Raw genomic sequence first — 99,470 nt, 5'->3', positions numbered from 1 at the left:
CAACGAGGCGGCGAAGGCGGCGGTGGACGTCGCCCTGCACGATCTGGCCGCCCGGCGGCTGGGCGTACGGTTCGACACCCAGCCTGGTGAGCAGCTGGTGCACGGTGGCGGTGGCCGCGGTGAGCACCGGACGGCCGAGTCGGGCCTCCACCCGCGGCACCGCCGCCAACGACGGCAGCTGCACGCAGGCGGACAGGACCACCGCGTCCACGTCGGTCACGTCCAGCCGCTGCGCCAGCTCGACCAGGTGAGCGGTGGGGACGCGCCCCACCGCGACGTTGTCCGGCTCGCTCAGGCTCACCGCCTCGGTCACCTGCACGCCGTGCGAGGCCAAATAGGCGACGACGGTCGCGGTCAACGGCGGCAGGTACGGCGCGATCAGGGCCACCCGACGGGCACCCAACGCGTGCAGCCCGGCGACCAGCGCCCCCGCGCTGCTCACCACCGGCATGTCGTGCCCGGCGCGACCGGCCGCCCGGCCCAGCCGCCGCTCGGCCCGTTCGTGCGCGCCGGGCCCCTCGCACATCACCGCCACCAGGCAGGCGTACGCGAGGACGTCGCAGCGGGCGTCGGCCAGCTCGGCGGCGCAGCGGAGAGCGGAGCGGTTCATCCGGGCCAACTCGTCGGGGGTCACCTGACGCAGGCGTACCCGGCTGGCGTGCGTGGTGAATCGGACCGTCGGGTCGACGGTCTCGCGGCGGCGCAGCATGGCCGGGATCTCGGTCTCCATGGTGGTGTTCGAACTGGGCACCACCAGGCCGACGCGGTAACCGCTCACACCAGCGCCCCGGCGTACGCGCGGACCTGCAGTCGCCGCGCGGCGGTGCCACCCAGGCGCACCTGCAACCCGAGCGGCGCGGCGGCGCGGCGGACGTCATCCAGGTGCAGCGATCCGTGCCGGTCCACGGTGAGCACCGGCGGCTCCTCGAGTTCGCCGTCCGACGCGTGGAAGGAGAGCAGGGTGACGGAGGTGGTGAGGTAGCCCGGGTACGCGGCGCGGGCCGCCGACTCGTCCCGGTGGGCGAGCACCACCAGGTCGTCGAGGTGGGCGAAGTCGGCGGCGAGAGCCACGGCCTTCCAGTGCGCCGGTTCCTCGGCCGCGCCGGTGAGATGCCGGGAGCGGTTCGCCGAGGTGATGTAGAGGTGGTCCGATCCGGTCTCGGCGAGCGCCCGCTCGAAGAAGACGTTGGACGGGCAGGTCAGGCCCGGCGCGATCACCTGGGTGGTGCGCAGCCCCTGGTCGACCTGGGTGAGGTGCTCGGGCAGCCGCTCCGCCGCCGGCCCCCGGAAGCCGAACGGCCCGGCGCCGTACAGGCTGTCCATCAGTGCCCGCACCCGGCCGACCGGCAGCCGCGGCGAGATCCGCGTCCAGTCGAACATCCCGGGGATCCGGCCAATCGCGGTGGTGATGCTGCCGACCTGCTCGGCGGGTCGGCCCTTGGCCAGGTTGACCCGGCGGACGGTGGCCGCGTCGGGACGCGTGACGATGACGTAGAAGTTGGCGAACGCCGCCGCGACGACCGCGCCGCGAGCCAGCGCGCGGGCCGCGACCGCGACGTCCTCGGGACGGTCGATGTACAGGGGTGGTGTCGGGGCGTCCATGAGTCCTCCTCGGCGGGGCCGTGAGGCAGTTCTACGTCCGCCGAGCGGCACGGGTGCCGGATCGGTCGTCGATCCGATAGCCGACTCGCGTTACCCCGTGCGAGCGGCCGATCCCGGGCGGTACGCAACGGCGATCGGCCTCGGCCGGATGGGGGATCCGGCGCGGCCTCGTCCCGGTCTCCGTTAGCGGCACGACCCGATTGGGTACAACGACTGCACCTCAGATCCACCACATTTCCTTCAGGAGGCAGCGATGCGCGGCACCTCGATACTCGGAGTCATCGTCGTGATCTGGCTGGTGATCGGCGCGGTCGCCGCCGGCCAGCGTGGCTACTACAGCGGCGACGACACCAACTGCGCCGAAGCCGGCACCATCCTGGTCACCATCGTGGCCGGGCCGTTGAACTACATCGGCGCCAACCCCAAGGTCGACTGCAAGCTGCCCGAGCCCTCCAAGTAGGACAGATCTGCACCGGCCCCGCGCCCCCCGACCCCCGGGGCGCGGGGCCGGTGTCCGCGCGGGGGCAGCTCAGCCGTCGGAGACGGTGCTCGCTGACGCGCCGACGCGCCTCTCGCTCCCCCAGGCGGCCAGCGGCTCGAGCGCCTCGTTGAGTCGCGTGCCGTCCACGGTCAGCGAGTACTCGACGCGGGGCGGCACCTCGTCGTAGGAGACGCGGTGCACGACACCGTCCCCTTCCATCTCCCGTAGGTGCGAGGCCAGCACCTTCTCGGAGATCCCCGGGAGCAGTCGGCGCAGTTCGCCGAAGCGGCGGTACGGGTGTTCGTGCAGCGCCCAGAGGATCAGCACCTTCCACCTGCCGCCGATCACCTCCATCGCGGCGTCGATCCCGCAGACGTGTCCGTCTGGTGCGCCCGGCCGGTTCAGCGTCGTCATGACCACCCCTTCCGACGTCCTCGCTCACTTGGGGGTAAGCGCCCACTCCGAAGTGCGTACTTGAGCACCGGAGGACTTCTGGCCAGCCTAATCGGCATGACACCGAACGCTGTTGAGCAGACCTCCGTCACGATGCTGGGGCTCGGCGCGATGGGCTCCGCGCTGGCCCGCGCCTGGCTCGTCGCCGGTCACCCGGTCACCGTCTGGAACCGCACCCCGACCCGCGCCACCGTCCTCGCCGGCGAGGGCGCTCGGGTCGCGGCCAGCGCCGCCGAGGCGGTCGCGGCGAACACCCTCGTCGTCGTCTGCCTGTTGCACGACACCTCGGTCGACGAGGCGATGGCCGGCGTGGATCTGACCGGCCGGGACCTGGTCAACCTGACCACCGGCACCCCCGCCCAGGCCCGCGCCCGCGCCGCGTGGGCACACGAGCGGGGTGCCCGCTACCTCGACGGCGGTATCATGGCTGTCCCGCCGATGATCGGCGTACCGGATGCGGGCGGCTTTGTCTTCTACAGCGGCTCGCGGGAACTGTTCGACCGGCACCGGGAGACGCTCGGCGTCCCGGCCGGCACCACCTTCGTGGGCGAGGACCCGGGTTTCGCCGCCCTGTACGACGTGGCCCTGCTCAGCGCCATGTACGGCATGTTCGCCGGGATCACCCACGCCTTCGCCCTGATCCGCGAGGAGGACATCGATCCCGCGGCGTTCGCCGCACTGCTCGCGGACTGGCTCGTCGCCATGGCCCCGACCGCGCACCAGACCGCCGACCGCCTGCGCAGCGGCGACTACACCACGGATGTCGTCTCCACTCTCGGCATGCAGGTGGCCGGCACGCCGACCTTCCTGCGCACCGCCGAGCAGCAGGGTGTCAGCGCGGAACTGCTCAGCCCCTACTTCGCGCTGATGCGCCGTTGCCTGGCCGAGGGCGCCGGGGAGGAGGATCTGGCCGGCCTGGTCGATCTGCTGACGCGCCGCACACCCTCTAGGGCGTCCTAGGAGGCTGGCCTGTGGGTGTCGTCGGTGTTTGCCGACCCGGAGGTCGGGAACCGACCCGCGTCAGTCGGCGGACGAGACCGGGAGCGTGGCATGCAGATCGGCTACAAGCTGGCCGCGGAGGGCTACGGCCCCCAGGAGATCATCCGGCAGGCCGTCCTGGCCGAACAGGCTGGATTCGACTTCGTCGAGATGAGCGACCACTTCCACCCCTGGCTGGACGCGCAGGGCCACTCGTCGTTCACCTGGAGCGTGCTCGGCGCCATCGCCGCCAAGACCAGCACCCTGCGTCTGGCCACCGGCGTCACCTGCCCGACCGTCCGCTACCACCCGGCGATCATCGCGCAGGCCGCAGCGACCATGGCGCTGGTCTCCGACGGACGGTTCGCCCTCGGAGTGGGGGCCGGCGAACGACTCAACGAGCACGTGGTCGGGCAGGGCTTCCCCAGCGTCCGGGGCCGGCACGAGCGGCTCCGCGAGGCGCTGGAGATCATCCGGCTGCTCTGGCAGGGCGGCTACCAGTCCTACGAGGGCCGGCACCTGCACCTGGAGGACGCCCGGATCTTCGACCTGCCGGACACCCCGCCGGTGATCGCGGTGGCGGCCAGCGGCGAGGCGTCGGCCCGGCTCGCCGCCGAGTTGGGCGACGGGTTGTTCGCCACCGAGCCGGACGCCTCGATCGTCGATCACTACCGTCGGGCCCGCGGCTCCGGCCCGCGCTACGCCGAGGTTCCGCTGGCCTGGGCCAGTGATGAGGACCAGGCGGTGCAGGCGGTGTTGCAGACCAGCAGATGGATGGTCACCGGCTGGAAGGTGATGAGCGAACTGCCGAACCCGGTCAACTTCGACGCGGCCAGCGCGCACGTGGAGGAGAAACACATCCGCCAGCTCTTCGCCATCGGCCCCGACCCGGAACCACACGTGGCGAAGGTCCGGTCGTACGTTCAGGCCGGCTTCGACCACGTCGTCCTGCAGAACGCCGGCCCCGACCCGGACGGTTTCCTCGACTTCTTCGCCGGCACCCTCTCCGACCGGCTGCGTGCCATGTCCTGACGCCGCCGGCACGGCCACCGCCCGAACGATCGCAGCGGTACGGCGAAACAGCGGACGGCCGCCCGGACGATCACCACGATCGTCCGGGCGGCCGGCTGTGCGCTCCGGATGGGTGCGCGGTTCGGCTCAGCGGAAGCAGCGCGCGACAGGTACCGCGCTGCCCTCGCAGTTGGTCGGCTCGTTCTCGATGACCACGCTCTCGTCGTCGATCTTGACCTGGGCGTGGGCGGCGAAGATGCCACCGGGCTTCACCGTCGACGCGTTGTGGGTGATCTTGCTGGTGTAGATCGCCACCGAACCCGCGGACGCGTAGATGCCACCGCCGCTGGACGCCGCGCCGACCGCCTCGTTGCGGGTCACGTCGCTGCCGCGGACCAGCAGGTTCGCCTTCTCGGCGTAGATGCCGGCGCCGACGCCGTGGGTGGTGTTGCCGTCGACCACGCTGTCGTCGAGCGGCGTCAGGCCCTTCACGGTGGAGATACCGCCGCCGTTGACGGTGGACGTGTTGCCACGGATGGTCATCGTGCGCATCACCAGCACCGCGTCGGAGTTGGCGGCACCGCCGCCGACCTGCGCGGTGTTGTTCAGCAGCTCGGTGTCGGAGACCTTCGTCCGGGCCGAGAAGCTGGCCAGCCCGCCACCCTGGCCGGCGCTGTTCTGGGTGAAGGAGACGCTCTCCACGTCGGCGGCACCGCGGTAGTTGCCGAGCCCGCCGCCGTAGGCGTTGGCGCTGTTGCGGTGGAACTCCGAGCGCTTCAGCGTCAGCACGCCACCGTTGAGCAGGCCCCCGCCCTTGCCCGCGGCGCCGGAGGCGCTGTTGCCGACGAACGTGGAGTCGGTGACCACCATGTTGCCGTCGTTGAAGATCCCACCGCCGCCGCCCTCGGGGGACAGCGAGGTGCTCTGCGTGACGGTGACCCGCTCCACCACGGCGGTCGCCCCGTGCACCACGTGCACGCTGCCGCCCTCGATGTTCGAGCGGCCGTTGTGCAGTTCCACGTCGCGCAGGGTCAACTCGCCGCCGTCGCGGACGGTGAAGAAGCGGAACGGCGCGGCCTGGGCGTCGCGCGCGATGGTGGCGCCGGCGCCGTCGATCGTGATGGCCTGGTAGATCACCGGCAGGCCAGCGGTGTCGTCGGCCGGGTTGTGCGGCGGCGCATCGGCGTCACCGGGGGTTTCCGCCGCGTCGGCCGCCTCCCGTGCGTCGCGGATCCCGCCGTCGTACTGGTCGGTCTCGTGGAACGCCTCGGTGAGCAGGTAGCGGCACCTGGGCGCGAGCCGCAGGTCCGCGCCGCCCTCGGCGTTGGCCGTCACGAGCGCCGCCACCAGCTTCGCGGCGTCGCAGGGCACCGACACCACGCCCCGCTTGCCGGTGCCCGGGCTGGGGGCAGTGCCCCGTTCGGCGTCGTCCGGGTCGCGCTGCGCCCCGCCCTGGTCGCCGGCACGGCGGTCGTCGTCGCTGCCGGCCGCCGCGCTCAGCCGGCCCAGACCGGGAAGGGAGAGGTCACGGTCGGCCGCGACGGCCACGCCGGTCACGCCGGCCGCTCCCACGACCAGGCTTCCGGCCAGCAACCCGCTGGCCAAGAACCATCGGGACCGGCGTCTGGGTCGGATCTCGCGGTCTCCTCCGTGGTACGTGGACATCAAAGGTGCCTGCCTTCCTGCCTGCAAGACGTGACCGCGCGCCGATCCGGGCGCGGGGGGCTCGACGTAGCGTCGACCGCCAAACGTCACGATAGGTCCGCAATACGGACAGGAAGGTGTGAACGTGAATAGTGCCCCTATTCATCTTTCCACCCCGTCAAACGGGCAGCCGGTCACCCGCCGACGTGGATACCGGGACGACGCAGCGGGTCCCGCTCGGTCCGCCGGATGATCTCCCGCACCACCGGCGGGGTGTCCCCGCGACCGAGGATGAGATAGCGCGCCAGGTGCGCGATCGGGCTCCCCTCCGACCACTCGAAGTGCGCGTGCGGCCGCACCCCGGTGGCGTCGCGAAGGGCCAACAGGATCGCGGCGATCGCGTTGGGCACGGCGGGGCTGCTGGCCCGCAACACCCGGAAGCCACCCACCTCGATCCCGTGCACCCGCAGCACCTGGCTGAATTCCGACGGGTCGACCACGTCGATCTCCAGGAACAGCACGTCCGCCGCACCGGGCACCGGATTCATCCCCCGCTGCGCCCGTTCCTTGATCGTGTACTCCTTCACCGATCCACTCTGCCGCTTGTTCGCGATCAGGTGCAGCTGCCCGTCGTGGGCCAGCGACTCGGTGATGAACCGCCGGGCCGGCTCGTCGAACTCGATCCGCTCGGCGCGCAGTTCGGTGGTCCGGGTGACCCGGGAGACCAACGAGACCACGATGATGCCGAGGATGAACAACGCGGAGATGGTGATCCCGTCCGGCTGCTCGATGACGTTCTCCAGCAACGCGTACAGCAGCACCAGGGTCAGCAGTGTGAACCCGACGGCTCCGGCGCGCTGGCGGTGGCGGACCGCGGAGATCGTCACCGCCACCGCGCCGGAGACCATCATCGCCAGGATGCCCGTCGCGTACGCCCCGGCCTGAGCGTTGACGTCGGCGCGGAAGGCGATCGTGATGGCGACGCTGACCACCGTGTAGACGATCACCACCGGGCGCACCGCCCGCGCCCACTCCGGTGCCATGCCGTACGAGGGCAGGTAGCGCGGCACGATGTTGATCAGCCCGGCCATCGCCGAGGCGCCGGCGAACCAGAGGATGAGCACGCTGCTGACGTCGTAGACGGTGCCGAAGGCCTCGCCCAGCTGGGCGTGCGCCAGGAACGCCAGGGCCCGGCCGTTGGCCGCCCCTCCGGGCCGGAACTCCTCCTGCGGGATGAGCGCCGTGGTCACGAATGTCGTCGAGACGAGGTAGACCGACATGATCAGCGCGGCGGTGGTGAGCAGCCGGCGTGTGTTGCGGATCCGGGCGGCGAGCCGGGCCTGCTTGTCCGCCCCGTCGGCCCGGACCAGCGGCATCATGCTCACCCCGGTCTCGAAACCGGACAGGCCCAGCACCAGCAGCGGGAACGCCAGCACGGCCGTGAGCAGCACGTGACCCGGCCCGCCGCCGCCCGTGGTCAGCGCGGCGGTCCAGTCCGAAACGATGCCCGGGTCGTCGACGATCCGGGCCAGGGCCACCACGACGATCACCGCGTTGAGCACGAGGAAGACGGCGACCAGCGGGATGGCCACCACCACCGCCTCGCGGAAGCCGAGCAGGAACACCCCACCGAGGATGAGCAGCAGCACCACGGTGACCACGACCGGGACGGCGGGGCCGTGCAGCGCGTCGGGCAGGTACGGGTTCTCCAGCAGGTGCACGGTGGCGTCCGCCGAGGAGAGGGTGATCGTGATGATCCAGGAGGTGGCCACGAAGCCGAGCAGCACGAGTACGAAGATCTTGCCCCGCCAGAACGGCAGCAGGCGCTCCAGCATCGCCACCGACCCCTGCCCGTGCGGGCTCTCCTGGGCCACCCGCCGGTACATCGGCAGCATCCCGAACAGGGTGAGCGCGACGATCAGCAGGGTCGCCAGCGGCGACAGCGCACCGGCCGCCACCGCCGCGATGCCCGGCAGGTACGACAGCGTGGAGAAGTAGTCGACGCCGGTCAGGCACATCACCTGCCACCAGGCGTGCCGGCGGTTCTGTCCCTCGCCCGCCTCCGGGCCCGGCGGCTGCACCTGGTGCTGGAAGAGCCACCGGCGCAGTGGACTGGCCGGTGGCGCCGACCGCGCCGCCGTCGCCACGCGTTCGGGCACCACGACACCCGGCCGGCCGCCCCGGTGCGGGCGGGCCGGATCGCGGGCCGCCCGCAGCGCCGGGTCCGGCCCCGTCGGCGCGTGGCGGCGTCCGCCCCAACGTCGTGGTTTCGCCCGGTGCTCGTCACCCATCGCCAGTCCCACCCTCACAGGTCCTGATCCGACGGTAGGCGGTGGCGCGGGACCCGACCGGCGGAACCGGGCAGGTGGATGGCCAGCTCAGGACAGGTCCGGTACGGCGAGCAGGCGGGCCAGTGCGGGCGGGTCGGCCACGGTCACCGTGGCCGCCGGATGTCGTGGCCGCCCGCCCGGGACCACTGCCGGCACCGGGGCGCCGAAGCGCAGGCAGATCCCGCCGGCCGTGCTGCTGCCGAAGCTCGCGCCCCCGTCGGCCAGCGACACGTGTGGCCCGATCACCCGCCACCAGCGGTACGGGCCGCTCAGCTCGACGGCTGTCACGTTCTCCCGGTCGGTCCGCAGCTGCCAGGGCCCGTACCGGATCACCAGATCCCGGTCGGTGACGGCGACCCAGGCCGTCGCCGGGCGAACCCCCAGCAGCGCCAACACCGGGCGGAACAGCGGATCGAAGCGGAACGCGAACCGCGTCGCGGCAGCGGTCATCGCGCACCGGGTCGGACGGTGGGTCGCGGCACCGGGCCACCTGGCCGCAGCGGGCCGGGCCGCGCGGGCCGGGGTCGGGCGGCGGGCCGGCGCCGGGCCAGGACGGTCATGGCGCGGGCGTACCCGTTAAGCGCCCGCCGACACCCCCGAGATCCGCCACCGGCGGGACGAGCGCGACGCCCTCCCCCACCGCCGGCCGGCACCCCCCGGGCCGGCCGACGGTGGCAGACGGTCGGCACCCCCCGGAGCCGGCCGGCTGCACCCCTGGGTCGACCGGCCGCGGCCGGCCACCCGAGGGTGGGCGAATCTGATGGGACGCGCCCCCGCGCTCCGCCACCCCCCACGGGGCGGAACGCGGGGACCCCCCGTCCCGGCTACTGCAGAAACGCCCCCAGGGGCGACAGCAGTAGCCGGCCGAGCGCCGCGGCGTTGTCGTCCAACCGCGTGCGCTCACATTCGCGGGCGTCCGGATCGTGCCGGCACCGCCAGATCTTCTGCGCGTTACGCCAGGCGACATTGCGGGTGTACTCCACCAGCTCCCCCTGGTACCAGTCGTCGATGTCGCCGTTGAGCATGTCGATGAGCAGCTGCCACTGCTCCAGATAGCCTCGGCGCAGACCGGGGATCTTGTCCGCGAAGATCTTGTTGATCTCCAGGTAGTCGTGGTGCTGGTCGCTGCCGTCGACCGGCTCCGACTCCAGGTGGTCGAACGTGGTCACCAGCGCGAAGGGCAGGTCGAAGTTGATGTGCGCGTTGACCCCGGCCGCCGCCGACGGCAGCGGACGGGCGTCCGGTCCACGCATCCGCTCGAAGAGGCACGACCACGCCTTCGGGGTGCCCGGGCTGGAGTCGGTCCAGAGCCGCATCGCGTCGAAATACCGCGCGGCGAACTCCACGTCCAGCCGGGACAGGAAGGCCGGGTCGATGAAACGATCCTCGTACAGCCCGTCCAACACGCTGCTGGTGATGGTCAGGTAGAGCCTGTTGAAGTCGGCCAACGGGCAACTGGCCTCCAACGGAGGAAGCCGCACCAGCATGTCCTGAAGTTTGGTGAGGTGGTCGACCACGGCCGGCACGTCCGCCGGATGGTCGGCGAGCAGGTCGACGATGTCCCGGTGCACGGGCCCCCAGACCGGAGCGGTCATCTCTCCTCCATAGTGGTCGGCGGCATCCCCCGCGCCGTCGTCGACGCGGCCCAGCCTTTCAGCCGACACCCACTCACCGAATCAGTAGAACGACGTATCCCGGTACGCACACGCGCCAGTGGACGGTGCGGAACGTCAGCTTCGGACGTTGCGCAACTGGATCGCGCTGGCCTGGACCCGGGTACGGACCTGGAGCTTGTCGAAGATGTGCGACACGTGCACGCCGATGGTCCGCTCGCTGATGAACAGCCGCTGCCCGATCTCCTTGTTGGTCAGGCCCTCCGCGACAAGCGCGAGCACCTCCCGCTCCCGTGCGGTGAGCGGCGCCAACTCGTCGTCGGACGCCTCGGCCGGCGCGCTCCTCGTGCCGCTGAGTACCTCGTGCTCCTCCAGCGACACCCGGGCCCGCCCGGCCAGCTCGCGGATCTCCGAGGTCAGCGGCACCGCGCCCAGCCCCTGCGCCACCCGGTACGCCTCCCGCAGCAGCTTGCCGGCGGTGGCCAGCCGGCTGCGGCGGGCCAGCAACGCCTCGGCCTGCCGCAGCCGCGAGTACGCCGCCGGGTAGGGGTGGTGGCGTCGGTCCCACTCGGCGACGGACGCGGCCCACAGGTCCGGGTCGCTGCTGTCGAGGCGGCTCACCTCGGCGGCGCAGAGCGCCAGGAACCCCTCCACCACCGAGCGCACCGGACCGGCCGCGCCGACGCTCTTGCGGGCCACCCGGTCCGCCACGTCACGCAGCCGGCGCACCACCGTCGGGTCCACCGCCACGGCACGACTGGCGTGCGCCTCGGCCTCGGCTCGCAGGCCGTGCCAGACCAGCGCCGACAGGATCGTCACGTCGTCGGACCGGCTCTCGGTGAGGCCCCGTTGCACCGCCAACCGCGCCACATCGTGGCGGCCTTCCCACATGGCCAGCCCGGCGCGCAGGGTGAGCAGCGGAATGACGTGCCGCGCCCCACCACCGGCGAGCAGGGTCGCCACCGCGTCGAGGTCACGGCTGGCAGCGTCGATGTCGCCGTAGCCCACCGACAGCCGGCACCGGGCCAGCAGCAGCTCGACGGCGTCCGCACCGGACGGTCGGTGCCGCAGGGCGGCGGCGACCACCTTCTCCGCCTCGGCCCACTGGCCCACCCGGAACAGGCCGTTGATGGCGACGGCCAGCAGCCGGGTCTCCCAGGTGCGACCCAACCCCAGTTCGGCGACCCGCTCGGCGCCACGACGGGCGACCACCACGCCCTCTTCGAGGATGTTCAGTGGCCCGGTCAACAGCTCCGCCAGGTGCAGGTACGCGCAGGCCACATCCTCGGGCTGGCCGGCGCGCTCGGCGGTGTCGAGGGCGTCGCGCATCACCGCGAGCCCCGCGTCCGGGTCCTCCAGGTAGGCGTCGCTGAAGCCCAGCGCCGAGCTGGCCAGCACCACCTCGGTGGCGGAGCCCTCCACGTCGGCGGCCAACGCCAGCGCCTCCCGGGCCCACCTGCCGGCGTCGGCGTAGCGGCCCAGGTGCAGGAGCAGCTCGGCGAGGCGGGCGGCGGCGGTGGCCCGGTCGCGCGGGGAACAGTCGGCGGCGGTCAGCGCCCGCTGGTATTCCTCCTCGGCCAGCGCCGAGCGGCCGGCCGCGGCCAGGTAGCGGGCCCGGCGGATGTGCAGCGCGCTGGGCTCGCCACCCGGCAGCGCGGCCACCTCTTCCAGGAGGACCAGCGCGCGGGCGTGCTCCCCGCAGTGGTGGGCCGCCTCGGCGGCGTTCTTGAGCAGCTCGACCCGGTCCACCGCCAGCGGACCCGGCTCGGCAGCCAGTTGCAACGCCGCCGACCAGTGCCGGTGCGCCTCGGCGTAACCGTGCAGCCGCTCGGCCTCCTGCGCCGCCGCCACCGCGGCCGGCAACGCGCGCGCCGGCTCACCGGCCAACCGCCAGTGGTGCGCCAGCCGGGCCTGGTGCAGCTCACCCGGCGCGGCGGTCAGCGCCTCGGCGTAGCGGCGGTGCAGCCCGGAACGCTCGGCCGGCAGCAGTTCGTGCGCGAGCACCTCGGCAACCAGGCGGTGCCGCAGCCGGTAACCGTCGTCGGCGCCGACCAGCAGCCGGTGGGCCACCGCCGCGCGGGCCGCGTCGATCAGCTCGTCCTCGGGCAACCGCAGCACCTGCGCCAGCAGCCAGTGCTGGACCGGCTCGACACCGGCGGCGACCGCGTGCACCACCGCGTGGGCGTGCTGGGGTAGCGCGTCGACCCGGTCGAGGAAGATCTCCCGCAACGTCTCGGACAGGCCGTCGCGGCCGTCGCGGAGATCGCGGGCCAGCTCCTCGATGACGAACGGGTTGCCGCCGCTGCGCTGCCAGATCTGCTCGGCCGCCTCGGCGGGCAGCGTCTTGCCGACCACCGCGGCAGCGAGCTTCTCGGTGTCGGCCCGGCCCAGCGGAGCCAGGTCGAGCACCCGCACCGTACGCAGCCGACGCAGCTCGGTGAGCACCCGGCGCAGTGGGTGCGCGCCCTGCAGCGACTCGGCGCGCACCGCCGCCAGCACGGAGAGCTGGAGGTCGCCGAGCCCGGCCAACAGGTAGAGCAGCAACTGTCGGGTGCTCCGGTCGACCCACTGCAGGTCGTCGAGGATGAGCACCAGTGGTCTGCCCTCGGCGATCAGGTGCAACCCGCGGCTGGCCCGCTCCAGCAACGCGCCCGCGCCGTCCGGGCTGGCGGTCTCGTCGGCGAACATCTGCAGCAGCCCTCGCACCGCGGAGGAGGTGCGGGCGTGCGAGGTGGACAGATCGGCGTCGAAGCGGCGCAGCGCCTGCAACAGCGGGTGCAGCGGGGAGGCGTCGCCGATGTCCAGGCAGCTGCCGGTGAGCACCACGGCACCCTGGGCACGTAGTTGGTCGGCGACCTCACCCAACAGCCGGGTCTTGCCCACACCGCTCTCACCGGTCAGGAAGACGGCGGCGGTCTGCCCGTGCGCGGCGTCACCGTGCAGCGCGGCCCGAACCGTCTGCACCAGCTCGGCCCGGCCCACGAGCGGTGCGGTGTCCCCATCGCTGGCCATGGCACGCAGCCTAATCACAGGTCCCCGAACCGTTCTACGGCCAACTGCCGCTTCTGGTACTCCTCGCGTCGACTTTGCGACAAAAGGTTGCGGGTGGCCGACATACGTCGTTCGGCAGATCCCCGGTCAGCTCAGGGATGTCAATCTCCGGAGGTCACCTGGCATCAGCGGGGGGAAGGGTTGGTGCGAAGCCATGACCACCATCGCTACTACCAGCAGCATCATCGCCGGCGACGCACGGCGGCCCGTGCCCCCGCACTGGCCCGTGCCGGAGGAGAGACGTACCGTCACGGTGCTCTTCGCCGACATCGTCGGCTCCACGGCGTTGGTGAGCCGACTCGACCCGGAGGACGTCCGCGCGATGCAGCGGGTCTACTTCGACACCGTCACCGGCGTGCTGCACCGCTGGCAGGGAGTGGTGGAGAAGTACGTCGGCGACGCCGTGATGGCGCTGTTCGGCGCTCGGCGCTCCGACGGCTTCGACGCGTACCGCGCGGTGCGGGCCGGACTCGAGATCCAGGCCGCGCTGGACCGCCGGCCGATGGTCGGGGACATCCGACTGCGGGTGCGCGTCGGTGTCGCCACCGGCGAGGTCGTGGTCGACCTGGGCGACGCGGTCAGCGGCGGGCACGGCGTGGCCAGCGGCGCGGTGATCACCACCGCGGCCCGCCTCCAGGAGTACGCGCCACCGGGTGCCGTCGCGCTCTGCGCGGCCACCGCACGGGCCACCGCCGGCCTGATCACCCAGCGTCAGCTGCCACCGGTGCCGGTCGCCGGCCGGATGTCGCCGGGACCGCTCTGGCACGCCATCGGCCCCGTCCGACCCGGCCCGGACCGGCACGACGGTCCGCTGATCGGTCGCCGCCGCGAGCTGGCCACGATCCGCGACCAGCTGACCCTGGCCATCCGGGAGCGGAACCCGTGCTGGGTCTCGCTGGTCGGGCCCACCGGCAGTGGCCGCAGCCGGCTGCTGCACGAGTTGACCCGTGGGCTGACCACGGTGGACGGCGCTTCGGTGCGCTGGTCCGTGGAGGCCTGCCAGCCGTACCCCGATCAGGTCCTGGAACCGGTCGCCGAGCTGCTGCGGGGTGTCGCCGGGGTCCGCCGCGGTGACGGCCCGGCGGCGGTCCACGAACGGCTCGTCGCCGCCCTGACCGCCCTGTTCCCACCGGCGCGGGTCGCCGCCGCGGTCCCGACGCTGCAGCGGATGCTGACCAACCCGGACGACTCCGCCGCGGCGATGGCCGGCGCGGCGATCTGCCGCGACGTCCTGCTGCGGCTGGCCACCCAGGCGCCGCTCGTCGTCGCGGTGGACGACGTGGACCGGGCGGCGCCCGCGGTGAGCGGATTCCTCCGGGCGCTGTTCGACGCGGCGACGGCACGGCGGCTACCACTGGCCGTGGTCACCCTGCACCAACCGCAGTGGGCCGACACCCGGCCCGGCCCAGCCCGCCGGATGGCGATCCGACCGCTGACCACTGTGCCGTCCGGGCGACTGCTGCGCCATCTCCTGACCCGGTCCGGTCAGCCGGTGACCCTGGTGGACCGGCTGCTGCCGCTGGTGGGCGGCCGGCCCGGGCACGCGACGGCGTACGTCGCGTCGATCGCGGCCGGGGCCGACCCGGCGGTGCTCCCGCTGCCCGAGGCGGTCCGCCGGACCGTCGGCGCCGAGGTGGACCACCTCGATGGTGAGCGGCGAGCGGTCCTGATGGCCGCCGGTGTCCTCGGCGGCGTGGTCTCCGGCGCGACGGTCGACCGCGCGCTCGGCTGGACGCCCGGCCGGTCCGTGTCGGCACTACGCCGGCTGGTCGCCGCCGGACTGCTCATCCCCCAGCGCACCGGGGGGTACGCGTTCGCCTCGCCCGCGCTGCGCCAGGTCGCCGCCGAGCGGTTGCCCCGCGCGCTGCGGGCCGTCTTCACCCGCCGGGCCGCCGACGCCCCACGCCGCGACACCGCCCTCGTGGCGTTGGCCCCCGCGCCAGGATCCGGCCCGCCGCGCCTCCCCGCCCCGACGATGGCGACTCCGCCGGCCGCGCCGCCCCGCGGAACCAACCGTGCGCCGGGCGTCAACCGGCTCCGAACCGTCGCGCCGGCCGGTGGCGTGCCGCCGACCTCGGCGGTGCCGGCCGCGGTGGCGCAGGCCAATACGGGCGGTCACTGGCCCTCGGCCATCGACCGCATCCCGGTGGCGATCCGCGCGGTGCCCGCCGTGGCGGAGTCGACGAGACCCGGCACCGGCGTCGGCGGGCTGCCCGATCGGGTACGCGCCTTACCCGTCCCACCGTTGATCCGCCAGCCGGACAGCCTGGGCTACGGGCAGCCCGCCTCAGGCGGGTACGTCACGACGAACGACTGACCCCGGGCGGCCGCCCGCCGAACTGCCAGTTGTGCACCTCGACGTCGGCGTACCGGTCCACGGTCAGGATGGCGCGCGCCGCGTCCGGGGTCGGCGCCCGGACCAGCGCGGCGGTGCCGAGCCACGTGTCGCCGTCGTCGGACAGCAGCGGCCCGTACGCGATCAGCTCGTCCGGGTCGGGTGGCACGGGCAGGTCGACGGCCTGCCCCGCGCCGAGGCCGAGCACCAGGTAGCGGTTGCCGCCGTCCCGACCACCGGGGAAGTCCCACATGGTGCGGCCCAGCGTGTTGCGCCATCGGCGCAGCAGCACATCCCGGTACACGCCGGCCTGGTAGTTGGGCTCGTCGAAGGCGAACGTCCGCGCGGCGGCCGGATCGGGCAGGTCGACGATGTGCACGCTGCCGGTGGCGGTGTCACCGGACAGGGTGGGGCCGCGGGCGATCAACTCCTCCGCGTACCGGTCCATGTAGGACCAGTGTTCGGCCAACAACTCGTCGCGCAACGTCCCCGAGTCGGGCCGGTCGCGGTGGTAGCACAGGAATTCCATGCCACGCATTCTCGCCGTGGGGCGGACCGCCGGGTGGCCGGGTGTCGCCCGTGGCCTACGGCACGGACGCCGAGGCCAGCAGCGCCGCGGTCGGCAGGACGAGCAGACCGTCCGCGTCGCGGTAGGCGGCGGTCAGCTCGTCGTACGCGGCACGGATGCGGGTGATCACCTCCGGCGGCTGGGCCGCCAGCACCAGACCCGCCTTGCTGATGCCGTTGGCCGGGCCGCTCCACCAGGCATCGGGGTGGGTGCGGTGCGCCCAGGTGATCGGGTCGCAGCGCGCGTCGGCGAGACCGGCGGCGTCGAGCAGACCCGCGAACCCGTCCGGGGTACGCGGGAAGTCCCGCTCCGCGTCCACCGTCGGCACCGAGGTCGGGCGCTGGACCCCGGCGGCGTCGAACACCGCTCCCCAGAGCCGCTGCGCCTCGGGTGGCGGGTCGGGCCAGATCGTCACCGCGATCCGACCGGCCGGCCGGACGACCCGTCGCAGTTCGCTGATCGCGGCCACCGGATCGCCGACGTGATTGATCACGAAGTTCGCCACGGCCGCGTCGAAGTGCCCGGTGGGAAACGGCAGATAGGGCAGGGCCGCGAGGCGAACCTCGGCGGACGGGACCCGGCCGCGCACCAGCTCGACCATGCTGGGCTCGGCATCGACGGCCACGACGGTGGCGCCCCGAGCGCTCGCCAGCGCGGCCACGGTGCCGGAGCCGGTGCCCGCGTCCAGCACCCGCATGCCCACGGCGACGCCCGCGGCGTCCAGCAACGCCGGGGCGGGATGGGCGCAGAGGGCGGCGAAACTGCCGTCGTACGCCGCCGCGCGCCCGGCCCAGCGCGACCGCTCGTGTTCGTCGAAAGCTGTCGTCGGCACCGCGTCACCCCCGCTCAGGATCTTGCTGGTGGCGACGATATCCAACGGGATCTGCCGGGGTTGCCCCGCGCCCTCGACGCCGCCCGTACCCCCGGTGAGCTGGGTGTCCGATGTCCACCGGCAGCGGTGACTAGGATTGGTCGGTCATGCTGCTACGGGTGCTCGGGCCGCTTGAGGTCGAGGTCGACACAGGCGGACCGGTCGACCTCGGCGGCCCCCGCCAACGCGCCGTGCTCGCGCGGCTGCTGGCGGCCCGAGGCGAGGTCGTCTCCGTCGGTCAGATGATCGAGGACCTGTGGCGGGGTGACGCGCCGCCACGGGCGATCGCCTCCGTCCAGGCGTACGTCTCGCACCTGCGCCGCCTGTTGGAGCCGTCCCGCGAGCGCCGCACGCCGGCGCGGGTCCTGGTCACCGCGCCGCCCGGCTATGCGATCCGGGTGCCCACCGAGGCCGTCGACGCCGGCCGGTTCGAGACGCTGCTCGTCGAGGCGCGCACAGCCAGTGCCACCGATCCGGGTCGGGCGCGGCTGCTGCTGAGCGGCGCGCTCGACCTGTGGCGCGGTCGGGCGTACGCCGAGTTCGCCGGGGAGCCGTGGGCGCAGGCCGAGGTGCTGCGGCTGGAGGAGCTGCGGCTCGGCGCCCGGGAGTCGCTGCTCGACGTGGTCGTGCGGTGCGGCGACGCGGCCGAGGCGGTGGCGGAGGCGGAGGTGCTGACCCGGCAGGCGCCGCTGCGGGAGGAGAGCTGGCGGCTGCTGGCATTGGCGTTGTGGCGGGCCGGCCGGCAGGGCGACGCGCTCGCCGCGCTGCGCCGGGCGCGGGCGACCCTCGTGGACGAACTCGGCCTGGATCCGGGCCCGGCGTTGGTCGAGCTGGAGTCCGCCATCCTGGGCCAACGACTCGACCTGCTCCCACGGGTGGCCGCGGCACGCGTCGACACCGGGCGACCGGCGACCGCTGAGGTGTTCGTCGGGCGGGAGACCGAGCTGGCCGCTCTGGGACGGGCCGCCGCCGAGGCGGTGGCGGGCGGGCCGCGGGTGGCGCTGCTCAGCGGGGAGGCCGGCGCGGGCAAGACGAGTCTGCTCGCCCGCTTCCGGGAGGCGCTCACCGCCCGCGACTGGCTGGTCGCCGTCGGCCGCTGCCCCGAGGTCGAGGGCGCCCCGCCCGCCTGGGCCTGGGTCGAGGCGCTGCGGCAACTCGCCGAGCAGGTGCCGCCGGGTGATCTCGCACCGGCGCTCGTCCCGCTGCTCGGCGGAAGCGCCGGCGAGTCCGGGGGCGACGTCACCGCCGGCCGGTTCCGGCTGCACCACGCCGTTGGCGCCTGGTTGGACGCGGCGGCGATCCGCCGACCGGTCGCCGTCATCCTCGACGACCTGCACGCCGCCGACGCCGAGACGCTGCTCCTGCTGAACAGCGTCATCGAGGTGACCACCGGGGCCGTGCTGGTCGTCGCGGCGCTACGCCCCGCCGACAACCGCGAGCGGCTCGCCGACACGATGGCCGTCCTGGCCCGTCGGTCTCCCCACCGGATCCGGCTGGGTGGCCTGACGACGGCCGAGATCGAGACACTGCTCGGGGCGCTCGCCCGGCGACCCGTCGACGCGGAGACGGTCGCCGCGCTGACCGAGCGGACCGGCGGCAACCCCTTCTACGTACGCGAGTCGGCGCGGCTCCTCGCCGCCGAGGGCACGCTCGTCGCCACCAGCGACGTGCCGGACGGGGTACGTGACGTGCTGCGCCGACGACTGTCGCGCCTGCCGTCGCCGGCGGTCGCGGTGCTGCGCCTCGCCGCCACGCTCGGCCGGGAGGCGGACGTGCCGACACTCCTCGACGCCGCCGACACCGACGAGACCGCCACCCTCGAAGCGCTGGAGATCGGGCTGGCCGCCGGGCTGCTCACCGAACCGGCGCCGGGGCGGGTTCGCTTCGTGCACGGGCTGGTCCGCGACACCATCTACACCGACCTGCCCCACCTGCGCCGCACCCGACTGCACGCCCGGATCGCCGCCGCCACCCGGCGGTTGGCACCCGACGACTATCCGGCCCTGGCGCACCACTACGCCCGTGCGGCGTCGGCCGACACCGCTCCGCTCGCCGTCGACTACGCCATCCGCGCCGCCGAGCTGGCGGAGCGGCGGTACGCGTACGACGCGGCGGTCGAGGTGCTCGGCAACGCCGTCGACGCCGCCGGGTCGGTCACCGGGGATCGCGACGCGCTGCGGGTCGACCTGCTCGGCCGGCTGTTACGCGCCCAGGCTCGGGCCGGTGCGGTGGCCGCCGCCCGGCAGACCCGCGCCCGAGCCGTGGACGTGGCCGTCGCGTCCGGCCGGGACGAGCTGCTGATCGCGGCGTTCACCGCGTGGACCGTCCCCACGCCGTGGCTGACACACGCGTACGGCGTCGTGGACCATCGGGTCGTCGAGCTGCTCAGCCGGCTGTTGCGGTCCGACGACCTGGACCCAGTGGCCCGCTGCCGTGTGCTCGACGCCCTGGCCACCGAGTTGGACGGCGAGTCGGACCCCCGGGGTGTGTCGGCCGGGCGGGAGGCGCTGACGATCGCCCGGCGGCTGGGCGACCCGGAGCTGCGCGCCCTGGGGCTGGCCGCCCGGGTCCGGACCATGAGCTACGAGCGGGAGGCGCCGCACCGTCGGGAGTTGGCCCTGGAGTTGCGCGACCTCGCCGACGAGCACGGGCTGGTGATCTACCGCTGGGTCGCCGAGCAGGTGCTCGCCCACTGCGCCGCCGCGCTCACCGAACCGGCCGAGGTTCGCGCCGCGATCGTCCGACAGGGGTGGCTGGCCGAGACGTACCAGCTCAACGAGGGGCAGGTGATCTACCTGTGCGGGCGGGGTGCCCTCGCGCACATCGCCGGCGACTTCGTCGCCGCTCGCCGACACTACGACGAGGTGGCCGTGCAGATGCGGCGCCAGGGTTCGCTGCACGCCGAGGCCTTCCACTATTTTTCGGTCGGGACCCTGCTGATCAGCCAGGGACGTTTCGGCGAGCATCTGGAGGCGACCCGCCGCATCCGTCGGTCGCTGGGGCCGATCGTGGACGACCTGCTGGCGCTGGCGCTGATCGAGAGCGGACGGGTGGACGAGGCGCGGGCCATGCCGATCGGTCGGCACACCTACCGCCCGGACTACTTCGAGTCGGCGCTGCTCAGCGTACGCGGCATGGTCATCGTGGCCCTGGGTCGGCGAGACCTGGCCCAGCCCGTGATCGACGCCCTGCTCCCGGTCCGCGACCAACTGGCTGGTTTCTCCACCACCGCGGCCGTGGTGCGACCGGTCGCGCTGACGCTCGGGGAGCTGTTCCGGCTGGTGGGACGCACCGAGGAGGCGGCCCGGCACTTCACCCTGGCGGCCGGGGTGGCCCGCCGGTGGGAGTCGCCGCACTGGCTGGCCGAGTCGACGGCCGCGTTGGCCGACTGAACCGGTTACTGGGTTCCAAGCCGATTCCAAGTGCCACCGAGCATGATCAACAGATCTGTGTCAGTTGATTTCCTCGGAAAGGTCACCGTGAACCAGAACCACCGCGAAGCCATGGCCGACGTCCGCGACATGTACATGGCGCACACCGTCTTCCGTCGCGAGTTCGGCCTGCTGCCGCAGCTCGTCCGCGACGTCAGGCCGGGCGACGTCGGCCGCGCGGAGGTCGTCGGCGCCCACGCCGAGATGCTCTGTCACACCCTGCACCTGCACCACGAGGGCGAGGACCTGCTGCTGTGGCCCCGACTACTGGCGCGCGGCGGCGCGGAGGCCGCCGCCATCGTCCCCACCATGGAGGCGCAGCACCACGCCATCGAGGAGGCCCACGCGGCGGTGGTGGCCCTGCTGCCGGGGTGGCGGCGTACCGGGCACGGTGGTGACCACCTCGCCGACGCCTTCGAGCACCTCCGCACCGCGCTGACCGAACACATGGCCATGGAGGAGAGCGAGATCCTGCCGCTGGCCGAACGGCACGTCACCGCCGCGGAGTGGATGGAACTCGGCGAGCACGGGATGGGTAAGACCCCGAAGAAGCGGCTGCCGCTGGCCTTCGGCCTGGCCATGTACGAGGGCGACCCCGAGGTGATCAAGGCGGTGCTGGCGCACGCCCCGCTGCCGGCCCGGCTGCTCATGCCGATCATCGCCCCCCGGCTCTTCGCCGCCCACGCCAAGCGGGTGCACGGCACCGCGACTCCCCCGCGCATCGGCGCCGCCGCACGCTGAGCGAGGCCGGCCACCGACCCAGGCCCCGGGGTCGACGGCTCGTCAGCCGGCAGCGAGGAAGGCCAGCACCCGCGGCCAGGTCTCCGCGTCGGCGCTCGGGGCGTACTCGCTCAGGTCCGGGTCGGTGAACAGGTGCCCCGCGCCGGGATAGCGGAAGACCGTCAACTCGGCACCGGCGTCGGTCATCGCCTGCTGCCACTCGTCGACCTCGTCCGGCGCGTCGTACGGGTCGGGGTCGGCGAGGTGCAGCTGCACCGGTATCCCGGGCCGGACCGCGTCCGGTGCGCCACCGGTGCCGTGCAGCAGAAGTAGACCGGCGGCGGCGGGGCGCTCGGCCAGCAGCGCCCCGGCCACGCCGGCGCCCATCGAGAGGCCGGCGAGCACCGTCTCCGGTGGCAGGTCGCGCAGCGCGGCTCGGGCCCGGTCCAGCACCACGTCGTGGCCGATCTTGTCGAGCAGCGCGAAGCCCTCCTCGACGGTGTCCGTGGCCGGCACGCCGTACAGGTCGGGGGTGCTGACCTGGTGCCCGGCGGCGCGTAACCGGTCGGCGGTCGCGCGCACGGCGGGCCGCAGCCCGTACACGGAGTGGAACAGCAGGACGTGTGACATCACGTCATCCTGCCGCAGTCACGGGTCCGTCCGGTGTGGGCACGCGGGGCGGACGTCAGACCAACGCGGTCAGCCGCGCGACCAGGTCGCTCGGCGGTGGCATCGCGGCGATCTCGCGACTGACCTGGCCCGCGGCGGTACGCAGGCGCTCGTCGGTGAGCAACCGGGTCAGGGCCTGCGCGGTGATGTCCCGGGGGCGCAGCGCCAGGCCGACGCCCCGGCGAGCCAGCAGCTCGGCGTTGTGCCGCCGGTCCCCCGGACCCACGGTGGCGAGTTGGGGCAGGCCGGCGGCGAGGGCGCCGAAGGCACTGCCCGCACCGCCGTGGTGCACCAGCGCCGCGCTCGCCGGTAACGCCTCGTCGAGCGGAATCCAGTCGACCACCCGCACGTTCGGGGGCAGCGAACGCGCCGACCGCTCGTCCGGGCGGACCAGCACGATCTCGGCGTCCACGTCGGCGGCGGCGGTGACCACGGCGGGCATCGGACCTCGGTCGCCGGGGCCGGTCAGGGTGCTGCGGGTGACCAGGATCCGGGGCCGGTCGCCCGGCTCGCGCAGCCAGGCCGGCAGCTCGCCGCCGCCGACGTAGGACGTGTAGCGCATCGGCCAACCGCCCTGCGCGGCCACGCTGGGCGGGGCCACGGCGAGGGCTGCGGCGGGTGGCGGCAGCTCGCTCAGGCCGTGCCGGCGTAGTGCGCCACCGAGTCGGACGACGGTGGCGCGGACCAGGTCCCGGCCGTCGAACAGGGCGTTCTCCTGGCGTACGGCCGGCACATCGAGCCGCGCGGCGGCCACCGCGCCGGCGACCGCGAACGGCTCGTGCAGCACCAGATCCGGTCGCCACCGGGTGGCCAGCGCGACCACCGGGTCGGTGAGCTGGTCGTTGAGCGCGCCGAACAGCAGGCCGGCGCCCCGGGTGCCGGCGGTGCCGGCCATTTCGGCGCGCGCGATCAGCGGATGGCGGGGAAAGACCCGCAGCGCGATTCGGCCGAAGTCGAAGCCCGGTGCGATGTCGTGCACCGGCAGACCCGCGTCGGCGGCGGCCAGGCCACCACCTCCGGTGGCCAGCAGCACGTCGTGGCCGGCGTCGCGCAGCGCGACGGCGAGCGGCACCAGCGGGAAGACGTGCCCGACCAGGGGCGCGGAGACCACCAGCACACGCATGGGCAGGATCCTATGTCCAGGACGCGACCGGGCGGGGTGGGTCAGCCGGCCGCTCGCTGGTCGACGATGCGGCGCATCTTGCCCATCGACCGCTCCACCCCGTCCGGGGCGAGGACGTCGACCGCCACGCTCACGCCGATGGTGTTCTTCACCAGCTCCACAAGCGTCGCGCCGGCCCGCTCGGCGGCGTCCACGGCGACGCCGGCCCGCCGCTCCACCCGCACGGTCAGGGTGTCCAGCCGGCCCTGCCGATCGAGGACGCACTGGAAGTGCGGCGACAGCTGCGGGGTCCGCAGGATCAGCTCCTCGATCTGGGTGGGGAAGATGTTCACCCCGCGCACGATCATCATGTCGTCCGTGCGGCCGGTGATCTTCTCGATCCGGCGCATCGGGCGGGCGGTGCCGGGCAGCAGTCGGGTCAGGTCGCGGGTGCGGTAGCGCACGACCGGCATCGCCTCCTTGGTCAGGGAGGTCAACACCAGCTCACCGCGCTCACCGTCGGGCAGCACCGCCCCGGTCACCGGGTCGATGATCTCCGGGTAGAAGTGGTCCTCCCAGAGGTGCAGCCCGTCCTTGGTCTCGACGCACTCGGTGGCCACGCCGGGGCCCATCACCTCGGAGAGCCCGTAGATGTCGACGGCGTGGATGTCCAGCCGCTGCTCGATCTCGCGGCGCATGTCCTCGGTCCACGGCTCGGCGCCGAAGATGCCCACCCGCAGGGAGGTGGCCCGCGGGTCGATGCCCTGGCGCTGCATCTCGTCGACGATGGCGAGCAGGTAGCTGGGCGTGACCATGATGACCTCGGGTTCGAAGTCGCGGATCAGCATCACCTGACGCTCGGTCATGCCCCCGGAGACCGGGATGACCGTGCAGCCCAGCTCCTCGGCCCCGTAGTGCGCGCCCAGGCCGCCGGTGAAGAGCCCGTAGCCGTACGCGATGTGCACCCGGTCGCCGGGACGGCCGCCGGAGGCGCGGATCGACCGGGCCATCAGTCGCGCCCAGGTGCGCAGGTCGTCGCGGGTGTAGCCGACCACCGTCGGCCGGCCGGTGGTGCCGGAGGACGCGTGCAGCCGGGCCACCCGCTCCCGGGGTACGGCGAACATCCCGAACGGGTAGTTCTCCCGCAGCTCCGCCTTGCCGGTGAACGGGAAGCGGGCCAGGTCGTCGAGGTCCCGGCAGTCGTCGGGGTGCACCCCGGCCGCGTCGAACGCCCGACGGTAGTGCGGCACGTTGTCGTACGCGTGCCGCAACGACCAGCGCAGTCGGTCGCGTTGCAGGGCGCGCAGCTCGTCGATGCCGGCGCGCTCGATCGGCTCCAGCTCCTCCGGACGAGGGGTGCGGTCCTGCATCGGCTGCCTCCTTGGCGCGGCGGTCCCGGTGGGGCTGCGGGTACCGTACGCCCGCCGTCGCCGGGTCCGGCGGGGCGGTCAGCGGGTGGCCGGCAGCCGGTGCAGGGCGTCGACCAGCGGGGCCAGCTCGGGGGTGGCCTCCGCCTGGGCGAGCGCGTCGCTGAGCACCCGGTCGTGGGTGGGGCGGGTCTGGGCGAGCAGCTCGGAGCCGGCCGGCGTCAGCTCGGTGTAGATCCCGCGCCGGTCGTCGGCGCAGAGGATGCGGGTGAGCAGCCCCCGCTGTTCGAGGCGGGTGACCAGCCGGGTGGTGGCGCTGCCGGAGAGCGCGGCGGCGCGGGCGAGCTGGCTCATCCGCATGTGCCAGCCGTCCTGGCGGGAGAGCGCGTCGAGCACCGTGTACTCGACGACGGACAGGTCGTGGCCGGCCTGCAACTCCCGTTCCAGGGATGTCTCGATCAACCCGTGCAGGGCGGCGAGGGTGCGCCAGCCCTGCGCGCGGATCTCGACCGCGTCGTCGGCGATGCCCATGCCGGCCCTCCTCGGGTGTGCTCTCGACGGCCCAGGCTACCACGCTTGCGCTGATATCCAGCGCGTGCAAGTATTTCGTTGTCGACGCGTGTAGTTGCACGCGCCGAATATCCGCCCCCTCCCGATGGGAAGACCATGTCCGTACGCCACAAGTCCCTGCCACCCGGCCTGATCGCGCTGGCCATCGGCGCCTTCGGCATCGGGCTCACCGAATTCGTGATCATGGGGCTGCTGCCCGAGGTGGCCGCCGACTTCGCCGTCACCGAACCGGTCGCCGGCTGGCTGATCTCCGGCTACGCGCTCAGCGTGGCCGTCGGCGGGGTGGCCCTCACCGCGGCGGTCACCCGACTGCCGCGCAAGCCGGTGCTGCTCGGCCTGATGGTGCTGTTCATCATCGGCAACCTGCTCTCCGCCGTCGCCGGCGACTACGCCGTGATGATGGCCGGCCGGATCGTCGCCGCGCTCTGCCACGGCGCGTTCTTCGGCATCGGCGCCGTGGTGGCCGCCGGCCTGGTCGCGCCGGCCCGCCGGGCGGGTGCCATCGCCATGATGTTCGCCGGTCTGACCATCGCGAACGTGCTCGGCGTGCCCTTCGGCACCTTCCTCGGGCAGCACTTCGGCTGGCGGTCGACGTTCTGGGCGATCACCGCGATCGGCGTGGTGGCACTGATCGGGCTGGCCCTGCTCATCCCGGCCGGCGACACCGCGAACGCCGACCGTCCGGCCGGTGGGCTGCGCGGCGAGTTGCGGGCCTTCACCCACTCGCAGGTCTGGTTGTCGCTGGTGATCACGGTCCTGGGCTTTGGCGGCATGTTCGGCGCGTTCACCTACATCGCCTACACCCTCACCGAGGTCAGCGGCTTCGCCAGCAGCACCGTGCCGTGGCTGCTCGTCCTCTTCGGCGTGGGGCTCTTCGTCGGCAACCTGCTCGGCGGCCGGGCCGCGGACAGGTCACTGTCGCGCACCCTGGTCACCGTCCTGGCGGTGCTCACCGTGGTGCTCGTCGGCTTCGCGCTGACCGCCACGAACCCGGTGCTGACAATCGTCGCGTTGGTGCTGATGGGTGGGTTCGGCTTCGCCACCGTGCCGCCGTTGCAGATGCGGATCATGCACTACGCCCACCAGGCGCCGACCCTCGCGTCCGGGGCGAACATCGCGGCGTTCAACCTCGGCAACGCGCTGGGCGCGTGGATCGGCGGGGTGACGATCGCCGCCGGGCTCGGCTACACCTCGCCGATCTGGGCCGGCGCGGCGCTCACCCTGGTCGGCCTGGGTGTCCTGCTGGCAGCGCTGCGGCTGGCCCGCCGCCAGGAGCCGGCGAACGCCGACGCGGCCCTGGTGGACACGGCGGCCTGACCGGGTAGACGAGCGGACGCGGGGCCGGGCATCCGCCCGGCCCCGCGTCACTCTGATCATCGCCCTGCCATCTTCTCGCAATTGCAAGTTATGTGCAACAAGGTCTGGACACCGCGATCGGTACGTAACTAGCCTGCTTGCCATGAGTCCTTACATCTTGGAGCCCTGGTCCTGGCAGGAGAGCTGGGATCGCCAGCAGGAGGCGTTCATGCCGGACCGGGAACACCGGTTCGCCACCATGCTGGACACCGTCGACGCGGTGCTCGACGGGCGGCCGCCGCGCGTGCTCGACCTGGCCGGCGGCACCGGCACGATCTCGCTGCGGACACTGGCGCGCTTCCCCGACGCCGAGGTGACCCTGCTGGACCTCGACCCGGCACTGCTGGCCATCGCCGGGGCCACACTTGCCGACCGGGCCACCATCGTCCCGGCCGACCTCGGCACCCCCGAGTGGCGCGCCGCGCTCCCCCACCGCGACTACGACGCCGTTCTCACCGCCACCGCCCTGCACTGGCTGCCGGCCGACCGGCTCGGGCAGCTCTACGCCGAACTGCGCGACGTGCTGCGGCCGGGCGGAGTCTTCGTCAACGCCGACCACATGCCCGACGACACCCTGCCGGAGCTGACCAAGCGGCTGATGGACCGGGCCCGGGACCGGCGCAACGCCCGGTACGCCGCCGGCGCGGTGCTGTCCTGGTCGGACTGGTGGGAGCGGGCCGGGGCCGACCCGGCGCTGGCCCCGCTGGTCACCCAACGGCAGGACATCTACCCGACCGGGCACAGCCCGGAGTGGAACCCGCCGGCCTCCTGGCACCTGGCCGCACTCACCACCGCCGGGTTCAGCGAGGTCGGCACGGTGTGGCGCGGCGGTCCGGACGCCGCCGTAGCAGCGGTGCGCTGAACCGGCCATCGCCGGCAGCACGCTCGATGCCGCCGTCGCTGGCACTACGCTGAGGACTCGTGCCAGAGCCATTCGAGCCGCGTACCGACCCCGACGTCGACCTGCGCCTCCCCGCCGACCGCCGCGAGCTGACCGCGCGCCCCGCGACGGTTCTCGCCACCATCGCGGCCGGCGGGGTGCTCGGTGCGCTGGCCCGGGCCGGCCTGCAACACGCCGCCCCGCACCCGCCGACCGGTTTCCCCTGGGCGACGTTCGGCATCAACCTGTCCGGTTGCCTGCTGATCGGGGTGCTGATGGCGACGCTCGGGCACCTCGGCGGTGGGCACCCCCTGGCCCGCCCGTTCCTCGGGGTGGGGGTGCTCGGCGGGTTCACCACGTTCTCCGCCTACGCGGTCGACATCCAGCAGGCGCTGGTCGCGGGCGCGCCGGGCACCGCGCTGGCGTACCTGGCGGCGACGCTGCTCGGGGCGCTCGTCGCGGTCGGGCTGGGCGACGCCGCCACCACCGCCCTCCTGGGCCGGAGGGCAACCCGGTGACCGTGCTGCTCATCGCCCTGGGGGCGGCCGTCGGAGCGCCGTTGCGCTACCTCACCGACCGGGCCGTGCAGTCCCGGCACGACTCGGCGTTTCCCTGGGGCACGCTCACCGTCAACGTGGTCGGCTCGCTGCTACTCGGCGTGCTCGTCGGGTGGCCGAGCGGCCCGGCGGTCACCGCGCTGCTCGGCACCGGATTCTGCGGGGCGCTGACCACCTACTCCACCTTCAGCTACGAGACGCTGCGGCTGACCCGGGGCGGTCACCGTCTCCTCGCGCTTGCCAATGTCGTGGGCAGCGTCGTCGCCGGGCTCGTCGCGGCCACCGCCGGCTACGCCCTGGCCCGCGCCCTGACCGGCTGACCTGCGCGAATCGCGCCCTGAGCGGGGAACACACCGGAGGTATATACGCGAGGTATACCCCCGGTGTAGTCTCCTCCCATGAGCGTGCCACTGACCCTTCTCGGCCTCCTCGAACGGGAGCCCAGCCACGGCTACGACCTGAAGCGCGACTACGACGCCTTCTTCGGCCGGGGCAAGCCACTGCCGTTCGGCCAGGTCTACTCCACCCTCAGCCGACTGGCCCGCGACGGCAAGGTGGTGATCAGCGACGTCGCGCCCGGCTCCGGCCCCGACCGCAAGCGATACGTCATCACCGACCTGGGCGCGACCGAGGTCCAGCAGTGGCTGACCCAGCCGGTCGACCCGGAGCCGCACCTGCAGACGGTGCTCTTCGCCAAGGTCGTGCTCGCGCTGATGCTCGAACGTCCCGCCGACGAATACCTCGACACCCAGCGCAGCGCGCACCTGCACCGGATGCGCGAGCTCACCGAGATCAAGCGCGCCGGCAGCCTGGTCGACGCGCTGCTGGCCGACCACGGCCTCTACCACCTGGAGGCGGACCTCCGATGGATCGAGATGACAAGCGCCCGGCTGGACGCCCTGCGCAAGGAGGTGCGGCCGTGAGCGTCGTGATCGAAGCACGGGACGTGCAGTTCTCGTTCGGCCAGACGCCCGCCCTGCGGGGCGCAGGCGTGGCCGTCGGCGCGGGCGAGATCCTCGCCATCATGGGTCCCAGCGGCTCGGGCAAGTCCACCCTGTTGCACTGCCTGGCCGGCATCCTCGTGCCCGACTCCGGCGAGATCCTCTTCGACGGGACCCGGATCGACACCATGACCGAGACCCAGCGCAGCAGCCTGCGCCGGGACCGCTTCGGTTTCGTGTTCCAGTTCGGTCAGCTCGTCCCCGAGCTGACCGCCCTGGAGAACGTCGCCCTGCCGCTCCTGCTCAGCGGCGTACACCGCAAGCAGGCGCTGCCGAAGGCGAGTGCCTGGTTCGCGCGCCTGGGCCTGGACGGCCTGGAGCAGCGGCGCTCGGGTGAGCTGTCCGGCGGGCAGGCGCAACGGGTCGCCCTGGCCCGCGGCCTGGTCGCCGAGCCGCAGGTGCTCTTCGCCGACGAGCCGACCGGCGCGCTCGACTCGCTGACCGGCGAGCAGGTGATGGACCTGCTGGTCAGCGCTGCCCGCGAGCAGGGCACGACTGTCATCCTGGTGACCCACGAGGCCCGGATCGCCGCGTACGCCGACCGTGAGGTCATGGTCCGCGACGGGCGCGTGAACGCGCCGGACCGGATCGCCTCATGATCGGCTTCGGGCTCCGCCTCGTCGTGGCCGGCGGCCGGGAGGCGCTGACCCGCCTGCTCGTCATCGCCGCCGCCGTCGCGATCGGCAGTGGGCTGCTGCTGACCACCCTGGCCGGAGTCAACGCCGTCAACGCCCAGCTCACCCGGTACGCCTCGATGTATCCCCAGGCCTCGGCCGGCGACGCCGACCCGCTGTGGTGGTCGACCCGGTTCGACTACTTCCACGGCAAGCAGATCATCCGGATCGACGTCGCCGCTACCGGCGCGACCGCGCCCACCCCGGTCGGTGTCCCGACCACCCCTGGTCCCGGCGAGTACTACGCCTCGCCCGCGTTGCGCGACCTGCTGGCCGCCCACCCGGCCGACCAACTGGGCGACCGCTACCCCGGGCGGGACCTGGGCACCGTCGGACCCGCCGCGCTGACCTCGCCGGACACCCTGCTCGTCATCGCCGGCGGCACGCCCGACCAGGTCGCCAAGCTGCCCGCCGCGAAGCAGGTCACCAGCGTTGGCGACACCCCCGCCCTCCCCGAGACCACGGTGAACCTCATCCTGGGCGTGATCGCCGGCGGGCTGCTGTTCCCGGTGCTGATCTTCATCGGCACCGCCACCCGGCTCAGCGCCGCCCGCCGGGAGCAGCGCTTCGCCGCGATGCGGCTGGTCGGCGCGACACCCCGGCAGATCGCGATCGTCGCCGCGGTGGAGGCGACCGCCGCGGCCGTCGCCGGAACCGCCGTCGGCTTCGGCCTGTTCTACGCGTTCCGCGGTCCGCTCGCGGGCATCCCGTTCACCGGCATGCCGTTCTTCCCCAGCGACCTGTCGCTGGGGATGCTGGACGCCCTACTGGTGGCGCTCGGCGTCCCGGCCGGCGCGGCGGTGGCGGCCCAGGTCTCGCTGCGCCGCGTACGGATCTCGCCGCTGGGCGTCACCCGGCGGGTCACCCCCCGCGCGCCGCGCGCGTACCGGCTGATCCCGGCCCTGCTCGGTGTCGCCGTGCTGTTCTTCGCCATCGGCTTCAAACCGGAAACGTCCGACGGCCAAACCGCGGTGTTCCTGCCGGGCCTGCTGCTCATCATGGCCGGCCTGGTCTTCGCCGGCCCCTGGCTGACGATGGTCGGCGCCCAGGTCATGGCTCGGTACGCCAACCGTCCGGCCACCCTCATCGCCGCGCGACGCCTCGCCGACAACCCGAAGGCCGGCTTCCGGGCGATCAGCGGCATCATGCTCGCGCTCTTCGTGACGAGCGTGGCCGTCGGCGTGATCACCACGATCATCGCCAACCGCGGCCCGGCACCGGTCGGCTCGACCGAGGCGGGACAGGTGTCGCTCTACCTTCCTGAGGATGCACCGGCGACGCCTGACTCGCTCTTCACCGACCTGCGCTCGATCACCGACGTGCGGTCCGCGTTCGCGGTACGCGAGAACCCGGACTGGATGAGCGCGAGCGAGCCCGGCCTGATCGCGTGCGCCGAGATCCCGAGCGCGTACGGCCGGTGCGCCGAGGGCGCCACCGTCGCCGAGGTGGCGACGGGTCTCATCCCCTTCCGGCAGTCGGCGTCGTCCAGCCGGGTCTGGCCCGCCGCATCGGTCCCGCTCGGCGATCTCCAACGACTGCCGGTGATGTCGATCCTCGTCGACACGGACGGATCGGCAGCCGCCGTCGAACGTTCACGCACCGTCCTCGAGGCCGCCTTCCCGGCCTTCCGGGTGGCGCCGAACGTGCCCGGCGACTTCGAGTCGGACTTCGCCAACACGCTGCGTGGCTGGGAACAGTTGGCAAACGTCGTCATCGTCGCCAGCCTCGCGCTCGGCGGGTGCAGCCTCGCGGTCAGCGTCATCGGCGGTCTCACCGAACGCCGACGCCCGTTCAGCCTGCTGCGCCTCAGCGGCGCTCCGGTGCGCGTCCTGCGCCGGGTGGTGGCGCTGGAGAGCGCCGTACCGATGCTCGCCGTCGCCGCCGTCGCCATCGGGATGGGCCTGCTCGCCGCGCACCTGTTCCTGCGGGCACAGATGCACTACACGCTCGTCGCGCCGGAGCCACGCTTCTACGTGATCGTGGTGATCGGGTTGGCCACCTGCCTCGGTGTCATCGCCTCCACCCTGCCGCTGCTGGAACGCATCACCGGCCCGGAGACCGCCCGCAGCGAGTAGCCGTCAGTCCGTCGGCCCGGTGGTCGTGAGCGCGACCACCGGGCCGAGGACGAAGACGGCCGGCGGACCGATGTCCTCCCGGGCGGCGAGCGCGCCGATCTCGTCCAGCCGGGCCGGCACGGACCGCTGGCCGGGATGCCCGGCGTCCTGCACGGCGAGCACCGGAGCCTCCGGGGCGCGGCCGTGCTCGATCAGCACTGCGGCGATCTTGGCGATGGTGTCGACGGCCATCAACAGCACGACGGTCCCCCGGGCCCGGGCCAGCGCCGCCCAGTCGACGAGCGAGTCGGGGTGCCCGGGGGGCAGGTGCCCGGAGACCACCGTGACGTCATGCGCGACTCCCCGGTGGGTGACCGGCACGCCGGCGAGGGCCGGGGCGGCGAGGGCGCTGCTCACCCCGGGGACCACTGTCACCGGCACGCCGGCCGCCGTGCAGGCCTGCACCTCCTCGTGGCCGCGTCCGAAGACGTACGGGTCGCCGCCCTTGAGCCGGACCACCCGGCGGCCGGCGCGCGCGTGCGTCACCAGGGCCTCGTTGATCGCCTCCTGGGCCATCGACGGGCCACGGGGCACCTTCGCGGCGTCGACCACCACCACGTCCGGGCGCAGTCCGGCGAGCAGCCCCTGCGGGGCGAGCCGGTCGACCACCACCACGTCGGCGGCGTCGAGCAGGGCCTTTCCGCGTACCGTGATCAGGTCGTCGGGTCCCGGCCCTCCGCCGACCACCGCGACCGACCCGGGACCGTGACCGTGGTCGTGGCCCTGATCGTGGTCGTGGTCGTGGTGCTGGCCGTGGTCGTGCCCGTGGTGATGGTGGTGACCGACCGGGTCGTCGGGGTGGTCGTGCGGGCGTTGCGGGCGGCCCACCTTGTCGGCGAAGCCGGGCATCAGCACCCGGTACGCGCAGGTGTCGCAGTTCATCCGGATGTCGCCGCCCAGCGCCTCGGCGTAGCGCTCCCGCACCAGGTCGGCGAGGGCGTCGCAGTCGCCGATCACCTCGGCGACCCGCACGTCCAGGTCGGGGTGGGCGGCGGCGAACTCCGCCGACTGGGCGACGATCCGGTCGGGCAGCACCCCGGCGAACAGGAAGTACGGCGCCACGACGATCCGCCGCGCGCCGAGGCGGCGCAGCCGCTCCAGCACCGCCGGCACCGATGGTTGCGCCAGGGAGACGAACCCCGGCTCGACACCGGCGTAGCCGCGCCCCTCCCAGAGCAGCCGGGCCACCTTGGCCACCTCGGCGTTGGCGTCCGGGTCGGTGGAGCCCCGCCCGATCAACGCCACCCACGTGCCGGCCCGGTCGGCCGTGTCCGGCGGAACCGCACCGGCCAGCGCCGCGTCGGCCCGGTCGGTGCCTGCCAGCGCCGCGTCGATGCGTTCTTCGAGGGCTTCGTGCAGCAGCGGGTGCGGGCCGAGCGGGCGCCCGTAGCGGTAGGTCAGCCCCGGGTGCCGTTCCTGTTCCCGCGCCATCGCGGCGGGGATGTCGCCCTTGCCGTGCCCGGCGGCGGTGAGCACCAGGGGCAGCGCCACAAGCGCCCGGTGCCCGCGCGCGACGAGCGCACCGACCGCGTCGGTCAGCGGCGGGCGGGACAGCTCGATGAAACCGCCCTCGACGTCGCCGACGTCACCGCGCCGGCGGACCCGCTCGACGAGAGCGGCGAACTGGTCGACCCCGGCCGCGCTGCGCGTGCCGTGCCCGACGATGACCAACCCGGTCATGACTTCTCCTCGACGTAGAGCAGGGCGTTGAGGGCGGCGGCGGCGACCGCCGAGCCACCCTTCTCCCCCACGTTGGACACGGCGGGCAGGCCGCTGGCCCGCAGCGCCGCCTTTGACTCGGCGGCACCGACGAAGCCGACCGGCAGGCCGACGACGAGCGCCGGAGCGGCGTCCAGGGTGAGCAGTTCGACGAGCGCGGTGGGCGCGCAGCCGACCACCCACACCGCGCCCGGACCGACCCGGTCGAGGGCGATCCGCACGGCCGCCGCCGAACGGGTGATGCCGGCCGCGCGGCCCAGCTCGGCGGCGGCCGGCTCGGCGACCGGGCAGACCAACTCCTGGCCGGCACGGGTGATGCCGGCGGCGACCATCGCCACGTCGGTGACGACGGGCGCCCCGGCGCGCAACGCGGCCAGCCCCGACTCCAGCGCGGCCTCGTCGCAGACCAGCTCGTCGACGTACGCGAGGTCGGCGCTGGCGTGCACCACCCGCTCGGTCACCGCGCGGCTCAGCGGCGGCAGGTGCGACAGGTCGACGCGTTCGCGCAGGATGCGGTACGACTCGACCTCGATCGGATGCACCACTCGGTTCATCGGGCTCCTCCAGCAGGGTCGGGCTCGACGACGCGGGTCGCGTCAGGGTCAGCGACGACGCGGGTCGCGTCAGGGTCAGCGACGACGCGGGTCGCGTCAGGGTCAGCGACGACGCGGATCGCGTCGACGGGGCAGATCTCCAGGCACTCCAGGCAACCCGTACACCGGTCGGCGCGGACCGTCAGGCCGCCGGCGACCGGCCGGATCGCGTGCGTGGGGCAGGTGAGCAGGCACGCGCCGCAGCCCTGGCAGGCGTCGATCGTCACGAGCGCCACCGGTACCCCCGAGGCGTCACCATCCGGCCGGCGACCAGCCTCGTGTCGCTGTTGCCGACCACCACCACGCTGTACATGTCGACGACGGCCGGGTCGAGGGTGGCCAGGGTCGCGAGGTGGACCCGTTCGCCGGGGCGGCTGGCGTTGCGGACCACCCCGACCGGGGTGTCCGGTGGCCGGTGGCCGGCGAGGATGCCGAGCGCCTTGCCGAGCTGCCAGTCCCGGGCGCGGCTGCGCGGGTTGTAGAACAGCGTGACGAAGTCACCCTCGGCCGCCGCGGCCACCCGCCGCTCGATGACCTCCCACGGGGTGTGCAGGTCGGACAGGCTCACGTAGGCGTGGTCGTGGCCGAGGGGCGCGCCGAGCAGCGCGCCGGCGGCCAGCGCCGCGGTCACCCCGGGCACGCCCACCACGTCGATGCGCTCGTCGGCGTACTCCAGGGCGGGGCTGGCCATCGCGTACACCCCGGCGTCGCCGGAGCCGATCAGCGCGACCGCCCGACCGGCGACGGCCTCGGCGACGGCGGCGCGGGCGCGCGCCTCCTCCGCGCCCAGCCCGCTGGACAGCACCCGGGTGCCCGGGCGGAGCACGTCGCGGACCTGGTCGAGGTACTGGTCCAGGCCGACCACCACGGCCGCGCGACGCAGCTCGGCCACCGCGCGAGGGGTGCGCAGGTCGGCGGCGCCGGGTCCGAGCCCGACGACGGCGAGCCGGCCGCGTGGCGCGTGCCGGGCCACCGCCACGGTGGCCATCGCCGTCGCGGTCTTGCCCACCAGCAGCGTGGCGTCGTCCGGCCGGCCGTCCGCGCCGAGCAGGGCCGCGGCCTCCGCCACGCTCGGCGTGCCGACCGCGGCGCGGACCACCTCGCTGGGATGCGGTACGTCGACGGTGGCCAGCCGCGTCGCCGGCCAGGTCACCAGGGGTACGCCGAGCGCGTCGACGGTGCTGCGGATGCCCGCCTCGTCGGCCTTGATGTCGGCGGTGGCCAGGCAGCGCAGGCTCGCCGGGTCGAGGCCGGCCTCGGCCAGCACCCGGTGCAGCAACTCCGCCACCTCGGCGGCCGGTACGCCCCGACTCGCCCCGACGCCGGCGACAAGCGACGGTGGTCGCAGCACGGCGGTCCGCCCGTCCAGCGGCACCACCCGGTCGGTGACCAGCAGCCGGTAACCGGCCCCCGCCGCGCCGCCAGCCTCGTTGTCGGCGGCGGCTTGGGCCTGGACGTTCGGCGGCAGGGCGGGCAGCGGCCAGTGGGCGTCGGCGAACAGGTGGACCGGCTCGCCGTCCAGGATGGCCCGGGACACCGCGGCGACCGCGCCCTGCACGGGCCAGCCCAGGGTGTCCAGCCCCGGCAGACCGACCGTGTCGGTGGCGGTGGTGATCACCGGGCGGGCGTCCAGCAGGGCGCCGACCTGCTCGGCGAGGTCGTTGCCGCCGCCGGCGTGCCCGCCCAGCAGTGCCACGGCGTGCCGAGCCGCCTCGTCGACGACCACCACGGCCGGGTCGCTGCGCTTGTCGGTGAGCAGCGGCGCGAGGATCCGCACCACCGCGCCGGTCGCCAGGAACGCGACCACCGCGTCGCACTCCACCCAGGCGGTCCGCAGCGCGTCGGTGACGCTCTCCCCCTCCACCAGCCGCGCGTGTGGCCAGGCGGCGGCGACGGTGTGCGCGTGTCGGCGGCCGGCGGCGGTGGCCGCCACCAGCCCGATGTGCGCGGGCGGGTTCTGGTGGTTCACGGGCGCTCCCCGGTGAGGACGACCACCGGGTTGGTGGCCGCGAGGCGGATCGACCCACCGGGCAGGTCGGCGAGGCGGGCGGCGGAGAGCTGAGCGCCCTCGACCGTGTAACCGGCGGCGCGCAGCAGACCCACGGCCGGCGCGACCCGGTCCAGGGCGGCCAGGGTGAGCACCACCCGCTCGGGTCGGCGCGCCACCACGGCGGCGAGGACGTCGACCCCGCCGCCGCCGACGAAGACCGCGTCCGGCTCGGGCAGGCCGACCAGCGCCTGCGGGGCTCGACCGGTGACGATCCGCACGTCCACGGCGTGCGCCCTCGCGTTGGCCCGGATGGTCGCGCCGGCCCCGGCGTCCTGTTCGACGGCGAGCACGGCCGCGCCGAGCAGCGCGCACTCGATGCCGACCGAGCCGCTGCCCGCGCCGATGTCCCAGATCAGCCGGCCCAGTCGGGGGCGGAGCCGGGCGACGACGAGGGCGCGCACCTCCGACTTGGTGATCATGGAGTCGCGGTGGGCGTACCGGCTCTCCGGCAACGCCCAGCCCCCGGCCGGGGCGGCGGCCGGCTGGTTGTCGGCGCGCATCCCGCCGCGCGGTCTGGAAACGCCGCCGGCGTCGGCACCGGAAACGGCGTCGGCGTCGGTGTCGGTGTCGGTGTCGGTGTCGGTGTCGGTGTCGGTGAGGCTGAGCAGGACGTGCGGGTCGGCCCAGGTCTCGGCGGCGGCCTGTTCGGGGCTCACCACGCGGATCCGTTCGGCGTCGGTGCCCAGGTGCTCGGCGACAAGCAGGCGGCGGGACCAGCCGATCAGGCCCTCGCCCAGCTCGGTGGCACCGGCGCCGGGCGCGGTCAGCACCGCGACCAGCGGCAGCGCCCGGCAGGCGTTCAGGGCCGGGCGCGGGTCGCGGCCGTGTGCGGTGACCACGGCGGCGCCGTCCCAGGGCAGGCCGGCGCGGGCGAACGCGGCGGCCACACTGGACACCGCCGGCACCACCCGCAGCGGCAGCCCGGCCGCGCGCAGCCGCCGGACGATGCCGAACAGGCCGGGATCCCCGCTGGCCAGCACCACGGCCGGCACCCCGGCGGCGACGGCCTCGGCCAACCGGTGCAGGGCGGGGGCGAGTGGCCCGAGGGTGACGGTGTCCGCGCCGGCCGGTACGGGCACGACGGCCAGGTGCCGGGCAGCCCCGACGACCAGCCCGGCGGCGCCCAGCACCGGTCCGAGGGCGGGGTGTGGCGGTGCGCCGGCGGCGTCCAGGCCGACCACGGTCACGGCGTTCGCCGGGGCCGCCGACGCCCCTGGCGTCGCCGAGGCCCCCGCAACCATCCGCGTCATCGGGACCACCGGCCGGAGGAGGCGACCACGTGCGCGCCGGCGAAGTCGACCATCGCCACGTCCACGGTGACCGTCGGCCCGGCGAAGCGCCGCAGCACCTGGCGGACCCGCTGGCAGAGCAGGTCGCCGGCCGGGGCGAGCAGCCCGGCGGCCTCCCACAGCTCGTACGCGTGCCGCCCGGTGTTCGCCTCGGTCACGGCGGCGACGAGCGTCGGGTCACCACCGGCCTCGGCGGTCACCGCGCCGAGCAGGGACAGGTCCACCTTCGATCGGGTGTAGTGGGTCATCAGGATGCCCGCCGCGAGTTTGGCCAGCTTGCCGGCCATGCCGACGAAGACCACGCCGGTCATCTCGTCACCCACGGCGGCCGTGACGGCGGCCCCGGTGAAGTCACCGACCTCGACGAAGCACACCTCGGGCAGGTCCGGCAGGAGCGCGCGGGCGGCCCGCTCGGTACGCCCGCCGGTGCAGAGCACCACGGTCCGCTCGCCCTGGGCGGCCATCACGTGCACGGCCTGCACGACGCTGGCCCGCCAGGACGCGGTGGAGAACGGGCGCACGATCCCGGTGGTGCCGAGGATCGAGATGCCGCCGAGGATGCCGAGCCGTCGGTTGGTGGTCTTGCGCGCCATGATCTCGCCGCGGGGCACGCTGATCACCACCCGTACGCCGACCTCGCTGAGGTCGACCACCTCGGCCACCGCCTCGCCGATCATCCGGCGGGGGGTGTCGTTGATCGCCGGGCCGCCGACGGCGAGCCCGAGGCCGGGTTTGGTGACCGTGCCGACGCCGGCGCCGCCGGCGAGCCGCAGACCGGGAACATCGGTCCAGTCCACGGTGGCGGTCAGCTCGGCGCCGTGGGTGACGTCCGGGTCGTCGCCGGCGTCCTTGACCACCACCGCCTCGGCGCGAACCGGCGGCGTGCCGGTCAGCTCACAGCGTTCCACTCCGAAGCGCACCCGTTGCCCGGCGGGCAGGCCGATCTCCACGTCCGGCTGGATCTCACCGGTGACCAGCGCGGTGACCGCCGCCTTGGCCGCCGCCGTCGCGCACGCCCCGGTGGTCCAGCCGGTACGCAGCGCGGTGGGCCGGACCTTCGCGGTACGCGGCAGGTCCGGCTCACGCAGCGGCGGCTCGGCGTACGTCATGGTGTGGCTGTCCCCCCGGTGCGGGCGCTGGCCTGGCGGCGCAGCTCGGCGCGGGCGGCCGGCTCGGCCCGGCGGAAGGTGTGGAAGTGCCCGGGGTGGTACAGGTGCGAGCGGGTGCCCTCGGCGGCGAGTGCCGGCCCGACCAGGAAGAGGGTGTGCTTCCACAGCTTGTGCTGCTTGACCGTCGCCTCCAGGGTGCCGACCGTGCAGCGCACCACCAGCTCGTCGGGCCAGGTCGCCTGGTACGCCACCACGGCCGGGGTGTCCTCCGGGTAGCCGCCGGCCAGCAGCTCGGCCTGCACCTGCCCGGAACGGGCGGCGGAGAGGAACAGCGCCATCGTGGTGCCGTGCCGGGCGAAGTCGCGGACCCGCTCACCGGGAGGCATCGGGGTCTTGCCACCTTCGAGGCGGGTGAGGATGACCGACTGGGCCACCTCGGGCACGGTCAGCTCCCGCCCGACGATCGCCGCGACGGCGGTGAACGAGGACACCCCGGGCACGATCTCCACGGCCAGGTCGAGTGCCCGGCACACGTCCAGTTGCTCCTGCACCGCGCCCCACAGCGCCGGGTCCCCGGAGTGGATCCGGGCCACGGTCAGCCCCTGCTCGGCGGCCCGCTGGTAGAGCGGCAGCACGCCCTCGATGGGCAGCTGCGACGAGTCGATGATCTCCGCGCCGGGGCGGGCGTGGTCGAGCACGTCGGCGTGCACCAGGCTGGCCGCCCAGATCACGATGTCCGCCTCGGCGATCACCCGGGCGGCCCGCAGGGTCAGCAGGTCCGCCGCACCCGGACCGGCTCCGACGAACCACACCTTGCCGTCGCTTGTCACAGTTTTCCTCCTCGGTGCTCGCGGCGGGCCGGGACCAGCAGCGTCGACAGGTACGGCAGGTCGTTCGTGGTCTCGTCGACCGGGCCGATGTGTTCACCGGGCAGCCCCAGACTGCGTCCGAGCACCGCGTCGGAGAGCCGGCCCTGTCGGCGCAGCTCGGCGAGCAACTCCGGGTGCCGCCGCCAGCCCTTGTAGGCGACCACGGTGCCCGGCCCGGCGAGGGCGTCGGCGAACAGCGCCAGGCCGGCGGTGGCCGGCAGCAGGGTGAGCGGTTCGCGTCCCTCGCAGAGCGGGGTGCCGCTGCGCGCGGCCAACTCCTGCATCGCGGTGACACCGGGGACGGTCGCCACCCGCACCGCCGGGCGCAGCGCGCGGACGCTCTGCGCCAGGTACCCGAAGGTGGAGTAGACGTTGGGATCGCCGATGGTGGCGAACGCCAGGGACCGCGCGCCCGCGTCGATCGCCTCGACCACCACCCGGGCCGCGTCGTCCCAGGCCGCCGCCCGGCGGGCGGTCACCCCACCCCGGTCGTCCAGGGCGAACGGCAGCCGGCGCAGCCGGTCCGCCGCGACGTGGGAGCGCACGGTCGCCTCGGCGCGCCCGGCGTCCGCACCCACCGGCGTCGCGGCGGCGGTCGCGGCGGTCGCGCTCCGGTCGGCCATCACGGGTACGAAGACCAGGTCGGCCTCGCGCAGCACCCGCACCGCCTTGACGGTGAGCAGTTCCGGGTCACCCGGGCCGACCCCCACCCCGGTCAGCGTGGCCTCGCCGGTCCGGCTCGCGTGGGCGCGCTGCGCGTCGGCGCTCATCGGCACGCCTCGACCAGTCGACGGGCCGCGTCCGGGTGACCGGCCCAGTGGGTGTGCAGGTAGGAGGCGTGCACCCGACGGCTCACGAAGCCGTGCGGCGCGTCGTCCCAGCGCCACGCCGGCCGGTCGCCGTGCCCCGGGTCGGTGGTGGTGCGGTGGAACTCGTGGCCGCGTACGCCCTCGCCGGCGCGGGCCACCGGGGAGTCGGTGACGGCCACGGCCTCGCGGTAGCCGAGGGTGAGCCGGCCGGTCATCCGGGCGGTCAGGTCCAGCCGTCCGCACATCGGTACGCCGTCCAGGGACCGCCCGAGGTAGAGCAGGCCGGCGCACTCGGCCACGATCGGCCCGTCGAAGTCGGCCAGCTCGGCGCGGAGCGTGGTGTTGCCGGCCAGCGCCTCCGCGTACGCCTCGGGGAAGCCGCCGCCGATGACCACCGCGCGGGTGCCGGCGGGCAGCGTCGGGTCGCGCAGCGGGTCGACGGTGACCACGTCCGCGCCGGCCGCGGTGAGCAGTTCGGCGGTCTCCGCGTACGAGAAGGTGAAGGCCGGGCCACCGGCGAGCGCGACCCGTGGCCGCTCGACGCCGGCCGGCCCGCCGACGGCGGTGACCGGGTCCCACGCCGGGGCGGTCAGCGGCGGGGCGGTGCGGGCCAGGTCCAGCACGGCGTCGAGGTCCACGGTGGCCTCGACCAGCTCGGCCAGCGCGGTGACGATCGCCAGGGACTCGGGTGCCCGCTCGGCGACCGGGACCAGCCCGAGGTGCCGGGCCGGCGCGGCCACCTCGACGGCGCGGGTGACGGCCCCGAGCACCGGTACGCCGACCTCGGCGAGGGCGTCGCGCAGCAGCGTCTCGTGTCGGGGTGAGCCGACCCGGTTGAGGATCACCCCGCCGATCCGTACGGCCGGGTCGAAGGCGGCCATGCCCAGCGTCAGCGCGGCGGCCGAGCGGCCCTGCGCGGTGGTGTCCAGCACCAGCAGCACGGGCGCGTCGATCAGCCGGGCGACATGCGCGGTGGAGGCGTAGTCGCGGCGGCCCACGGCACCGTCGTGCAGGCCCATGACGCCCTCGACGACGGCGATGTCGGCAGGTGTCGGGACGCTCGCGCCGTGGCGCAGCAGAGCGGCGATCCGCTCGGCCCCGACCAGGAACGGGTCGAGGTTGCGCCCGGGCCGCCCGGCGGCGAGCGCGTGGTAGCCGGGGTCGATGTAGTCGGGGCCGACCTTGTGCGGGCTGACCGTCAGGCCGCGACGGCGCAGCGCGGCGAGCAGCCCGGTGGCGACTGTCGTCTTGCCGTGGCCGCTGGCCGGCGCGGCGACCACCAGCCGGGGCAGCGCCCAGGGTGCGCTCACCACTCGATGCCCTTCTGGCCCTTCTGGCCGGCGTCCATCGGGTGCTTGACCTTGGTCAGCTCGGCCACCAGGTCGGCGGCGGCGACCAGGCGCGGGTCGGCGTCCCGTCCGGTGATCACGACGTGCTGGAAGCCGGGCCGGTCGGCCAGGGTGGCGACCACCTCGTCGACGTCCACCCAGCCCCACTTCATCGGGTAGGTGAACTCGTCCAGCACGTACAGCCCGTAGCGCTCGGCGGCCAGGTCACGCTGGATCTGCCGCCAACCCTCCAGGGCGTCGGCGGCGTGGTCGGCCTCGCCGCCGCGCTGGATCCACGACCAGCCCTCACCCATCTTGTGCCAGGCCACCGGCGCGCCCTCGCCGGTGCGCTCGTGCACCTCGCCGAGCGCGCGGAAGGCGTTCTCCTCCCCCACCCGCCACTTGGCGCTCTTGACGAACTGGAACACGCCGATCGGCAGACCGGCCGTCCAGGCCCGCAACGCCAACCCGAAGGCCGCCGTCGACTTCCCCTTCATCTGTCCGGTGTGGACGATCAGCAGCGGTCGGTGCCGCCGCTGCCGGGTGGTCAACCCGTCGAGAGGCACCGAACTCGGTTGTCCCTGCGGCATCAGCCCGTCTCCCATCCCGCGTCGGTGTGTCCCGCGATCTTGCGATTTCTGTCGGTCATTTGCGTGCTTCGCCCCGTTATGCCGCGACAGGAAGTGCAAGATCGCGGGCGTGGGGGTGGGTGAGGGCTTCCAGGGGGGTTCGGGGGGCGTTCAGCTGGGTGGCCAGGCGGGTGGCCAGGTGCAGGCGGACGGGGCCGGACTCGCAGTCGACGACCACGCACGGGGCGGCCGTCGCCGCCAGGACCTTCGCGGCTGCTGCCGCGCGGTCGAGCGGGCGGGTGCCGGCGGTGGCTCGGCCGTCGGTGACGATGAGCACCAGCGGGCGACGCTTCGGGTCGCGCAGGCGTTCCAGCCGCAGCAGATCCGCGGCGGCGAGCAGCCCCTCGGCCAGCGGCGTACGCCCGCCGGTGGGCAACTCGGCCAGCCGGGTCGAGGCGGCCAGCACCGACGAGGTCGCCGGCAGCAGGGTCCGGGCGCCGGCGCCCCGGAACGCGATCACCGCGACCTTGTCCCGCCGCTGGTACGCGTCGGTGAGCAGGGCGAGGACCGCGTCCTTGACGGCGGTCATCCGCTGCCGGGCGCCCATCGAGCCGCTCGCGTCCACCACGAACAGCACCAGGTTGCCCTCACGTCCCTCGCGAACCGCCTCGCGCACGTCGTCCGGGCGCAGTCGCAGCGGACCGCTGCGCCGGCCCCGGACCGCCTGGTGCGGCGCGGCGGCGCGGATCGTGGCCGGCAGGTGCAGCGCGCCGACCCGGCCCGCCGGCACCCGCGCGCCGGTGGTGCGACCCCGTCCGGTGCGCGCCCGCGACCGCCGGCCCGGCACCCCGTCACCCACGCCCGGCGCGGTGAGCACCCGCGCCTTCAACCCACCCCGGGGTACGGCCACCGACGGGGACTCCCCGCCGCGAGTCGGGTCGTCGTCAGCGGTCGCCGGTCCCCGGCCGGCGCGCGTGCGCGCGTCCTGGCCGTCGGCGCGCCGGCCGTCCGCCGGGCGCTGCGGCCAGCCGTCGTCGCCCCCGTCACCCGTCTGGTGCTGGGGCCGGCCGTCGGCACCGTCCGGGCCGTCGCTGCGCCCGTCCGGACCACTGCCGTCCCACGCCGCCGAGTGCCCCGCCGACTCGGGTCCGCCCTGGTCGCCGCCGTCACCGCCCTGCGGACCGCCGCCGTTCGGGCCGCCATCGCCGGCCGGGCCGCCGCCCCGCGGGCCGGTGTCGTCCGGGCCACGGTCGTCGGGGCCGTCGTCGTCCGGCTCGTCGGGGTGGGCGTCCTGGGCACGCTGCAACGCCTCGTCGAGGCGCTTCTCGTCCAGCCCCGGGGTGTCGAACGGGTCGCGACGGCGACGGTGCGGCAGGGCCAGCCGCGCGGCCACCCGGACGTCGTCGACGGTGACCCGGTCCCGGCCGTGCCAGGCGGCGTGCGCGAGAGCGGCACGGGCGGTGACGATGTCGGCGCGCATCCCGTCCACGTCGAACGCGGCGCACACCTCGGCGATCTGCCGCAGCGCGGCGTCCGGCAGGCGTACCCCGGGAAGCCGGCGGCGGGCGGCGGCCACCTGGGCGGCGATCTCCGCGTCGGCGTCGGCCCAGCGGGCGGCGAAACCGGCCGGGTCGGCGTCGGCGGCGAGCCGGCGGCGGACCACCTCGACCCGCACCTCCGGGTCCCGGCTGGCACCCACCTCCACGGTGAGCCCGAACCGGTCGAGCAACTGCGGACGCAGCTCCCCCTCCTCCGGGTTCATCGTGCCGACCAGCAGGAACCGGGCCGCGTGGCTGACCGAGACACCTTCGCGCTCGACGTGGCTGCGACCCATCGCCGCCGCGTCCAGCAGCAGGTCCACGAGGTGGTCGTGCAGCAGGTTGACCTCGTCGACGTAGAGCACCCCCCGGTGGGCGGCAGCGAGCAGACCCGGCTCGAAGGCGCGGACGCCCTCGCCGAGGGCCTTCTCCAGATCCAGCGAGCCGACCACCCGGTCCTCGGCGGCGCCCACCGGCAACTCCACCAGCCGGGCCGAACGGGTCTCGGCGGTGGCGTCGGCCGGATGCGGCCCGTCCGGGCAGGCAGGGTCCGGCTCGGCCGGGTCACAGCCGAAGCGGCAGCCCGCCACCCGGCGGACCGGGGGCAGCAGCGCGGCCAGCGCGCGCACGGCGGTGGACTTGGCGGTCCCCTTCTCCCCCCGGACCAGCACCCCGCCGATCGCCGGAGACACCGCGTTGAGCAGCAGCGCCAGCCGCATGTCGGCCATGCCGAGCACCGCGCTGAACGGATAGGTCGTGGTCACGGTCACTGGGCCTTCTTTCGTTCGCGACTGCGGGGCTCGCAGAACCGGCTCGCTCCTCGCGCTCACACCCGGTCCTCCAGGTCGCCCTCGCTGGCCAGGTACGTGTCGCGCAGCCGGTCCAGGGTGGCCGGCTCGGGTTTGGCCCACAGCCCCCGGTCGGCGGCCTCCAACAGGCGCTCGGTGATGCCGCGCAGCGCCCACGGGTTGGACTGCTCCAGGAACTGCCGGGTGGTGTCGTCGAACAGGTACGCGGCGGCCAGGTGCTCGTACATCCAGTCGTCGACCACGCCGGCGGTGGCGTCGTAGCCGAACAGGTAGTCCACGGTGGCGGCCAGCTCGAACGCGCCCTTGTAGCCGTGCCGGCGCATCGCCGCGATCCACTTCGGGTTGACCACCCGGGCGCGGAACACCCGCCGGGTCTCCTCGCCCAGCGTGCGGGTGCGCACGTCGTGCGGCATCGCCGAGTCACCCACGTACGCCTGCGGTGACGTGCCGGTGAGGTGCCGGACCATCGCCACCATCCCGCCGTGGTACTGGAAGTAGTCGTCGGAGTCGACGATGTCGTGCTCGCGGGTGTCCTGGTTCTTCACCGCCACCGCGATCCGGGCGAAGGAGCGTTCCATGTCGGCGCGCGCCTCCCGCCCGTCCAGGCCCCGGCCGTAGGCGTAGCCGCCCCACACCGCGTACACCTCGGCCAGGTCGGCGTCGCTGCGCCAGGTCCGGGCGTCGATCAGGGGCAGCAGGCCCGCGCCGTACGCCCCCGGCTTGGAACCGAAGATGCGGGCGGTGGCCCGCCGCTCGTCACCGTGCTCGGCGAGGTCCGCGGCGACGTGCGCCCGCAGGTAGTTGTCCTCGTCCGGCTCGTCCAGGGCGGCGACCCGCCGCACGGCATCGTCGAGCAGCGCCACCACGTGCGGGAACGCGTCGCGGAAGAACCCCGAGATGCGCACGGTCACGTCGACACGCGGCCGGCCCAGCTCGGCGGTCGGCACCACCTCGATGCCGGTGACCCGCCGCGACCGGTCGTCCCACACCGGCCGGCAGCCCAGCAGCGCGAGCACCTCGGCGATGTCGTCGCCCTGGGTGCGCATCGCGCTGGTGCCCCACACGGTCAGACCCACCGAGCGGGGGTACGACCCGGTGTCGGCGAGGTGCCGGGCCAGCAGCGAGTCGGCGAGGGCCACCCCGACGTCCCAGGCGTTGCGGCTGGGAATGGCCTTGGGGTCGACGGAGTAGAAGTTGCGGCCGGTGGGCAGCACGTTGACCAGGCCCCGGGTGGGTGAACCGGACGGGCCGGGCGGCACGAACCGGCCGTCGAGCGCGCCGAGAGTATTGGTCAGCTCGTCGGTGGTCCGGTCCAGCCGGGGCACCAGCTCGGTGGCGGCGAAGTGCAGCACAGCGGCGACGTCCGGGATCGACTGGCCGGTCACCTCGACAACCACCGCGTCGACGGCCTCGGCGTCCCAGCCGAGCGTCTCCATCCCGATAACCAACCGCCGGGCGAGGGCCTCGATCAGGTCGACCGCGTCGGCGGCGGTGCCGGCCGGCCCGTCCACCACGTCGGTCAGCGCCGTGGGCACCGCCAGTCGTTCGCCCGGTGCCGCGAGCAGCTCCTGCTCGTCGAGGGAGTACGCGACGGCGAGCGCCTGCCGCAGGCCGGGCAGGGAGCGGGCGCCACCCCAGATCTGCGGGGCGCGCAGCACCGCGAGGACCAGGTTGACCCGGGGCTCACCGGTGGGCGCGTCGGCGAGGATGTGCAGCCCGTCGCGGATCTGCACGTCCTTGATCTCGCAGAGGTACCCGTCGAGGTGCAGCACGAACTCGTCGAAGTCATCCGCGTCGGGCATCGCCTCGGCGTGCAGGTCGTGGTGCAGCTCCGCCGCGCGGACGAGGTCCCAGATCTGCGCCCGCACGGTGGGCACCTTCGCCGGGTCGAGGGCCTGCACGGTGGCGTACTCGTCGAGCAGTTGCTCCAGTTTGGCCAGGTCGCCGTAGGTTTCGGCGCGGGCCATCGGCGGCACCAGGTGGTCGATGACCACGGCGTGCGCGCGACGTTTGGCCTGGGTGCCCTCGCCGGGGTCGTTGACGATGAACGGGTAGACCAGCGGCAGGTCACCGAGGACCGCGTCGGGGGCGCAGTCGGCGGCCAGGCCGAGGCGCTTGCCGGGCAGCCACTCCAGGGTGCCGTGCTTGCCCAGGTGCACCACGGCGTCCGCGCCGAAGCCGCCGTCGGCGACCGGGGCGGCCAGCCAGCGGTACGCGGCCAGGTAGTGGTGACTCGGCGGCAGGTCCGGGTCGTGGTAGATGGCGATCGGGTTCTCCCCGAAGCCGCGCGGCGGTTGGATCAGCAGCACCACGTTGCCGAAGCGCAGCCCGGCGAGCACGATGTCCCCGCCCTCGGTGTAGAGCTGGCCGGGCGGCTCACCCCAGTGTTCCCGCATCCGTTCCCGCAGCTCGGACGGCACCTGGTCGAACCACCGCCGGTAGGTCTGCCCCGGGATCCGGGCCTCGGCGGCGGCCAACTGCTCCGGGGTGAGCCACTCCACGTCGTGACCACCGGCGGCGATCAGCGCGTGGATCAGAGCGTCGCCGTCGTCGGGCACCGGCGCGTCGCCCAGGTGGTAGCCGGCCTCGGCGAACGCGGCGAGCAGTCGGACCGCCGAGACCGGGGTGTCCAGCCCGACGGCGTTGCCGACCCGGGAGTGCTTGGTGGGGTACGAGCTGAGCACCACGGCGACCCGCTTGTCGGCGTTGGGGACGTACCGCAGCCGGGCGTGGCGCACGGCGATCCCGGCGACCCGGGCGGCCCGGTCGGCGTCGGCCGCGTAGACCGAGAGGCCGTCGGCGTCGATCTGCTTGAACGAGAACGGCACGCTGACGATCCGGCCGTCGAACTCGGGGATGGCCACCTGCATCGCCGCGTCCAACGGGGACAGCCCCGCGTCGCTGCCGGCCCACTGCTCGCGGGTGCTGGTCAGGCAGAGCGCCTGGATGATCGGCACGTCCAGGGCGGCCAGGGCGCCGACGTCCCAGGCGTCCTCGTCGCCGCCCCCGGAGGCGTCCGCGGCGACCGCGCCACCGGCGGCCAGCACGGTGACCAGCAGCGCGTCGCAGCGGGCGAACAGCCCGAGCGGTCCCGCGCCGGTGGTCAGCCCTCGCAGCGAGCCGCAGAAGATCGGCAACGGGTTGCCGCCGGCGTTGTGGACCGCGTCCGCGAGGACGTCGACGAATTCGGTGTTGCCGGCGAGGGCGTGCGCCCGGTAGAAGACGATCCCCACGGTGGGCCGCAGCGGGTCGGTCGGGTGTTCGCCGTGCACGCCGTACGCGGGGGTGGGCGCGGGCGGGGCGAACCCCTCGCCGGTGAGCAGCACCGTGTCGGAGAGGAACCGGGCGAGCTGCCCCAGGTTGTCCGGCCCACCCTCGACGAGGTACGCCAACGCCTGGGTGACGACCCCGGACGGCACTGTGGAGATGGCCATCAGCTCCGCGTCGGGCAGCGCCTCGCCGCCGAGCACGACCGTCGGCACACCGGTGGCGAGCACCGCGGCGAGGCCGTCCGGCCACGCCTGCCGACCGCCGAGCAGGCGTACGACGACGAGGTCGACCCCGTCGAGCAGGGCGGGCACCTCGTCGGCGGCGACCCGCGCGGGGTTGGCGAGCCGGTAGTCGGCGCCGCTGGCGCGGGCGGCCAGCAGGTCGGTGTCGGCGGTGGAGAGCAGCAGGATGCGCACGGCGGGCTCCGGAGAGTGACGCCCTGGCCGCTACGGAGGCGACCTGGACGAAGCGGGTGGGTGCGGCGTCAGCCGGTACGACGGCTCGGCCGGGCTCAGCGACGCGGACGTCGGGGCCGGTCAGCGCCGGACGCCCAGGTCAGCGGTACCGGAAGCCAGCGGTCTGGCGCACGCCGCGACGGCCGGGCCGGGACGTGCGGGGCCGGCCGGTTGTGGGCGCGGTGCAGTGCCCGCCAAACGGCTCATGACGATGATCGTCAATGGATGAGACGCTGTGCGTCATCGGGTCCTCCTCGGGTGTCCACGCCCTGGGGTACATCCCGACGGCCGAAGTATCCTGGCTTCCGGATCGACGCTCTCCCCCGGCCTTCCAACCGCAGACACACGGTCGTGACTCACGAGGGGGGATCGCTCCCCGGTGACAGTGGCGGGACCGCGTCGGAATCGCACCGACTTCCTTCACTGCCGTCAGGCCGCGAATGCTGCCACACCCCTCCGCCGCCGGTCAACGCCGGCCCTGGCACCGCCCGGCCGCGCTCATCACATTGACCTGGGAAAATATAGGTGCGCGGGGTTGCCCGACGCACAAGACGGCGAGCTGGTTGGCCGGTGGCGGAGGGAACCGAGTGTCGGTATGACTCCCGTTGTAGCTGATGCCGTAGACGATTCAGCACCGACGCGGTCCGCCCTGGATTACTCGTGCGCCTCGCGGCGTGGCCGGCGGGTCAGCGACAGCCAGCCGAGAAAACGGACGTGCATTCTGGCAAGGTCGGGGCGACCGCCGATGCTGTACAAGTCGTGGATTGCCTCGTTCATGCAAGAAGTCAGGTAGAGGGCGAGCGGCAGCGAGTGGCCATAGAACTCGGCGACGAGATCGAGTTGGGCTCGGGAGCACGGCCACGCGGCGGCACAGTTGCGGCACAGCCAGGCGGGTCGCATGGCAGGTGCGGATGGGACCGAAGACTCACACCACGACCCTGCTCACCGCAACCGCCGCCATCCATCACAGTGGGTGATCCCTCGGCGGATAACTTCCATCCACCCTCCGGATGTCGTCCCGGCACCGCCATCAGATCGCTGGATATGCTGACCCTCATCCCCGGTGCGGGAAGGGAGCCGCGCGTGAGCGTTCGAACTGAAGCTCCTCGGCGCCGGCACGCGCCTCCGTTGCCTGTTCCTCGATCCAGCCGGCTGAGGCGATCAGGCGGCAGGAGCGTGAGGACGACTATCCGGACGGACACCTCAGCGCGCTCACCGAACTCAACATCCAGAACCTGGCCCGCCGCATTCGTGACCGGCTCCCCGCAGGTGTCCGAGACCACCTGGCCATCGGCGTCTACGACGAGTCCATTCGCGCCAACGTGCTTCTGATCGATGACCGACTCTGCGTCGTCCAGCACTACCTACCGCGGATGCGGGGCGTCGACTGCCCGACGATGGTCATCGAACGCGACACGAGTCCCTCCGGCCTCTACCCGATATTCGACGAGATGTTCACCTCACTCTGGGAGCGCAGCCGCCAGCTATGACTGACCACGCCCGCCTCCTCCCCCTCGCACAGGAGGCCGTCGACCTGGCACACGACCTGATGCGGACGCTCCAGCCCGGCGCGCTGACCTTCAAGGGTGACCGTGACATGGCGTCCGAGGTGGACTACGCCATCGAGCGAGCGGTCCGCGAGCATCTGGCCGCCACGGCGCCGGACATCGGTTTCCTCGGCGAGGAGTATGGCGGCAGCGGCGACACCGGCGCACTGACCTGGGCACTCGACCCCGTCGACGGCACCGTCAACTTCGTCCACGGCTCACCCCTGTGCGCGATCTCCCTCGGCCTCCTGCACGGCACAGACGCCGTCCTCGGCGTCATCGACCTGCCGTTCCTCGGCACCCGCTACCACGCCGTTCAGGGGCACGGCGCCTATGCCGACAACCGACGCATCTGCGCCAGCCAGGTCACCGATCTCCGGGACGCCGTCGTCGCCATCGGCGACTACGCGGTCGGTGCCGACGCCAGCCGGAAGAACGCCGAGAGACTCGCCATCACCGAGCAGCTCACCCGGCACGTCCAACGGATCCGCATGCACGGTTCGGCCGCGATCGACCTCGCCTGGTTGGCGCAGGGCAGGATCGACGCGTTCATCATGCTCAACAACAAGCCCTGGGACACCGTCGCGGGCGTCGTGATCGCCCGAGAGGCCGGTGCGCTCGTCGTCGACGTCGACGGCACGCCCCACAGCGCACACGCTGTCGCCACGATCGGCGGCAACGATCTGCTCCTACCGCCCGTCCTCACGCTCGTTCAGCGATCACTCGCATGTGCGGAAGGCATGACTGGTCTTCCGCCTCACCCAGCGGATCCCCATTGATCACCTGCCGGTGATCACGCCACCGCTCACACGACGAGAGTGCACGGGCAACAACGGCTCCAACGTCGGGACACCACCTGGTCGCAGTCCCGCCTTGTCGATCATGGGGTTGTGGTGGGCGACAAAGCAGCCTTTCGTGGCCAAACTAGGCACCACACCTCCATGATCGACCCCGATATCGGGTCGCTCGGCAGCATGATTCGTGGACGTTTCGCCTCAGCGGGCGTGGCGTTCCGGGTGGGCGCGGCTCCAGGTCCGCATCCGTTCCGGGTAGCCGGTGCGGCCCGCCTCGTACAGCGGCACCGCGTGCTTGCGGGCGATGGACCCGGCCGCGCGGGGGGTGCCGGTACGGCGGCGGATCCACTCCCCGTCGTGGGCGATCGCCACCACCGTGGTGTCCGTCGCGGTGGTCTCCGGCTCCAGGTAGAACTCCACCCCGCGCCGGCTCGTGACGAACGCCTCCAGCGCGGCGAGGTCGTCCCGGGTCGCCTCCCGGTCCAGCTTCGTCGGGGTCGCCTCGGCGCCCCGTGACCGGCGACTGAACCAGCTCATGCCCCACCCCTTCCCTCGACGCCCCTCCAGTGCAGCACCGAATCCTGGCAATACGCTGCACGCCGGGTGGGAGACAGCTGATCCGACGGGGGTGGAACCCGCCACGCGTGGGCGGTGTCATGAGTGTGACCCGAACGGAGGTTCCCCTGGACGACGAGGCGCTCGTCACCCGCGCTCGCTCCGGTGACCTGGAGGCGTACGACCTCCTGGTCGCCCGGCACACCGCGTCCGCGTACCGGACGGCGTCGCTGCTCGGGGCGGGCTCGGACTCCGAGGACGTCATCCAGGAGGCGTTCGTGAAGGCGTACCGCAAGTTGTCCCGTTATCGGGGCGAGTCGTCCTTCCGGTCCTGGTTGCTCGCGATCGTCGCCAACGAGACCCGCAACCTGCACCGGTCGCGCGGCCGCCGCGACGGCCTCGTCCTGCGTGCCGCGGCGGCGGATCCGACGGCGGAGATCGCCGAGGACGGCGCGGTGGGCGCGGTCCTCGCCGGGGAGCGCCGCGCCGCGCTGGTGCGGGCCCTGCGGCAACTGCCGGTACGCGACCGCGAGGTGATCGTCTGCCGGTTCTTCCTCGACCTCAGCGAGGAGGAGACGGTGGCGGCACTGGGTTGGCCCCGGGGCACGGTGAAGTCGCGCACGTCCCGGGCCCTGGCGAAGCTTCGCGGCCTGCTCGACCGGGAGGAGGTCCGGCATGGGTGACCTCGAACGGGAACTGCGGGACCTGTCCGCCTGGCTGGAGACGCCCGAGCCGCCCGACGTGCGCGCCCAGGTCCGCGGACGGCTGCACCGGCCGGTGCGGCGGTGGCGTCCGCTCGCCGCGGCGGCGCTGGCCGCCCTGCTGCTGGTGGCGGTGTTGCCGCCGACGCGTGCCGCCGTCGCCGACGCGGTGACCGGGCTGCTGCGCTTCGCCGGCGTCAGCATCGCCGTCGCGCCCACGCCGACGGTGCCCAGCGGCGTCGCGTCGCCGTTGCCCGGGCAGCGGGTCGTGGGCCTGGACGAGGCACAACGGAGGGTACGGTTCCCGATCCGTCTGCCGGCGAAGCTGGGTCCGCCCGAGCGGGTGCTGGTCGCCGACCCCGACCCCGCGGGCACCTGCCGGGTCGCGACGCTGCTCTACGACGGCGGTGCGCTGCGCGTCGACGCGTTCGACGGTCGCCTCAACCTGTCGTTCCACAAGGAGGTCATCCTGCCGGGAGCGGACTGGGTCGAGGTCAGCGGCGACTTCGCGGTGTGGGTCGACGGCCCGCACGTGCTGTCGTACGTGGACCGTTCGGGAGTGGTCCGCAAGGAGAGCGCCCGACTTGCCGCCTCGACGCTGATCTGGCAGGACGCCGACGTCAGCTACCGGCTCGAGGGCGCGGTCACCAGGGCCGAGGCGATCGAGATCGCCCGCTCCCTGCGCTAGGAACCGGACGGGCGCGACCGGTGTCCTGAAGATGAGGTGAGTCGTCGACACGTACCGGAGGGTCGAGATGGGTTCATGGGGCCGGCCGCTGCTGGCGGCATCGGTGGTTCTGCTGGCGGGATGCGCGACCGCGACCGACCGTGGGTCGGCCGCGCCGCCCGCCGCCACCGCGAGCGCCGGGAGTAGCGCGAGTGCCGGGAGTTCCGCGAGTGCCGCGACGGGCTGTCATTCGCCGGTCCAGACGGAGTCGCTGCCCGACTGGGCGGACGCCGGGTTCCACGGGAGCAGCCGGGGGCCGCACGTCTTCGGCGCGAAGGGCGACATCGTGGCGGTGCTGTTCGCCCATCCGCTGCGCCAGGTGCGAAGCGACGGGTCGAACAACAAGATCCTGTGGGTGGCCCGTGCCGCCACGACGTCACCCGACCCGACCGCGCCGGCGACCCTGGTGATCACCGCGACGCTGGACGGCACCGCCACCCGGGTGACCCGAGAGGTCGCCGGTGGGCCAGGGCCGTCGATCATCGACATGCCGCAGGCCGGCTGCTGGCATCTCGACCTGCGCTGGTCCGGGCACACCGACACGATGGACCTGGTCTACGCCCCCTGAGCTACGTACCGTGGCGGCCATGGTGAGTCTGCTCGACGGCATGACGCCGCTGTACGTGGCGGCGGACATCCACGGTCACCGGTCGGAGTTCCGGGAGTCCCTTCGCGACGCCGGGCTCGTCGACCACACCGGCCACTGGTCCGGGGGCGGCGCGCGGTTGTGGCTGCTCGGCGACTACGTCGACCGCGGCCCGGACGGGGTCGGCGTCATCGACGACATCCAGCGGCTCGCGGTCTCCGCACGTGAGGCGGGCGGCCACGTCGGGGTGCTGTTGGGTAACCACGAGGCGCAGTTGCTCGCCGCGCACCGGTTCGGCACCAGGCCCGTCGCCGGGTGGGACGAGCCCGGTGGGTTTCAGGGTGGCTGGACCCGGTTCGGCGGACGTGCAGAGGACCTGCGCCAGCTGACGCCGCAGCATGTCGAGTGGATGACGCGGCTGCCCGCGGTCGCGGTCGTCGACGGGTTCCTGCTCGTGCACTCGGACACCGCCCGGTACCTGGAACTGGGATCCAGTGTGGCCACCGTGAACGCGGCGGTCAGCATGGCCCTCGGCTCCAGCGACCCCACGGCGTGGCTGGAGTTCTGCGGCCGGATGAGCGATCGGGGTGCCTTTCGCGACGCCGTGCCGACGAACCCCGACGACCCGGTGTCGATGATGCTGCGCACGCTCGGCGGCAGCGTGCTCGTCCACGGGCACAGCACCCTCACCAAGCACTTCGGTGTGGCGCCGCAGGATGTCACCGTCGCGCTGCGGTACGCCGACGACCGAGTCATCGCCATCGACGGCGGCGTCTACGAGGGCGGCCGGATCCTGCTCACTCGACTCCGCTGACCCTGGCTAGGCTGCCCGACGTGCTGGACGACGTGCGGACGGCGGCCCGCGACAACGCCGAGTGGTGCGACATCGTCTGCGGCAGCCACGGCCTGGCCGGCCGTACCGACGCCGACGCCTGGTCGGTCCCCCACCGGTCGCCGCCGTGGTATCCGGACGCGGTCACCCTGCGGCCGGGCGTCGACGCCGGGGCCCTGCTGGCCCGGATCGACGCGGGGCCCGGCGCGTCGGTGAAGGACAGCTTCGCCGACCTCGACCTGTCCGGGTACGGGTTCCGGGTGCTCTTCGACGCGCGGTGGATCCACCGGCCACCGTCGCCGCCGCCGGCCGACGAACCCCTCACCCCGGTCACCAGCGCCGACGACCTGGCGGTCTGGGCGGCGGCCCACGGCGGTGGGAAGTTGTTCCGCCCCACGCTGCTGGCCGATCCCCGGGTGCGGGTGCTCGCCCGCCACGACGGCCGGGGTGTGCTCACCGGCGGGGCGGTGCTCAGCGGCGACGGCCCGTACGGCGTCTCCAACCTGTTCACCCGCACCGACAACCCCCGCGACATCTGGCGCGCGGTGTGCGCCACCGTGTCCGACGCGCCGCTGGTCGGCTACGAGACCACCCCGGACCTGGCGGCGGCCCTCGCCGCCGGCTTCACCACCACCGGCCCTCTCCGCGTCTGGCTGCGGGCCTAGCGCACCGGCCACTGGCACGGCGTACGGGCGGCTATGCTGGGCGGCATCGGCACCGATCCGGCCATCACCGGGGAGCCTCCGGAAGAACGGGCAGCTCGACCGCCCCAGTAGAACCGGACGTAGCGGCACGTCACGTCGCGAAATCGAGCGGCGCCCGCACCATCGGGGCGCAAGCGGGGTGGTACCGCGGAGTCCTGGCCATACGCCCGGCGCTTCGTCCCCGTGTGGGCAGTGAGCTGATGCCCGCGCGAGCGGATGTGGAGTGTAGGGAGAACGTCGGTGCCGGACGGTCCGTTGAAGTCGCCATTCGTCCCACTGCCCACCAAGATCGATCTTGGTGGGATGGACCGTGCGGTCATCGAGTGGTGGCAGACCAACAACGTGTTCAACCGGAGCCTGGAGCAGACTGCCGACGGTCCGCCGTGGGTGTTCTACGAGGGGCCGCCGACCGCCAACGGCACGCCGGGCACCCACCACATCGAGGCGAGGGTCTTCAAGGACCTCTTTCCCCGGTACCGCACGATGCGCGGCTTCTCGGTGCCCCGCCGCGCCGGGTGGGACTGCCACGGCCTGCCGGTTGAGCTCGCGGTGGAGAAGGAACTGGGCCTCAGCGGCAAGCCCGACATCGAGAAGATGGGCATCGCCGAGTTCAACGCCCGGTGTCGCACCTCCGTGCTGCGGCACGTGGACGAGTTCGTCCAGCTCAGCGAGCGGATGGGGTACTGGATCGACCTGGAGCACCCGTACCAGACGATGTCCCCCGAGTACGTGGACAGTGTCTGGTGGTCACTGAAGCAGATCCACGACGCCGGGCGGCTGGTGGAGGACTTCCGGGTCGCCCCGTACTGCACCCGCGACGGCACGACCCTGTCCGACCACGAGGTGGCGCAGGGGTACGAGACCGTCACCGACCCGTCCGTGTACGTACGGTTCCCGGTGCGCGAAGCGGTGGCCGGACACCACGGCGTCGAGCTGCTGATCTGGACCACCACCCCGTGGACCCTGGTGTCCAACACCGCCGTCGCCGTCCATCCCACGGTGACGTACACCCTCGCCCGCACCGAGCAGGGCACGTTCGTCGTCGCCGAACCGCTGACCCGGCGGGTGCTCGGTGACGAAGCGGAGATCCTGGCGACCGTACCGGGGTCGGCCCTGGAGGGGTTGCGGTACGAGCGGCCGTTCGACCTGGTGGACATCCCGGACGCCCACCGCGTGGTCCTCGCCGACTACGTCACGACCGAGGACGGCACCGGCCTGGTGCACCAGGCGCCGGCCTTCGGCGCGGACGACCTCGCCGTCTGCCGCGCCTACGGGTTGCCGCTGGTGAACCCGGTCGCCCCGAACGGGCGGTTCGACGACGGCATCGACCTGGTCGGCGGGGTGTTCTTCAAGGACGCCGACGCGCTGCTCATCGACCGCCTCCGGACCTCCGGTCGGTTGTTCCGGCACGAGCCGTTCGAGCACCCCTACCCGCACTGCTGGCGGTGCCACACCCCGCTGATGTACTACGCGCAGCCGTCCTGGTACATCCGGACCACCGAGGTCCGCGACGAGCTGACCCGGGAGAACGAGAGCACCAACTGGTTCCCGGAGCACATCAAACACGGCCGGTACGGCGACTGGCTGAAGAACAACATCGACTGGGCGGTGTCCCGTTCCCGGTACTGGGGCACCCCGCTGCCGCTGTGGCGCTGCCCGGACAACCACGTGACCGCGGTCGGCTCCCGAACCGAACTCGGGGAGCTGGCCGACGCCGACCTGTCCGAGCTGGATCCGCACCGCCCGTACGTCGACGAGATCACCTTCGCCTGCCCGGACTGCGGCCGGACCGCCACCCGGGTGCCCGAGGTGATCGACGCCTGGTACGACTCCGGAGCGATGCCGTTCGCGTCGGTGGGCTACCCCCACCTGCCGGGCAGCAAGGAGATCTTCGAGCGCACCTACCCGGCCCAGTACATCTGCGAGGCGATCGACCAGACCCGGGGATGGTTCTACACGCTGATGGCGGTGGGCACCCTGGTCTTCGACAGGTCCCCGTACGAGAACGTCGTCTGCCTCGGGCACATCCTGGCCGAGGACGGCCGCAAGATGAGCAAGCACCTCGGCAACATCCTGCTGCCGATCCCGTTGATGGACACCCACGGCGCGGACGCGGTGCGCTGGTTCATGGCCTGCTCCGGCTCACCGTGGTCACCGCGCCGGGTCGGGCCCGGCCCTCTCGACGAGATCGTCCGCAAGGTGTTGATGACGTACTGGAACACGGCGGCGTTCTTCTCCCTCTACGCCGCGAACTCGACGTGGGCACCGGAGCTGGCGCAGCCGGTCGCCCAACGACCGGTGCTGGACCGGTGGATCGTCGGTGCGGTCCACGCCCTCGCCGCCGCCGTGGACGACCGACTGCAGAACTACGACACGGCCCGTGCCGGCCGACTGCTCGCCGACTTCGTCGACGACCTGTCGAACTGGTACGTACGGCGCTCGCGGCAGCGCTTCTGGGAGGGCGACCCGGACGCCCTCACCACCCTGTACGAGTGCCTCGACATCCTCACCCGGCTCCTCGCGCCGTTCATCCCCTTCCTCACGGAGCAGGTGTGGCAGCAGGTCATCCGGCGGGGCGCCGGGTCGGCCCCGGAGTCGGTGCACCTGGCGACCTGGCCGACGCCCGACACCACGGTGATCAGCGCCGAGTTGTCGGCCCAGGTGGCCACGGCGCGGGCGTTGGCCGAGGCGGGCCGGTCCGCGCGTAAGGCGAGCAGCCTGCGGATCCGCCAGCCGTTGAGCCGGGCGCTGGTGGGACTACCGGCCGGCACGGTGCTTCCGCAGGCGTTGCTCGACGACATCGGCGACGAGTTGAACGTCAAGGTCCTCCAGCCGCTCGACTCCCAGAGCGGGGTCATCGACGTGCGGGTCAAGGCGAACTTCCGGACCCTGGGCCGCCGGTTCGGCAACCGCACACAGCACGTCGCGAAGGCCGTCGCCGCCGTGGCCGCGCGGGAGCTGGTCGACGGTGTCCGGGCGAACGGGACGTTCCCGCTGGTGGTCGACGGCGAGCAGGTCGAGGTGGGCCTGGACGACATCCTGATCACGGAGGTGCCACGAACGGGCTGGGTCGTGGAGTCCCAGCGCGGAGTGACGATCGCCCTGGACACCGAGATCACCCCCGAACTGGCGGCCGAGGGCGTCGCCCGCGACGTCGTCCGTACCGTCCAGCAGGCCCGCCGCGACGCCGACCTGGAGGTCGCCGACCGGATCACGGTGTCGATCGCCGCGCCCGCGCAGGTCGCGGCGGCGATCTCCACGCATCAGTTGCTCATCGCGCACGAGACCCTCGCGCGCACGCTGACCGTGGTGGACGCGTTGTCGGAGGGCTTCGCCGGCACCGTGGGCGACGGTCAGGAGATCCTGGTGCACGTCCTGCGGGCCTGAACGCTGCCGGGGCGGACGATCACCGCAGACGGGTCAGATCCTCCGGGGTCAGGCGAAGGGCTCCGGCGGCCACGTTCTGCGCCAGGTGCTCCGGGTCCGCGGTGCCGGGGATGGCGAGCACGTGGGACCCCTGGTGCAGGGTCCAGGCCAGGCGTACCTGCTGCGGTGTGACGCCGTGGGCGCGGGCGACGGCCTCGACGGCCTCGTTCTGCGTGGCGCTCGCGCCCGCCTCCCGACCGGTGCCGGCCAACGCGAAGAACGGCACGAAGGCGATCCCCCGCCGACCGCAGAGCTGGACGAGCTCGTCCTGGTTCCGGTAGGCGTCCACCCCGTAGTTGTTCTGCACACAGACCACCGGCGCGATGTCGGCCACCTCGTCCAGCTGCTCGGGCCGGACACCGGAGAGCCCCAGGTGCCGGATCACCCCGGCGGCCCGCAGTTCGGCGAGCGCGCCGAACCGGTCGGCCAACGGCACCGTGCCGACGCCCCGGCCGAGGCGCAGGTTCACCACGTCGAGCTGGTCGCGGCCGAGCCGACGCAGGTTCTCCTCGACCTGGGCGCGCAACTGCGCCGGGGTGAGCGCCTCGGTGAAGCCCACCTCCGGGTCGTACCCGAAGCCGACCTTGGTGGCGATGACCAGGTCCTCCGGGTACGGGGCGAGCGCCGCGCGGATCAGCTCCGTGGCGTAGCGGGCCGGGCCGGTGCCGACCCGCAGTGCCCCGCCGGGCGAGACGTAGAACGCGGCCGTGTCGATGTGGTTGACCCCCAGCTCGACGGCGCGGCGCAGCAGGGCGACCGCCCGGTCCGGGTCCGGGTTCGCGGTGATCCGCATGGAGCCGAAGCCCATCCGGCGGACGGTGCGGTCGCCCAGGGTCCAGGTGCCCGCCGCGTCGGCGGTGATCTCGTCGGTTGGCATTCGGCGACCCTAGCCAGCGCGGGTACGCGGCGCAGTCGGCCGCGCACCCGATACCGCTCGACGGCGCCGCGGGTTAGTTTTAGTGTGCGGCCGGCGTCGACTCGGCGGTGTGCGGCTCGGCGGTGTGCGGCGGGCGCAGCACCGGCACCAGCAGCAGGGTCGGCAGCAGCAGCAGCGGCACCACCAGCAGGGCACGCAGCGTGCCGACCTGGTCGCCGAGCAGCCCCAGCAGCGGCGGCCCACCCAGGAACGCGGTGTAGCCGATCACCGCGACCACGCTCACCCGTACCGGCGCGTGTGCCTCCTCGTCGGCGGCCGCGCTCATCCCCACCGGGAAGCCCAGCGACGCACCGAGGCCCCACAGCGCGACGCCGACGATCGCCAGCGGCCCCGAACCGGCCAGCACGGCCAGGCCGGCGCCGAGCACGGCGAGCCCGATGGTGCCGGAGAGCACCGGCACCCGCCCCCACCGGTCCAGCGCGACCGTGCCCGCGGTGCGCCCGGCGGTCATGCCGACGACGAAGACCCCGAAGACCGCCGCGCCGGCTGCCTCGCTCAGGTCCCGTCCGTCGATGAACGCGACGGCCAGCCAGTCGTTGGCGGCACCCTCGGTGAACGCCGCCACCAGCACGAACAGCCCGATCAGCAGGGTCCGCGGCTCCCGCCAGGCGGCGAGCTGCGCACGGCGGCGGGCCGCCGGGGTGGCGTCCGCCGGGTCGCCGGTGTGATCGCCCGCGACGGGCAGGAACGTCCGGGAGGCGAGCACGGTGCCGGCCAACACGACCACCGCCACCGCGACGAGGTGCGCGCCGACCGCCACGTCGAACCGGGCCGCACCGGCGCCGAGCGCCGCTCCGGCCACCGAACCGAGGCTCCACCCCGCGTGGAAACGGGGCATGATCGTACGATTCAGGCGCCGTTCCACAGCGGCGCCCTCGACGTTCATCGCCACGTCGCAGGCGCCGGAGCCGTAGCCGAAGGCGACAAGTCCCAGGGCCACGACGGCGAACGACCCGGTCATCGTGGCGCCCAGCCCCGCCACGGTCAGACCGAGCGCGACAAGCACGGTGGCCAGGGTCACGGTGCGGGCCGCGCCGAGTCGCTGCGCGAGCAGGCCGGAGGTGGGCATGGCGAGCAGCGCGCCGACGCTCATCGCCAGCAGGAGCAACCCGAGGCGACCGGCGGAGAGGTCCAACGCCTCACGGACCGCCGGCACGCGGGAGAACCAGCTGCCGACGGCCAGCCCGTTGAGGGTGAAGGTGACAGCGACGCCGTTGCGGGCGAGCAGCACCGCCCGTGCGGGCGGTGCGGTGTCCGGGGTTACGGCTCTGCTGGTGGGGGCGCTCACGGGGTCTTGTCCTCTTTCTCGGGGTGATCTCCTGGCACGATCGCACACCTGAGAGCGCTACCACCACAACCGGCAACCGCCCCTTACCGCCGACGGACCGGCCAGGGCATGATGTGAACAGGCGTTTGTCCGACCGGACGGGCCGCCGCGGGGAGGCGACGATGACGGCAGCGGCACAGCGACCGGCCACTCTCGAGGACGTCGCCCGGGTGGCCGGGGTGTCGCGGTCCACCGCGTCGCGGGTGATCGCCGGCACGGGGTTCGCCTCGCCCGCAGCTCGGGAACAGGTCACGGCAGCCGTCGACCACCTCGGTTACGTGCCGAACCCGGCCGCCCGGGCGCTGGTCCGCGGCGGCGGCCTCCGGCTGGTCGTGGCCGCCCAGGGGGCCAGCCCGGCGGTGCTGGACGACCCGTACGTGCACCAGGTGGTCGGCTCGGCCGCCCGGGTGTGCACACCCGCCGGTGTCGGGGTGGCGCTGCACTGGCTGCCGCTCGGCGACCCGCGCGGCCTGCACCAGCTCGCCGGGGACCGCACCGTGTGCGGGGTGATCCTGGTCAACACCACCGAGGACCTGCTGGCGGCGGTGCCCGGGTCGCTGAGCGGCCGGGTGGTCTCGATCGGAGTCGGCTCGGCGACCGTGCCGTCGTTCGACGTCGACAACGCCGCCGGCTCGGACGCCGTGCTGCGCCACCTGTACGCCTCGGGCCGCCGCCGGATCGCCATGGTGACCGGCCCCCGGTGGCTGCCTTGCGCGCAACGCCCCGTGCAGACGTACCGCCGACTGATGCGCCAGGCCGGCCTGCCGGAGTGGGAGATCACCGGGGACTTCACGGCGGCGCGCGGCCGGGCGGCGGCCGGCGAGGCGCTGCGCCGCTGGGCGGACGTCGACGCGATCTACGCGATCAGCGACGACACCGCGCTCGGAGTGATCGCGGGCCTGCGCGACGCCGGTGTGCGGGTGCCCAGCGACGTCGCGGTGGCCGGCTTCGACGACATTCCGCTGGCCGGGATGACCGCCCCGGCGCTGACCACGGCGAGCCATCCGGTCGGGCGGATCGCCGTCGCCGCGGCCAGCGCCCTGTTGGACGGGCGTCCGGCCGCCCGGGTGACGCTCTTCCCGTCCACCCTGGTGGCCCGCTCCAGCGCCTGACGGCGACGAGATCCCCGGTCCGCGAGTCGACCACGACCCCGGAACGCGTGTGGGGACGTCAGACGGCGGGGAGGCCGAGGGCTTCGTCGACGCGGGCGAGGACGGCGGCGTCGTCCTCCGGGTTGACCCCGCGCAGCAGGTCGATGGCCGTGGCCCGGACCTGACCGATGATCATCGCTAGGGGCAGGGTCGGCGTGGCGCCGAAGAGCTGCCCGGCGGTGTGCACGGCGGCCAACGCGGACTCGTCGGCCCGGCCGCCGTGCCGGTCGGCGGTCTCGTCCTGGCCGTCGAGGTCGGCGGCGAGGGCGGCACCGGCCTGGCGGACGGCCTCGGCCAGGGATCGCAGGGCGGCGCCCAGCTCGGGTGGCGCCGGGGTGTGCAGCCGGCTCAGTGTCACGCCCGCGCGGGCCAGCACCCGGACGTTGCGCACCGCGTAGTCGATCTGCCGGATCGACTCGTCCACGGACCTCAGCCGACCGATGTGCCGGCGCCGACGGACGTTGAGCCGCAGCGCCTCACCGGCGGCCAGCACCCCGTCGCGCAGCCCGTCCACCCGGGCGTCCATTCCCCGGGCCTGGGTCAGCGCCGCGAACGCGGCGGCCTCGTCGCCGCGGTCCAGCGCGTCGGCGATCTCGCCCAGCAGCCCGGCGAGCTCGTCGAAGGTCCGCCGCACCTCGGCGACCAGCGGCGCGAGGGGGTGCCGGGCGTCGACCAGCAGGCTGGCCGCGAGCGCGACCGCGCCGCCGATCAGCGCGTCGACGAACCGGAACGGCACCAACGACCCGTCCGGCGGTGCGACCACCACCAGGTAGAGCGCGGAGACCGCGGCCTGCACCAGCGTCACACCGGTCGCGCCGAAGGCCACCGCGAGGAGAACGGTGAGCAGGATGACGGTGCCGACCGTCCAGGTGCTGCCCGGGCCGAGTGCCTGCACCACCAGGTCCGCGACGAGCACCCCGGCGGCGACCCCGAGCACGACCTCGACGGCTCGGCGAATACGTTGACCGCGCGCCTGACCGAGAACGATCAGCGCCGCGGCCGGCGCGAAGAAGGGCTGCGGGTGCCCGAGCAACCGGGTGGCCAGCAGCCACGCCACGGTCGCCGCGACGGTCGCCTCCAGCACCGGCCGCCAGCCGTGCCGCAGCCGCCCGCCGGCCGTCCGCAGGCCACTGAACCGCACCATCGCCACCCTCCTCGCGCCGCCGGCCCACGACACCCGAGGTGATCGTCTCCCATCACGCGACGGACCTGCTCACCGGGCTGCTCCGGGGTGCGGTCGCGGACCGGGGCGGTGGACTACTTCCCGGTGAGGGCGCGCAGCAGCGTACGGATCGCGGCGCTCAGGTCGGCACGGCTGGCCGGGCTTCCGGGCTGCGGGGCACTGAGCGCGCCCGCGCCGACCAGCCGGTCGAAGAGCAGCCCGTCCACGAACGCGACGAACTGGTCGCCCTGCCGATCGGGGTCGGTGGCCCCGGCCCGGGTCAACAGGTCCCGGGCCTGCGCCCGCAGGCCGGTGCCGTGTTGCAGGATGCCGCGCAGCTCGGGCCGGTGCACCGCCTCCAGCAGGCAGGCGTATCGGGCCAGGGTCCGGCTGCGCCCGGTGCTCAACCAGCGGTCGAGCACCTCGGCGACGCCGACGGCGAGGCCGTCGAGATCGTTTCCGTCGAGCCGGGGGGCGACGGTCGGGGGCGGACCGGTCGGCAGGTCGTGGTGCGCCAGGTCGGCCCGGTCCCGTTCGGCGAGCCGTCCCACCACGGCCTCGATCAGCGCCTGCCGGGTGCGCAGGTACGCCGAAGTGGTGCCGGGCGGCATCGCGGCGCGGCCGTCGACCGCCCGGTGGGTCAGCGCTCGCATGCCGCCCTCGGCGATCAACTCGATGGCCGCGTCGGTGAGCGTCGCGATCCGGTTCGCCCGCGCCGTCATGGCACTCCTTCTTCTCGGGGTCCGCAGGTAGTATCACTCTTCTACAGATGTAGAAGGAGGTTCGTCATGGACGACGCACACGCGGTCGTGGTGGGCGGCGGGATCGGCGGGTTGAGCGCGGCTCTCGCCCTGCACCGGCACGGGTGGCGGGTCACCGTGCTGGAGCGCGCCGCCGAGCTGCGCGAGGTCGGCGCCGGCCTGAGCCTGATGGCCAACGCGGTACGCGGGCTGGACGCCCTCGGCCTCGGCCCGGCCCTGCGCCGGGGTGGCCACGGCGAGGCACCCGGCGGTGTCCGCGACCGGCACGGGCGGTGGCTGTCCCGGATGGACGCCGCGGAGATGATCCGGCAGCTCGGCACCACGGCGCTCGGTGTGCACCGGGCCACGCTGCACCGCACCCTGCGCGAGGCGCTGCCGGCCTCCTCCCTGCGCACCAACGCCACGGTGGACCACGTCGAGTCCGGCCCGGACCACGCCGAGGTCCGCTACCAGGGACCCGACGGCCCACACACCCTCGACGCCGACCTGGTGGTCGCCGCCGACGGCCTGCGCAGCCGGGTCCGCGCCCAGCTCTGGCCGCACCACCCCGGCCCGGTGTACGCCGGATCGACGACGTGGCGGGCGGCCATCGCGTTCCCGGACCCGATCCCGGCAGCGATCACCTGGGGACCGGGAGCCGAGTTCGGCATGGTGCCGATCGGCGACGGCCAGCTCTACTGGTACGGCGCACTCAACGCCCCGCCCGGCGGCCACGCCCCCGACGAGCTGGCGGTCCTGCGGGAACACTTCGGCGACTGGCACGACCCCATCCCGGCGCTTCTCGCGGCGACCCCACCCGACGTCGTCCTGCGCAACGACATCCACCACCTGGCCGTCCCGCTGCCCTCGTACGTGCGGGGACGGGTGGCGCTGCTCGGCGACGCCGCCCACCCGATGACGCCCAACCTGGGGCAGGGCGCCGGGCAGGCGATCGAGGACGCCGTGGTGCTCGGCGCGGTCTGCGCCGGCGGCGCCGAGGGGGTGCCGGCCGCCCTGGCCGCGTACGACCAGCAGCGTCGACCGCGCAGTCAGTCCGTCGCCCGGGCCTCCCACGTCGCCGGGCGGTTCGGGCAGCAGTTGCACAACCCGATCGCCTTCGCGGTACGCAGCACCGCGTTGCGCCTCATCCCGGCCCGGGTCGCCCTGCGCAGCGCGGCCCGGTACGCCGACTGGCGACCGCCCGCCGGTTAGGCCGACTCCGCGGGGCCCGGGCCGGTGAACGCGGCGGTGTACTCGGGCGCGGCGAGGAACGGGGTCAGCACCTCGACGGTGCCCGGCGTCCAGGGACGACCGTTGAGCACCTCGTCGCCGGGCACGAAGACCATCGCCGCGCCCTCACCGAGCACCACGTCCTCCTGCCCGGCCCGGGTACGGCCGAGAAAGTAGTGCATCTCCCGGTTCAGCTCGGGTCGCGACTGCACGGCGATCAAGCGCAGCGGCCCGTCGGCGCGCAGGCCGGTCTCCTCCCACAGCTCCCGCTCGGCGGCCTGCTCCGGCGTCTCCCCCGCCTCCGCGTGGCCGCCGGGCAGCCCCCACACGTCCGGGTGGTGCATCGCGCCGGCGTCACGCAGTTGCAGCAGCAGCCGCCCGGCGGGATCCACAAGCAGCACACACGCGACGACAATCACCGGCTCAGCTTAAGGCTTGTTTCATAAGAACTGGCCGGCCTGCGGCGGGCCCGGACGACGACCGGCGGCGTTGCGGTTTCGCCCGGATACAACACCGGTATCCGGACGAAACCGCGCCTTGCCGGATCGCCGCCCGGACTCCGCCTCGGCTCGACCGCCCTTATGAAACAAGCCTTAGGCGGGTGAACCGCCCCGGTACGCCTGCTCCCCCACCGCCACCAGTCGCGCGCGGTCGGCGGCGTCCCCGAGCAGGCCGCGCAGGCCCGCGGCGTAGGCGGTCGCGGCGGTCACCCCGAGCTGGGCGGCGAAGGCGTACTCGTCGGCCAGGGTGATGTCGAAGATGGCCGGGTCGTCGGTGGACACCGAGCAGGCGACCCCGGCGTCGGTCAGCACGGTCAACGGATGCGGACGGTCCTCGCGGGCCACGCCGAGGCGCAGGTTGGAGGTGGGCGTCACGTCCAACACGACGCCCCGCGCGGCCAACTCGGCGACCAGCTCCGGGTCCTCCACGGCCCGCACCCCGTGCCGGATCCGGACCGCACCCATCGCCAGCACCTCGCGGACCGCCTCCGGCCCGGCCGCCTCGCCCGCGTGCGGCACGAACGGCAGGCCGCCGTCGCGGGCCAGCTCCACCATCCGGCGGTACGGCGTGGTCGGGTACCGCCCCTCGGCACCGGACAGTCCGAAGCCGACCACCCCCTGCCCGGCGAACCGGGTGGCGATGCGGGCCGCGCTCTCGGTGAAGTCGACGTCGTGACCCCGGCAGACCTGCGGGGTCAACCCGATCGACACCCCGTACGACTCGCGGGCCTCGGCCGCCGCGTCGACCAGGGCGGCGAGCAGGTCGGCCCAACCGGACAACCCGAGCCGCTGGTCGGCGTCCACGATCGGTTCCAGGTGGACCGCGCCGTCGCGGGCGGCCTCCGCGGCGTACGCCAGCAGTGCCCGCTGGTAGTCCTGCGGCGTCCGCAGCACCGTGGTCATCGCGTTCCACGTGGTGATGAAGTCGTACAGGTCGTCGAACCGTCCGGACGTCTCGGCCGGCACCGGGAGGCGATGGCCGTGGGCCAGCGCGGCGAGCAGCGCCGGACGGACCGTCCCCTCCAGGTGGACGTGCAGTTCGATCTTCGGGGTGTGGCGCTGAGCCGGCGTCATCGCGATCCTCGGGGGTGGGCTGAACGGGTGCGCCCAGCCTGTCCCACCCCGACCCGGCTGGCCTCCCCCAGGCGGGGGATCACCACCGGAAAACTGTTCTCGGCCCAAAGCTCCAGGGTAGTCAATTCCGCCCCGATTTGCCTCGGTCACATATGACAGTGCGTCGGTACAATCGGCGACTGCCTTGTGACTGATCGCTGACTGCCGATGGTGAAATGGATCACACACACTGAGCCCATGAACAGGAGAGTCAACCGCGGTAAGGCACTCCGCGTCGCGGTGTGTCTCCTTCTGGTGGCGGCGTTGAGTGGCTGCATGCAACTCAACATGGGGCTCACCGTGAACGCCGACGACACGGTCGACGGGCAGTTGCTGCTGACCGCCGAGAAGTCTCTGCTGACCTCGCGAAACAAGAACATCCCGGCAGCCTTCGCGGAGCTGCGGCAGAACATTCCCGCCCTGCCGGCGGGCGAAGAGACCCGGTACGAGGACGACAAACTCTTCGGCGCCCAGATCAGTTATCGCAAGGCGCCGCTGGCAGGTTTCGACACGGAGAGCGTAAAACTGGTTCGGGACGGCGACTTGTACCGTTTCACGTTGCCGCTCGATCCGTCGAAATACGGCGGAAAGGTAGCGCAGCAGAATCCGCAGCAACAGCAGGCGTTCCTCAAGCTGATGTCGTTCGAGATCTCGGTGGCATTTCCCGGCCGGGTGATCGACAGCAACGGCACCGTCAACGGCCGCTCGGTCAGCTGGAAGGTCGAACCCAACCAGGACAAGCCGATCGAGCTGCGCGCGGTCGCCGAGGCGCCACCTCGACCGTCCACCTCACCGGTTGCCGCCGGTGACGACGGCGAGATCGGGTGGCCGCTGATCGTCGGCGGCGTACTCCTGCTGCTGCTGCTCGCCGCGGTGGGCGTACTCCTGCTGCGACGCCGGCGGCCGACGGCGCCGGACGCCCCCGGACCGACCTCGCCCGGACCGACACCGCCGGGCCCGCCCGCCGGCGCGCCGGGGCCCGGTTGATCCACCCGGTGGCCGGCTCTGCCGGCCACGCCCGGCCCCGGCCGCCCCGAGACGACGGCGACCGGCCCCGGTGCTCCCACTCGGCAGCACCGGACCTCACCACCACCACATCCCGGTCGCACCATCGCAGAAAAGGGGGATCGTCATGAACGATCTCTTCACCTGGGCAGCCCTGGGCACCATCGCCGGCGCGAGCGCCGCCACCCTCCTGGCCACCAACGTCATCGGCGGGCTGATCGGCCCCAGTGGCGACAAGCTCCGCAAGTGGATCGCCATCGCCATCGCGCTCCTGCTGTCCTACCTCACCGCGGCGTTCGCGGATGAGGTCGGTGGCGAGAAGTGGATCATCGCGTTCTTCAACGCGCTCGTCATCTTCTCCGCCGCGCTCGGCGTCAGCCAGTTCCCGCCCGGCAACCGGCAGGCGACGCCGACCCAACTCGCGAGCGGTCGCGAGCCCAAGATCTTCCGCTCCTGGGTCTGAGGGGTACCGTCATGGTCTTCGGAATTCTCAGCGCGGCGATCCAGGTCATCCTCGGCGCCCTGTTCGGCTTCCTCGCCGGCGGCTCGATCGGACTTCTGGTCGGCGCCGTCGTGGGCCTGCTGGTCGGCGCGGTGTTCGGCTGGGCGGTGGCCTCCGCCGGGGTGTACGCGGCGGACGCCCGCGGCATCTTCCTCTTCGTCGTCGACCACACCTGGAGTCTGCTCAACACGGTCGTCGGCGCCATCTACCTGACCGTGCACCTGGTCTTCGGGCACTCACTGGACCGACCCACCTCGTCGGGCAGCGGCCGGGTCAGCGTGGTGGAGGGGGTCTCGCCCCGCTACGCCACCACCATCGGCACCGTCTGCGCCGGCTCCAGCTCGGGCATCCAACGGCACGAGGACGTGCACATCTTCCAGGGTCGCCTGCTCGGCCCGCTCTACATCCCGCTGGTGCTGGCAAACTACGTGCTGTTCACCATCGCCCCGGTGTGGTTGCTCTACCACGACCACACCAACGCCCCGATCAACCGGTTCACCAGGTACTTCGAGATCGGCGTCTACCCGCACGTGTGGAACGAGGCCATCGCGTACCGGATCCAGGGGACGCCGCCGCGATGACCACCGACGGGCGCGGACCGATCGAGACGGCCACCGCCGAGTTGGCCGCCTGGCTGACCAGTGCCGCGGGGGAACCCGTCCCGGTCGGCCCGCCCCGCACCGGCGGCGACGCCGCCGGGCTCACCCTCTGGCCGCTGGAGCTGCGCCCGGCCCGGCAGACCCGCTCCAGCGGCGTGGTCCGCGAACCGTACCGGTTCACGGTCCGCTACCTGCTCTGCGTGACCGGGCCGGCCGGGTTGCCCCGGCTGGACCGGGTGCTCACCGTCGCGACCCGCGAGGGCAGCTACCCGGTCGTCCTGGAGGCCGGCGATCCGCCACTGTGGGCGGCGTTCGGCGCCGCGCCGCGCCCGGCGCTGCTGATCGACGTACCCGCCCAGGTCGACCACCCGACCCCGGCCGCGCCCCCGGTGCTGCAACCGCTGCGGCTGCGGCACCTGGAGGTACACACTCTCACCGGCCGGGTGGTCGGCCCCGAGGACCAACCCCTCGCCGCGATGCGGGTCGAGCTGTCGGCCACCGGGTCCGCCACCCGCACCGACACCGACGGGCGGTTCCACCTCGTCGGCGTCCCGCACGACCCCGAACACCCGAGCCCGGCCCGGCTGCGGCTGACCGGGCGTGGGCTCGTCCTCACCGCCGACGTCGACCCCGGCGAACCCGACCTCGTCATCGTCTGCGCGCCACCGACCCACTGACGCCCGCCCACCCGCACAGGAGGATCGATGCCCAGCTACTTCTCCCCCGGCATCTATGTCGAGGAGGTCCCCAGCGGCGCCCGACCGATCGGCCCGGCGAGCACCAGCATCGCCGCCTTCGTCGGACTCGCCCCGAACCACGACGCCCACCTGGGTCGGGCGGTGCCGGTCAACAACTGGACGGAGTTCCTGCGGCTCTTCGCCGACGGAGACCGGGTGGAGAGCACCCCGCTGGCCCGAGCGGTCTTCGGCTTCCTGGACAACGGGGGCGCCCGCTGCTGGGTGGTGAACGTCGGCGAGGGCGGCGCGATCACCGGCACCGGGCAGCGACGCGGTGGCCTGCAACTGCTGGAGGCCATCGACGAGATCTCCATCATCGCCGCACCCGGTTTCCACGACGTGGTGTCGCACGAGGCGCTGCTCAGCATGGCCGAGCGGACCCGCACCATGGTCGCCATCTGCGACCCGGCACCGGACATCGACGACATCGCCGCGCTGACCCGGGTCGCGACGCCGTCCACCGGCAAACCCCCCAAACCCGCCGAGGGTACGGGCGGCGGCCCGGCCGGTCCCGGCGGCGGCGGCTCGGCCGGTTCCGGCGGCGGGTCGGCCGGTTCCGGCGGCGGGTCTGCCCAGCCGGGTGGCTCGGGCGGGCACGAGGGGGCGGCGTACCGGCCCCGGCAGTCCGAGTTCGGCGCCTTCTACTACCCCTGGCTGCGCGTGCGCGACCCGATCAGCGGCGAGCTGGAACTGACCCCGCCGAGCGGGCACCTGGCCGGCATCTGGGCCCGCACCGACGCCCTGCGTGGAGTGCACAAGGCACCGGCCAACGAGCCGGTGCGGGGTGCCGTCGACCTGGGCTACCTGGTCACCCGGCCGGAGCACGACGTGCTCAACCCCAAGGGCGTCAACGTGATCCGCTACTTCGCCGGTGAGGGCATCCGGGTCTGGGGCGCCCGTACGCTCGCCGCCGAAGCCAGCGAGTGGCGCTACCTCAACGTCCGGCGACTCAGCATCGCCATCGAACAGGCCATCGCCAACGGCACCCGGTGGATGGTCTTCGAACCCAACGACTTCACCCTCTGGCGCTCGATCCGCCGCGACATCGGGGCGTTCCTCACCCGGGTGTGGCGCGACGGCGCACTGCTCGGGCGCAGCCCGGAGGAGGCGTTCTTCGTCAAGTGCGACGAGGAGACCAACCCGGTCGACGTCCGCGACGCGGGCATGGTGATCGCCCACATCGGCATCGCGGTCGTCAAGCCCGCCGAGTTCGTGGTGTTCAAGCTGAGCCAGTGGGCCGGCGGCACCGAGACCGAGACGATCGGAGGCTGACATGCCCACCACAGCCACCCAGCAGCCCGGCGCACCGGTCGACCCGTACCGGGCGTACAACTTCCGACTGCTCATCAACGGCGTCACCAACGGCCACTTCACCGAGATGACCGGGCTGGAGGTGAACATCCCCGGGCAGCCGTACCGGGAGCACGGCCTGGGCCGGATGCGGATGGTGCCCGGCCAGGCCGAGTACGAGCCGGTGACGCTGCACTTCGGCCTCACCGCCTCCCGCGAGCTGTGGGACTGGGTGAACGCCACCGCGCAGGGCACCCTCAACCGGCGCAACGTCTCGGTGGTGCTGCTCGACTCGGTAGGCACCGCCGAGGTGCTGCGGTGGAACCTGATCGACGCCTGGCCCACCCGGTGGCGTGGCGCGCACCTCAACACCCTCAGCCACGAGATCGCCATCGCCTCGTTGACCCTGCGCTACGAGGGTCTGGAGCTGGAGACCGGCGGTGCCACCGCGCCGACACCCGCGTAGCTGGCTGGCCGGCCGGCTGCGCTCGGCTGCCGGGGCGGTGCAGCGCCTCGCCGGGCGCGTCGAGCCCGCCGAGGACCGTGCGCCCGCCGGGGATCGTGCGCCCGCCGGGCATCGGCCACCCGCCGAGGACCCGACGCCCGCCGAGCACCGGGCGCCACAGCCGTCGCCGGAGACGTCCGGGGCTCCACCGCGCCGCTTCGGGGAGCCACCGCAGCACTGGCTGGACGTGGTCGCCGCCCACGCGCCCGGCCTGCTGCACGACCTGGACCTCGACCGGCCCGCCGCCGCACCGACGGAGGGGCGCGATGACCCGGCCGACGGCTTCGGCTCCGGCTCCGGCTCCGGCTCCGGCTTCGGCTTCGGCTTCGGCTTCGGCGATCGAGTCGATAGCGGCGGACCGGACCGGTGGACCGCGGTGACGCGACCACCTCGGGCCGCCGGGGAGGATGCCTGGTTGCCTGATGATCCGGCGGGTCGTCGTGCCCCTGGCATGGTGGGCCGTCATGCGCCCGGCACGGGTGGTGGGCACGGCCGCGGAGCCAGCGTGAGCGGCCCGGACCCGGACGCGCACTCCTACCGGCGTGACCGCCCGGCGTTTGCCACACCGGGCACGGTGGGTGACGACGGCACGGTCGGGCACGACGGCACGGTGGACGTGGCGTACGGCGTCAACGGGCCGGAGGCGGTGAGCGGGGTGGCAAGGCCGGACGGGTCGCGGTCGACGGGCGCGACCGGGTCGACGGGCGCGTCGAGGGCAGACGACAGGTCCGGCGGCCCACGGATGGGTGGCACCAGGCCCCGGGGCGGCAACGATGCCTCCGCCGTCGCAGTGATCGCCAACGCGCCCCTCACACCGGGTGCGGGCCGACGTTCGCCAGGCCGGCTGCTGGACGCTTGGCGCCTGCGCACAGCCCGACGGGGCGCGGCGCCAGGACCGGCGCCGGATGACATTCCGGCCACCGACACGAAGGAGCGGCCCCGACTCGGAGAGCCAACCACCCCGGCCAATCCTCGCCTCCGCACCTACCCTGCCGAGATCTTGGAAGATTTCGGCCCCTCCAGGGGCACTTTCCTTCCAAGGTCTACAACCGACTCCGCCGATGTCGGCGGGGCGAGGCCGGACCAGGCGGCAGCTCGGGACGGGCGATCAGCCGTCGGCGGGACGGCTGACGGTGGGGCGGTAGCCCACGGTGGGGCGGCAGCCAGCGGTGGGACGACGGCTGGCGGCGGTCTCTGGCCGGCCCTGCCCGACGAGCGGGCACGGTCGGGGCAGCAGGTTGGTGATCGGGATGGTCAGGGCTCCGTAGCCCCCTACGGTCCGGCCGTCGGTGTGGCCTGGATCGGCTCGGCGCGCCGCGATCCGGGTGCGCAAGGGCCGGAGAGCACTGCCGACGCGACGGCGTTCGACAGGTGGCCGGCGCTGCCCGACGACACCGCGCTGTGGACGGTCGCCGGTACGGCGCTGGACAACGCTCAGCTGACCCGGCTGGACCGGGAACAGGCGGGTGGCTGATGGAACGCGTCGCCTTCCTCATCGACTCCTCTGGCGAGCGCGTGGACTGCCTGCTGAATCCGGAGACGGTGCAGGTGACCCGGCTCGCCGGCGTACGCCAGCGGGGTGCCGGCGACGGGCAGCTCACCGGGTCCGGGCTGGCCGACGACCCGCTGGTCTTCACCGGCGGCGGCCGGACCGAACTGGTGCTCGACCTGCTCTTCGACGTCGACTTCGTCCAGGCGCCGACCCGTCCGGCCGACGTACGGGTGCTCACCCGTCCCCTGTGGATGCTCGCGGAGAACTCGGCCGCCGAGCATGGCTGGCTGCGTCCGCCGCTGGTCCGGCTGGTGTGGGGAAAGACCTGGAACGTGCCCGGTGTGATCATCGCGGTGGCGGAGCGGTTCGACGCGTTCACCGGCACCGGCTCGCCCCGGCGTTCCTGGCTGCGGCTGAAGCTGGTCCGCGCCGCCGAGACGGCCGACCAGGCCGAGGCGGGATTCGCCGAGGAGTTGGCCGCGGCCAGCACCCCGACCGCCGCGCCGGGCAGCGCGGTGATCGCCGCCGGCGACGGCGCGGCCGAGCCGGGCCGTTCCGGTGTGCGCTTCGACCTGCTGGCCAACGACGCGCTCGGCTCGCCGCTGCGCTGGCGCCTGCTGGCCGAGCACAACCGGATCACCGACCCCCTCGCCGTACCGGCCGGCACCACGCTCGCCGTGCCCCCCGCGGCCGGCGTCCGCGCCGGCGGCGTCCCGGGAAGCGGATCGACGGTCGCCGGTGTGCTGGCCGGGATGGCGCAGGCGGTGGCCGGCGCGCTGAGCACCGGCCCCGGCAGCACCGCAGCTGTCGCCTCCGACGGGCGCGGCAACCCCGGGGGTACGCCGTGACAAGCGTCGCGCCCCGGGCCTTGCTCGTCCTGCTCGACGGCGCCGAGCTGACCGGCGCGGTTCGTCAGCGGATCCGCTCGCTGCGGGTGGCGGCACGGCTGGACCAGCCCACGCAGGCGGAGCTCGTGCTCGCCACCTCCGTCGGCGTCGGCGCGTTCGACCCGGCGGTACGCCCCGGCACGGCGCTCGACATCCGACTCGCCGACCACGCCGACGCCCTGTTCAGCGGGGAGGTCACCGCCGTGGAGGTCGAGTACGCCGCCGACGGTACGGCGGTGCTGCGGCTGCGGGCGTACGACCGGCTGCACCGGCTGCGCAAGCGGCAGGGGTTGCGGGTGTTCACCTCGGTGACCGCCGTCGACCTGGCCCGGGAACTGTGCGGCGCGGTGGGGCTCGAGGTGACCGCCGAGGTCGACGGGCCCCGGTTGGACCGGCTGTCGCAGCACCGGCACAGTGATCTGGAGTTGCTGTGCGAGGTGGCCGGCCGGGCCGGGCTGCACCTGGCCGCCGACGGTGACGGGGTCCGGTTGGTCACCCTCGCGGGCTACGGGGAGCCGGTCGCGCTGACCCTCGGCGCGGACGTGCACACCCTGCGCCTGTCCACGAACGCCGACCAGGCCAGCGGTGCCAGTGCCGCGTTGGGCTGGCACCCGCAGCGGGCCGAGGTGATCAGCCAGCAGGCCGACGAGGCACGGTGTGGCCGGCCGGCGTACGACCGACCGGACCCGGCCGACGTGGGTGCCGACGGGGTTCGCACCGCCGTCGACCAGCCGGGGCGCAGCGACGACGAGTTGGCGGCGCTGGCCCAGGCGCGACTGGACACCCGCGCGGCCACGCTGGTCACCGCCGAGGGGGTGGCCGAGGGTGATCCGGCGCTGCGACCGGGCCGACGGATCGACCTGAGCGGTGTGCCCGAGCCGGTCGCCGGGGCGTACGTGCTGACCGAGGTGGTGCACACCGTGGACGGCAACGGACACCTGACCCGGTTCTCCACCGTGCCGCCGGTCGCCCCACCGACCCCGGCCGGCGGTGCGGTCGTCACCCTGGGCACGGTCACCGACGTCGCCGACCCCGACGGGTTGGGCCGGGTCCGGCTGACCCTGCCGGCGTACGGGGACCTGGACGCCGGCTGGCTCGCCGTGCTCTGCCCCGGCGCGGGGCGGGGCAAGGGCCTGGTGGCGCTGCCGGATCCGGACGACAGCGTGCTGGTGGTGCTGCCCGGTGGCGAGCCGGCCTCGGGGATCGTGCTCGGTTCGCTGTTCGGCGCCGTCGAGCCGTACGACGCGGGCATCGACGACGGCAAGTCGCGGCGCTGGACGCTGCGCACCGCCGGCGGGCAGTCGATCGTCGTCGACGACGTGCGGCGCAGCCTGCGGCTGGGCACCGAGGACGGCAGCTATCTGGAACTGACCCCCGACCTGGCCACGCTGCACGCGGCATCCGACCTGGTGATCTCCGCGCCCGGCCGGGCCATGGTGGTCCGCGCCCGCAGCGTGGACTTCCTGCGCGCCGAGTCGACCGAGGACCCGACCACCGCGGCGCGGCAGGCCCGAACGCTTGCCCGCGCCCACCACGAAGGAGGCGGCTGATGCGCTGGATCCACCGTGACTCCGTGATCACCTGCGATCACGACGGCCGGGTCGAGAACCGACCCTCGCAGCAGTGGGTGACCGTCACCGGCGTACCCGTGCTTGTCGACGACGACCCGCAGGGGCGCGACATCACGGCCTGTCCCAACTACGGCCCGACGATCAAGCCGTGCGGCAAGACCCTCAGCGTGCGGGTCGGCTACAGCGACTGGCTGCGGGTCGACGGGCACCGGGTGGTGCTGTCGCACCTGGAGGGGTTCACCGACGGCACCCCACCGGGGCTGGTCCACCACACGGTGCGTGACCCGGGTCAGGGGTTCCTCGGGGCGGACCGGTGAGGGCCTTCCGCTTCGTCGGGGCCGGCTTCGACGCCGGGCGCGGCGGCGGCCTGGCACTCACCGCGGCCGGCGGCCTGGCGATGACCGAGGGCGACGAGAGCGTACGGCAGGCGCTGTTCCTGCTCCTGTCGACCACGCCGGGCGAGCGGCTGATGCGACCCGGGTACGGGTCCCGGCTGCACCGACTCGTCTTCGCGCCCAACGACGACACCACGGCCGGCCTGGCCATCCACTACGTCCGGCAGGCCATCGCCCGGTGGGAGCCACGGGTCGAGGTGATCGACGTGGACGCCGGGCCGGATCCGGACGACGCGTGGCGGCTGGTGATCCGGCTGGACTACCGGGTGCGCGCCAGCCTGACGCCCGGGCAGCTGGTCCTGTCCGTGGACCTGCTTCCCGCCGACGAACCCGCGCAGGGAGGACCGTCATGACGTTGCCCGTGCCGCACCTGGACGATCGCGGTTTCCTCGACCTCGTCACCGAGGCCCGGGAACGGATCCGGCAGTCCTGCCCGGCGTGGACCGACCTGTCGGCGCACGACCCCGGGATGGCCCTGGTGGAGGCGTTCGCCCACCTGACCGAGGTGATGATCTACCGGTTGAACCAGTTGCCGGACAAGGCGTACGTCTCGTTTCTGAACCTGCTCGGGGTCACCCGGCACGCACCCACCGCGGCCTGGGCGGACGTCCGGTTCACCCGCAGCGGCAGCGACCGGGCGGCCATCCGGATCCCGGCGGGTCTGCGGGTCGCGGCGGCGCGCGGCGCGGATCCCCGGCCGGTCGTCTTCGTCACCACCGAGCCGACGCTGCTGCCCGCCGACGAGACGTCGGTGACGGTACGGATGCACCACTGCGAACTCGTCGAGGCGGAGTTGCTCGGCGTGGGCACCGGCCAGCCGGGGCAGGTGCTGCGGGCCGCGCACGCGCCGTTGGCGCACACCGCCGAGACACTGGACCTGCTGCTCGGCGTGGAGGTGCCGGCCGGCACCGTGGAGTTGGGCGCGGCGGCCCGGGAGCACGACGGTCGCACGTTTGAGATCTGGCGGCCGGTGGACAGTTTCGCCGGGCTCGGCCCGCAGGCCAAGGCGTACCTGGTGGACCGTTGCTCGGGCACCGTCACCTTCGCCCCGGCCCTGGACCTGCGACCGCCGGCCGCGCCCGGCGACCCCGCACCACCCGGCCCGGCGCCGGTGACGGTGGCGGCGGTGCCGCCGGCCGGCCGACAGGTTCGGCTCTGGTACCGCGCCGGCGGCGGCCCCACCGGCAACGTGGCGGCGGGCACGCTGACCAGCCTGCGCGACCCGCTGCCCGGGGTACGCGTGGACAACCCCGCCCCGGCGGCCGGCGGCCGGGAGGTGGAGGCGTTGGAGTCGGTGCTGCTGCGCGGCCCGTACGAGTTCTTCGCCCAGCAACGGGCGGTCACCGCCCGCGACTTCGAGGTCCTCGCCACCAGCTCCGGGGCGGTGGCACGGGCGCGGGCGTTCACCCGCGCGGCGGTGTACAGCTTCGCCCGGCCCGGTGAGGTCGAGGTGGTGCTGGTGCCGTACGTGCCGCCGACGGCCCGCCCCGGTGGCCGGTTGCCGGTGACCGTGCTGCGCGAGCACGAGGTGCCCGAGGCGCGTCGCCGGGTGGAGGCGGACCTGGAGGAACGCCGGATGGTCGGCATCCGGTCCCGGGCCACCTGGGCCCGGTTCAAGGCGGTGTCGGTCCGGGCCCGGGTGGTGGTCCGCCGGGAGGAGGACGTGGACGCGGTACGCCGCCGGATCCACGACCGGCTGCACCAGACGCTGAGCCCGCTGCCGACCGCGCTGAACCCGACCGGGTGGCCGTTCGGGGAGCCGCTGCGCGCGTCGAACGTGTACCGACTGCTGGAGCACGCCGAGCCCGGTGTGCGCTACGTCGAGTCGGTCCGGTTCGTGGTCGACGAGGCCCCCGACGCGGGGGTACGCGCCCTCGCCGTCGACCAGTACCAGCCGCGCACCTGGTACGCCGGGCGCGGCCCGGTGCTGTTCCGCTCCAGCAACGGCGGCGCGGGCTGGGAGCCGGCCGGCCGGTTCGACGACGAGACGGTGCTGCGGGTGGCGCCCGCTCCCGCGCCGGTGCGGCCGGGCATCGTCGCGCGCCCCGGCTCGGTGGCCGTGGTGACGCTGCGGTCGTCCGGCGGCTCCCGGGTGCACCTGAGCACCGACCTGGGCGAGACCTGGTCGCTGCTCACCGACCTGGACGCGCGGATCTCCGACGTGGCCTGGCTGGACCGCGACGGCGCGGGCGCGCTCCTGGTGGCCACCGACACCGGCCTGTACGAGGTGTCGTTGCTGCCCGGGGCGGTGCCGTTGCAGATCCTGGTCGACCCGTCCGACGCCGACCGGGGGTTCTACGCGGTGCGCGCGTTCGTCTCGGAGCGGGGCGCGCCGGGGGTGGCGGTGGCCGCGCAGGCCAGCTTCGGGGTGTACCTGTCGACCGCCGGCGGCCGACCGGGCAGCTTCACGCACGTGGGCCTGGCCAACGTGGACAACCGGGTGCTCGCCGTGCAGTACGACGGCCCGGCGACCCTGCTGTGGAGCGGCGCGGGCGAGCCGGACCCGAAGAAGCCGGGACAGGGTTGCCACCGCACCCGGTTGTTCGAGTCCGACGTGAAGTGGCAGCCGGTGCAGTCCGGCTGGGTCGGCGGCACGTGCCGCGACCTGGCGTTCGCCGGCCAGCTCGCGGTGGCGGCGACGCAGAGCGGCGGGGTGCTGCGGCTGGACACCCTGGGCGCGCAGCCGCAGTGGCAGTCGGTGTCGGTCAACTGCGGGTTGCCGCTGCGCGACCGGACCCGGTTCGTGCCGGTGGACGCCATCGCGGTGGGCGGTCCGACAGTCGGCGGCGCGGGCGGTGCGACCGGCGGCACCGGCACGGCGGAGCGGCTGCTCCTGGCCGGCGGCGAACGCGGCGTGCACCGCAGCGCCAACGCGGTGGACTGGACGCCCAGCGCCAACCAGGCCACCGCCGACGTGGTGACCGTCCCGGATACCTGGCTGCTCTGCTCCGGCGAGCACGACATCGAGGTGGTGCGCCAGGATGCGACGTTCGGCGATTGAACGGCTGCTGCCCGCCGCCTACCAGCGGGCCTGTGTGCCCGGCAGTGTGCTCTGGGCGCTGCTGGACGTGATGGAGGGGCTGCACGCCCCGGACGAGGCGATCCTCGCCGAGGTGGACGCCCTGTTCGACCCGTACCGGGCGCCGGACGGGCTGGTCGTGCGGTTGACCCGCTGGGTGGCGATGGACCACGTGGTCGCCTCACCCCGGCCGGACGCGCCCCTGCCGCTGCCGGTGGGACGACTGCGCGACCTGGTGGCCAACGCCGCCCTGCTGGCCCGGTGGCGCGGCTCCCCGTACGGCATGCGGCGGGCCCTGGAGCTGGCCACCGGTCTGCCGGGCTTCGCGATCGACGAGCCGACCGAACGGCCCTTCCACGTCGTGGTGCGGGTTCCCGCCGCCGCCGCCGGCCAACTCGCCGTGATCACCCGCATCGTCGAGGCGGAGAAACCCGCCTCGACCACCGTCGAGATCGTCCTGGAAGAGGAGTCGTCATGACCACCGAATGGGCGGTCGTCGCCGCCGCCGAGCAGTTCACCCTCGACCCGCGCAACAGCGGCGAGCTGACCTTCACCGTCTCCAACCCGGGCGCCGCACCGGACACGGTGGTGTTCGACGTGGCGCCCGGTGACGGCTCCCAGCGGGCGTGGTTCACCGTCGCCGAGCCACAGCGGGTGGTGCAGGGGCAGGGCTCGGTGTCGTTCCTGGTCACCCTCGCCGTGCCCGCGGGCACCCCACCTCGACGCTACGACATGACCGGGTTCGCGTACTCGGCGAACACCGCGCCGGAGGAGAGCTCCCGGTCCAGCGGTCGGGTCACCTACGAGGTACGGGCGGTCGCGCCACCTCGGCGTACCCCGTGGTTGTGGATCGCCGCCGCGGCGGCGTTGGTGCTGGTGGTGGTGGCCGTGGGGGTGGTCCTGCTGACCCGCGACGGCGCGCCGGATCCCGGCGAGCCGCGGGTGGTCACCATCGAGGCGGAGAGCCTGGTGGACGCCGCGGTCATCACGTCGCCGCAGAAGACCAAGGCCGCCGTGGGCGCGCAGCCCAACTGCTGCGCGGTGACCTGGTCCGGGGACAAGCAGCTCTTCTTCACCGGGTTGGCGATCGGCGATCAGGTCACCGTGACGGTGCAGATCCCGGCCGACGGCACCTGGCGCTTCGCGACGGTGCGCACCACCTCGTTCGACTACGCCAACACCGTCTTCACCATCGACGGCAACCAGGTCGGTGGCACGTTCCTCGGCTTCACGCCGACGACGCAGAAGACGGAGTTCCTGGACGTCGGCACCGTCCAGCTCAGTAAGGGGGCACACCAGGTCACACTGCTGGTGGTGGGCAAGACGCAGGGCACCAACCGCTACTTCGCGGGTGTCGACCTGATCCGGTTCAGCGAGGTCGTCGCGCCGGCCGCCGCGCGATGAGTGGCCGGCAGAAGGCGCTGCTGGGGCTGCTCGCCGTGCTGCTCGTGGCGCTGTTCGTGGTCGCGGTCGGCGTGGGCGGCGACGACCGGGGTGATCCGGGTGCCCGGCACGGGTTGGTCGACCGGCTGGGCGTGCTGGGCGGGGAGCGCGCGGCGGTGGATCCGGCCACGGTCGACGCCGACTGCGCCGACCAGACGGGCCGGTTGACGTTCTCCGGCAGGTGCGTGGTGCGGGTCGCCGATCCGGGTGGGCTGCGCACCCTGGTGCTGCGCAGCGCGGCACGGTTCACGGTCGTCGCGCCGGCGCCCGGCGACGCCGACCTCACCATCCGCGACGAGGTCGAGCCGGCGCCCGACGGCACCGGCGCGGTGGCGAAGGTCGCGGTCGACGAGGCCACCGAGGTGGGCCTGATCTGCCCCGGCCTCGGTGGTTGCACGGTCGTCGTGGCCACGTCCTGACCCTGATCGTCACGGTCAGGTCCTGACCCTGATCGTCGCGGCCACTGTTGATCCTGATCGTCGCGGCCACGTGTTGAGCTGAGAGGAAGGTGCCGCCGTGGGTGACCTGCGCAAGCCGTTCCTGCTGCTGGCGATGCTCGCCATCGTCCTGGCGATCGGTGTGGAGCTGGGCGCCGGGCTGCTGCTGGGCGGCGCCGACGCCGGCGCGGCCCTCGCCGACAGCGCCGGCGCGCTGGAGGTGGATCTCGACGACGTGTCCGGGGTCAGTGAGCCATCCGGCCGGGGCACCGGCTATCTGGCGTTGATCGACGCGGTGGCGGTCTGGAGCACCGGGCTGTTCTGCCTGGGCATGCTGCTGCCCGAACGCGTCCAGGGCCGGGTGCAGGGCGTCGCCAGCCTGATCTTCTCGATCATCCTGATCATCGTCGGACTGGTCGCGCTGGTCATCGCGTTCGTGGAGCTGTCCATCATGGTGTCGCTGTTTCTGGCGGTCCCGTTCGGGACGATCGCGTACCTGGCGCTGTGGGGGTTCTTCCCGGTCGGCGAGGCGGCGCTGCTGCTGGGGCTGGTGCTGCTGCTCAAGCTGGTGTGGGCCGGGCTGTTGGTGCTGGCCCAGCCGCGCTTCCTGCAGAACAAGGGCCTCGTCCTGCTGATCCTCACCACCCTGCTGTGCACTGTCGTCCTGGAGTTCCTGCACCACCTGGTGCCGGTGATCCTGGTCAGCATCGTCGACGACGTGGCGGCACTGGTCTTCGCGGTGATCGCGATCATCTGGGGGCTGGTGCTGCTGATCGGGTCGATCCCGGCGATCGTGAAGGCCATCCGGGTGACGGCCGCCCTGCCGGCCCGACGCCCACCCCGGTGATCCCAACGCCCACCCCGGCGTGTCGTGCCGCCAACTCCATGATCGACGAGGTGGCGCGGCGGCCGGTCACTCCACCTTGGTCAGGAGGGGCTTGCCCTTCTCCACCACGTAGGTGGCCAGCTCCACAGCGATGCCGTCGCCCACGTTGCGGGCCTGGTGGTGGACGCCGTACGGCACGGTCAGCGCATCACCGGCGTTGCACACCACCGGCGGCTGGCCTTCGAGCGTGTACTCCAGAGACCCCTGAAGAACGCAGATGATCTCCTCGCCGGGATGGAAGTGCTTGAACGGCGGCGAGTCCGGCGTGAACTCCACCCGACTCTGGACGACCTCCCGTCCGGGGATGCTGAGATCGTGTTTCTGCAGATCGACGCGCCACAGTCCGGGCGCCCCCTGCACCGCCGTCGGACTGATGCCCTCCGGTCGATCCTCTCCGCTCATCACGGCCCCCTGTACGCCGTCGCACCGACGGCACCCGCTCCGGTTGGCATGTCGGCTCGAGGATAAGGGGCCGCCGACCGGTCGGGGGCAAGGATGCCGAACGAGGGAGCTTCAGTGCGGTGAGCTGGGGTGATCCGTCGCGCCGGTCGGGATGCGCGGACCTGCGGGGCAGTGCGGGTCCGGGCCGTGCGATACGGCCAGGGAACGTGCGGATCGGGCGTACGGCCCCGGACCGGTCGAGTCGCGGATGACCAGGTCGGTCGGGAGCATGACCCGCGCGGTGGTACGACGGACGCCGAGCGCCGGGCCGGCACCGGGTCCCCGCGCGCCGCGTGGTGACTCGACGTCCTGTTGCAACAGCATGTCGACGGCCGTCCGGCCGGCGGCCCCGGTGGGTGTGGCCACCGTCGTCAGTTTGGGGCGGGTGAGCCGGCTCAGGGTGATGTCGTCGACCCCGACTACGCTCACCTCCTGCGGCACCCGCACCCCGAGCGCGTCCAGCCCTTCGATGAGGCCGATCGCCATCAGGTCGTTGTAGGCGAGCACGGCCGACACTCCGCTGCGTCGCACCTGCTCGGCGACGGCGGCGCCGCCGACCTCGGTGGGCGCGTTCGGGCCGAGCACGGTCAGCTCCGCGCCGCCGGCGCGGGCGGCCGTACCGGCGGCGCGGCGCATCTCCCGGTTGGTCCACGAGTTGCGCGGGCCACCGAGCAGCGCGATGCCGCGGTGCCCCAGGCCGACCAGGTGCTCGATCGCCGAGCGGGCGCCCTGCCCGACGTCCATCAGTACGCAGGGCAGGCCGGTCACCTGACGGTTCACCACCACCATCGGCACCTCGCGGCTGAGCTGCTCGATCAGGCTGTTGCTCATCCGCGGGCTGCACAGCAGCACCCCGTCCACCTGCTTGGCCAGCGCGTGGACCAACTCCTCCTCGGCGGTCGGGTCCTCGTTGGTGTCGGCCACGAAGACGTGGTAGTCGCGGTGTCGGGCCTGAGACTCCGCCGCCTTGATCAGCGGCGGGAAGTACGGGTTCGCGATGTCCGCGATGATCAGCCCGAGGTTGTGCGTCCGCCCGGTGATCAGGGCTCGGGCGGCGCGGTTCGGCCGGTAACCCAGGTCCTCCGCGCAGGTCAGCACACGGACCCGGGTGTCCGGGTTGACCAGGTGCGGGGCGGAGAAGGTGCGGGACACGGTGGAGATGTGCACACCGGACGCCCGGGCGACGTCCCGGATGGTGACGGGCACGGCTGACCCTTCGTCCGAGGTGGCGGCGGTGCCGTGGGTGTGGCCATTAATGCAAACGGTTGCAGCATTGTCAATTGTCGATAGTCACGGGGGTTGTCCAGCACGGACACGCCGATCCGTGATCCGCGGCCGTACGAAATCGGTGATCGCCGTCGGTTGACGCAGTCGCATTGATCGTGATTACTTCATTGCAAACCTTTGCAGGATCACCGGGAGGCGGCCGCATGCCACCGAGCGCCGGCAGCCGGGTGACCCGTCGCGTTCGACCACCGCCAACCGGTCCAGGTCACCGACCCGCTCACTCCCGCTGACCAGGAGACGAGGAGCCCCTCCCCGTGCCGACGTTCGACCACACCGACATGCTCCTGCCGCCCGAACCGGGCCAACGCGCGCTGGCCCGGGAGCTGTACGCCCTCGCGGCGGAGCAGCCCATCATCTCGCCGCACGGGCACGTCGACCCGGCCCTGCTCGCCGAGGATCGGCCCTTCCCGGACCCGGCGCGGTTGCTCATCGTGCCCGACCACTACCTGACGAGGATGCTGCTCAGCCAGGGCGTCCCCCCGTCCGACCTGGGTGTGCCCACCCGCGACGGCAGCCCGGTGGAGACCGACGGGCGGGTGATCTGGCGGCGCTTCGCCGCACACTGGCACCTGTTCCGGGGCACCCCGTCGCGGCTCTGGTTGGAGCAGACCTTCCGCACCGTGTTCGGGGTGCACACCGCGTTCGGCCCGGCCACCGCCGACGCGATCTACGACGAGATCGCGGCCCGACTCGCCGAGCCGGACTTCCGGCCCCGGGCGCTGTTCGAGCGGTTCGGCATCGAGGTCCTCGCCACCACCGAGTCGCCACTTGACGACCTGAGCCAGCACGCCACACTCGCCGCCGACGGCTGGGGCGGGCCGGGCGGCCGGGTGGTCACCACCTTCCGCCCGGACGACGTGGTGGACATGGAGTACGACGGCTGGGCGACGAACGTGGACCGGCTCGGCGAGCGGGCCGGCGAGGACACCGGCACCTACGCCGGCTACCTGGCCGCCCTGCGGACCCGACGGGCCGCGTTCATCGCCGCCGGGGCGACCTCCACCGACCACGGCCATCCCACCGCGCGCACCCTGGACCTGACGCCGGCCGAGGCGGAGCGGCTCTACGACCGGGGCCGGCGCGGCGAGGCGAACGCCGCCGACGCGGAGGCGTTCCGGGCGCACATGCTGATGGAGTTCGCCCGGATGTCGCTCGACGACGGCCTGGTCATGCAGCTGCACCCCGGCGCGGTACGCAACCACAACAGGTGGCTGCACGCCCGGCACGGCCGCGACGTGGGCGGCGACATCCCGCAGGCCACCGAGTACGTGCACGCGCTCGCCCCGCTGCTCGAGCGCTACGGCAACGACCCGCGGCTGCGGCTGGTGCTCTACACCCTCGACGAGGACACCTTCACCCGCGAGTTGGCGCCCCTCGCGGGCGGGTACGCCGCGGTGCTGCTCGGCGCGCCCTGGTGGTTCCTGGACTCCCCCGAGGTGCTGCGCCGGTTCCGGGAGACGGTCACCGAGACCGCCGGCTTCTACAACACCACCGGATTCGTCGACGACACCCGGGCGTTCTGCTCCATCCCGGTCCGTCACGACGTCGCCCGCAGGGTCGACGCCGGCTTCCTGGCCCGGCTGGTCGCCGAGCACCGGCTGCCGATGGACGAGGCCGCCGAGACCATCGTGGACCTGGCGTACCGGCTGCCCAAGCGGGTCTTCAACTTCGGAAAGGTGGAGCGGTGAGCATCACCATCACCTCCGTCGAGGTGCACGACGTGCGGTTCCCGACCGCCGCGCGGGGCGACGGCTCCGACGCGGTCAACCGGGGCGACTACTCCGCGACGTACGTGGAGTTGGGCACCGACGCCGGCCCGACCGGCGCGGGGTTCACCTTCACCAACGGCCGGGGCAACGAGATCACCTGCGCGGCGGTCCGCGCCCTTGCCCACCACGTCCAGGGCCGCACCATCGAGGAGATCACGGCCGAGCCGGTCGCGTTCTGGCGCTCGCTCAGCGCCGACGTGCAACTGCGGTGGCTCGGTCCCGAGAAGGGCGTCATCCACATGGCGACCGGCGCGCTTGTCAACGCGGTGTGGGACCTGCGGGCCACCCTCGCCGGCAAGCCGATGTGGCGGTTCCTCGCCGAGCTGCCCACCGACGACCTCGTGGCCAGCGTCGACTTCAAGCACATCACCGACGCGCTCACCCCGGACGAGGCGGCCGCCATCCTGGACGAAGGACGCGACGGGCTGGCCGACCGGTTGGCCACCCTCGAACGCGACGGCTTCGCGTCGTACACCACCTCGGTCGGCTGGCTCGGCTACGCGGACGACAAGGTGCGGGCGCTGACCCGGCAGGCGTACGCCGACGGCTGGCGGGCGATGAAGATGAAGGTCGGCGGCCCGCTCGCCGACGACCTGCGGCGGGCCCGGATCATCCGGGAGGAGATCGGCCCGGACGCGCTGCTGATGATGGACGCCAACCAGGTCTGGGACGTGGACGAGGCGATCACCGCGATGGCCACCCTCGCGGAGGTGGATCCGTACTGGATCGAGGAGCCGACCCACGCCGACGACATCCTCGGCCACGCCCGGATCGCCCGCGCGGTCACCGAGCTGACCGGTGGCCGGTGCCGGGTCGCCACCGGCGAGGTGGCTGCCAACCGGGTGATCTTCAAGCAGTTGCTCCAGGCGGAGGCGATCGGCGTGATGCAGGTCGACGCCTGCCGGGTCGGCGGCGTCGACGAGGTCCTCGCCGAGTTGCTGCTGGCGGCGAAGTTCGGGGTGCCGGTCTGCCCGCACGCCGGTGGGGTCGGCCTCTGCGAGTACGTCCAACACCTGGCGATCTTCGACTACCTGCGGGTGGGCACCGGCCTGGAGGGGCGGATGATCGAGTACGTCGACCACCTGCACGAGCACTTCGTCGACCCGGTCCGCACCCGCGGTGGCCGCTATCTGCTGCCCGAGCGGCCCGGTTACAGCGCCACCATGAAGCCGGCGTCGATCGCCGAGTTCCGCTTCCCGGACGGCCCGGAATGGCGATGACCGTCGGCGCCCGACTCGGCCTGGGCGTGCTGCGCCGACTGCCCGCCGAGGCCCGCCCGCTGATTCGGCCGGGCACGGTCCCGACCGGCGTCGTCCACCTGGGTTTGGGCGCGTTCCACCGGGCGCACCAGGCCGTCTTCACCGAGGCGGCGGTCGGCGCGGCCGGCGGTGACTGGGGCATCGTGGCCGTCGCTCCGCGCAGCACCGCCGTGGTCGAGGCGCTCGCCGCGCAGGACAACCTGTTCAGTGTCAGCACCCTCTCCGCCGCGGGCAGCGGCACCCGGGTGGTGGGCGCTCTCAGCGGCGTACTCCACGCTCCCCGCGACCCGCAGGCGGTGGTCGCGCTGCTCGCCGACCCGGCGGTGCGGGTGGTGACGCTGACCGTCACCGAGAAGGCGTACCAGCTCGACCCGGTGACCGGCCAGCTGTCCCCGGACGCGGCGCTCGCCGCCGACCTGGCCGGCGGCCGACCGCCGACCACCGTGCCGGGGTTGCTGCTGCGCGGGCTGGCCGCGCGGGCCGCCGCGGACGCCGGACCGGTGGCCCTGGTCAGCTGCGACAACCTGCCGGCCAACGGCCGACGCCTGCGCGGCATGCTCGACCAGACGGTCGGCCGAGCCGCTCAGGTGCCCGCCGGGCTGGTCGAGTGGGTGGCCGGCAACGTCACCTGCCCGGGCACCATGGTGGACCGGATCGTGCCGGCCAGCACGCCGGAGACGATCGAGGCGGCCCGCCGGGCGCTCGGCGTGACCGACCTGGCCGCGGTCGCCGCCGAGCCGTACGCGCAGTGGGTGATCGAGGACGACTTCCCCGGCGGTCGGCCGGGCTGGGAGCAGGCCGGCGCGGTCCTCACCGACGACGCCGGCTCGTGGGAGCGGCTGAAGCTGCGCACCCTCAACGGTGTGCACTCGGCCATCGCGTACCTGGGTGCGCTGGCCGGGCGGGAAACCATCGCCGACGCGCTGGAGATCCCGCACCTGGCCGACGTGCTGCGCCGGCTGATCGCCGAGGACGTCGCGGCCAGCCTCACCCCACCGGACGGCGTCCGGGTGGTCGACTACGGCGAGCAGGTCCTCGCCCGGTTCGGTAACCCGGCGATCCACCACCGCACCCTCCAGGTCGCGGTGGACGGCTCGCAGAAGCTGCCGCAACGGGTCCTGCACACCATCGCCGACCTGCGCGCGGCCGGCCGGTCCGCGCGCTGGAGCGCGCTGGTCGTGGCGTCCTGGTTGCGCTTCGCGCTGGGGTACGCCGACGACGGCCGACCGTTGCCGTTGCAGGACCCGCTGGCCGGGCCGATCCGGGCCGCCCTGGACGCCGGCGCGCACACCCCGGCCGGCGCGGTGGACGCCGTCTTCGCGCTCCGCGAGATCTTGCCAGCGGAGGTGGCCGACGACGACGAGGTCCGCGCCGAGGTGATCGCCTGGCTGACCGCGCTGGGACGCCACGGTGTCGAGGCGACCCTGGCCGGCGCCCGGTGAGGTGGCCGGTCGGCGAGCGCGCGCCAACCGGCCGTGGCGTTGTCGCGAGATGTCGGGTCGGGTCGGCGACGTACGGGCTCATCGACGTGGGGAAGATCGGCTATAAGTGACGCATGGACTTCCCGCCGCACCTGGGCAGCATGCCGATGCACGCGATCACCGAGATCCACGGCGAACCGGGCCTGCTGGAGCGCTTCCGGTTGGAGGTCCAGCAGTTCGACGACGCCGCCCGCGAGCGGTTGACCGCCGCGCTCGACCTCGCCGCCGAGTTGCACCGCGACGACCGGCGCGTCCGGGAGCCGTACCTCAACCACCTGCTGCGGGTGGCGATCCGGTTGATGCACCACTACCAGGTGCGCGACGTGGACGTGATCGTCGCCGGTCTGCTGCACGACGCGGTCGAGGACCATCCGGTCGAGCTGGCCGGCGGCGACGCGGGCGCCGACCCGACCGCGGCCGCGCTGGCCGCGCTCGCCGCGCGGTTCGGGACGCGCGTCGCGACGCTCGTCGCCGCCGTCACCAACCCGGTGTACGACCCCGAGCGGGACCGCAACACGCAGTACCGGGAGCACCTGGCGGTCAGCCTGGACCGCGAGCCCTGGGCCCGGGTGATCAAGGTGTCGGACTTCACCGACAACGGCGTCGGGGTGATCCACACGGTCGGGCCGAAGGTCGTGTCGTCGGCCCGGAAGTACCGGCCGCTGGTGCCGCTCTTCCGGGACCTGATCGGCCGGCCGGACACACCGTTGTCGGCGGTGGTGAAGAGGCACATCTTCGGCCAGCTCGACCTCGCCGAGGAGCGGTTCAGCGCCATCCTGGACCAGCCCGCGCGCCCCAACTGAGCTGCCGCTTCCTCACCCGACCGGGTTCTGTGACAACTTCTCGGATCTTTACCGCCGCCTGCGGCATTACGGTGGTTTTGCGTCAGTTGAGAGGCAAAAGTCCTCTCGATCGAAGTTCTGGCGTAACCCCGATCGAGAGGACTCGGACCATGCGCGACCTTTCTCGTCGCGACCTGCTCAAGGCGACGGCCGTCGGCGCCGGAGCGGTCGCCATCCCCGGAGTGATTGCCGGCAGTTCGGCGTTGGCGGCGGCGGACGGCCCGTCCTCTGGCGGGGAGAAGTTCCCGCCCGCCACGTTGACCGGCCGGATCGTCCGTCCCCAGAGCCCCAACTACGCGGAGGCGAGCCTCGGCTGGGACGAGTTGTTCGTGCGCTACCCGCTGGTGATCGTCTTCGCCCAGGAGACCCAGGACGTCGTCAACGCCCTCACCTGGGCCCGGCAGCACGACGTCGCGCTGCGGGTGCGCAGCGGCCGGCACAGCCTGGAAGGCTGGTCGAACGTCGACAACGGCATCGTGATCGACGTCAGTGAGCTGAAGGACGTCGACATCAACACCGCCAGCCGCACGGCGAAGCTCGGCGCGGGGCTCACCCAGTCCGAGGCGGTCGCCGCACTCGGGGAGTACGACCTCGCGGCGACGACCGGAGGCGAGGGGACCGTCGGCCTGTCCGGTGCGACCCTCGGGGGCGGTCTCGGTTTCCTCACCCGCTACATCGGCATGGCCTGCGACAACCTGATCGGCGTGGAGATCGTCGTCGCGGCGGGGGCCGACGGCGCGAAGGTGCTCCACGTGGACCCGTGGAACCACGCGGACCTGCTCTGGGCGCTGCGCGGCGCCGGAAACGGCAACTTCGGAATCGTCACGTCCCTGACCTACCAGGTGGCTCCGCTGGAGAGCGTCGCCTACCTGCAGGTGACCTGGCCGGGCCTCGACAACCTGCACGACGTCTTCGACACCTGGCAGCACACCGGACCGTTCGCCGACCCTCGTCTCGGCACCCAGGTCGAGGTCCACCCGGACGAGATCCTGCTGTTCGCGGTGCTCGCCGAGGGGTCGGAGACCGAGGCGAGAAGACTGCTCGAGCCGCTCCTCTCGATCGGCAACCCCGAGGTCGTCGTGCGAATCGGCGGCTGGGCCGAGACGTACGCCGGGTTCCAGATCCCGACCGACGAAGATCCGGCGAAGTGGAAGTTCTACTCGCAGTTCACCAGGGAGTTCTTCCCGGCGGAGGCGATCAGCATCGTCCGCCGGTTCATGGAGAAGGCCCCGTCGCCGGACAGCAACTTCTTCGCCCAGGCCTTCGGCCGGGGAGCCCAACGACAGGAGCCCTTCGGCGGCGCGGCGTTCCCGCACCGCGACGCGCTCTTCTACTCCGAGCCCGGCGCGGGCTGGGGCACTCGCGGCGAGCCGGACAGCGACGACGCCGTCACCCCGATCGCCCAGGCCTGGATCGCCGAGTTCAGCCTGGCGATGCGGCCCTACGTGGACGGCGCCTACGTCAACGTGCCGAACATCGGCATGGCGGAGTGGGAGGAGGCCTACTGGGGTCGCAACTTCCCGCGGCTGCGCAAGATCAAGGCAAAGTACGACCCGCACAACGTCTTCCAGTACGAGCAGAGCATCCCGCCCGCGACCCACTGACCTGGACGGCCGGCGGCGAGGGTGACCCCCACCCGCGCCGCCGGCCGCTTCCAACCGCGCCCAGCCCCACGTCGGGATGCGAGTTCCCACCGGTCAAGGGGACTAGGCATGACGCAGGACGACGCGCAGCGGGTGCGGGGCGGTGGTGGCCAGGTCGCCCAACACGGCGAGCAGCAGGACGTACTGACCAGCCGGCTCGTCGGCGAGCAACTCACCGGCGTCGTCGATCAGCAGGGTGAGCGGACCGGCGTCCAGCCGGTCCCGAAGCACGTCGGCGAGGGCGTCCCAGGTGCCACCCAGGTGAGCGGGCAGGGTCAGCGCGTCGGCCAACGCGGCGAAGAGCGCGGGCCTGGTCCGGGTCGTCGCGCCGGCCAGCACCGACGCGCCGCGCACCTCCGGGCACCCGTCCCGGCACACGGTCAACCACCGGTCGTCGTCCGGAGCGACCATCACGTACCTCCCTCGTCTCACCGGTGCCGGCCGGGTCGGACCGGCCGGCACCGGGGGCGGTCAGAGCCGGTAGAAGTCGCTGTAGTGGTTCGGCGAGAACCAGGTGACCCCGGTGCTGCGGTTCACCACGATCCGGTACGCGTCCCGCGCGGCGCCCTGAGTGCGGGGGTAGACGTCGTACTCGTGGTAGGTGGCGTTGGTGGGCAGTTGACCCTCGTAGTTGTAGAACCGGCCGCCGGCGAAGTTGGAGGTGCCACCGCTCCAGGAATACCAGCCACGGCTGGTCGGAAAACCCTTGGCGGACCAGCCGGAGCGGGCGGTGCGGGCGTCCGCGCAGCGGCTGATGGTGCAGGAGCTGTAGACCGCCGCCGAGGCGGAGTCGGTCAACCGGGGGGTGACCACGGACGGACCGACCAGCGCGGCGGCGACCATGGCGAGGAGCAGGGTGAGTGTGGTGGTACGCCGGCGGATCGCGCCGAGCGTGGCCAGCGGGGACACGGGGGTGGACACAGGCTGCCTCCAGACCATCCAGTCCATCGATCCACATGATTGTCGGATCGGGTCCAGTCTCGCCGCTACCGTCCGGCGGTAACACCCCTGGGCACCTCAACTGCTCCACAATGCTCGGTGAACGCCGGATGATCCTCTCCCCGCGGCACCCACGGCGCTTCCCGACGGTGCCGGCCACCGAGGTCGAAAGCCCGGCAGTGACGCGTGGCGTGCCAGCGGGACGGTCCGGTTCGCACCGGTATGCGACGGCGTGGCGACGGGCAAATCCGTCACCGGTTGTTAGCGTGAAACGCGGAACCGTGACCGTGGAGGGGTGCCATGACGGACGCCCCGGACGGGAGGCCAAGGCCGGCGGACCAGTGGCGGCACCGGGGCGTTCGAGGGCTGACCATCGCCCGCGACGCGAGTGTCCGCGGTTGGCGGTGGTGGGCACGAAGCTGGGATCGACTGGTCGCGGCGCTCCAGGACGAGGCGCCCGTCGGATCTGGCGCCGCACCCGCGCCGTCCGGCCCGCTCGTCGAACAACGCGACGTGCCCCGGCTGATCGCGGTCCCGGCCCGCGGGTACGTGTACTCGTTCTACATCCGCGCCACCTTCGCCTGGTCGTCACCGGCGAGCATGCGGGCCGAGGTGCTGAGCTGGTACGTGCAGTACTTCCAGCCCAACGCCATCCAGCGGCTGACCCGGCTCGCCTCCGACGCCGCCCGGGACCTCCCGCCGCACCGGGCCGGGGACCTGGAGTTGGCGTTGCAAGAGGCGCTCGCCGAGGATCCCCAGTGGCACTACCAGCGGGGTGACATCGTCATCACCTGCCGCCCCGACGCCGCCGTCCGGCTCGACGAGCGCATCATGCCGGCGCTCCAGCCGCACGTCGACCGGCTGGTGGAGCTGGAGTACCAGTTCGACGAGCAGCTCCGCAAAGCCCGGTACGCCGAGGAGGTGAGCCGCCAGTGGGCGACGCTCCTGAGCGACCACGCCGAAGACCAGGACATCGCCGACGCCCGCGACCACATGCTCACCGCGCAGAGGGATGCCGCCCGCTGGATCACCGAACTCCTCCGCCGCCACTCCGAGCACCCGACAGACTCGGTGAGCGCGCCCCCGATCCCGCCGCAACAGAGCCGCCCCACCGAGCCCTAGCAGGGGCCCTCCGCCCCCGGAAAAAGAGCACGAGTGAAGAAATACCCCCGATCTCCCGGGCGCGGGTCCGCTACCCACAGGTGATTGGCAAGGTGCAGACGGGCGAGGTCGAGGGACTTCCGCCGATTCTTGGCGTTGAATCTCGGCGCGCCATAGACCGGCGTACGCGCCGCCTGCATCGACTGATGGTGTCGGACTTCTGATGGACGTGGCCGAAACGATCTGCGCGTTCTCTCTGGGTCTAACCGCCGAAGCTCAGCGCCTGCCGCAGACCCACGTCCAGGCTGTCGTTGTACTGCGGATCGGGCTCAGCCGCGGAAGCACTGAGGACGGTGCTGAAGAAGCATCTGGCGCCGACGGCGAGGATCACGCGGAAGATCTCCGTGTCATCGAGACCGTGACTGCGCAGACCCACGACGTCGGCCTCGGTGACGGAGTTCGCGTCTGCCGCGACCTTTCCGGCGAAGTTGACGACTGCGACCTCCTGCGCGGAGAGACCGGCGCTGCCGTGATCCGACGCGATGGCGGCGACGGTCGGCGCGTCGAAGAACTTGTCGCGTAGGACCTTTCCGTGTGCCAGGCCGCAGTAGGAGGATCTCAGGGCCCGAGCCGCGGCGAGGGTCACCAACTCATAGCGGCGCAGCTCCATCTCTGCCTTCACCGCACCGTTGAGCTGCTGCCATGCCAGGTACGCCGCCGGGCTGTGCGCGAACAACCTGGTGTAGTTGGGCAGGTAGCCCATCGCCTTCGTGTCCGTGTCGAACATCCGCTCGGTGTCCGGCGACTGCTCTGCCTGCTGCAGAAGACTCATCCGACTCCCCCCGTGGTTAACGCGGACGGTACGCGGTCGGGACTGCGGACGCTGTCGGGAAATCGGCCGTGCACGGGGGCCGCTACGTGGCCTCCCGTCAACCCAGTCGACCGGGGCAACCGGTCAGACGGCTGCCGCTGCGCTGCGGTGGGCGTTGACGACCCAGGCATCCGGCAAGGCGATCCACTCGTTGTCTCCCACCCGCACCACCGCGCCGTCCAACTTGGGCAGCAACGCCGGATCCTCCATCGGGCAGAGCAGCCACACGTCTCCCGCCCCGCCGCGCGCCGCATCGACCAGCTCGTGCAGCCGCTCCATCGCCCGGTATGGCACCAGCACCGCCGCGTCGTGCAGGAGCACCGGCCCGTCGGCGGACGAGAGCGAGACGCGCAGGGCCGGCGCGGTCATCTGCCACGCCTGCTCGACGTACTGCCCCAGCTTGATCGCCGCCCGCGACCTCTCCTCGGCGACGTCCGCGCCGAAGCCGGCCGTTCAGGCTCTTGATCTCGACGAGGTAGAGGCCGCGGGGGCGGCAACCAACAGATCGACCTCGTAGGGATGGCCATCGTCTCCCGGCGCACCTCGTCGATCTCGTGTACCAGTCGACGGTGGGCGAACCGGACCACCACGATTCCGATGGTTGCGAGCAGCGCATCCCGGCGCAGGTCGATCTCCCGCTGGTGCGGGTCGCCGTGGCTGGTCGCACCGTCGAGTTCGAGGTTGACCCGTTCCCGCTCGGCGAACATGTCGAGGTAGATCGTCCGCCCGACGCTCACCGGCACCTGCCGGCGGAACGCCGGCATGCCGGGGCCGGTGAAGACGTGCTCATGTCCCAGATCTCCAGCGGGCTGCGGCAGCCGTCGGCGAGCTTGGTCAGCAGTGTTCGGAGCACCGCCCGCCCGACGAGCTTCGGCACGGTGTCCAGGGCCGCTGTGAGCCGTTGGGGTGTGGTCAGCCAGTTGTTCACCGCTCGGATCACCGGCGCCCGCCGCTCGGCGGGTGGCAGCATCGGCCAGGAGTCGACAAGTGCCCGCTCGATACGCATGACCGGCAGGTCCCGCCGGACGACGACGTGCGGTGGTCCCATGCTCAGGCCGCAGCGTCGATGTACGACAAGTCCGGGTCGGGTGCGCAGGCTGGCGCTCGCCGGTGTGCTGAGGTGCACCGGTTCACCGGGCGCCGACGGGCGCAACCCCCACAGATCGAGCGCGCTGAGGTGACTGAGCGCGCCGCAGCCGTCTGCCCAGGCGAGAGCCGCCCGATGACCCAGGGCCGGGCCGAGCCGACTGACGGCAGGGGTGCCGGGTCGACTGTCGAGCAGGTAAGCCGCCGCGAAGACCTCGGGCAGCACCACCCCGACCTTCGGCAACCACACCCGCGGCTGCCCTGTGGAAACCCAACCGCCTGTGGACAACGCCCCGCCCAGCTCGACGTCTGTTAGCCGTACTGATCGTTGGCTGCCCAGCACGGCGGGTACCAGCGTGTCGAGTCGCTCAGCTGCCAACGATCAGGGGGATGCGTGTGCAACTGGGAGAACGGGGGTGCCTGTGCTGAGGCTGTCATCTCGCCACCTGATTGGTCTCGCCGTACTCGCCACGGATCGGTAGGTAGTAGGCGGGGAGGAAGCCGGCGATGATGGCAACGCCCGCGATCGGCACGAACCCGCCGACGAGGATGCCGGAGCCGATCCAGAGCAGCGCGAGCGCGAATCGGCGACCGATGGCCCGGACGCCGAACGCGCCGAGGGTGGGGTCGAGCAGTTTGGCGCGGCGGAGGTAGAACCAGATGACGTTGAACAGGGCCGCCGCCATCCACAGTGTGCTGCCGTAGACGAGGACCGCGGTGCGCAGTCCCTGCTCCGCACGGAGCGCCCCGGCGAGGAGCGAGGTGGAGAACGGCAGGAACGCGATGACCATCAGGAGCAACGTGTTGAGGAACAGGATTCCCCGGTTGACGTGTCGGACGCGGTCGTACATGACGTGGTGGTTGACCCACACCTGTCCGATGAGCAGGAAGCTCAGCGCGTAGGCCAGGTACGACGACCAGAGCGCCCCGAGGCCCCGCAGGAGGTGCCCGAAGTCTCGCGGCGGTTGGATCTCCAGCACGAGCAGCGTCACGGCGATGGCGAAGACACCGTCACTGAAGGACACCAGCCGACCCGGTTGACGGGTCAGTGGCGGCGTATCCTTCTGGGCGTTCATGCACCAATCATGCTATATGCCGTTTTGGCCCGTGGCTGGGAACCGGCTCAGGCGGCCAGGGTGGCGTAGCGGCCGTTGCGGTTCAGCAGGCTGTCGTGGGTGCCGGCCTCCACGATCCGGCCGTGGTCGAGCACCGCGATCTGGTCGGCGTCGCGCACTGTGGACAGCCGGTGGGCGATGGTGATCGTGGTACGCCCCTCGGCGAGCACGTCGAACGCCCGCTGCACGGCCCGCTCGGTCTCGGTGTCCAGCGCGCTGGTGGCCTCGTCGAGGACCAGGATGCGCGGGTCGCGCAGCAGCGTACGGGCGATGGCGAGCCGCTGCTTCTCACCGCCGGAGAAGCGGTGGCCGCGGGAGCCGACCATGGTGTCGTACCCGTCGGGCAGCCCGGCGATCAGGTCGTGGATCTGGGCGGCGCGGGCGGCGTCCTCGATCTCGGTGTCGGTGGCCTCCGGTCGGGCGTAGCGCAGGTTCTCCCGGACGGTGGTGTGCAGCAGGTACGTCTCCTGGCTGACCACGCCGACGATCGCGGCCAGGTCGGCCAGGCGCAGGTCGCGCAGGTCGACGCCGTCGACGGTGAGCCGGCCGGCGGTCGGGTCGTGCAGGCGGCTGACCAGGCCGGCGAGGGTGCTCTTGCCGGAGCCGGTCTCGCCGACCAGGGCGAGGCTGGTGCCGGCGGGCACGTCCAGGGTGATCCCGGCGAGGGCGGCGGTGTCGCTGCCCGGGTAGCCGAAGGTGACGTCCTCCAGGCGCAGGTGTCCGCGTACCCGGGCGGGGTCGAGGCGGACCGGCTCGGCGGGGTCGGCCACGTCGACCGGCAGGTCGAGGTACTCGAAGATCCGGGCGAAGAGCGCCAGTGACGCGGTGAGCGAGACGCCCACGTTGAGCAGGCCCATCAGCGGTCGGAACAGGCCGCCCTGCAGGGCGGTGAACGCGACGAGGGTGCCGATGCTCAGCGTGCCGGCGGTGCCCGGCAGTCCGGCGGCGAGGTAGATGACCGCCGGTACGGCGGCGAAGATGATGCTCATCGAGGCCATCCGCCAGCGGCCGGCCAGCTCGCTGCGCAGTTCCAGGTCGACGAGTCGCTCCGAGGAGGCGGTGAACCTGTCGATCAGCGCGGGGCCGGTGCCGAGGGTCTTGGCGAGCTGCACGCCGCTGATCGACAGGCCCTCCTCGACCGTGACGTTGAGGTCGGCGAGTTCGCGTTGCCGCTGGGCGGTGATCTCGCGGCGCATCCGAGCGACGCGGCGGGTCAGCCAGATCGCCGGCGGCAGCACCACGAGCGAGACGAGGGAGAGCTGCCAGGAGAGCGCGACCATGGCCACGGCGGTGGCGACCACCGTGGTGAGGTTGGCCGCGACGGCGGTGGCGGTCGAGGTGACGACCGACTGCATGCCGCCGATGTCGTTGGTGATCCGCGACTGCACCTCGCCGGTGCGCGTGCGGGTGAAGAAGCCCAGCGACTGGCGCTGGAGGTGGCTGAAGACGTCGGTGCGCAGCCGGTGCATCACCCGCTGCCCGACCTGGGTGGAGATCCAGGTCTGCACGACGCCGAGGGCGGAGGTCACGGCCGCGACGGCGACCATGCCGAGGACCAGCCAGACCAGCAGGGTCACGTCACCCTGCGGCAGGGCGCGGTCGATCACGGTACGCAGGAGGAAGGGAGTAGCCATCGCGATGATCGAGGAGAGCACGATGATCACGGTGACCACTGCCAGGGCGGGCCGGTGGGGAGTGAACAGGCGGCCGATGCGGCGTAGTGACACCTGGCGGGCCTGCGTCTTCTCTTCGGCGCTGAGGGTGCGGCGGCCGCGGTCGCGGCCCATGGGGGTGGGTTCCAAGGGGCACTGCCTTTCCGTCGGATATGCTGAGGTTACCTCAACATGAGGTAGCAACCGCATTGGCTGCTACGGTATTCCGGTGACCGAGGACACCACCGGGACTGGCGACGACGACAGCCTGGCCGAGACGTTCTGGGCCGTGGCGTCCCGTTTGCGACGGCAGACGCGGGAGTCGCTGGCCCCCTGGGACATCACCCCCAGCCAGTCCCGAGCCCTCGGTGTGCTGGGCCGCCACGGTGAGGTACGCCCCGGCACGCTCGCCGAGCACCTGCGCATCGCGGCCCGCTCGGCAACCGAGGTCGTCGACGACCTGCAGACCCGGGGGCTGGTCGAACGCCGACCCGACCCGGCCGACCGGCGGGCGACCCTGGTCGCGCTCACCGAGGAGGGCAAGCGCCTCGGCACCGCCATCCGCACCGCCCGCCGCGCCGAGGCCGATCGCTTCTTCGGCCACCTCAACGACACCGACCGCGCCGAGTTGGCCCGCATCCTGCGCACGCTGCGCGCATAACGACCGCCCGCCCGGGTAGCCAGCGGCCCCCGTCTGGTCGGCGGGACCGGCCAGCAAGGGCCGGGGCGACGGTGACGGGAGGCCCGGCTGATGTGCGGGATCAGCGGGGAGGCGCGCTTCGACGGCCGGTCGCCCGACGCGGCGGCGGTCACCCGGATGACCGAGGCGATGCGCTCACGCGGCCCCGACGACGAGGGCCTGCTCGCCGACGGCTGGGTGACCCTCGGGCACCGCCGGCTGACCATCATCGACCTGTCCGACGCGGGCGGACAGCCGATGGTCCGCGACGACCTGGGCCTGGCGCTGGTCTTCAACGGCTGTATCTACAACTACCCGGAGCTGCGCGAGGAGTTGCAGAACGCCGGGTACGCCTTCGAATCCACAAGCGACACCGAGGTGATCCTGGTCGCGTACGCGCACTGGGGTGAACGCTTCGTCGACCACCTGGTCGGCATGTTCGCGATCGGGCTGGTCGACCGGGTGCGGCGACGGCTGGTCCTGGCCCGCGACCGGCTCGGCATCAAACCGCTCTACCTCGCCGAGACACCTGGGCGGCTCCGGTTCGCCTCCACCCTGCCCGCGCTGCTGCGGGCCGGCGACGTCGACACCGGCATCGACCCGGTGGCGCTGCACCACTACCTGTCCTGGCACTCCATCGTTCCCGCGCCGCGCACCGTGCTGCGCGGTGTGCGCAAGCTGCCACCGGCCACCCTGCGGGTGATCGAGGCGGACGGCCGCAGCCGCGAGGAGGTGTACTGGCGGCCCGACTACGTGCGGGAGCCCGCCGACGCGGGGATGGACGCCGCCGACTGGCGGGCCGCCGTCGGGGACGCGCTGCGCACAGCGGTACGCCGACGGCTGGTCGCCGACGTGCCGGTCGGTGTGCTGCTCTCCGGTGGGCTGGACTCCAGCCTCATCGTGGCGCTGCTCGCCGAGGCCGGCCAGCAGCACCTGCGCACGTTCAGCATCGGCTTCGACAGCCGCGACGGCGAGTCCGGCGACGAGTTCCACTACTCCGACCTGGTGGCCCGCGCGTACGACACCGACCACCACCGGATCCGGCTGGCCGACGACGACCTGGTGCCCGCGGTCCGGCGTGCCGTGCTGGCGATGACCGAGCCCATGGGCAGCCACGACGTGGTCGCCTTCCACCTGCTGTCCGAGCAGGTGGCGCGGCACGTGAAGGTGGCACAGTCCGGGCAGGGCGCCGACGAGGTGTTCGCCGGCTACGGCTACCACCAGCCCCTCACCGGGACACCCCGGCACAGTGCCGCCGAGACGTTCGCCGCCGCGTTCTTCGACCGCGACCACGACGAGCTGCGCAGCATCGTCGGCCCGGCGTACGCGTTGGAGCACGACGCCAGCCGAGCGCTGCTCACCGAGCACCTCGCCGCGCCCGGGGCGCAGACCGCGCTGGACGCCGTGCTGCGCCTGGACACCCACCTGATGCTGCCCGACGACCCGGTCAAGCGGGTGGACAGCATGAGCATGGCGTGGGGCCTGGAGGTGCGCACGCCGTTCCTCGACCAGGACCTGGTCACCCTCGCCGCGCACTGCCCCCCGCAGCACAAGGCCGCCCAGGGCGGCAAGGGCGTGCTCAAGGAGGTCGCCCGGGAGGTGTTGCCCGCCGAGGTGACCGACCGCCCCAAGGGCTACTTCCCGGTGCCGGCACTGCGCAACGTGGACGGCCCGGTGCGCGAGATGGTCGCCGAGGCGTTGCAGGCGCCGGCCGCGCGCGAGCGGGGACTGTTCCGCCCGGAGTACGTGGCACGCCTGCTCGCCGAGCCGGACCGGGCCGAGGCGGCGGCCGGCAGCAACAAACTGTGGCAGCTCGGACTGCTGGAGCTGTGGCTCCAGACCCACGACATCCGCTGAGCGCCGCCGATCACCAGGCCGTCGTGCGGGCGGCCAGGTCGTCGAGGACGGCGCGCACCTCACCGGTACGCTCCAGCACCCGCCGCTGCCGGGCGGCGCCGGTGCCGTCGCGGCGCAGCCGGGCCAGCTGTGCCAACACGTACCCCAGGTCGCCGTGGCGCAGCAGGGCCGGAGCGATCACCGCCATCAACTCGTCGACGAGCGCCCAGGCCGGCCGGGTGCCGCCGGCGCGCAGGTCGATCAGCTCGCCGTCGAGGCCGTCGTGGGCGGCCCGCCAGTGCGCGGCGGCCACCAGACAGTCGCGGACGGGCGGCGCGGTCACCCCGGCGCGGACGTCGTCGGCGAGGGTGGCGACAAGCGACCGGACCAGGGCGGCGACCAGCACCGCGTCGTCCACGTCCGGGCAGACGTCGCCCACCCGGATCTCCACGGTCGGGAAGGTCGACGACGGTCGGGCGTACCAGTAGACCATCGCGGCATCGAGCATGATGCCGGCGGCGATCAGCTCGTCGACGGTCCGGTCGTAGTCGGCCGCGGAGTCGAAGTACGGCGTCGGGCCGATGCTGGGCCACCGCTCCAGTTGCATCGACCGCCAACTGGCGTGGCCGGTGTCGTGGCCGTCCTGCAGCGGCGAGTTGGTGGTGATCGCCTGCACCACCGGCAGCCACGCCCGCAGGTGGTTGCAGACCTGCACGGCCAACTCCCGGTCGGGCAGCCCGACGTGGATGTGGCAGCCGCACACCGCCGGGTCGTGCGCCACCGGGCCGTACCGGCGCGACATCGCGTGGTAGCGCGGCTCGTCGGGGACCGTCCGGTGCGGCTCGGCCACCGGCGTGGCACCGATCGCCACGAGCCGCGCCCCG

Annotated in this window: 92 protein-coding genes and 1 riboswitch (1 of these 93 cut by a window edge); of the genes, 47 read left to right on the top strand and 45 right to left on the bottom strand. The window is 73.2% G+C overall.

Features of this window, described 5'->3' with window-relative positions:
* Positions 1 to 778: Asp/Glu racemase (locus AB0C01_RS26330; protein ID WP_357572394.1), on the bottom strand; the 778-nt coding region annotated here is incomplete at its 3' end.
* Positions 775 to 1,602, bottom strand: coding sequence for a hypothetical protein (locus tag AB0C01_RS26325; RefSeq protein WP_357572393.1), 828 nt, complete (start codon positions 1,600 to 1,602; stop codon positions 775 to 777). The genes AB0C01_RS26325 and AB0C01_RS26330, both read right to left, overlap by 4 nt.
* A 253-nt stretch (positions 1,603 to 1,855) precedes the next feature.
* On the opposite strand from AB0C01_RS26325, the gene AB0C01_RS26320 reads away from it, so the two are divergent.
* Positions 1,856 to 2,062 carry a hypothetical protein gene (locus tag AB0C01_RS26320; protein WP_306271566.1) on the top strand — a complete coding sequence of 69 codons (207 nt, stop codon included), beginning with the start codon at positions 1,856 to 1,858 and terminating at the stop codon, positions 2,060 to 2,062.
* A 69-nt stretch (positions 2,063 to 2,131) separates the two neighbouring features.
* Here AB0C01_RS26320 and AB0C01_RS26315 read toward each other — a convergent pair whose 3' ends face one another.
* Positions 2,132 to 2,497 (bottom strand): helix-turn-helix domain-containing protein, encoded by a 366-nt coding sequence (locus AB0C01_RS26315; RefSeq protein WP_357248828.1) that lies wholly within the window; start codon positions 2,495 to 2,497, stop codon positions 2,132 to 2,134.
* 96 nt (positions 2,498 to 2,593) lie between these two features.
* Between AB0C01_RS26315 and AB0C01_RS26310 the strand changes: the two genes are divergently transcribed.
* Both AB0C01_RS26310 and AB0C01_RS26305 read left to right on the top strand, forming a co-directional pair.
* On the top strand, positions 2,594 to 3,496 hold the full coding sequence (locus tag AB0C01_RS26310; protein ID WP_357572392.1) for an NAD(P)-binding domain-containing protein: 903 nt from the start codon (positions 2,594 to 2,596) through the stop codon (positions 3,494 to 3,496).
* Positions 3,497 to 3,586: 90 nt separating this feature from the next.
* Positions 3,587 to 4,546 (top strand): TIGR03557 family F420-dependent LLM class oxidoreductase, encoded by a 960-nt coding sequence (locus AB0C01_RS26305; protein WP_357572391.1) that lies wholly within the window; start codon positions 3,587 to 3,589, stop codon positions 4,544 to 4,546.
* Positions 4,547 to 4,672: 126 nt separating this feature from the next.
* On the opposite strand, the gene AB0C01_RS26300 is transcribed toward AB0C01_RS26305, so the two are convergent.
* The 5 genes from AB0C01_RS26300 to AB0C01_RS26280 form a co-directional block, all read right to left on the bottom strand.
* Complete coding sequence (locus tag AB0C01_RS26300; protein WP_357255700.1) at positions 4,673 to 6,190, bottom strand: hypothetical protein; 1,518 nt, start codon at positions 6,188 to 6,190, stop codon at positions 4,673 to 4,675.
* A gap of 173 nt (positions 6,191 to 6,363) precedes the next feature.
* The gene (locus AB0C01_RS26295; protein ID WP_357572390.1) at positions 6,364 to 8,460 is read right to left on the bottom strand and encodes an amino acid transporter; all 2,097 of its coding nucleotides are present in this window, start codon (positions 8,458 to 8,460) and stop codon (positions 6,364 to 6,366) included.
* An 87-nt stretch (positions 8,461 to 8,547) separates the two neighbouring features.
* Positions 8,548 to 8,949 carry a PH domain-containing protein gene (locus tag AB0C01_RS26290; protein WP_357572389.1) on the bottom strand — a complete coding sequence of 134 codons (402 nt, stop codon included), beginning with the start codon at positions 8,947 to 8,949 and terminating at the stop codon, positions 8,548 to 8,550.
* Positions 8,950 to 9,323: 374 nt separating this feature from the next.
* The gene (locus tag AB0C01_RS26285) at positions 9,324 to 10,094 is read right to left on the bottom strand and encodes a DUF5995 family protein (RefSeq protein ID WP_357255706.1); all 771 of its coding nucleotides are present in this window, start codon (positions 10,092 to 10,094) and stop codon (positions 9,324 to 9,326) included.
* A 135-nt stretch (positions 10,095 to 10,229) separates the two neighbouring features.
* Complete coding sequence (locus AB0C01_RS26280) at positions 10,230 to 13,124, bottom strand: AAA family ATPase (RefSeq protein ID WP_357572388.1); 2,895 nt, start codon at positions 13,122 to 13,124, stop codon at positions 10,230 to 10,232.
* A 193-nt stretch (positions 13,125 to 13,317) separates the two neighbouring features.
* Here AB0C01_RS26280 and AB0C01_RS26275 point away from each other — a divergent pair, with 193 nt between their 5' ends.
* The gene (locus tag AB0C01_RS26275; protein WP_357572387.1) at positions 13,318 to 15,480 is read left to right on the top strand and encodes an adenylate/guanylate cyclase domain-containing protein; all 2,163 of its coding nucleotides are present in this window, start codon (positions 13,318 to 13,320) and stop codon (positions 15,478 to 15,480) included.
* Here the strand turns inward: AB0C01_RS26275 and AB0C01_RS26270 are convergent.
* Positions 15,464 to 16,027, bottom strand: coding sequence for a YciI family protein (locus tag AB0C01_RS26270; protein WP_357255712.1), 564 nt, complete (start codon positions 16,025 to 16,027; stop codon positions 15,464 to 15,466). The two genes, AB0C01_RS26275 and AB0C01_RS26270, sit on opposite strands and share 17 nt — an antisense overlap.
* A gap of 55 nt (positions 16,028 to 16,082) precedes the next feature.
* A complete protein-coding gene (locus AB0C01_RS26265; protein ID WP_357572386.1) occupies positions 16,083 to 16,943 on the bottom strand; it encodes a class I SAM-dependent methyltransferase in 861 nt (286 codons plus the stop codon).
* Positions 16,944 to 17,044: 101 nt separating this feature from the next.
* Between AB0C01_RS26265 and AB0C01_RS26260 the strand changes: the two genes are divergently transcribed.
* Positions 17,045 to 20,329, top strand: a complete 3,285-nt coding sequence (locus tag AB0C01_RS26260; RefSeq protein WP_357572385.1) for a BTAD domain-containing putative transcriptional regulator — start codon at positions 17,045 to 17,047, stop codon at positions 20,327 to 20,329.
* 57 nt (positions 20,330 to 20,386) lie between these two features.
* Positions 20,387 to 21,109 carry a hemerythrin domain-containing protein gene (locus AB0C01_RS26255; RefSeq protein ID WP_357572384.1) on the top strand — a complete coding sequence of 241 codons (723 nt, stop codon included), beginning with the start codon at positions 20,387 to 20,389 and terminating at the stop codon, positions 21,107 to 21,109.
* Positions 21,110 to 21,151: 42 nt separating this feature from the next.
* On the opposite strand, the gene AB0C01_RS26250 is transcribed toward AB0C01_RS26255, so the two are convergent.
* The 4 genes from AB0C01_RS26250 to AB0C01_RS26235 all read right to left on the bottom strand — a co-directional run bounded on the left by AB0C01_RS26250 (position 21,152) and on the right by AB0C01_RS26235 (position 24,757).
* Entirely contained in the window at positions 21,152 to 21,718 is a 567-nt protein-coding gene (locus AB0C01_RS26250; protein ID WP_357255720.1) for a dienelactone hydrolase family protein, read from the bottom strand.
* Positions 21,719 to 21,773: 55 nt separating this feature from the next.
* Positions 21,774 to 22,880 carry a nucleotide disphospho-sugar-binding domain-containing protein gene (locus AB0C01_RS26245; RefSeq protein ID WP_357255722.1) on the bottom strand — a complete coding sequence of 369 codons (1,107 nt, stop codon included), beginning with the start codon at positions 22,878 to 22,880 and terminating at the stop codon, positions 21,774 to 21,776.
* A 41-nt stretch (positions 22,881 to 22,921) separates the two neighbouring features.
* Positions 22,922 to 24,229, bottom strand: coding sequence for a phenylacetate--CoA ligase PaaK (gene paaK / locus AB0C01_RS26240; protein ID WP_357572383.1), 1,308 nt, complete (start codon positions 24,227 to 24,229; stop codon positions 22,922 to 22,924).
* A gap of 78 nt (positions 24,230 to 24,307) precedes the next feature.
* Positions 24,308 to 24,757 (bottom strand): MarR family transcriptional regulator, encoded by a 450-nt coding sequence (locus AB0C01_RS26235; RefSeq protein WP_357255728.1) that lies wholly within the window; start codon positions 24,755 to 24,757, stop codon positions 24,308 to 24,310.
* A gap of 135 nt (positions 24,758 to 24,892) precedes the next feature.
* Here AB0C01_RS26235 and AB0C01_RS26230 point away from each other — a divergent pair, with 135 nt between their 5' ends.
* The 7 genes from AB0C01_RS26230 to AB0C01_RS26200 all read left to right on the top strand — a co-directional run bounded on the left by AB0C01_RS26230 (position 24,893) and on the right by AB0C01_RS26200 (position 31,339).
* On the top strand, positions 24,893 to 26,113 hold the full coding sequence (locus AB0C01_RS26230; protein WP_357255730.1) for an MFS transporter: 1,221 nt from the start codon (positions 24,893 to 24,895) through the stop codon (positions 26,111 to 26,113).
* 142 nt (positions 26,114 to 26,255) lie between these two features.
* On the top strand, positions 26,256 to 27,014 hold the full coding sequence (locus tag AB0C01_RS26225; RefSeq protein ID WP_357572382.1) for a class I SAM-dependent methyltransferase: 759 nt from the start codon (positions 26,256 to 26,258) through the stop codon (positions 27,012 to 27,014).
* 59 nt (positions 27,015 to 27,073) lie between these two features.
* Positions 27,074 to 27,550, top strand: a complete 477-nt coding sequence (locus tag AB0C01_RS26220) for a CrcB family protein (protein ID WP_357255734.1) — start codon at positions 27,074 to 27,076, stop codon at positions 27,548 to 27,550.
* Positions 27,547 to 27,909, top strand: a complete 363-nt coding sequence (crcB, locus tag AB0C01_RS26215) for a fluoride efflux transporter CrcB (RefSeq protein WP_357255736.1) — start codon at positions 27,547 to 27,549, stop codon at positions 27,907 to 27,909. The genes AB0C01_RS26220 and crcB overlap by 4 nt, the downstream gene beginning before the upstream one ends.
* 78 nt (positions 27,910 to 27,987) lie before the next feature.
* On the top strand, positions 27,988 to 28,512 hold the full coding sequence (locus AB0C01_RS26210) for a PadR family transcriptional regulator (RefSeq protein ID WP_357255738.1): 525 nt from the start codon (positions 27,988 to 27,990) through the stop codon (positions 28,510 to 28,512).
* Entirely contained in the window at positions 28,509 to 29,189 is a 681-nt protein-coding gene (locus AB0C01_RS26205; protein WP_357255740.1) for an ABC transporter ATP-binding protein, read from the top strand. The genes AB0C01_RS26210 and AB0C01_RS26205 overlap by 4 nt, the downstream gene beginning before the upstream one ends.
* Entirely contained in the window at positions 29,186 to 31,339 is a 2,154-nt protein-coding gene (locus tag AB0C01_RS26200) for an FtsX-like permease family protein (RefSeq protein WP_357572381.1), read from the top strand. Before AB0C01_RS26205 ends, AB0C01_RS26200 begins: the two co-directional genes overlap by 4 nt.
* 3 nt (positions 31,340 to 31,342) lie before the next feature.
* Here AB0C01_RS26200 and cobA read toward each other — a convergent pair whose 3' ends face one another.
* The 12 genes from cobA to cobN all read right to left on the bottom strand — a co-directional run bounded on the left by cobA (position 31,343) and on the right by cobN (position 47,746).
* Positions 31,343 to 33,058 (bottom strand): uroporphyrinogen-III C-methyltransferase, encoded by a 1,716-nt coding sequence (gene cobA / locus AB0C01_RS26195; RefSeq protein WP_357572380.1) that lies wholly within the window; start codon positions 33,056 to 33,058, stop codon positions 31,343 to 31,345.
* On the bottom strand, positions 33,055 to 33,651 hold the full coding sequence (locus AB0C01_RS26190) for a precorrin-8X methylmutase (protein ID WP_357255746.1): 597 nt from the start codon (positions 33,649 to 33,651) through the stop codon (positions 33,055 to 33,057). The genes cobA and AB0C01_RS26190 overlap by 4 nt, the downstream gene beginning before the upstream one ends.
* Positions 33,648 to 33,917, bottom strand: a complete 270-nt coding sequence (locus AB0C01_RS26185; RefSeq protein ID WP_357255748.1) for a 4Fe-4S binding protein — start codon at positions 33,915 to 33,917, stop codon at positions 33,648 to 33,650. The genes AB0C01_RS26190 and AB0C01_RS26185 overlap by 4 nt, the downstream gene beginning before the upstream one ends.
* Complete coding sequence (cobJ, locus tag AB0C01_RS26180) at positions 33,914 to 35,659, bottom strand: precorrin-3B C(17)-methyltransferase (protein ID WP_357255749.1); 1,746 nt, start codon at positions 35,657 to 35,659, stop codon at positions 33,914 to 33,916. The genes AB0C01_RS26185 and cobJ overlap by 4 nt, the downstream gene beginning before the upstream one ends.
* Complete coding sequence (cbiE, locus tag AB0C01_RS26175) at positions 35,656 to 36,981, bottom strand: precorrin-6y C5,15-methyltransferase (decarboxylating) subunit CbiE (RefSeq protein WP_357572404.1); 1,326 nt, start codon at positions 36,979 to 36,981, stop codon at positions 35,656 to 35,658. Before cbiE ends, cobJ begins: the two co-directional genes overlap by 4 nt.
* A 5-nt stretch (positions 36,982 to 36,986) precedes the next feature.
* Entirely contained in the window at positions 36,987 to 38,138 is a 1,152-nt protein-coding gene (locus AB0C01_RS26170) for a cobalt-precorrin-5B (C(1))-methyltransferase (RefSeq protein WP_357255751.1), read from the bottom strand.
* Positions 38,135 to 38,968, bottom strand: coding sequence for a precorrin-4 C(11)-methyltransferase (gene cobM, locus AB0C01_RS26165; RefSeq protein ID WP_357255753.1), 834 nt, complete (start codon positions 38,966 to 38,968; stop codon positions 38,135 to 38,137). Before cobM ends, AB0C01_RS26170 begins: the two co-directional genes overlap by 4 nt.
* On the bottom strand, positions 38,965 to 39,777 hold the full coding sequence (cobI, locus tag AB0C01_RS26160) for a precorrin-2 C(20)-methyltransferase (protein WP_357572379.1): 813 nt from the start codon (positions 39,775 to 39,777) through the stop codon (positions 38,965 to 38,967). Before cobI ends, cobM begins: the two co-directional genes overlap by 4 nt.
* Positions 39,774 to 41,129 carry a cobyrinate a,c-diamide synthase gene (locus AB0C01_RS26155; protein ID WP_357255757.1) on the bottom strand — a complete coding sequence of 452 codons (1,356 nt, stop codon included), beginning with the start codon at positions 41,127 to 41,129 and terminating at the stop codon, positions 39,774 to 39,776. Before AB0C01_RS26155 ends, cobI begins: the two co-directional genes overlap by 4 nt.
* Entirely contained in the window at positions 41,123 to 41,734 is a 612-nt protein-coding gene (cobO, locus tag AB0C01_RS26150) for a cob(I)yrinic acid a,c-diamide adenosyltransferase (RefSeq protein ID WP_357255759.1), read from the bottom strand. Before cobO ends, AB0C01_RS26155 begins: the two co-directional genes overlap by 7 nt.
* A gap of 76 nt (positions 41,735 to 41,810) precedes the next feature.
* Entirely contained in the window at positions 41,811 to 43,979 is a 2,169-nt protein-coding gene (locus tag AB0C01_RS26145; RefSeq protein WP_357572403.1) for a VWA domain-containing protein, read from the bottom strand.
* A gap of 98 nt (positions 43,980 to 44,077) precedes the next feature.
* Positions 44,078 to 47,746: a cobaltochelatase subunit CobN gene (cobN, locus tag AB0C01_RS26140; RefSeq protein WP_357572378.1), complete on the bottom strand. Its 3,669-nt coding sequence runs from the start codon at positions 47,744 to 47,746 to the stop codon at positions 44,078 to 44,080.
* A 330-nt stretch (positions 47,747 to 48,076) separates the two neighbouring features.
* Positions 48,077 to 48,206, bottom strand: a riboswitch (cobalamin riboswitch).
* Between the two features lie 721 nt (positions 48,207 to 48,927).
* Here cobN and AB0C01_RS26135 point away from each other — a divergent pair.
* A complete protein-coding gene (locus tag AB0C01_RS26135) occupies positions 48,928 to 49,275 on the top strand; it encodes a DUF5919 domain-containing protein (RefSeq protein WP_357572402.1) in 348 nt (115 codons plus the stop codon).
* Positions 49,272 to 50,111, top strand: coding sequence for an inositol monophosphatase family protein (locus tag AB0C01_RS26130; RefSeq protein WP_357255765.1), 840 nt, complete (start codon positions 49,272 to 49,274; stop codon positions 50,109 to 50,111). Before AB0C01_RS26135 ends, AB0C01_RS26130 begins: the two co-directional genes overlap by 4 nt.
* Positions 50,112 to 50,327: 216 nt before the next feature.
* On the opposite strand, the gene AB0C01_RS26125 is transcribed toward AB0C01_RS26130, so the two are convergent.
* Positions 50,328 to 50,663, bottom strand: coding sequence for a hypothetical protein (locus tag AB0C01_RS26125; RefSeq protein WP_357255766.1), 336 nt, complete (start codon positions 50,661 to 50,663; stop codon positions 50,328 to 50,330).
* A 119-nt stretch (positions 50,664 to 50,782) separates the two neighbouring features.
* On the opposite strand from AB0C01_RS26125, the gene AB0C01_RS26120 reads away from it, so the two are divergent.
* The 6 genes from AB0C01_RS26120 to ileS all read left to right on the top strand — a co-directional run bounded on the left by AB0C01_RS26120 (position 50,783) and on the right by ileS (position 57,618).
* Complete coding sequence (locus tag AB0C01_RS26120; protein WP_357572377.1) at positions 50,783 to 51,364, top strand: RNA polymerase sigma factor; 582 nt, start codon at positions 50,783 to 50,785, stop codon at positions 51,362 to 51,364.
* Positions 51,357 to 52,070, top strand: coding sequence for a hypothetical protein (locus AB0C01_RS26115; protein WP_357255770.1), 714 nt, complete (start codon positions 51,357 to 51,359; stop codon positions 52,068 to 52,070). Before AB0C01_RS26120 ends, AB0C01_RS26115 begins: the two co-directional genes overlap by 8 nt.
* Positions 52,071 to 52,137: 67 nt before the next feature.
* Positions 52,138 to 52,677: a hypothetical protein gene (locus AB0C01_RS26110; RefSeq protein ID WP_357255772.1), complete on the top strand. Its 540-nt coding sequence runs from the start codon at positions 52,138 to 52,140 to the stop codon at positions 52,675 to 52,677.
* A gap of 19 nt (positions 52,678 to 52,696) precedes the next feature.
* Positions 52,697 to 53,509 (top strand): metallophosphoesterase, encoded by an 813-nt coding sequence (locus tag AB0C01_RS26105; protein ID WP_357572376.1) that lies wholly within the window; start codon positions 52,697 to 52,699, stop codon positions 53,507 to 53,509.
* A gap of 20 nt (positions 53,510 to 53,529) precedes the next feature.
* A complete protein-coding gene (locus AB0C01_RS26100; RefSeq protein ID WP_357572375.1) occupies positions 53,530 to 54,192 on the top strand; it encodes a hypothetical protein in 663 nt (220 codons plus the stop codon).
* 279 nt (positions 54,193 to 54,471) lie between these two features.
* A complete protein-coding gene (gene ileS, locus AB0C01_RS26095) occupies positions 54,472 to 57,618 on the top strand; it encodes an isoleucine--tRNA ligase (RefSeq protein ID WP_357572374.1) in 3,147 nt (1,048 codons plus the stop codon).
* Between the two features lie 19 nt (positions 57,619 to 57,637).
* Here the strand turns inward: ileS and AB0C01_RS26090 are convergent, their stop codons facing one another.
* Positions 57,638 to 58,534 (bottom strand): aldo/keto reductase, encoded by an 897-nt coding sequence (locus AB0C01_RS26090; protein ID WP_357255779.1) that lies wholly within the window; start codon positions 58,532 to 58,534, stop codon positions 57,638 to 57,640.
* Positions 58,535 to 58,613: 79 nt separating this feature from the next.
* The gene (locus tag AB0C01_RS26085) at positions 58,614 to 59,882 is read right to left on the bottom strand and encodes an MFS transporter (protein WP_357255780.1); all 1,269 of its coding nucleotides are present in this window, start codon (positions 59,880 to 59,882) and stop codon (positions 58,614 to 58,616) included.
* Between the two features lie 161 nt (positions 59,883 to 60,043).
* On the opposite strand from AB0C01_RS26085, the gene AB0C01_RS26080 reads away from it, so the two are divergent.
* On the top strand, positions 60,044 to 61,033 hold the full coding sequence (locus AB0C01_RS26080; RefSeq protein WP_357255782.1) for a LacI family DNA-binding transcriptional regulator: 990 nt from the start codon (positions 60,044 to 60,046) through the stop codon (positions 61,031 to 61,033).
* Between the two features lie 58 nt (positions 61,034 to 61,091).
* On the opposite strand, the gene AB0C01_RS26075 is transcribed toward AB0C01_RS26080, so the two are convergent.
* Together AB0C01_RS26075 and AB0C01_RS26070 are read right to left on the bottom strand one after the other, a co-directional pair.
* Positions 61,092 to 62,216 carry an FUSC family protein gene (locus tag AB0C01_RS26075; protein WP_357255784.1) on the bottom strand — a complete coding sequence of 375 codons (1,125 nt, stop codon included), beginning with the start codon at positions 62,214 to 62,216 and terminating at the stop codon, positions 61,092 to 61,094.
* 113 nt (positions 62,217 to 62,329) lie between these two features.
* On the bottom strand, positions 62,330 to 62,956 hold the full coding sequence (locus AB0C01_RS26070; RefSeq protein WP_357572373.1) for a TetR/AcrR family transcriptional regulator: 627 nt from the start codon (positions 62,954 to 62,956) through the stop codon (positions 62,330 to 62,332).
* Positions 62,957 to 63,022: 66 nt separating this feature from the next.
* Between AB0C01_RS26070 and AB0C01_RS26065 the strand changes: the two genes are divergently transcribed.
* Positions 63,023 to 64,186, top strand: a complete 1,164-nt coding sequence (locus tag AB0C01_RS26065) for an FAD-dependent oxidoreductase (RefSeq protein WP_357255788.1) — start codon at positions 63,023 to 63,025, stop codon at positions 64,184 to 64,186.
* Here AB0C01_RS26065 and AB0C01_RS26060 read toward each other — a convergent pair.
* Complete coding sequence (locus AB0C01_RS26060; RefSeq protein WP_357255790.1) at positions 64,183 to 64,623, bottom strand: NUDIX domain-containing protein; 441 nt, start codon at positions 64,621 to 64,623, stop codon at positions 64,183 to 64,185. The two genes, AB0C01_RS26065 and AB0C01_RS26060, sit on opposite strands and share 4 nt — an antisense overlap.
* 174 nt (positions 64,624 to 64,797) lie before the next feature.
* Positions 64,798 to 65,778 (bottom strand): adenosine deaminase family protein, encoded by a 981-nt coding sequence (locus tag AB0C01_RS26055; RefSeq protein ID WP_357255692.1) that lies wholly within the window; start codon positions 65,776 to 65,778, stop codon positions 64,798 to 64,800.
* A 237-nt stretch (positions 65,779 to 66,015) separates the two neighbouring features.
* Between AB0C01_RS26055 and AB0C01_RS26050 the strand changes: the two genes are divergently transcribed.
* From AB0C01_RS26050 to AB0C01_RS26025, 6 genes are all read left to right on the top strand, one after another.
* Positions 66,016 to 66,804 (top strand): DUF3153 domain-containing protein, encoded by a 789-nt coding sequence (locus AB0C01_RS26050; protein ID WP_357572372.1) that lies wholly within the window; start codon positions 66,016 to 66,018, stop codon positions 66,802 to 66,804.
* Between the two features lie 145 nt (positions 66,805 to 66,949).
* Positions 66,950 to 67,285, top strand: a complete 336-nt coding sequence (locus tag AB0C01_RS26045) for a hypothetical protein (protein WP_357255689.1) — start codon at positions 66,950 to 66,952, stop codon at positions 67,283 to 67,285.
* An 11-nt stretch (positions 67,286 to 67,296) separates the two neighbouring features.
* Positions 67,297 to 67,905, top strand: coding sequence for a glycine zipper family protein (locus tag AB0C01_RS26040; RefSeq protein ID WP_357255687.1), 609 nt, complete (start codon positions 67,297 to 67,299; stop codon positions 67,903 to 67,905).
* Positions 67,902 to 68,600 carry a carboxypeptidase-like regulatory domain-containing protein gene (locus AB0C01_RS26035; protein ID WP_357255685.1) on the top strand — a complete coding sequence of 233 codons (699 nt, stop codon included), beginning with the start codon at positions 67,902 to 67,904 and terminating at the stop codon, positions 68,598 to 68,600. The genes AB0C01_RS26040 and AB0C01_RS26035 overlap by 4 nt, the downstream gene beginning before the upstream one ends.
* Before the next feature lie 27 nt (positions 68,601 to 68,627).
* Entirely contained in the window at positions 68,628 to 69,932 is a 1,305-nt protein-coding gene (locus AB0C01_RS26030) for a phage tail sheath subtilisin-like domain-containing protein (RefSeq protein WP_357255683.1), read from the top strand.
* Between the two features lies 1 nt (position 69,933).
* Positions 69,934 to 70,416, top strand: coding sequence for a phage tail protein (locus AB0C01_RS26025; protein WP_357572371.1), 483 nt, complete (start codon positions 69,934 to 69,936; stop codon positions 70,414 to 70,416).
* A gap of 573 nt (positions 70,417 to 70,989) precedes the next feature.
* Here the strand turns inward: AB0C01_RS26025 and AB0C01_RS26020 are convergent.
* On the bottom strand, positions 70,990 to 71,256 hold the full coding sequence (locus tag AB0C01_RS26020) for a hypothetical protein (RefSeq protein WP_357572370.1): 267 nt from the start codon (positions 71,254 to 71,256) through the stop codon (positions 70,990 to 70,992).
* 490 nt (positions 71,257 to 71,746) lie between these two features.
* On the opposite strand from AB0C01_RS26020, the gene AB0C01_RS26015 reads away from it, so the two are divergent.
* The 10 genes from AB0C01_RS26015 to AB0C01_RS25970 all read left to right on the top strand — a co-directional run bounded on the left by AB0C01_RS26015 (position 71,747) and on the right by AB0C01_RS25970 (position 80,546).
* A complete protein-coding gene (locus AB0C01_RS26015) occupies positions 71,747 to 71,929 on the top strand; it encodes a hypothetical protein (protein ID WP_357572369.1) in 183 nt (60 codons plus the stop codon).
* A complete protein-coding gene (locus AB0C01_RS26010) occupies positions 71,929 to 72,795 on the top strand; it encodes a hypothetical protein (RefSeq protein ID WP_357255680.1) in 867 nt (288 codons plus the stop codon). Before AB0C01_RS26015 ends, AB0C01_RS26010 begins: the two co-directional genes overlap by 1 nt.
* A complete protein-coding gene (locus tag AB0C01_RS26005) occupies positions 72,792 to 74,384 on the top strand; it encodes a contractile injection system protein, VgrG/Pvc8 family (RefSeq protein ID WP_357572368.1) in 1,593 nt (530 codons plus the stop codon). Before AB0C01_RS26010 ends, AB0C01_RS26005 begins: the two co-directional genes overlap by 4 nt.
* On the top strand, positions 74,384 to 74,722 hold the full coding sequence (locus AB0C01_RS26000; RefSeq protein WP_357255676.1) for a hypothetical protein: 339 nt from the start codon (positions 74,384 to 74,386) through the stop codon (positions 74,720 to 74,722). Before AB0C01_RS26005 ends, AB0C01_RS26000 begins: the two co-directional genes overlap by 1 nt.
* On the top strand, positions 74,719 to 75,153 hold the full coding sequence (locus tag AB0C01_RS25995; RefSeq protein ID WP_357255674.1) for a GPW/gp25 family protein: 435 nt from the start codon (positions 74,719 to 74,721) through the stop codon (positions 75,151 to 75,153). Before AB0C01_RS26000 ends, AB0C01_RS25995 begins: the two co-directional genes overlap by 4 nt.
* Positions 75,150 to 77,801 carry a putative baseplate assembly protein gene (locus AB0C01_RS25990; protein WP_357572367.1) on the top strand — a complete coding sequence of 884 codons (2,652 nt, stop codon included), beginning with the start codon at positions 75,150 to 75,152 and terminating at the stop codon, positions 77,799 to 77,801. Before AB0C01_RS25995 ends, AB0C01_RS25990 begins: the two co-directional genes overlap by 4 nt.
* The gene (locus AB0C01_RS25985) at positions 77,782 to 78,297 is read left to right on the top strand and encodes a phage tail protein (RefSeq protein WP_357572366.1); all 516 of its coding nucleotides are present in this window, start codon (positions 77,782 to 77,784) and stop codon (positions 78,295 to 78,297) included. Before AB0C01_RS25990 ends, AB0C01_RS25985 begins: the two co-directional genes overlap by 20 nt.
* Positions 78,294 to 79,223, top strand: coding sequence for a hypothetical protein (locus AB0C01_RS25980; protein WP_357572365.1), 930 nt, complete (start codon positions 78,294 to 78,296; stop codon positions 79,221 to 79,223). Before AB0C01_RS25985 ends, AB0C01_RS25980 begins: the two co-directional genes overlap by 4 nt.
* Positions 79,220 to 79,681 carry a hypothetical protein gene (locus AB0C01_RS25975; protein WP_357255667.1) on the top strand — a complete coding sequence of 154 codons (462 nt, stop codon included), beginning with the start codon at positions 79,220 to 79,222 and terminating at the stop codon, positions 79,679 to 79,681. Before AB0C01_RS25980 ends, AB0C01_RS25975 begins: the two co-directional genes overlap by 4 nt.
* A gap of 97 nt (positions 79,682 to 79,778) precedes the next feature.
* Complete coding sequence (locus AB0C01_RS25970) at positions 79,779 to 80,546, top strand: hypothetical protein (RefSeq protein ID WP_357572364.1); 768 nt, start codon at positions 79,779 to 79,781, stop codon at positions 80,544 to 80,546.
* A 66-nt stretch (positions 80,547 to 80,612) separates the two neighbouring features.
* Here the strand turns inward: AB0C01_RS25970 and AB0C01_RS25965 are convergent, their stop codons facing one another.
* Positions 80,613 to 80,987, bottom strand: coding sequence for a cupin domain-containing protein (locus AB0C01_RS25965; RefSeq protein WP_357255664.1), 375 nt, complete (start codon positions 80,985 to 80,987; stop codon positions 80,613 to 80,615).
* Positions 80,988 to 81,098: 111 nt separating this feature from the next.
* Complete coding sequence (locus AB0C01_RS25960; protein WP_357572363.1) at positions 81,099 to 82,232, bottom strand: LacI family DNA-binding transcriptional regulator; 1,134 nt, start codon at positions 82,230 to 82,232, stop codon at positions 81,099 to 81,101.
* A 335-nt stretch (positions 82,233 to 82,567) separates the two neighbouring features.
* Between AB0C01_RS25960 and uxaC the strand changes: the two genes are divergently transcribed.
* The 5 genes from uxaC to AB0C01_RS25935 all read left to right on the top strand — a co-directional run bounded on the left by uxaC (position 82,568) and on the right by AB0C01_RS25935 (position 89,268).
* The gene (gene uxaC, locus AB0C01_RS25955; protein ID WP_357572362.1) at positions 82,568 to 84,001 is read left to right on the top strand and encodes a glucuronate isomerase; all 1,434 of its coding nucleotides are present in this window, start codon (positions 82,568 to 82,570) and stop codon (positions 83,999 to 84,001) included.
* Positions 83,998 to 85,302, top strand: a complete 1,305-nt coding sequence (locus AB0C01_RS25950; protein WP_357255657.1) for an enolase C-terminal domain-like protein — start codon at positions 83,998 to 84,000, stop codon at positions 85,300 to 85,302. The genes uxaC and AB0C01_RS25950 overlap by 4 nt, the downstream gene beginning before the upstream one ends.
* Positions 85,293 to 86,783 carry a mannitol dehydrogenase family protein gene (locus tag AB0C01_RS25945; protein ID WP_357572361.1) on the top strand — a complete coding sequence of 497 codons (1,491 nt, stop codon included), beginning with the start codon at positions 85,293 to 85,295 and terminating at the stop codon, positions 86,781 to 86,783. The genes AB0C01_RS25950 and AB0C01_RS25945 overlap by 10 nt, the downstream gene beginning before the upstream one ends.
* Before the next feature lie 113 nt (positions 86,784 to 86,896).
* On the top strand, positions 86,897 to 87,625 hold the full coding sequence (locus AB0C01_RS25940) for an HD domain-containing protein (RefSeq protein ID WP_357255654.1): 729 nt from the start codon (positions 86,897 to 86,899) through the stop codon (positions 87,623 to 87,625).
* A gap of 149 nt (positions 87,626 to 87,774) precedes the next feature.
* Positions 87,775 to 89,268: an FAD-binding oxidoreductase gene (locus tag AB0C01_RS25935; RefSeq protein ID WP_357572360.1), complete on the top strand. Its 1,494-nt coding sequence runs from the start codon at positions 87,775 to 87,777 to the stop codon at positions 89,266 to 89,268.
* A 102-nt stretch (positions 89,269 to 89,370) separates the two neighbouring features.
* Here AB0C01_RS25935 and AB0C01_RS25930 read toward each other — a convergent pair whose 3' ends face one another.
* Both AB0C01_RS25930 and AB0C01_RS25925 read right to left on the bottom strand, forming a co-directional pair.
* Positions 89,371 to 89,718, bottom strand: coding sequence for a barstar family protein (locus AB0C01_RS25930; protein WP_357255650.1), 348 nt, complete (start codon positions 89,716 to 89,718; stop codon positions 89,371 to 89,373).
* Between the two features lie 60 nt (positions 89,719 to 89,778).
* A complete protein-coding gene (locus tag AB0C01_RS25925) occupies positions 89,779 to 90,150 on the bottom strand; it encodes a ribonuclease domain-containing protein (protein ID WP_357255697.1) in 372 nt (123 codons plus the stop codon).
* A gap of 396 nt (positions 90,151 to 90,546) precedes the next feature.
* Here AB0C01_RS25925 and AB0C01_RS25920 point away from each other — a divergent pair, with 396 nt between their 5' ends.
* Entirely contained in the window at positions 90,547 to 91,368 is an 822-nt protein-coding gene (locus AB0C01_RS25920) for a hypothetical protein (RefSeq protein ID WP_357572359.1), read from the top strand.
* A 241-nt stretch (positions 91,369 to 91,609) separates the two neighbouring features.
* On the opposite strand, the gene AB0C01_RS25915 is transcribed toward AB0C01_RS25920, so the two are convergent.
* The 6 genes from AB0C01_RS25915 to AB0C01_RS25890 form a co-directional block, all read right to left on the bottom strand.
* A complete protein-coding gene (locus tag AB0C01_RS25915) occupies positions 91,610 to 92,179 on the bottom strand; it encodes a peroxidase (protein WP_357572358.1) in 570 nt (189 codons plus the stop codon).
* Between the two features lie 123 nt (positions 92,180 to 92,302).
* Positions 92,303 to 92,587 carry a hypothetical protein gene (locus AB0C01_RS25910; RefSeq protein ID WP_357572357.1) on the bottom strand — a complete coding sequence of 95 codons (285 nt, stop codon included), beginning with the start codon at positions 92,585 to 92,587 and terminating at the stop codon, positions 92,303 to 92,305.
* Positions 92,584 to 92,925 (bottom strand): DUF559 domain-containing protein, encoded by a 342-nt coding sequence (locus tag AB0C01_RS25905; protein ID WP_357572401.1) that lies wholly within the window; start codon positions 92,923 to 92,925, stop codon positions 92,584 to 92,586. Before AB0C01_RS25905 ends, AB0C01_RS25910 begins: the two co-directional genes overlap by 4 nt.
* A 26-nt stretch (positions 92,926 to 92,951) precedes the next feature.
* Positions 92,952 to 93,554, bottom strand: a complete 603-nt coding sequence (locus AB0C01_RS25900) for a hypothetical protein (protein ID WP_357572356.1) — start codon at positions 93,552 to 93,554, stop codon at positions 92,952 to 92,954.
* 184 nt (positions 93,555 to 93,738) lie between these two features.
* The gene (locus AB0C01_RS25895; RefSeq protein WP_357255640.1) at positions 93,739 to 94,380 is read right to left on the bottom strand and encodes a TMEM175 family protein; all 642 of its coding nucleotides are present in this window, start codon (positions 94,378 to 94,380) and stop codon (positions 93,739 to 93,741) included.
* 47 nt (positions 94,381 to 94,427) lie between these two features.
* Complete coding sequence (locus AB0C01_RS25890; protein WP_357255695.1) at positions 94,428 to 96,206, bottom strand: ABC transporter ATP-binding protein; 1,779 nt, start codon at positions 96,204 to 96,206, stop codon at positions 94,428 to 94,430.
* 94 nt (positions 96,207 to 96,300) lie between these two features.
* Here AB0C01_RS25890 and AB0C01_RS25885 point away from each other — a divergent pair, with 94 nt between their 5' ends.
* Together AB0C01_RS25885 and AB0C01_RS25880 are read left to right on the top strand one after the other, a co-directional pair.
* Positions 96,301 to 96,732, top strand: a complete 432-nt coding sequence (locus AB0C01_RS25885; protein WP_357255638.1) for a MarR family transcriptional regulator — start codon at positions 96,301 to 96,303, stop codon at positions 96,730 to 96,732.
* A 90-nt stretch (positions 96,733 to 96,822) separates the two neighbouring features.
* On the top strand, positions 96,823 to 98,607 hold the full coding sequence (locus AB0C01_RS25880; protein WP_357572355.1) for an N-acetylglutaminylglutamine amidotransferase: 1,785 nt from the start codon (positions 96,823 to 96,825) through the stop codon (positions 98,605 to 98,607).
* 10 nt (positions 98,608 to 98,617) lie between these two features.
* Here AB0C01_RS25880 and AB0C01_RS25875 read toward each other — a convergent pair whose 3' ends face one another.
* A protein-coding gene (locus AB0C01_RS25875) for a glutamate--cysteine ligase (protein ID WP_357572354.1) crosses the window boundary here: on the bottom strand, positions 98,618 to 99,470 show its 3' portion. It continues 281 nt past the right edge of the window; 853 of the gene's 1,134 nt are visible here — the last part of the coding sequence; its start codon lies off the right edge, out of view — the gene reads right to left on this strand; its stop codon occupies positions 98,618 to 98,620.

This window comes from Micromonospora sp. NPDC048905 (assembly GCF_040649655.1).
Lineage (GTDB): Bacteria > Actinomycetota > Actinomycetes > Mycobacteriales > Micromonosporaceae > Micromonospora.
Note: the sequence above shows the minus strand (reverse complement) of the source record. Positions and strands in the feature narration are given on the sequence as shown.

Excerpts from the sequence above, each read along its gene's own strand:
- AB0C01_RS26325 (WP_357572393.1), bottom strand. The coding sequence starts at position 1,602 with ATGGACGCCCCGACACCACCCCTGTACATCGACCGTCCCGAGGACGTC.
- AB0C01_RS26320 (WP_306271566.1), top strand. The coding sequence starts at position 1,856 with ATGCGCGGCACCTCGATACTCGGAGTCATCGTCGTGATCTGGCTGGTG.
- AB0C01_RS26315 (WP_357248828.1), bottom strand. The coding sequence starts at position 2,497 with ATGACGACGCTGAACCGGCCGGGCGCACCAGACGGACACGTCTGCGGG.
- AB0C01_RS26310 (WP_357572392.1), top strand. The coding sequence starts at position 2,594 with ATGACACCGAACGCTGTTGAGCAGACCTCCGTCACGATGCTGGGGCTC.
- AB0C01_RS26305 (WP_357572391.1), top strand. The coding sequence starts at position 3,587 with ATGCAGATCGGCTACAAGCTGGCCGCGGAGGGCTACGGCCCCCAGGAG.
- AB0C01_RS26300 (WP_357255700.1), bottom strand. The coding sequence starts at position 6,190 with ATGTCCACGTACCACGGAGGAGACCGCGAGATCCGACCCAGACGCCGG.
- AB0C01_RS26295 (WP_357572390.1), bottom strand. The coding sequence starts at position 8,460 with ATGGGTGACGAGCACCGGGCGAAACCACGACGTTGGGGCGGACGCCGC.
- AB0C01_RS26290 (WP_357572389.1), bottom strand. The coding sequence starts at position 8,949 with ATGACCGCTGCCGCGACGCGGTTCGCGTTCCGCTTCGATCCGCTGTTC.
- AB0C01_RS26285 (WP_357255706.1), bottom strand. The coding sequence starts at position 10,094 with ATGACCGCTCCGGTCTGGGGGCCCGTGCACCGGGACATCGTCGACCTG.
- AB0C01_RS26280 (WP_357572388.1), bottom strand. The coding sequence starts at position 13,124 with ATGGCCAGCGATGGGGACACCGCACCGCTCGTGGGCCGGGCCGAGCTG.
- AB0C01_RS26275 (WP_357572387.1), top strand. The coding sequence starts at position 13,318 with ATGACCACCATCGCTACTACCAGCAGCATCATCGCCGGCGACGCACGG.
- AB0C01_RS26270 (WP_357255712.1), bottom strand. The coding sequence starts at position 16,027 with ATGGAATTCCTGTGCTACCACCGCGACCGGCCCGACTCGGGGACGTTG.
- AB0C01_RS26260 (WP_357572385.1), top strand. The coding sequence starts at position 17,045 with ATGCTGCTACGGGTGCTCGGGCCGCTTGAGGTCGAGGTCGACACAGGC.
- AB0C01_RS26250 (WP_357255720.1), bottom strand. The coding sequence starts at position 21,718 with ATGTCACACGTCCTGCTGTTCCACTCCGTGTACGGGCTGCGGCCCGCC.
- AB0C01_RS26245 (WP_357255722.1), bottom strand. The coding sequence starts at position 22,880 with ATGCGTGTGCTGGTGGTCTCCGCGCCCCTGGTCGGGCACGTCTTCCCG.
- paaK (WP_357572383.1), bottom strand. The coding sequence starts at position 24,229 with ATGCAGGACCGCACCCCTCGTCCGGAGGAGCTGGAGCCGATCGAGCGC.
- AB0C01_RS26235 (WP_357255728.1), bottom strand. The coding sequence starts at position 24,757 with ATGGGCATCGCCGACGACGCGGTCGAGATCCGCGCGCAGGGCTGGCGC.
- AB0C01_RS26230 (WP_357255730.1), top strand. The coding sequence starts at position 24,893 with ATGTCCGTACGCCACAAGTCCCTGCCACCCGGCCTGATCGCGCTGGCC.
- AB0C01_RS26225 (WP_357572382.1), top strand. The coding sequence starts at position 26,256 with ATGAGTCCTTACATCTTGGAGCCCTGGTCCTGGCAGGAGAGCTGGGAT.
- AB0C01_RS26210 (WP_357255738.1), top strand. The coding sequence starts at position 27,988 with ATGAGCGTGCCACTGACCCTTCTCGGCCTCCTCGAACGGGAGCCCAGC.
- AB0C01_RS26200 (WP_357572381.1), top strand. The coding sequence starts at position 29,186 with ATGATCGGCTTCGGGCTCCGCCTCGTCGTGGCCGGCGGCCGGGAGGCG.
- cobA (WP_357572380.1), bottom strand. The coding sequence starts at position 33,058 with ATGACCGGGTTGGTCATCGTCGGGCACGGCACGCGCAGCGCGGCCGGG.
- AB0C01_RS26190 (WP_357255746.1), bottom strand. The coding sequence starts at position 33,651 with ATGAACCGAGTGGTGCATCCGATCGAGGTCGAGTCGTACCGCATCCTG.
- cbiE (WP_357572404.1), bottom strand. The coding sequence starts at position 36,981 with ATGGTTGCGGGGGCCTCGGCGACGCCAGGGGCGTCGGCGGCCCCGGCG.
- AB0C01_RS26170 (WP_357255751.1), bottom strand. The coding sequence starts at position 38,138 with ATGACGTACGCCGAGCCGCCGCTGCGTGAGCCGGACCTGCCGCGTACC.
- cobI (WP_357572379.1), bottom strand. The coding sequence starts at position 39,777 with ATGAGCGCCGACGCGCAGCGCGCCCACGCGAGCCGGACCGGCGAGGCC.
- cobO (WP_357255759.1), bottom strand. The coding sequence starts at position 41,734 with ATGCCGCAGGGACAACCGAGTTCGGTGCCTCTCGACGGGTTGACCACC.
- AB0C01_RS26145 (WP_357572403.1), bottom strand. The coding sequence starts at position 43,979 with ATGGCCGACATGCGGCTGGCGCTGCTGCTCAACGCGGTGTCTCCGGCG.
- AB0C01_RS26130 (WP_357255765.1), top strand. The coding sequence starts at position 49,272 with ATGACTGACCACGCCCGCCTCCTCCCCCTCGCACAGGAGGCCGTCGAC.
- AB0C01_RS26125 (WP_357255766.1), bottom strand. The coding sequence starts at position 50,663 with ATGAGCTGGTTCAGTCGCCGGTCACGGGGCGCCGAGGCGACCCCGACG.
- AB0C01_RS26120 (WP_357572377.1), top strand. The coding sequence starts at position 50,783 with ATGAGTGTGACCCGAACGGAGGTTCCCCTGGACGACGAGGCGCTCGTC.
- AB0C01_RS26115 (WP_357255770.1), top strand. The coding sequence starts at position 51,357 with ATGGGTGACCTCGAACGGGAACTGCGGGACCTGTCCGCCTGGCTGGAG.
- AB0C01_RS26110 (WP_357255772.1), top strand. The coding sequence starts at position 52,138 with ATGGGTTCATGGGGCCGGCCGCTGCTGGCGGCATCGGTGGTTCTGCTG.
- AB0C01_RS26105 (WP_357572376.1), top strand. The coding sequence starts at position 52,697 with ATGGTGAGTCTGCTCGACGGCATGACGCCGCTGTACGTGGCGGCGGAC.
- AB0C01_RS26090 (WP_357255779.1), bottom strand. The coding sequence starts at position 58,534 with ATGCCAACCGACGAGATCACCGCCGACGCGGCGGGCACCTGGACCCTG.
- AB0C01_RS26080 (WP_357255782.1), top strand. The coding sequence starts at position 60,044 with ATGACGGCAGCGGCACAGCGACCGGCCACTCTCGAGGACGTCGCCCGG.
- AB0C01_RS26075 (WP_357255784.1), bottom strand. The coding sequence starts at position 62,216 with ATGGTGCGGTTCAGTGGCCTGCGGACGGCCGGCGGGCGGCTGCGGCAC.
- AB0C01_RS26070 (WP_357572373.1), bottom strand. The coding sequence starts at position 62,956 with ATGACGGCGCGGGCGAACCGGATCGCGACGCTCACCGACGCGGCCATC.
- AB0C01_RS26065 (WP_357255788.1), top strand. The coding sequence starts at position 63,023 with ATGGACGACGCACACGCGGTCGTGGTGGGCGGCGGGATCGGCGGGTTG.
- AB0C01_RS26055 (WP_357255692.1), bottom strand. The coding sequence starts at position 65,778 with ATGACGCCGGCTCAGCGCCACACCCCGAAGATCGAACTGCACGTCCAC.
- AB0C01_RS26050 (WP_357572372.1), top strand. The coding sequence starts at position 66,016 with ATGAACAGGAGAGTCAACCGCGGTAAGGCACTCCGCGTCGCGGTGTGT.
- AB0C01_RS26045 (WP_357255689.1), top strand. The coding sequence starts at position 66,950 with ATGAACGATCTCTTCACCTGGGCAGCCCTGGGCACCATCGCCGGCGCG.
- AB0C01_RS26040 (WP_357255687.1), top strand. The coding sequence starts at position 67,297 with ATGGTCTTCGGAATTCTCAGCGCGGCGATCCAGGTCATCCTCGGCGCC.
- AB0C01_RS26035 (WP_357255685.1), top strand. The coding sequence starts at position 67,902 with ATGACCACCGACGGGCGCGGACCGATCGAGACGGCCACCGCCGAGTTG.
- AB0C01_RS26030 (WP_357255683.1), top strand. The coding sequence starts at position 68,628 with ATGCCCAGCTACTTCTCCCCCGGCATCTATGTCGAGGAGGTCCCCAGC.
- AB0C01_RS26025 (WP_357572371.1), top strand. The coding sequence starts at position 69,934 with ATGCCCACCACAGCCACCCAGCAGCCCGGCGCACCGGTCGACCCGTAC.
- AB0C01_RS26010 (WP_357255680.1), top strand. The coding sequence starts at position 71,929 with ATGGAACGCGTCGCCTTCCTCATCGACTCCTCTGGCGAGCGCGTGGAC.
- AB0C01_RS26000 (WP_357255676.1), top strand. The coding sequence starts at position 74,384 with ATGCGCTGGATCCACCGTGACTCCGTGATCACCTGCGATCACGACGGC.
- AB0C01_RS25990 (WP_357572367.1), top strand. The coding sequence starts at position 75,150 with ATGACGTTGCCCGTGCCGCACCTGGACGATCGCGGTTTCCTCGACCTC.
- AB0C01_RS25985 (WP_357572366.1), top strand. The coding sequence starts at position 77,782 with ATGCGACGTTCGGCGATTGAACGGCTGCTGCCCGCCGCCTACCAGCGG.
- AB0C01_RS25980 (WP_357572365.1), top strand. The coding sequence starts at position 78,294 with ATGACCACCGAATGGGCGGTCGTCGCCGCCGCCGAGCAGTTCACCCTC.
- AB0C01_RS25975 (WP_357255667.1), top strand. The coding sequence starts at position 79,220 with ATGAGTGGCCGGCAGAAGGCGCTGCTGGGGCTGCTCGCCGTGCTGCTC.
- AB0C01_RS25965 (WP_357255664.1), bottom strand. The coding sequence starts at position 80,987 with ATGAGCGGAGAGGATCGACCGGAGGGCATCAGTCCGACGGCGGTGCAG.
- AB0C01_RS25945 (WP_357572361.1), top strand. The coding sequence starts at position 85,293 with ATGGCGATGACCGTCGGCGCCCGACTCGGCCTGGGCGTGCTGCGCCGA.
- AB0C01_RS25940 (WP_357255654.1), top strand. The coding sequence starts at position 86,897 with ATGGACTTCCCGCCGCACCTGGGCAGCATGCCGATGCACGCGATCACC.
- AB0C01_RS25935 (WP_357572360.1), top strand. The coding sequence starts at position 87,775 with ATGCGCGACCTTTCTCGTCGCGACCTGCTCAAGGCGACGGCCGTCGGC.
- AB0C01_RS25930 (WP_357255650.1), bottom strand. The coding sequence starts at position 89,718 with ATGGTCGCTCCGGACGACGACCGGTGGTTGACCGTGTGCCGGGACGGG.
- AB0C01_RS25925 (WP_357255697.1), bottom strand. The coding sequence starts at position 90,150 with ATGGTCGCCGCCGCGCTGGTCGGTCCGTCCGTGGTCACCCCCCGGTTG.
- AB0C01_RS25920 (WP_357572359.1), top strand. The coding sequence starts at position 90,547 with ATGACGGACGCCCCGGACGGGAGGCCAAGGCCGGCGGACCAGTGGCGG.
- AB0C01_RS25915 (WP_357572358.1), bottom strand. The coding sequence starts at position 92,179 with ATGAGTCTTCTGCAGCAGGCAGAGCAGTCGCCGGACACCGAGCGGATG.
- AB0C01_RS25910 (WP_357572357.1), bottom strand. The coding sequence starts at position 92,587 with ATGACCGCGCCGGCCCTGCGCGTCTCGCTCTCGTCCGCCGACGGGCCG.
- AB0C01_RS25905 (WP_357572401.1), bottom strand. The coding sequence starts at position 92,925 with ATGTTCGCCGAGCGGGAACGGGTCAACCTCGAACTCGACGGTGCGACC.
- AB0C01_RS25895 (WP_357255640.1), bottom strand. The coding sequence starts at position 94,380 with ATGAACGCCCAGAAGGATACGCCGCCACTGACCCGTCAACCGGGTCGG.
- AB0C01_RS25890 (WP_357255695.1), bottom strand. The coding sequence starts at position 96,206 with ATGGGCCGCGACCGCGGCCGCCGCACCCTCAGCGCCGAAGAGAAGACG.
- AB0C01_RS25880 (WP_357572355.1), top strand. The coding sequence starts at position 96,823 with ATGTGCGGGATCAGCGGGGAGGCGCGCTTCGACGGCCGGTCGCCCGAC.